91 protein-coding genes and 1 tRNA gene (1 of these 92 running past the window's edge) are annotated in these 115,343 nt (G+C 59.4%); 44 read left to right on the top strand and 48 right to left on the bottom strand.

What is annotated here, in order from left to right; all coding sequences use genetic code 11:
- From C7378_RS13350 to C7378_RS13300, 13 genes are all read right to left on the bottom strand, one after another.
- Positions 1-1,378, bottom strand: the 5' portion of a protein-coding gene (locus C7378_RS13350; RefSeq protein ID WP_131997628.1) for a tetratricopeptide repeat protein. The gene continues 722 nt to the left of window position 1, outside the view; the window shows 1,378 of its 2,100 coding nt (coding positions 1-1,378); its start codon is at positions 1,376-1,378; the stop codon falls past the left edge of the window.
- 218 nt (positions 1,379-1,596) lie between these two features.
- Positions 1,597-1,857 carry a 4Fe-4S dicluster domain-containing protein gene (locus C7378_RS13345; RefSeq protein WP_131997625.1) on the bottom strand — a complete coding sequence of 87 codons (261 nt, stop codon included), beginning with the start codon at positions 1,855-1,857 and terminating at the stop codon, positions 1,597-1,599.
- Positions 1,858-1,898: 41 nt separating this feature from the next.
- Entirely contained in the window at positions 1,899-2,777 is an 879-nt protein-coding gene (locus C7378_RS13340; RefSeq protein WP_131997622.1) for an inositol monophosphatase family protein, read from the bottom strand.
- Positions 2,774-3,055, bottom strand: coding sequence for an RNA chaperone Hfq (locus C7378_RS13335; RefSeq protein WP_131997619.1), 282 nt, complete (start codon positions 3,053-3,055; stop codon positions 2,774-2,776). Before C7378_RS13335 ends, C7378_RS13340 begins: the two co-directional genes overlap by 4 nt.
- Positions 3,056-3,115: 60 nt before the next feature.
- On the bottom strand, positions 3,116-3,655 hold the full coding sequence (locus C7378_RS18085) for a DUF5996 family protein (protein ID WP_279388603.1): 540 nt from the start codon (positions 3,653-3,655) through the stop codon (positions 3,116-3,118).
- Positions 3,606-4,040, bottom strand: a complete 435-nt coding sequence (locus tag C7378_RS18080; protein WP_279388602.1) for a DUF5996 family protein — start codon at positions 4,038-4,040, stop codon at positions 3,606-3,608. Before C7378_RS18080 ends, C7378_RS18085 begins: the two co-directional genes overlap by 50 nt.
- Before the next feature lie 54 nt (positions 4,041-4,094).
- Positions 4,095-4,994 (bottom strand): VWA domain-containing protein, encoded by a 900-nt coding sequence (locus tag C7378_RS13325; RefSeq protein ID WP_165876809.1) that lies wholly within the window; start codon positions 4,992-4,994, stop codon positions 4,095-4,097.
- Positions 4,991-5,674 carry a molybdenum cofactor biosynthesis protein gene (locus tag C7378_RS13320; RefSeq protein ID WP_131997613.1) on the bottom strand — a complete coding sequence of 228 codons (684 nt, stop codon included), beginning with the start codon at positions 5,672-5,674 and terminating at the stop codon, positions 4,991-4,993. Before C7378_RS13320 ends, C7378_RS13325 begins: the two co-directional genes overlap by 4 nt.
- 55 nt (positions 5,675-5,729) lie before the next feature.
- The gene (locus C7378_RS17745; protein WP_165876808.1) at positions 5,730-5,897 is read right to left on the bottom strand and encodes a hypothetical protein; all 168 of its coding nucleotides are present in this window, start codon (positions 5,895-5,897) and stop codon (positions 5,730-5,732) included.
- 47 nt (positions 5,898-5,944) lie between these two features.
- Complete coding sequence (locus tag C7378_RS13315; protein WP_131997610.1) at positions 5,945-7,105, bottom strand: acetate/propionate family kinase; 1,161 nt, start codon at positions 7,103-7,105, stop codon at positions 5,945-5,947.
- Complete coding sequence (locus C7378_RS13310) at positions 7,102-9,510, bottom strand: phosphoketolase family protein (RefSeq protein ID WP_131997607.1); 2,409 nt, start codon at positions 9,508-9,510, stop codon at positions 7,102-7,104. Before C7378_RS13310 ends, C7378_RS13315 begins: the two co-directional genes overlap by 4 nt.
- A 123-nt stretch (positions 9,511-9,633) precedes the next feature.
- A complete protein-coding gene (locus C7378_RS13305) occupies positions 9,634-11,382 on the bottom strand; it encodes a CRTAC1 family protein (RefSeq protein WP_243648260.1) in 1,749 nt (582 codons plus the stop codon).
- A 157-nt stretch (positions 11,383-11,539) separates the two neighbouring features.
- Complete coding sequence (locus C7378_RS13300; protein WP_243648250.1) at positions 11,540-12,682, bottom strand: cellulase family glycosylhydrolase; 1,143 nt, start codon at positions 12,680-12,682, stop codon at positions 11,540-11,542.
- A 191-nt stretch (positions 12,683-12,873) separates the two neighbouring features.
- Here C7378_RS13300 and C7378_RS13295 point away from each other — a divergent pair, with 191 nt between their 5' ends.
- Positions 12,874-13,887: a LacI family DNA-binding transcriptional regulator gene (locus C7378_RS13295; protein ID WP_131997601.1), complete on the top strand. Its 1,014-nt coding sequence runs from the start codon at positions 12,874-12,876 to the stop codon at positions 13,885-13,887.
- 8 nt (positions 13,888-13,895) lie between these two features.
- Here the strand turns inward: C7378_RS13295 and C7378_RS13290 are convergent, their stop codons facing one another.
- From C7378_RS13290 to C7378_RS13275, 5 genes are all read right to left on the bottom strand, one after another.
- The gene (locus tag C7378_RS13290; protein ID WP_243648249.1) at positions 13,896-16,085 is read right to left on the bottom strand and encodes a tetratricopeptide repeat protein; all 2,190 of its coding nucleotides are present in this window, start codon (positions 16,083-16,085) and stop codon (positions 13,896-13,898) included.
- Positions 16,086-16,264: 179 nt separating this feature from the next.
- Positions 16,265-17,737, bottom strand: coding sequence for a pyridoxal phosphate-dependent decarboxylase family protein (locus C7378_RS13285; RefSeq protein ID WP_131997598.1), 1,473 nt, complete (start codon positions 17,735-17,737; stop codon positions 16,265-16,267).
- A 56-nt stretch (positions 17,738-17,793) separates the two neighbouring features.
- Positions 17,794-19,017 carry a threonine ammonia-lyase gene (gene ilvA / locus C7378_RS13280; protein WP_131997595.1) on the bottom strand — a complete coding sequence of 408 codons (1,224 nt, stop codon included), beginning with the start codon at positions 19,015-19,017 and terminating at the stop codon, positions 17,794-17,796.
- A gap of 86 nt (positions 19,018-19,103) precedes the next feature.
- The gene (locus tag C7378_RS17740; RefSeq protein ID WP_165876807.1) at positions 19,104-19,259 is read right to left on the bottom strand and encodes a hypothetical protein; all 156 of its coding nucleotides are present in this window, start codon (positions 19,257-19,259) and stop codon (positions 19,104-19,106) included.
- Positions 19,260-19,274: 15 nt separating this feature from the next.
- Positions 19,275-20,570 carry a sugar MFS transporter gene (locus C7378_RS13275; protein ID WP_131997592.1) on the bottom strand — a complete coding sequence of 432 codons (1,296 nt, stop codon included), beginning with the start codon at positions 20,568-20,570 and terminating at the stop codon, positions 19,275-19,277.
- Positions 20,571-20,759: 189 nt separating this feature from the next.
- On the opposite strand from C7378_RS13275, the gene C7378_RS13270 reads away from it, so the two are divergent.
- The 9 genes from C7378_RS13270 to C7378_RS13230 all read left to right on the top strand — a co-directional run bounded on the left by C7378_RS13270 (position 20,760) and on the right by C7378_RS13230 (position 33,565).
- Complete coding sequence (locus tag C7378_RS13270) at positions 20,760-21,920, top strand: DUF5666 domain-containing protein (RefSeq protein WP_131997589.1); 1,161 nt, start codon at positions 20,760-20,762, stop codon at positions 21,918-21,920.
- Between the two features lie 62 nt (positions 21,921-21,982).
- Positions 21,983-24,991: a TonB-dependent receptor gene (locus tag C7378_RS13265; protein ID WP_131997586.1), complete on the top strand. Its 3,009-nt coding sequence runs from the start codon at positions 21,983-21,985 to the stop codon at positions 24,989-24,991.
- 189 nt (positions 24,992-25,180) lie between these two features.
- Positions 25,181-27,886 (top strand): metallophosphoesterase family protein, encoded by a 2,706-nt coding sequence (locus C7378_RS13260; RefSeq protein ID WP_131997583.1) that lies wholly within the window; start codon positions 25,181-25,183, stop codon positions 27,884-27,886.
- A gap of 202 nt (positions 27,887-28,088) precedes the next feature.
- On the top strand, positions 28,089-29,228 hold the full coding sequence (gene nadA / locus C7378_RS13255) for a quinolinate synthase NadA (protein WP_131997580.1): 1,140 nt from the start codon (positions 28,089-28,091) through the stop codon (positions 29,226-29,228).
- Positions 29,229-29,233: 5 nt separating this feature from the next.
- Positions 29,234-29,668 carry a DUF2203 domain-containing protein gene (locus C7378_RS13250; protein WP_131997577.1) on the top strand — a complete coding sequence of 145 codons (435 nt, stop codon included), beginning with the start codon at positions 29,234-29,236 and terminating at the stop codon, positions 29,666-29,668.
- 70 nt (positions 29,669-29,738) lie between these two features.
- The gene (locus C7378_RS13245; protein WP_131997574.1) at positions 29,739-30,167 is read left to right on the top strand and encodes a Fur family transcriptional regulator; all 429 of its coding nucleotides are present in this window, start codon (positions 29,739-29,741) and stop codon (positions 30,165-30,167) included.
- 49 nt (positions 30,168-30,216) lie between these two features.
- Entirely contained in the window at positions 30,217-30,753 is a 537-nt protein-coding gene (locus C7378_RS13240; protein ID WP_131997571.1) for a peroxiredoxin, read from the top strand.
- A gap of 104 nt (positions 30,754-30,857) precedes the next feature.
- A complete protein-coding gene (gene ahpD / locus C7378_RS13235; protein ID WP_131997568.1) occupies positions 30,858-31,409 on the top strand; it encodes an alkylhydroperoxidase, AhpD family in 552 nt (183 codons plus the stop codon).
- A gap of 338 nt (positions 31,410-31,747) precedes the next feature.
- Entirely contained in the window at positions 31,748-33,565 is a 1,818-nt protein-coding gene (locus C7378_RS13230; protein WP_131997565.1) for a DUF4209 domain-containing protein, read from the top strand.
- 267 nt (positions 33,566-33,832) lie between these two features.
- Here the strand turns inward: C7378_RS13230 and C7378_RS13225 are convergent, their stop codons facing one another.
- Positions 33,833-34,288: a VOC family protein gene (locus tag C7378_RS13225; protein WP_131997562.1), complete on the bottom strand. Its 456-nt coding sequence runs from the start codon at positions 34,286-34,288 to the stop codon at positions 33,833-33,835.
- 108 nt (positions 34,289-34,396) lie between these two features.
- A complete protein-coding gene (locus C7378_RS13220; RefSeq protein WP_131997559.1) occupies positions 34,397-34,951 on the bottom strand; it encodes an RICIN domain-containing protein in 555 nt (184 codons plus the stop codon).
- 340 nt (positions 34,952-35,291) lie between these two features.
- On the opposite strand from C7378_RS13220, the gene C7378_RS13215 reads away from it, so the two are divergent.
- From C7378_RS13215 to C7378_RS13175, 9 genes are all read left to right on the top strand, one after another.
- Complete coding sequence (locus C7378_RS13215; protein ID WP_131997556.1) at positions 35,292-36,890, top strand: GumC family protein; 1,599 nt, start codon at positions 35,292-35,294, stop codon at positions 36,888-36,890.
- 137 nt (positions 36,891-37,027) lie between these two features.
- Positions 37,028-37,531, top strand: a complete 504-nt coding sequence (locus C7378_RS13210; protein ID WP_131997553.1) for a P-loop NTPase family protein — start codon at positions 37,028-37,030, stop codon at positions 37,529-37,531.
- Positions 37,532-37,568: 37 nt separating this feature from the next.
- Positions 37,569-38,219, top strand: a complete 651-nt coding sequence (locus C7378_RS13205) for a polysaccharide biosynthesis/export family protein (protein WP_131997550.1) — start codon at positions 37,569-37,571, stop codon at positions 38,217-38,219.
- Positions 38,220-38,286: 67 nt separating this feature from the next.
- On the top strand, positions 38,287-39,795 hold the full coding sequence (locus C7378_RS13200; RefSeq protein WP_131997547.1) for a sugar transferase: 1,509 nt from the start codon (positions 38,287-38,289) through the stop codon (positions 39,793-39,795).
- A complete protein-coding gene (locus tag C7378_RS13195; protein WP_131997544.1) occupies positions 39,792-41,021 on the top strand; it encodes a glycosyltransferase in 1,230 nt (409 codons plus the stop codon). The genes C7378_RS13200 and C7378_RS13195 overlap by 4 nt, the downstream gene beginning before the upstream one ends.
- 14 nt (positions 41,022-41,035) lie before the next feature.
- Entirely contained in the window at positions 41,036-42,160 is a 1,125-nt protein-coding gene (locus C7378_RS13190) for a glycosyltransferase (RefSeq protein ID WP_131997541.1), read from the top strand.
- A 20-nt stretch (positions 42,161-42,180) separates the two neighbouring features.
- Entirely contained in the window at positions 42,181-43,518 is a 1,338-nt protein-coding gene (locus C7378_RS13185; RefSeq protein ID WP_131997538.1) for an oligosaccharide flippase family protein, read from the top strand.
- Entirely contained in the window at positions 43,512-44,963 is a 1,452-nt protein-coding gene (locus tag C7378_RS13180) for an O-antigen ligase family protein (RefSeq protein WP_131997536.1), read from the top strand. The genes C7378_RS13185 and C7378_RS13180 overlap by 7 nt, the downstream gene beginning before the upstream one ends.
- A 91-nt stretch (positions 44,964-45,054) precedes the next feature.
- Complete coding sequence (locus C7378_RS13175) at positions 45,055-46,209, top strand: glycosyltransferase family 4 protein (RefSeq protein ID WP_243648247.1); 1,155 nt, start codon at positions 45,055-45,057, stop codon at positions 46,207-46,209.
- Here C7378_RS13175 and C7378_RS13170 read toward each other — a convergent pair.
- On the bottom strand, positions 46,187-47,494 hold the full coding sequence (locus C7378_RS13170) for a hypothetical protein (protein WP_207901435.1): 1,308 nt from the start codon (positions 47,492-47,494) through the stop codon (positions 46,187-46,189). The two genes, C7378_RS13175 and C7378_RS13170, sit on opposite strands and share 23 nt — an antisense overlap.
- A gap of 121 nt (positions 47,495-47,615) precedes the next feature.
- Between C7378_RS13170 and C7378_RS13165 the strand changes: the two genes are divergently transcribed.
- The gene (locus C7378_RS13165; RefSeq protein WP_131997530.1) at positions 47,616-48,314 is read left to right on the top strand and encodes a helix-turn-helix transcriptional regulator; all 699 of its coding nucleotides are present in this window, start codon (positions 47,616-47,618) and stop codon (positions 48,312-48,314) included.
- Between the two features lie 209 nt (positions 48,315-48,523).
- Here the strand turns inward: C7378_RS13165 and C7378_RS13160 are convergent, their stop codons facing one another.
- Complete coding sequence (locus tag C7378_RS13160) at positions 48,524-49,528, bottom strand: M28 family peptidase (RefSeq protein WP_131997527.1); 1,005 nt, start codon at positions 49,526-49,528, stop codon at positions 48,524-48,526.
- A gap of 79 nt (positions 49,529-49,607) precedes the next feature.
- Between C7378_RS13160 and C7378_RS13155 the strand changes: the two genes are divergently transcribed.
- Positions 49,608-50,801, top strand: coding sequence for a lactonase family protein (locus C7378_RS13155; protein WP_165876806.1), 1,194 nt, complete (start codon positions 49,608-49,610; stop codon positions 50,799-50,801).
- A 44-nt stretch (positions 50,802-50,845) separates the two neighbouring features.
- Here C7378_RS13155 and C7378_RS13150 read toward each other — a convergent pair whose 3' ends face one another.
- The 3 genes from C7378_RS13150 to C7378_RS13140 form a co-directional block, all read right to left on the bottom strand.
- Positions 50,846-52,339 (bottom strand): aldehyde dehydrogenase family protein, encoded by a 1,494-nt coding sequence (locus C7378_RS13150; protein ID WP_131997521.1) that lies wholly within the window; start codon positions 52,337-52,339, stop codon positions 50,846-50,848.
- A gap of 197 nt (positions 52,340-52,536) precedes the next feature.
- Positions 52,537-53,511 carry a retropepsin-like aspartic protease gene (locus C7378_RS13145; RefSeq protein WP_165876805.1) on the bottom strand — a complete coding sequence of 325 codons (975 nt, stop codon included), beginning with the start codon at positions 53,509-53,511 and terminating at the stop codon, positions 52,537-52,539.
- 31 nt (positions 53,512-53,542) lie between these two features.
- Positions 53,543-54,778, bottom strand: a complete 1,236-nt coding sequence (locus C7378_RS13140; protein ID WP_131997514.1) for an alpha/beta hydrolase family protein — start codon at positions 54,776-54,778, stop codon at positions 53,543-53,545.
- A 167-nt stretch (positions 54,779-54,945) separates the two neighbouring features.
- On the opposite strand from C7378_RS13140, the gene C7378_RS13135 reads away from it, so the two are divergent.
- The 6 genes from C7378_RS13135 to C7378_RS13110 all read left to right on the top strand — a co-directional run bounded on the left by C7378_RS13135 (position 54,946) and on the right by C7378_RS13110 (position 62,141).
- A complete protein-coding gene (locus tag C7378_RS13135) occupies positions 54,946-55,650 on the top strand; it encodes a CPBP family intramembrane glutamic endopeptidase (RefSeq protein ID WP_131997511.1) in 705 nt (234 codons plus the stop codon).
- 104 nt (positions 55,651-55,754) lie between these two features.
- Positions 55,755-56,819, top strand: coding sequence for a rod shape-determining protein (locus C7378_RS13130; protein ID WP_131997508.1), 1,065 nt, complete (start codon positions 55,755-55,757; stop codon positions 56,817-56,819).
- 26 nt (positions 56,820-56,845) lie between these two features.
- The gene (mreC, locus tag C7378_RS13125) at positions 56,846-58,375 is read left to right on the top strand and encodes a rod shape-determining protein MreC (RefSeq protein ID WP_207901434.1); all 1,530 of its coding nucleotides are present in this window, start codon (positions 56,846-56,848) and stop codon (positions 58,373-58,375) included.
- Positions 58,376-58,386: 11 nt separating this feature from the next.
- Complete coding sequence (gene mreD / locus C7378_RS13120) at positions 58,387-58,899, top strand: rod shape-determining protein MreD (protein WP_165876804.1); 513 nt, start codon at positions 58,387-58,389, stop codon at positions 58,897-58,899.
- Positions 58,900-59,125: 226 nt separating this feature from the next.
- Complete coding sequence (gene mrdA, locus C7378_RS13115; RefSeq protein WP_131997502.1) at positions 59,126-61,129, top strand: penicillin-binding protein 2; 2,004 nt, start codon at positions 59,126-59,128, stop codon at positions 61,127-61,129.
- 25 nt (positions 61,130-61,154) lie between these two features.
- The gene (locus C7378_RS13110; protein WP_131997499.1) at positions 61,155-62,141 is read left to right on the top strand and encodes an amidohydrolase family protein; all 987 of its coding nucleotides are present in this window, start codon (positions 61,155-61,157) and stop codon (positions 62,139-62,141) included.
- 85 nt (positions 62,142-62,226) lie between these two features.
- Here C7378_RS13110 and C7378_RS13105 read toward each other — a convergent pair whose 3' ends face one another.
- From C7378_RS13105 to lepB, 6 genes are all read right to left on the bottom strand, one after another.
- Positions 62,227-64,212, bottom strand: a complete 1,986-nt coding sequence (locus C7378_RS13105) for a glucosidase family protein (RefSeq protein WP_131997496.1) — start codon at positions 64,210-64,212, stop codon at positions 62,227-62,229.
- A gap of 236 nt (positions 64,213-64,448) precedes the next feature.
- A complete protein-coding gene (locus tag C7378_RS13100; protein ID WP_131997493.1) occupies positions 64,449-68,237 on the bottom strand; it encodes a hypothetical protein in 3,789 nt (1,262 codons plus the stop codon).
- A gap of 309 nt (positions 68,238-68,546) precedes the next feature.
- Positions 68,547-70,466 (bottom strand): PAS domain-containing sensor histidine kinase, encoded by a 1,920-nt coding sequence (locus tag C7378_RS13095; RefSeq protein WP_243648246.1) that lies wholly within the window; start codon positions 70,464-70,466, stop codon positions 68,547-68,549.
- 413 nt (positions 70,467-70,879) lie between these two features.
- A complete protein-coding gene (locus C7378_RS13090; protein ID WP_131997487.1) occupies positions 70,880-71,386 on the bottom strand; it encodes an SRPBCC family protein in 507 nt (168 codons plus the stop codon).
- Positions 71,367-71,720: an ArsR/SmtB family transcription factor gene (locus C7378_RS13085; protein WP_131997484.1), complete on the bottom strand. Its 354-nt coding sequence runs from the start codon at positions 71,718-71,720 to the stop codon at positions 71,367-71,369. The genes C7378_RS13090 and C7378_RS13085 overlap by 20 nt, the downstream gene beginning before the upstream one ends.
- Before the next feature lie 226 nt (positions 71,721-71,946).
- Positions 71,947-72,780: a signal peptidase I gene (gene lepB, locus C7378_RS13080; protein WP_131997481.1), complete on the bottom strand. Its 834-nt coding sequence runs from the start codon at positions 72,778-72,780 to the stop codon at positions 71,947-71,949.
- A gap of 694 nt (positions 72,781-73,474) precedes the next feature.
- Between lepB and C7378_RS13075 the strand changes: the two genes are divergently transcribed.
- Positions 73,475-74,938: a pentapeptide repeat-containing protein gene (locus C7378_RS13075; protein WP_131997478.1), complete on the top strand. Its 1,464-nt coding sequence runs from the start codon at positions 73,475-73,477 to the stop codon at positions 74,936-74,938.
- 375 nt (positions 74,939-75,313) lie between these two features.
- Here the strand turns inward: C7378_RS13075 and C7378_RS13070 are convergent, their stop codons facing one another.
- The gene (locus C7378_RS13070; protein ID WP_131997475.1) at positions 75,314-76,171 is read right to left on the bottom strand and encodes a TlpA family protein disulfide reductase; all 858 of its coding nucleotides are present in this window, start codon (positions 76,169-76,171) and stop codon (positions 75,314-75,316) included.
- Between the two features lie 148 nt (positions 76,172-76,319).
- Between C7378_RS13070 and ald the strand changes: the two genes are divergently transcribed.
- Positions 76,320-77,435 carry an alanine dehydrogenase gene (ald, locus tag C7378_RS13065; RefSeq protein ID WP_131997472.1) on the top strand — a complete coding sequence of 372 codons (1,116 nt, stop codon included), beginning with the start codon at positions 76,320-76,322 and terminating at the stop codon, positions 77,433-77,435.
- A gap of 68 nt (positions 77,436-77,503) precedes the next feature.
- Here the strand turns inward: ald and aroE are convergent, their stop codons facing one another.
- Entirely contained in the window at positions 77,504-79,069 is a 1,566-nt protein-coding gene (gene aroE / locus C7378_RS13060; protein ID WP_131997469.1) for a shikimate dehydrogenase, read from the bottom strand.
- A gap of 103 nt (positions 79,070-79,172) precedes the next feature.
- Positions 79,173-80,219, bottom strand: coding sequence for a cyclic dehypoxanthinyl futalosine synthase (gene mqnC / locus C7378_RS13055; protein WP_131997466.1), 1,047 nt, complete (start codon positions 80,217-80,219; stop codon positions 79,173-79,175).
- 286 nt (positions 80,220-80,505) lie between these two features.
- Between mqnC and C7378_RS13050 the strand changes: the two genes are divergently transcribed.
- A complete protein-coding gene (locus C7378_RS13050; RefSeq protein ID WP_131997463.1) occupies positions 80,506-81,711 on the top strand; it encodes a DUF481 domain-containing protein in 1,206 nt (401 codons plus the stop codon).
- A gap of 67 nt (positions 81,712-81,778) precedes the next feature.
- Here C7378_RS13050 and C7378_RS13045 read toward each other — a convergent pair whose 3' ends face one another.
- On the bottom strand, positions 81,779-83,482 hold the full coding sequence (locus tag C7378_RS13045; RefSeq protein ID WP_131997460.1) for a nitrite/sulfite reductase: 1,704 nt from the start codon (positions 83,480-83,482) through the stop codon (positions 81,779-81,781).
- A gap of 251 nt (positions 83,483-83,733) precedes the next feature.
- Positions 83,734-84,312, bottom strand: a complete 579-nt coding sequence (locus C7378_RS13040; protein WP_207901433.1) for a carbonic anhydrase — start codon at positions 84,310-84,312, stop codon at positions 83,734-83,736.
- Between C7378_RS13040 and C7378_RS13035 the strand changes: the two genes are divergently transcribed.
- From C7378_RS13035 to C7378_RS13000, 8 genes are all read left to right on the top strand, one after another.
- A complete protein-coding gene (locus C7378_RS13035; protein ID WP_131997454.1) occupies positions 84,311-84,619 on the top strand; it encodes a hypothetical protein in 309 nt (102 codons plus the stop codon). The genes C7378_RS13040 and C7378_RS13035 overlap by 2 nt on opposite strands.
- Positions 84,620-84,673: 54 nt before the next feature.
- Entirely contained in the window at positions 84,674-85,360 is a 687-nt protein-coding gene (locus C7378_RS13030; RefSeq protein ID WP_131997451.1) for a phosphoribosylanthranilate isomerase, read from the top strand.
- Positions 85,361-85,449: 89 nt separating this feature from the next.
- On the top strand, positions 85,450-86,661 hold the full coding sequence (gene trpB / locus C7378_RS13025) for a tryptophan synthase subunit beta (RefSeq protein ID WP_131997448.1): 1,212 nt from the start codon (positions 85,450-85,452) through the stop codon (positions 86,659-86,661).
- Positions 86,662-86,668: 7 nt separating this feature from the next.
- Positions 86,669-87,448 carry a tryptophan synthase subunit alpha gene (gene trpA / locus C7378_RS13020; RefSeq protein WP_131997445.1) on the top strand — a complete coding sequence of 260 codons (780 nt, stop codon included), beginning with the start codon at positions 86,669-86,671 and terminating at the stop codon, positions 87,446-87,448.
- Between the two features lie 82 nt (positions 87,449-87,530).
- Positions 87,531-87,860, top strand: coding sequence for a chorismate mutase (locus C7378_RS13015; RefSeq protein WP_131997442.1), 330 nt, complete (start codon positions 87,531-87,533; stop codon positions 87,858-87,860).
- A complete protein-coding gene (aroF, locus tag C7378_RS13010; RefSeq protein ID WP_131997439.1) occupies positions 87,857-88,876 on the top strand; it encodes a 3-deoxy-7-phosphoheptulonate synthase in 1,020 nt (339 codons plus the stop codon). Before C7378_RS13015 ends, aroF begins: the two co-directional genes overlap by 4 nt.
- A gap of 3 nt (positions 88,877-88,879) precedes the next feature.
- Positions 88,880-89,749, top strand: a complete 870-nt coding sequence (locus C7378_RS13005) for a prephenate dehydrogenase (protein ID WP_131997436.1) — start codon at positions 88,880-88,882, stop codon at positions 89,747-89,749.
- Between the two features lie 43 nt (positions 89,750-89,792).
- Positions 89,793-91,655: a glycoside hydrolase family 2 protein gene (locus tag C7378_RS13000; RefSeq protein WP_243648244.1), complete on the top strand. Its 1,863-nt coding sequence runs from the start codon at positions 89,793-89,795 to the stop codon at positions 91,653-91,655.
- A gap of 243 nt (positions 91,656-91,898) precedes the next feature.
- Here C7378_RS13000 and C7378_RS12995 read toward each other — a convergent pair whose 3' ends face one another.
- Positions 91,899-94,388: an amylo-alpha-1,6-glucosidase gene (locus C7378_RS12995; RefSeq protein ID WP_207901432.1), complete on the bottom strand. Its 2,490-nt coding sequence runs from the start codon at positions 94,386-94,388 to the stop codon at positions 91,899-91,901.
- A 24-nt stretch (positions 94,389-94,412) separates the two neighbouring features.
- Between C7378_RS12995 and C7378_RS12990 the strand changes: the two genes are divergently transcribed.
- A complete protein-coding gene (locus C7378_RS12990) occupies positions 94,413-95,963 on the top strand; it encodes an adenosine deaminase family protein (RefSeq protein ID WP_243648243.1) in 1,551 nt (516 codons plus the stop codon).
- 95 nt (positions 95,964-96,058) lie between these two features.
- Here C7378_RS12990 and C7378_RS12985 read toward each other — a convergent pair.
- Positions 96,059-96,145: transfer RNA gene (locus C7378_RS12985), tRNA-Leu, on the bottom strand.
- Between the two features lie 246 nt (positions 96,146-96,391).
- Here C7378_RS12985 and C7378_RS12980 point away from each other — a divergent pair.
- On the top strand, positions 96,392-96,607 hold the full coding sequence (locus C7378_RS12980) for a hypothetical protein (RefSeq protein WP_243648242.1): 216 nt from the start codon (positions 96,392-96,394) through the stop codon (positions 96,605-96,607).
- Positions 96,608-96,666: 59 nt separating this feature from the next.
- Here the strand turns inward: C7378_RS12980 and C7378_RS12975 are convergent, their stop codons facing one another.
- A complete protein-coding gene (locus C7378_RS12975) occupies positions 96,667-97,095 on the bottom strand; it encodes an OsmC family protein (RefSeq protein ID WP_131997427.1) in 429 nt (142 codons plus the stop codon).
- Between the two features lie 150 nt (positions 97,096-97,245).
- Between C7378_RS12975 and C7378_RS12970 the strand changes: the two genes are divergently transcribed.
- On the top strand, positions 97,246-97,791 hold the full coding sequence (locus C7378_RS12970; protein WP_131997424.1) for a DUF2911 domain-containing protein: 546 nt from the start codon (positions 97,246-97,248) through the stop codon (positions 97,789-97,791).
- On the opposite strand, the gene C7378_RS12965 is transcribed toward C7378_RS12970, so the two are convergent.
- Positions 97,778-98,044, bottom strand: a complete 267-nt coding sequence (locus tag C7378_RS12965) for a hypothetical protein (protein ID WP_131997421.1) — start codon at positions 98,042-98,044, stop codon at positions 97,778-97,780. The genes C7378_RS12970 and C7378_RS12965 overlap by 14 nt on opposite strands.
- Positions 98,045-98,053: 9 nt before the next feature.
- The gene (locus C7378_RS12960; RefSeq protein WP_207901431.1) at positions 98,054-101,182 is read right to left on the bottom strand and encodes a WD40/YVTN/BNR-like repeat-containing protein; all 3,129 of its coding nucleotides are present in this window, start codon (positions 101,180-101,182) and stop codon (positions 98,054-98,056) included.
- A gap of 178 nt (positions 101,183-101,360) precedes the next feature.
- On the opposite strand from C7378_RS12960, the gene C7378_RS12955 reads away from it, so the two are divergent.
- Together C7378_RS12955 and C7378_RS12950 are read left to right on the top strand one after the other, a co-directional pair.
- Positions 101,361-102,509: a hypothetical protein gene (locus C7378_RS12955; protein ID WP_131997418.1), complete on the top strand. Its 1,149-nt coding sequence runs from the start codon at positions 101,361-101,363 to the stop codon at positions 102,507-102,509.
- 9 nt (positions 102,510-102,518) lie between these two features.
- On the top strand, positions 102,519-103,064 hold the full coding sequence (locus C7378_RS12950) for a TlpA family protein disulfide reductase (protein WP_131997415.1): 546 nt from the start codon (positions 102,519-102,521) through the stop codon (positions 103,062-103,064).
- Between the two features lie 9 nt (positions 103,065-103,073).
- Here C7378_RS12950 and gcvPB read toward each other — a convergent pair whose 3' ends face one another.
- The 5 genes from gcvPB to C7378_RS12925 all read right to left on the bottom strand — a co-directional run bounded on the left by gcvPB (position 103,074) and on the right by C7378_RS12925 (position 109,461).
- Positions 103,074-104,603, bottom strand: a complete 1,530-nt coding sequence (gene gcvPB, locus C7378_RS12945) for an aminomethyl-transferring glycine dehydrogenase subunit GcvPB (RefSeq protein WP_131997412.1) — start codon at positions 104,601-104,603, stop codon at positions 103,074-103,076.
- Positions 104,604-104,622: 19 nt separating this feature from the next.
- Positions 104,623-105,972, bottom strand: coding sequence for an aminomethyl-transferring glycine dehydrogenase subunit GcvPA (gene gcvPA, locus C7378_RS12940; RefSeq protein WP_131997409.1), 1,350 nt, complete (start codon positions 105,970-105,972; stop codon positions 104,623-104,625).
- 9 nt (positions 105,973-105,981) lie between these two features.
- A complete protein-coding gene (gcvH, locus tag C7378_RS12935) occupies positions 105,982-106,371 on the bottom strand; it encodes a glycine cleavage system protein GcvH (RefSeq protein WP_131997406.1) in 390 nt (129 codons plus the stop codon).
- An 83-nt stretch (positions 106,372-106,454) separates the two neighbouring features.
- The gene (gene gcvT, locus C7378_RS12930) at positions 106,455-107,600 is read right to left on the bottom strand and encodes a glycine cleavage system aminomethyltransferase GcvT (RefSeq protein ID WP_131997403.1); all 1,146 of its coding nucleotides are present in this window, start codon (positions 107,598-107,600) and stop codon (positions 106,455-106,457) included.
- A gap of 160 nt (positions 107,601-107,760) precedes the next feature.
- Positions 107,761-109,461 carry an ArnT family glycosyltransferase gene (locus C7378_RS12925; protein WP_131997400.1) on the bottom strand — a complete coding sequence of 567 codons (1,701 nt, stop codon included), beginning with the start codon at positions 109,459-109,461 and terminating at the stop codon, positions 107,761-107,763.
- A 168-nt stretch (positions 109,462-109,629) separates the two neighbouring features.
- Between C7378_RS12925 and C7378_RS12920 the strand changes: the two genes are divergently transcribed.
- The gene (locus C7378_RS12920; RefSeq protein ID WP_131997397.1) at positions 109,630-111,813 is read left to right on the top strand and encodes a DUF5696 domain-containing protein; all 2,184 of its coding nucleotides are present in this window, start codon (positions 109,630-109,632) and stop codon (positions 111,811-111,813) included.
- 28 nt (positions 111,814-111,841) lie between these two features.
- Here the strand turns inward: C7378_RS12920 and C7378_RS12915 are convergent, their stop codons facing one another.
- Entirely contained in the window at positions 111,842-112,921 is a 1,080-nt protein-coding gene (locus C7378_RS12915) for an alpha/beta hydrolase fold domain-containing protein (protein WP_131997394.1), read from the bottom strand.
- A 141-nt stretch (positions 112,922-113,062) separates the two neighbouring features.
- The gene (locus C7378_RS12910) at positions 113,063-115,153 is read right to left on the bottom strand and encodes a radical SAM protein (protein ID WP_131997391.1); all 2,091 of its coding nucleotides are present in this window, start codon (positions 115,151-115,153) and stop codon (positions 113,063-113,065) included.
- Positions 115,154-115,343 lie beyond the last annotated feature (190 nt).

Below are 115,343 nucleotides of genomic sequence, written 5' to 3'. Positions count from 1 at the left end.
ACTTCAGTCCGCGGTCCTGGGGCATCTTCTGGACCGCATCCCGAGCTGCCTGCGTGGCTTTGTCATACTCATGGGCATCGCGGTAGGTATCTACTTCACCCTGATAGGCGCGCGTCGCGTAATCACCGCCAAGCACAGCCATCTTCTGGTACGTGGCAATCGCCTTGTCGGTCTGGTTCTGTTCGCGATAGACGTTCGCCAACCTGTCGAGAAAGATCGACCGATTGTTCTTCTCCGCTTCGGAGTACTGCCCGCTCGTGTGCTCTGAACCAGCAGCCAGCTTTTCCAGCAACTGCGCCGCGTCGCTATAGTGACCCAGCGAATCTTCGATCAGCGCCTCGTTGAAGCTTATGTCGAGCGAATCGGAGGCCAGATCCTGGGCCTTCTTGATCGCCGTGTAGGCATCGCTGTAGTTGCCCTTATGCCGCTCAATCTCTGCAATACGCAGAAAGGACTGGGCGTCCGTCGGGTCGCCCTCGACGATGTCCTTGAAGGCTTTCAGCGCGGCCACCTCCTGTCCGTCATTCAGCAGAGCCTGGGCCAGCGCACGCTCCACTTCCAGATTGTCCGGCTCCAGATCCAGCGCTCTTTTATAAGCTGCGATCGCCTTCTTCGTGTCTTTGACCTGGTCGTAGCTGGCGCCCAGCGCATATTCAATTCTGGGAGTCTGGTCATCCTGGGGCACAGCGCTCAGGACCTTGATCGCGTCCTGCAGATCGCCCTGCTCTGTATACAGCCGGGCCATAAACAGCACAACCTCTTCCGAGGAGGGATCTATCTTCTGCGCCGCCTTGAACTGCTCCTCCGCGTGAACCGAGTCATGGTTGAAGGAGTAGAGCTGCCCCAGCATCAGGCGATCCTCGACTTTATTCGGCTCCAGCAAAACAATCTTGTTGTACTCGCCGAGCGCAAGCTGCAGCATCTGCTGCGAGGGACCATTGTTGTTGTTCTGCAGGTCGCCCAGCGAACGCAAGTAGATACGGCCCAGCAACTTATGTGCTTCGAGGCTATTCGGATCTTTCTTGATCTGCGCTTCTGCAGCGGCAATCGCGTCGCGCACCCGGCCGGTCTTGAAATAAAGCTCGGCGAGATGATTGTTCAGATAGCTCGAGGTGGGATCGGCATTCAGGGCGAGCTTATACTCTTCGATCGCCCGGGTCGCATACTCCGGACGGCCATAAGTCGTCGCCATATCCTCGTAGTTATGGGCCAGCGTGTAGTGATAATAGGCAGCGGCCCGGTCAGGCTGCGCGGCAGCGGTAGATGCTTCGGCCTGCTTTGCAGGCTGCGCCACCAGGGCACAGGCAAACAGCGACGGAGCTATCGCGAGCGTTGCAACTCGAAGGTATGGAAGACGGCGGAAATGCTTGCTGGTCATGCGGTGCGGGTTTCCCATACCCGGAACTTCAAGCAGGCCGGCCACAGCTGCTAAACCGGCTTTCGGTCTTGGATGCGCCACCCCGAAGGCTGCGCATCCAAAACTGCTGTATAAGACGATCTTAACTCCGGGATGGCTTCAGATCCTCTGGGAAATACAACTTGAGCGGTTCAACACTCTGCAGGCAGGAGCGGGAATGCCGCCCCTGCCGCATGCGATCAACGACCGAAGAAACCAGAGTTCTTGTCGGCGAAATGAGCCCACTTCTCCGGAAGATCATCCGCAGCAAAGATGGCTGAAACCGGGCAGACGGGAACGCACGCGCCACAGTCGATACACTCCACCGGATCGATAAACAGCTGTTCCTGCTCCCCATAGGGAGTTTCGTCTTTTTTCGGGTGGATGCAGTCAACGGGGCAGGCATCGACGCAGGCGGTGTCCTTAGTGCCGATGCAGGGTTCAGCAATTACGTAAGCCATGAAAGCCTCTCCAGTAGCAGGTAGATGTTCATTATTGTAGCCTAAGGCTCGCGCTCCGCCCGCATACGGGCAAAGTCTTCCGGCGTGGGAATGGGGTCAAGCCCTCGTCCGGCAAACATATCCTGAAAAAGAGCAATCACTTCGCGCTCCATCAGGCCATTCGTCGCAAGCACTTCCCGGCTGTCCAGCCGGTACGGGCTGCCATCGAACCGCGTCACCGTCCCGCCTGCCTCTGTTACCAGCAGCGCTCCGGCAGCGGTATCCCACGGATTCAGGTTGAACTCCCAGTAACCGTCAAATCGCCCGCAGGCGGTGTAGGCCAGGTCAAGCGCTGCCGAACCCGCCCGGCGCACGCCATGCGACCGCAGGGTGATCTGGTTATAGAAATGAATGTTCGGGTTCTCGTGACGCTTGCGGCTCGGGAAGCCGGTTGCGAGCAGCCCCTCAGCCAGCGCTGCCACAGTAGATACCTGGATGCGCTTTCCGTTCAGATACGCACCCTTGCCATACTCGGCAGTGAACAGTTCGTCCCGCATCGGATCGTAGACCACCGCAGCGACCAGCTCGCCGTCTTCGCCGGCCGCGAGCCCAGCAGGCCGCCGCTCCAGCCCAAGCGAAACGCAGAAGACGGGAAAGCGATGGGCAAAGTTGGTCGTGCCGTCCAGCGGATCGACATACCAGCGATACTCGCCGTCAATCTGCTTCCGGGTGCCCTCTTCGCCGTAGATGCCGTGCTCGGGAAACCGCTCGCGAAATCGCTCGACAATCAGCCGTTCTGAGGCGCGATCGGCTTCAGTGACCAGATCGACATCGCCCTTGTACTCTGTCGCGACGCTGCTGTCGTAGTAGCTGCGTACAAGCGCTCCAGCTTCACGCGCAATCTCCGCTGCCGCGTCCGCAAAAACAAAACCGTTGCTCACGCGTGCTCCTCTTCCCCTGTTTTACGCACGGTCTTCCGCCGCGCGCTTTCGGTAATCGTCCTGATCTGGTTCTTATAAATGAAGAGATTCGGCTTGCCCTCGCGCGTCAGCCGGATCATGCGATTGTCAAAGTACTCAATCCACCCTGACACCACCTCGCCATCGCGGAGCTTTACATGGATGGGAATCTGCTTGTCGCTCAGGAATCGCAGGTAAAGCGCTTCCTGCCCGGTCTCGCCCGGAGGAGGGTTTTTCTGACGTCGTTTAGCCGAGTTCAAGGACACGCGTCCATTGTAGCGAACTGCTTCAAGCGCTGCTGCTCACTGCGAAGGCAGCACTTACCTTCCGGGCGCTTCGCGCTCCAGCGCAGCGCGATCCCATCCCGCCAGATTCGCAGCAGCCTCGTAGGTGCTCTGCAGAAAATCCAACAACGCCCCGTCCGCGTCCGCCTCTTTGCGCAGATCGTCATACTTCAGGATGAACTCGCCCAGCGCAGAGTTATAGCCGGCGTTCGCTGGCTGAACCTTAGCCGCGTCAAAGCCCGCAGGCGAAGGCGCTGCATAACAGTAGAAAGCGGCATCGCCAAAACCGCCGTTTCCCGGCCAGAATCCGGCGCTGATGACCTCGTGCGAATACGCCTCGCGCGTGATCGAGTCAGCACCCGCCCGGGCCGGAGCAGGACGTCCGGAAAACCGCGTCACCGCAAGGTCAAAGCTGCCCCAGAAGAAGTGTACCGGGCTGATTTTGCCTACGAACCGCGAGGAAAATTGCTGGAATATCTGATCCGCACGAACCAGGACGCGCCAGAAGCGGTGCGCAGCATCCGGATCATAAGTCGTATGTTCTGTGTCTTCTTCGAACGGAATCGGATCCTTCACCTCGACAGGAAGAGGATGAATCTTTCACTGAAAGCCCCAGCGCGGTGAGGCTTCTCTGGTATTGGCGGTAGAACTCCGCGACCGACTGCGACCGCAGCGGCGTTGAGAGGCTCGCGCCATCGCTCAGGCGAAAGCGCAGATCGTGGCTCACAAAGTCGAACTCGACTTCCAGCAATTCCTCGCCACAGGGCATCGCCGAGGTACTCAATCCGCGAGCGCTTACATAAAGTGGAATATTCCACCAGTGAGCCTGCATCGGACTGAGCGCAAGCCGTGTCTTGCCCACAATCTGCGTCCACATATGGAGGGTGTCAGCTGTCTTGTTCCATTGCGCCCACTCCAATTCTGGCCAGGGGGATCCGTGCGTACTCTTCGCCTGCTCCATACCTGCTTCCCTCCTCCAATGAAGTAGCAGTACAAGAACGTGAGACGACACCAGCTATTGCGGCGTTGCGTAATACCCCGTCCGGCTGTGGACGGAGTAATGGGCATTCGCCGGAAGATTTTTGAGTGTCACTGATATAGCGCGAAAATCGGAGTCAGCCACTCTGCGCGCCGGATAGTAGCCCAGCAGGTACTGGGTGCGCAAGTCCGCTGAAACCTTCTCGAATGCCTGCTCCAGATGTTCGCCGTCCACGTAGTAATATTTGCCGCCGGTCTCCTGCGACAGCGCAATCATGGCGTGCTCGCCGCCCTCATCGCGGCCCGCATCTGCCTGGATAGGCACATCGATCAGACTGTAGACCATGGCCTCTGCGCGCACAGCCTGCTCCAGAGCTTCATCGTAGTTAACTCCGTGCACCGTGTTGCCGCCGTCCGAGACCAGCACCAGCACCTTGCGCCCTCCCTGCATGGCGAGCTTCTGCGAAGCAAAGGAAACCGCGCGATAGACCGCTGTCGCCGGGCCATGGCCCAGGTGATCCAGCCCTGAATCGATACGCTTGATGTTGTTGGTAAAGGGTACGACCTCGCGGACATGTGAGTTGAACTCGACCACCTGCATCTGATCGATCGGCCTCAACAGCGCGTGGGCAAACTCATGGGCAGCACGCTCTTCCGCCGCCATATCTTTGCGGACGCTGCCGCTGGTATCGATTGCCAGCGAGATAGCGAGCGGCGTTTGCGTCTGCCGCTCAAACACTGAGATCTTCTGCGGATGGCCATCTTCCGTCAGGGTGAAGTTATCGAGATCAAGTCCACCAACTGGCGAGCCATTCTCATCGGCGACATTGACATAGACATTGACCAGGCGCACATCAACCCGGATCGGTGGGGCCGAGGTCTGGGCTGCAGCGAAGGGGATAGCAAAGAAGAGAGTCAGAGCGGGCAGAACCTTCATGCACCCTTCACGATCTCCGCCGGGAAAGGCTCGCCGTCGGCCCATACTGCGCCGTCTTCGAAATGTTCCTTCTTCCAGATGGGCACTGTCTTTTTGAGCGTATCGATAAGCCAGCGGCAGGCGTCAAAGGCAGCCGCGCGATGCGCCGACGCAACCACGATCAGCACGCTTGTCTCGCCTATAGCAAGTTGTCCGAGCCGATGAATCAGCGCCACATCACGCACCCCGAACTTTGTCCGCGCCTCGTGCGCCAGGGTGCCCATCTGGGCCAGCGCCATCTCTTCATAGGCTTCGTAGATGAGGTAGAGAGTGCGGCGTCCCCGGGTATTGTTGCGGACAATGCCGTCAAACACCACCACCGCTCCGTCCTCGCCCTGCCGGAGCGAAGCAGCAATTTTCTCTGTGGGGATAGGCTCACGCACCAGAGCAACGACCGGGGAACCCCCACTGACGGGCGGCAACAAGGCAACTTCATCGCCCTCTGCCAGAGGATGGGCAGGTCCCACATATTCTCGGTTGACTGCTATGGCGATAGCGGACCAGAGAGGGGATTCCGTCTGCGTGGACACCTCAAAATGCTGCAGCACCGTCCCCGCGGTCGCTCCCTCGGGAAGCTCCAGAGAATCTTCTTCAGGCAGCATTTCTTTCAGAACGCCAAAGACCAGGACACGTACTCGCATAACTCAAGCATAACCATTTCGACGCGCTGCCTTCTAGAAAGCTATCGAATCGCCTTCAATCCAGCCCCGGCGTACGGTCCTCCTGGTGGGGACTTCTGTCTCCTGAGGCGTGTTGCACCTTGGTACGATTGAACTTCCGGCTTCCAGCCGCGCCCGTTCCCCACGCCAGGTATGCCAGGAGCGCGACAATCATAAAAGCTCCGATGCCGACCAGTGTAACCATTGGTTTACTCCTCACTCTGTGGGAGTCCCCGGAGCGCGGCGGGGTTGCTACCGAGCCAGCAGGCGGCGGCAATGTCGTGCAATCTGCAGTTCTTCTTCCGCTGCCATGATCCTCACCTCGCATCGGCTGCCGGGGGCGGAGATCGCATCCCCATTGCTGCGATTGGCGTCGCCATTGAGCTTCAATCCCAGCACCGGTTCCAGCTCGCGGCAGACGCTTGAGCGGGTTCCGACGCTGTGCTGCCCGATGCCGCCGGTAAAGACCAGCAGGTCGAGCCCCCCGAGTACTACGGCATACGCGGCGATGGTCTTCGCGATTGCCCGGCAGAAGATCTCAATGGCAAGGGCTGCCTCATGGCTGTCCCCGGCTGCAGCTTCCTCTATCTCGCGCATGTCGCTCGAAATGCCGGAGAGCCCCGCCAGCCCGGACTTGCGGTTCAGCACCTCTTCCAACTGGTCCGCATTGAGCCGGTGCTTCCTCATCAGAAAAAGCAGGATTCCGGGATCAAGGTCGCCCGGCCGCGTACCCATCGGGATGCCGCCCGTCGGCGTCATTCCCATGCTCGTGTCGATGGACTTCCCATCTCGAATGGCCGCAAGGCTTGCGCCATTGCCAAGGTGCGCGACGACGAGGCGATGAGGTACATTCGCGCCCAGGGCTTCGACGATGGACTCGTACGAGAGCCCGTGAAAGCCATAGCGCCTTACCCCTTCGGCGCTGTACTGCGCAGGCAGTGGCATACGCCATGCTGCCTCCGGCATCGTCTGGTGAAACGCGGTATCGAAGCAGGCAAACTGCGGAGTTCCTGGATAAAGCTTTTCTACTTCTTCGATCAGCGCAATAGCCGGAGGAATATGCAGCGGCGCGAAATGAACGTCATCCCGCAACGTCTTCAGAACCGCGGGTGTGACAATCTGGTGCTCCACCAGCGTCGGGCCGCCATGCACAATGCGGTGACCGACGGCCACCGGCGGCTCCGTGCCTGAAGATCGCATCTGCTCGGCAATCTTTCGGAGCGCGTCGCCCTGCGAGCCATATTGCTCTTTGTCGGCGTAGAGCGTCTCGCCGCCGCTCCCTAATACCTCGAGTGAGGCATGGTCGTTGCCGATTCCCTGCGCTCCGCCGCTCAGGATCGTACGCTCCTGCCCGTCGAAGACACCGAACTTCAGAGACGATGAGCCGCTGTTGATCACCAGCACCAGGCTCATGCGTTATCGCCACCCGTATCCAGGCTGGTCTTTTCCGCGCTACTTCCCTCTTTCGACCACCGCCAGTCACGCACCTCCGGCATATCTTCGCCAAAGCGCGAGACATAGAGCTTGTGCTCCTGTCGCTTTTCGGTAAAGGCCTGCACCGCAGCCTTCGCCTTATCCTTCATCCTCGGCACGCGCAGCACCGCGTCCAGCGCCAGCCTGAAGCGATCAAGATCGTTGCGCACACACATGTCGAACGGCGTCGTCGTGGTGCCCTCTTCCTTATAGCCGCGCACGTGAATATTGTCGTGATTCGTCCGGCGATAAGTCAGCCTGTGAACCAGTGTCGGATAGCCATGGAAGGCAAAAATCACCGGCTTATCTTTCGTGAAAATGCGATCGAAGTCCTCATCCGGCAGCCCGTGCGGATGTTCCTCCACCGGCTGCAGCGTCATCAGATCCACCACGTTCACAACGCGCACACGCAGCTCCGGCAGGTGGCTGCGCAGGTAGCTGACTGCCGCCAGGGTTTCCAGCGTGGGCACATCTCCCGCGCAGGCCATCACCACATCGGGATCCTCGTCATGGTTGCCCGCCCAGCTCCACACGCCCAGTCCCTGCGTGCAATGACGGATGGCATCTTCCATGTTGAGCCAGACCGGCGCAGGCTGCTTTCCGGCGACAATCAGATTCACATAGTGGCGGCTTCGCAGGCAGTGGCTCGCGACCGACAGCAGCGTATTCGCGTCCGGCGGCAGGTAGATGCGGACAATGTCTGCCTTTTTGTTCGCGATGTAGTCGATAAAGCCCGGGTCCTGATGTGAAAAGCCATTATGATCCTGCCGCCAGACATGCGAGCTCAGAAGGTAGTTCAGAGAGGCGATCGGCTTTCTCCACGGCAGATCTCGCGTCACCTTCAGCCACTTCGCATGCTGGTTGAACATCGAGTCGATGATGTGAATGAACGCCTCGTAGCAGGAGAAAAAGCCGTGCCGGCCGGTAAGCAGGTAGCCCTCCAGCCACCCCTCGCACATATGCTCGCTGAGCACCTCCATCACGCGGCCATCCACGCTCAGGTCGGTATCGTTGGGCTCCATGGCCGCGTCCCATCGCTTACCCGAGACCTGATAGACCGCGTCCAGACGATTCGAAGCCGTCTCATCCGGCCCGAAGATACGGAAGTTGCGTGCCTTGAGGTTGGCCCTCATCACGTCACGCAAAAATCCCCCAAGCACCCGCGTTGCCTCGGCATCGACTTCCCCGGGTTCCGGCGTCTCGACGGCATAGTTTGCGAAGTCCGGCAGTTCCAGCGGCTTCAGAAGCAATCCGCCATTCGCGTGGGGATTCATCCCCATCCGCAACTGTCCCTTGGGCGCTACTTCTGCAAACTCATCGCGGAAGTGGCCCTGCTCGTCGAAGAGCTCTTCCGGCCGGTAGCTTTTCATCCACGTTTCGAGCATCTTCAGGTGTTCGGGATTCTGCCGCAGTCCATCGAGCGGCACCTGGTGGGCGCGCCATGTCCCTTCGACAGGCTTGCCGTCGACCTCCTTCGGCCCGGTCCAGCCTTTCGGTGTCCGCATCACGATCATCGGCCAGCGCGGCCGGCCAGGATCGTTGTTGTTACGGGCATGAGACTGGATCGCGCGAATCTCCGCATAAACCGTGTCCATCAGCGCAGCCATCTGCTGGTGCATCACTGCCGGGTCGTCGCCGGTAATGAAGTGCGGGTTATATCCATAACCGCGCATCAGCGACTCCAGCTCTTCCTGGGTAATGCGCGCCAGCACCGTCGGATTCGCGATCTTGAAGCCATTGAGGTGCAGGATAGGCAGCACCGCCCCATCCGTAACCGGATTGATGAACTTGTTGGAGTGCCAGCTGGTAGCAAGCGCGCCCGTCTCAGCCTCCCCATCGCCCACCACGCATGCGACGATCAGGTCAGGATTATCCAGCGCCGCCCCATAAGCGTGCAGCAGGGAATAACCCAGCTCGCCGCCTTCGTGAATCGAGCCCGGCACCTCCGGCGCCACGTGGCTGGGTATGCCATATGGCCACGAGAACTGGCGGAAGAGCCTCATCAGCCCTTCATAGTCCTGCTGCAGAGCGGGATAAATCTCGCTCCACGAACCTTCGAGGAAGGTGTTCGCAACGATGCCCGGGCCGCCGTGCCCGGGGCCGATCACGTACATGATGTTCGCCTGATGTTCGCAAATAATGCGATTCAGGTGCAGGTAAATGAAATTCAGCCCAGGAGTCGTGCCCCAGTGTCCCAGCAGCCGCGGCTTGATGTCATCGATGGAAAGAGGCCGCTTCAGCAGCGGGTTGTCTTTCAGATAAATCTGGCCGACGGAAAGATAGTTTGCCGCGCGCCAGTAGGCATCCATCTTGCGCAGCATCTCTTGAGAGAGTGGTTCCGGCATGTATGTGAACTCCCCGATGATCCTGCTGACTATGACGTTGGCTATTCACAGACGGCTGTAAGGATTTCATGAAAATACAGGCCGTTCTGCTCATGCCAGCTTCTGCCTCGCAGATCTGAGGCTTCAGTGTTTCACGGCAGCACACTCCGCACAGGTGTCCGCTGTCACACCCTTCCCCTCCTGGATCGTGTATATGCGGTCTACCCCGGGCAATTGCACCTTCTCGACTGCGCCGCTCGGCCAGTGAATCTCGACCAGGTCCGTCTTCGTCGCATCCCCCAGGCCGAAGTGCACCCGCTGATCGTTCGAGGAGATATAACTGCCGCCGCTCAACACGTCTCCACGCTGCCGCATGCCGTTGGCTGTCACGTAAACAGCGGCTCCCACGGCATCGCGCGGGCTCTTGGGGCCGCCCACCAGCTTCAGCTCAACCCAGTGATGCTTGTCTGGATTCACATTCCGCAGGAGCACCGGAACCCCGTCGAGCACGTTAATCACGGCATCGATCTTGCCATCGTTGAAGAGGTCACCGAAAGCCGCGCCGCGTCCCGGCACCACCACTGCGAGGCCCGTATTAGCCACCGGCGGAACGTACTCGAACTTCTTTCCCTCAATATTGTGATAAAGCAGAGGACGCTCGGCAAAGGTAGTGCCCCAGTCCTGCTTGTCCACCTGTGGATAGACGTGGCCGTTGATCATCAGCACGTCCTTCCACCCATCGTTGTCATAGTCGAGGAAGGCTACTCCCCACCCGAGAAACGGGATAGTCTGCTGCGCAATCCCGACGTGATAGCTCACATCGGTAAAGTTGGCATCTCCATCATTGTGGTAGAGCACTTTGTAGTCATCGGAAAAATCGGTTGTCTGCATGTCGAGCAGACCCTTGTTCTGATAATCACCGACAGCTATACCCATGGTCGCCGTTTCTCGGCCATCCTGGTTGAGCGCGAATCCTGATGCGTAGCTGTCATCCTCAAAGGTGCCATTGCCCTTGTTCAGATAGAGGTAGTTGGGCGTCGAGTCGTCCGCAACTGCCAGATCAACCTTGCCATCGTTGTTGAAGTCGGCAAAGACCGCGGTAAAGCCATAATAGGCATTCGGATCGCTGACACCGGCCTTCTCGCTCACATCGGTAAACGTGCCGTCGCCGTTGTTGTGGAAGAGATGATCGTGCTCGCCCTGCAGCCCGCGTGGGCCACACATCGTCGACACTCCGCGGAACTCGCAGCCTGCAAAGGAGACAGCCTTCGTGCCAGGGATCGGAGGATTGTTCACATCGTAGTGGATATATCCGGCAACGAAGATATCCAGGCGCCCGTCGCCGTCGTAGTCGCCAAAGGTCACACCCGTGGACCAGTTCCCCAGCTCGACACCGGCCTTTTCCGCTACATCGGTGAAGGTGCCGTCATGATTATTGTGATAAAGCCTGTTCTTGCCGAAGTTGCTGACGTAGAGATCCGGCCAGCCATCGTTGTCGTAGTCGCCCACAGCAACCCCGAAGCCCCAGCGATCATTCGTCACGCCGGCCTTCGCCGCCACATCCGTAAATGTACCGTCATGATTGTTATGAAACAGCGCAGCGTGCGGCGGAGTGGCTTTCCCCGCCAGAGCATCATAGGTAGAGCCGTTCACCATGTAGATGTCGAGCCAGCCGTCGTTGTCATAGTCAAGCAGGGCAACGCCCGAGCCGTTGGCCTCGATGATGAAGCGCTTTTCGGGCTTTCCCATCTGATGGTGGAAGGTCGTCAGCCCTGCCTGCTTGGCAATGTTCTGGAAGACGACAGGCCCCGTCTGTACGAATCCGCCTGCGGTAATGGGGCGGTTCTCCGCATCGTGAACCGGCGCGAAGACTCCCGCAGTACTTGAGCCCATTCCGCTCGGAGACTGGGCGGGCGGCGGTGCGCCGCCCACTGGAGCAGAATCCTGGGCGCTGCACAAAGCAGCCCCGGAGAGACACAGGGCCAGCAGGCCCGCACACACTACACTCTTCAAGCAATCACTCCTGCACTCAACTTGCTTTCGGTCATCTTCAACTGCCATTTCCTGCTGTGGCCACCCGCTGCCCGGTCAACTCCCGGAATATCTCCACCTCGCGCTCGCGATAGGGCGTCCCGTCGGGATGATAAATGTCGTGAAACCAGACGGTGGGCTTTTCGAGCACATAGGGCCTGGTCCACGAGTCCCATGGCAGATATGTCTGCGTCTTGCCGGCCACAAAGCCCCAATTGATTGCACCCACATGATACTTCTTCGCCAGCGGCAGGATCGTATCAAACGTGCTGCCTGCCCCCCGCGCCATGTATTCCGTGCAGATCAGCGGACGGCCATACTGCTGCAGCCACTTTACATGCTGCTCAAATCCCTCGGGCCAATCATAGTTGTGAAACGAGATTACGTCTGAATTCTCGATCTGCACCCGCGACATCGGAGACATCTTCTCAAGCGATGACCACTCGCCGCGCCACAGCCCGCTCGTCAACGGCTGCGTCGGATGCTCCTCCCGTGCCCAGGCGAAGACCTGGGGCAGCAGAGCCAGCACCAGCTTTGTCTTGCTCCGCGGATCATTCTTTGCATAGGAGCTGTCATTACCGTTATCGGGCTCATTCCAGAGGTCCCAGGCCAGAACTCGCCTGTCATTGGCATAGGCGCCGATAACCCCCTGCACATAGGCTTTCAGACGCGGATACTGCGCTGGATCGCGCAGAGCCTTTGCCCCGGGCGACTGCACCCAGCCAGAGTTGTGCACCCCAGGGATCGGCGGATGCTGCGGTCCCAGCTTCGGGTTCGGGTCCCAGCAGGAGTCGAACAGCACAAATATGGGTCGGATGTGATGCCGGTCCGCGATCGTCAGAAAAGTGTCGATACGCTGCTTGAACCCGGCTGGGTCCTGCTGCCAGAGCAGATCATGAAGGAAGACCCGCATTGTGTTCATTCCAAGCCCCTGCGCCCAGCCCAGCTCTTTATCGATCTCCTTCGGATCAAAGGTATCGGACTGCCACATCTCCAGCTGGTTAATAGCATCGTCGGGCACATAATTCGCCCCCACCAGCCAGGGCTGCTGCGCATACCAGGCATTTGCCTTCTGCGCACTCCACCGCTGCGCAAAGGCCCCCTGCGGCAGTATCGCCATCATCAACAGCACAAACACACCTAGAAAACCGCGCTTCGACAAACTTACCTCCCGGGTATCAGCAAAAGTCCCGGTCATGCTACCTGATGTCCTGCCGCGTGGCGATAGGGCGATTGGCCTAGGAAATCCGCCTCCAATGTTCGCAAATGGAAAACAATTTCTAATTCGCTATGCTCATCGGGTATAAACAATGCGTCGCTAGTTGACGATAAGAAAACCTTGCTAGACCTCTTATGAACATAAAGGAAGTTGCCCGTCTTGCCCGGGTATCCACGGCGACGGTGTCGCGCACCATCAATGGTTCGGAGAAAGTGACCCCGGAGACCGCCGAGCGTGTGCGGCGCGCCATCGAAGAGCTCCGTTTCTTTCCTAACACGAACGCGCGGGCGCTGGGCTCCGGACGCAGCAGCCTCTATGGCCTCATCATCTCCGACATCACCAATCCCTTTTTTCCCGAACTGGTCAAGAGCTTTGAGGATATCGCTGTCCAATATGGGCAGGAGGTACTGGTCGCCAATACCGACTATGACGCCGCCCGCATGGAGATCTGCGTCAGCCGCATGCTGCAGCGCAAGGTCGACGGCGTTGCCATCATGACTTCCGAGATGGATGAGCGCCTGGTCGACGAATTCAGCAGCCGCGGCATTCCGCTCGTTTTTCTCGATACGGGCATTCTGCAGAAAGGCATCAGCAATATTGTCGTCGACTATCCGGCGGGGATCGATGCCGCCGTCGCTCACCTGACAGGCCTCGGCCACACCTCGATCAGCTTCATCACAGGACCCATGCGGCTCGCATCGGCCCGCAGCCGACGCCGGGCCTTCATCGAGAGCCTTGAGAGAAATGGAATCCCCATGGAGGACTCCCTGATCGAAGAAGGCGATCACCGGATGGAAGGCGGCCATCATGCGATGAAACGCCTGCTTGAACATAAGCACAGACCCACCGCCATCCTCGCCTCCAATGACATGAGCGCCATCGGGGCCATGGGAGCCATCTCCGAGTTGGGACTCTCCGTTCCTGTGGATATCTCCGTCATCGGTTTCGACAACATTGCCATCAGCGCCTATACCCAACCTGCTCTCAGTACCGTCAGCCTTCCTCGCAAGGAGATCGCCCGCCAGGCCTTTCGCGCACTTTACGACACTTACCAGTCGCCTGCCCCCCCGGCGGGAAGCGAGTACACTATCGCTCCGACCCTGATCATCCGCAAATCCACCGGGCCAGCACCTGCCTTGCGCAGATAAGTCTTTCCCTATTGCGAGCCGCCTTTGCCCAAAGGCTGCTTAACCGGATCTGTGTCGTGCAGATGCCACGGCACACTCTCACCTGAAAGCTCAGGGTGGCTTCGCAGGAACTCAAGCGACGCGGTATTCGCCATCGGGTCGTCCTTCTCATCCGCAAACTTTGCCGCTTCCATCGCAGCCTTGTCCTTCATCTTGAGCCTGCGATAAATGATCGCCAGGTTATAGTGCGCCCCCAGGTCATCCGGGTCGATCTGCTGCAAGGCCAGGTATTGGGTCTCTGCCAGATCGTACTTGTGAAGCTGGTAGTAGCTGAACCCCAGCTCACGGTGCGCATCGGGAGACTGCGGATACTTGTCTACCACCACCGCCAGATTCTTGATCGCGTCTGCCAGATTCCCCTCGTTACGATCCACCAGCGCCTGGTAGTAGAGTGCTCGGGCATTCTCCGGAGCCATCGCGAGCGCCTTCTTCAGATACTCATCGGCCTGCGGATACTTCTCCCACTGGTAATATGCGAGTCCGAGGTTTGTGTATGCGTCGGGATAGTCGGGCCGCAGCTTGGCCACATGCGCGAAGGCATCGACTGCAGGACCGTACTGGAGTTCATCGAGCAGACCTATCCCGAAGTTGTTCCAGCGCATCCAGTCCGGGTTGTCTACTTTATCTGGAGCCCCGGCGTCGTTGCTGCCGATGTTTACCGTACGGGTTCGGGACGCCATCTCGACAACGGGATAGCGAGCATGCTTCGCGCCCAGGGTGAATTTTGTGTAAGTCTCGTTGAAGTGGCGATAGTTCACCTTCGCCGTAATCGTCAGCGGAGTCTTTGCATCCGCGGGAATCTTGAACCGGTAACGCACGATCGTAGAACGGCCCGGACGGATTGTCGTATCCGTCGCAATCGTATGCCGCTGCCATACTTCGTGCTTCACCAGCAGATTTCCCTTTGCATCCAGCATCCTCGTAATGAAGCTGTGAGCACCCGGGTCGAGCTGGCCATCAGGTTCCAGCTCTCCACTCTCGGCGATAATCTTCCCGCTCGCGTCCTTCACTTCGAATTGCGTCCAGGCCTCGTACATGTCGCGCTGCTCAGGGATGAGCGTATGTCCGATCCACTTGTTCTGAATCACAACGACTGTTTCAACCGTGTCCTCTGGCTTCAGCTCATAATTCACCGAGCCGAGCGGCGCAACATACTGCGGAGCATTGTTGATCCGGATAGCAAAGAGATCGACGTTGAGCTTCTGCGCGCGCAGGAAGCTGATCGTTTTCTGCAACTGCTCTTCATAGCCGTAGTAGAAAGGCACGGCGGTGTTCCCGGCGACCCAGCGATGGGAAGCAATGGTCTTTTCTTTCGCACCGTAATCGGAGCGAGTAATCGTCTCCCGCGGCATATGGCACGTCTGACAGGTCGAATAGTCTTTGGTATAGAACGGCAATGGCGAACGATGCGAGTAGGAGGAGGCTTGCCACTCGTCATAGAGTCCGATTGCACGCAGCCACTTGTAGTTATTCAACGTGTCCGGAAGGTTCGCCTTGTGGCAGGTGCTGCAGAACTCCGGCGACTTGTAGAAGTCCTTCATCACCGCAGCCACATGTCGATCCGTGTGGTCCAGAATCTCCTTATACGGCACCTCCCCCGGAATGGGTTTGCCATTCTCATCGACAATGGCCGAAGGTGTCCCCATGACATAGGCACCCAATCCGTAGGTCGGCTGCAGCTTGGCGATCGAGTGGCAGACCGAGCAGGTGACGCCATCGTTGTCAAAGGGGCGCTTCGCCGTAGTGGGCTTCTCCGTTATGTTCCCGGAGAGTAGCGAAACGGGATTATGGCAGCCCTCGCAATGCCGCGAAGCAGAAACGCCCTGCTGGTCATCGAGCAGTTGCACATTCTTCATGTAGAACGGCTCGCGGAACGAATTCGAATGCAGCGACTGCCGCCACTGATGGTAGGTCTCCTGATGGCAATGGCCGCAGTACGCCGCGGTTGGAAAGGCTCCAGGCTGGATGAACTGACCGTCTTCGGTCGTCGCCATGCTCGGCAGGAAAGGCTTGTCCTTTCCGTAGCGATAGTTGTAGGTCTTCTCAACCCTGGCGTTGTAGTCCCGGCTCACGGACTCCGCGGTTGTGCCCGCGTGAGTGGTGCGCAAAAACAATCCCGCAGTCCCAGCGAACGCCACCAGGCAGGCAGCAACTCTCACGAACGAACTGCGGACAAACTTGCGGGATAACAACAACACGGGTCATAACCTCCTGGGGTCGCACTCTGAACTCTAATGCATTGGAAAAAGAGTTCACAACGAGGAAGTTAGCGCCATGGAAGAACAATTTTGATGGCCCAACCCAGGGTGGAGAATCGCCTCCATCGAAAGGATGATATCTATAGCAGAAGGCGCTGACCGCGGGCGATAACAGCCTCCGCAAGCGCATCGAAGTCCTCCAACCGGCTGCGATGGTTCGTATTCGCCACCCGGATCGCATACTTCCCATCAAGCACCGTGCCTGAGACCACGAACTCGCCCGACTCCTGCAGCCGCAGCACGATCTCCCGGTTCAGCCGGTTCAGCTCTTCGTCGCTCATTGGCGCCCCCGGGCGATAGCGGAAGCAGACAATATTCATCTGCCGACGCGACAGCGACTCCAGCTCTGCATGCTTGTCCACCCGGTCCGCGAGATGCGCCGCCTGCTCCATGTTCTGTTCGATCAATGCCGTGTAAGCATCGACGCCGTGCGCCTTCAGCGACATCCACACCTTCAGCGCCTTGAACCCGCGGGTGAGCTCGATGCCCCGATCGGAAAAAGTCATCCCGCCCGCCAGCATCCCTCGCTCTGCACCTTCGAGATAGCTCGCTGGAGTAGCGAACGCCGCGCGGTGCATCTCCGCATCGCGCACCAGTACGCACCCTACCTCGAACGGCAGATACATCCACTTGTGCAGATCGAACGCCAGTGAGTCGGCCAGTTCCGCACCCCGCACCAGATGCCTGTACTTCGGTGACAGCTTCAGCAGTGCGCCGAACGCGCCATCCACGTGCAGCCAGAGGGCCGCCTCATCGCAAAGCTGGCGCAGCGCGATAAGATCATCGACTGAACCCGTGTTCACCGTGCCGGCATTCCCGATCACGGCAATCGGATGCAGGCCCGCTACCTTGTCTTGCGCAATCTGCTTCCGCAGGCCAGCGATGTCGATTCTGGATTCCGCATCGACGGCGATCCGCCGCAGCGACCGGCTACCGAGCCCCAGCAGCTCCATGCTTTTTTGCGCCCACATGTGCGTTTCAGCGGAACAGTAAACCGTCAGCCGTGCAGACACTCCCTGCAGCCCATCCTTGCGAATATCAAAACCAGCCTTCGCATGTCGCGCCACAGCCAGCCCGATCAGGTTTGCCATGGTGCCGCCGCTCGTCAGCAGGCCGCTGGTTCCCTGCGGCATGCCCATGATCTCGCGCAGCCACTCGAGCACCTGCTCCTCCACCAGCGTCGGCGACTGGTTTCCGCCGCCGCAGTGCGAGTTGATGCCTGCGGCCAGCATCTCCGCCAGCATCGCCAGCGGCGTTCCATTGCCGCGCACCCAGCCCCACGCGCGAGGATGCCGATTGCCGCTCGTATAAGGAACAATGTTGGTTACAAATTCCTGGTAGACGCTTTCAACAGGCTGCGAACCTCGCGGCAGCGGCTCATCGAGCGCCTGCCGGACTTCGGCCGGGACCGGCTGCCACGCAGGTTGCCCGCGCAATGTCTCCAGGTGCTCGAACATGTCGTCGAGCATTCTGTGTCCGAGGGTGCGAAGCTCATCCCAGTTCTCCGGGTCGAGCGTATGCTGAGCGCGTACTGCTTCTGCGATTGGCGTCATAGCTGTAAGAATGTCCCGGCCGGGTGCACCTGGGGCTTCCGCTTGTAATGGTACTCCTACTCGATGCGCTCGTGCTTGTACCCTCCGCCGCTCAGCGCCTTGCGGATTCGATCGATGTGTTCATCGCCGCGCGTCTCCAGGGTCACATCGATCACCGTATCCCCCAGGTTCACTCCGTAGTAGGCGCGATCGTGCGCAGTCTGCACGATATTGGCGCTCGCCTCCGCAATAATCTTCGTGAGCTGGTGCAGCGCGCCGGGTCTGTCGGTCAGGTGAATCCGCAGCCGCGTTCTTCGTCCATCCTTCACCAGGCCCCGTTCAATAATCTTCGCCAGCAGGCTCACATCGATGTTGCCGCCGCAGACCAGCACCGCCGTCTTCTTTCCCTTAAGGCTGGTCTTCGCCTGCAGCAGCGCAGCCAACGCCACCGCGCCCGCTCCTTCGGCAAGCGTCTTTTCCCGCTCCAGCAAGACCATGATCGCCTTCGCAATTTCTTCTTCATCGACAGCCACAATCTCATCGACATACCGCGCCACCAGCGGATAGGTGAGTTCGCCCGCCCGCCTCACCGCAATGCCGTCAGCCACCGTCGCATCTGCGGCAATCGTCACCGGGCCTCCTGCCTCCACAGCGCGCAGCATGGAGGGCAGCCGCTCCGTCTGCACGCCGACCACGCGCACATCGGGCCTGCTCTCCTTGATAGCGCAGGCCACGCCGCTGATCAGGCCGCCACCGCCAATCGGCACCACCACTGCTTCCAGGTCAGGCACCTGCTCCAGCAATTCCAGCCCAATCGTTCCCTGCCCCGCGATCACCGCCGGATCGTCAAACGGATGCAGAAATGTCATCCCGTCTGCTGCACCCTGTCGCAGAGCCTCGCTGCAGGCTTCGTCATAGTTCGAGCCGTGCAGCACCACCTCTGCGCCGAACCCGGAGGTCGCTGCCACCTTTACCAGCGGCGTCATCAGCGGCATCACGATGCGGGAGCGGATGCCCCGCGCGGTGGAGTGATAGGCCACCGCCTGCGCATGGTTTCCAGCGCTGGCAGCAATTACGCCCCGGCGCTTCTCTTCCTCACTGAGCGTCAGTATCTTGTTCAGCGCGCCGCGCTCCTTGAAGGCTCCCGTACGCTGCAGGTTGTCGAGCTTGAGGAACACCTGCTGCCCGGTCATCTGGGACAACTCCGCCGAATGCGGCGCCGGTGAGAGGTAAATAAAGTCCCTGATACGCCTGCGCGCCGCTTTCACATCCGCCAGGCTCACGCTCTGTTTCTCTGCCATTGTCTTCCCCTTCGTTCACCCCAAAATAAGAAAGCCACCATCCGCTCTTCGCGGGTGGTGGCTCTTTGTTTGAATCTTTTTAGGCCTTAGCGCTCTCCACCCGCATTTCGATTGGGGATGGTAATAATAGCGATCGCAATGCCGAGACCAATGGCCCGCATGGTGGTGAAATCGCTATTGCTGCGCGTCTGCATACCGTTGCTCACATCAAACCAGAGGAAACGACTCTCGTCAACCTGCATTTGCCGCCCGCCTTCTCAGGCAGGCAGTCTGACCTTCGATCCGCTGAATCCGTAATAGGCAATAAACACATAGCAGAGTGCCGGGATGATAAACGCATGGTGGATGCCGATGCGATCCGCCAGAGCGCCCTCCGCCAGCGGCAGCAACCCGCCACCGACGATGGCCGAAACCAGAATTCCTGAGCCCTCGCCAGTGAGCGGCCCCAACTCCGCTATCCCAAGCGTAAAGATGCTCGGAAACAGGATGGAGTTAAAGAGACCCACCAGAAGGATCGTCCACACCGCAAGCATTCCAAAGGAAAAGATCGAGGTCACCAGGAGCCCAAAGGCAACCACAGAGCAAAGTCCTACCAGCTTCGCGGTCGAAACACGCTGCAGCACCGCCGAACCGATAAAGCGACCGACCATCGCCCCGCCCCAGTAGAACGAGACCAACTTCGCAGCTGTCTGGATGGTCATGCCGCCTGTATCCGGCTGCGAGAAGTAATTTGTGAGAAAGCTGCCGATCGAGACTTCCGCGCCGACGTACAGAAAGATCGCAATGGCGCCGAGCACCATGTGCCGATACCTCCAGACGCTGTGCGCGTGGTCGGCCGCCTTCATGGGACGAAAGTCTTTAGTTGTGCTTATCCGAGGAAACTTGTAAATAGCGATGATCACGCCGAGCAACACCAGCGCTATGGCGATACCGAGGTATGGCATCTTGACCGACGCAGCTTCGCGAACCTGGTAAAACCGCAGCGCGGAACCGTGCATTTTAGAAATTTGTGCCGCGCTCTCGGCAGTCGCCGTCAGGATCAAAAGACTCCCAAAATAGGGCGCTAATGTCGTGCCCAGCGAATTGAAAGCTTGCGTGAGATTCAGCCGGCTAGCCCCCGATTCCGCCGGTCCCAGAATTGTGACGTAGGGATTCGCCGCCGTTTGCAGCAGCACGATGCCTGCTACCAGCACCACCTGCGCGCCGAGGAAAAAGGGAAAGGACGGAGCACTCGCCGCAGGAATAAAGAGCACAGCACCGACGCCCATCATAAACAGCCCGGCCACCATTGATCTTTGATAGCCAATCCACTCGACCACTTTGCCGGATGGTATCCCGAACACCGCGTAGCCGGAGAAGAACGTAAACTGCACCAGCATCGACTCCGTATAGTTGAGGCTGAAGATGTTCCTCAGATGCGGGATGAGAATGTCATTGAGCGCGGTGAGAAAGCCCCACATAAAAAAGAGCGTCGTGACCATCGCCATCGCGCTCTTGTTGGTCTCGCCGGCATAGTTTGCCGCTGTCGGACCACTCACATTTGTTATCGCCATTGAACTCCTCAAAAGCGGCTCCAGCGCCGCCTACCGCTATCGATCATACTTGGTTCGGCGGAGAGGAAGCATCTCCATCCATTGGCCAACTCTGCTTATCAAAGATGAAACTTTTTAAGTGAGCTCTCGTCTTCCATTACAGAAGTATTCCCAAGGCCGAAGCGTCACTCCGCCGGGACAATAGGAACGATGAAACCTTCATCTCACAACATCGGCATTGTCTCCCTTGCATTCGTCATGGCCTGTTCGAGCATGCCATCAATGGCCGCGAAATCCTCGCAGCAGCAGGCGGCGCCCGCGCCAGCTGCTCGCGTGCTCGGCACGCTCACCGCCATCACGGGCAACACCCTCACCATCAAGTCAGATGCCGGCGCAGAGTCGCAGGTCACTGTCGGGGAGAGCACCCGCATGGTGCGCACCGCGCCTGGGGAGAAGACTCTCAGCGGCGCCACCCCGATCAAGCTGACCGACCTCGCCGTGGGCGATCGCGTGCTTGTCCGCGCCGCGCCCGGAGCCGATGCCAGCCTCCTGATCGCAATGAAGCAGTCTGACATCGCCCAGCGCCAGCAGCAGCAGCGTGAAGACTGGCAGCGCCGCGGCATCAGCGGGCTGGTCAAAGCTGTCGACCCGGCAAGCGGAACCATCAACGTCAACATCGCTGCGGGGACGGCGCCGCGTCCTTTAACCATTGAGACCACGCCCGCAACCGTTGTCCGCCAGTACGCGCCAGACTCCGTGAAGTATGACGATGCAAAGCCATCCTCCGTGGGTCAGATCAAGCCCGGGGACCAGTTGCGCGCCCGCGGCGATCGCGAAGGGGGCACTTTGAAGGCGGAGGAGATTGTCTTCGGCGCCTTCCGCAATATAGCGGGCTCCATCCTGGCCGCAGACAATGCAGCCCAAACCATCACCGTCCTCGATCTTGCAACGAAGAAGCCGGCGGTCATCCACCTCAACAACCAGTCGCAGATCCACAAGCTGCCCCCAGAGATGGCGCAGATGATCGCTCGGCAGCTCAAGCCCGCCACTCCACCTACTGCTGCCGCTGCTGGCCATCAGCCTCATCCTGAGATGGCGCACGGCGCTCCCGAGGGCGGCGCTCAACCTCGCGAGGGGCTCGCGCAGATATTGCAGCGCGCCCCCACTATTACCCTTGCCGATCTGCATAAAGGCGAGGCCGTCATGATCGTCGCCAGCGATGCAGCCGCCGGCCAAGTAACCGCAATCACCGTACTGGCGGGCGTGGAATCCCTGCTGCAGGCCTCCCCAGGCGCCAGTGAAAGTGTCTTTTCTGCCTCCTGGAGCCTCGGAGGAGGAGAGGGCGCTGCCGACGCCCAGCAACCCCAGTAAGCCGAAACTAACGTAGTCCGCACGACCAACGAAAATTCGATTTTTAAATTACCTGGAGACTCGTGAAACTGAAAAGCCTCGTTCTCACTCTTGCTGTCTTTGTTCCTGCCCTGCTGCTCGCTCCCGGAGCGGGCACAGCGGCTGCCTTCGCTCAGAACCTTGAGAGCCCGTCGGCAGATGCTCCCGGCACGCCCACGGCAGCAGGCAGCCTGCATGGCGTAGTCGCTGATCCCTCCGGTGCGGTGATTCCAGGCGCGACCGTCAACGTCAGCTCCGTCGCAGGACAGATCAACTCAGCCACTGCCGACTCGGGCGGCGCTTACACCATTCCCGGACTGGCTCCAGGCACTTACACGATCACAGCTACCGCGCCGGGCTTCGCGCCCGTCACCATCCCAGACGTCCATGTAGGCAAGGGCCAGGCGAAGCTGCTTAACTTCTCCCTCGTAATTGAGGTGCAGCAGCAGAACGTCGAAGTCAACGTGAATGCGCCGACGGTGAGCGTCAGCCCCGATCAGAATGCCAACAGCGTCATCATCACCGGCAAAGACCTCGACGCTCTTTCTGACGATCCCACCGAGCTGCAGAATGAACTAAACGCGCTCGCAGGTCCGGGAGCCGGCCCCAGCGGCGCCCAGATTTTCATCGATGGCTTCACCGCCGGCCAACTGCCGCCCAAATCCGCGATCCGCGAAATCAAGATCAACCAGAACCCGTTTTCCGCCGAGTTCGACAAGCTGGGTTACGGGCGCATCGAGATCCTCACCAAGCCTGGCACCGATAAGTTCCACGGACAGGTCTTCATGCAGGGCAACAGCTCCGGACTCAATACCGGCAATCCCTTCAGCAAGAACATTCCGTCCTATTACAGCTATCAATACAACGGCACCCTGAGCGGGCCGATCAACAAGAATGCATCCTTCTTCGTCAGCGCCGAGCAGCGCCACATCGGCGACGATGCCATCATCTTCGCTTACAACCCGAACGATCTGGATTTCGCCCACAACACGCTGAACTTCCAGGACGCGCTGCCCAACCCGCGCCTGCGCACCAACATCGCTCCCCGCGTCGATCTGCAGCTGGGCAAGAACAACACCCTCAGCGTGCGCTATCAGTACTTCGACAACTATCAGCAGAATGAAGGAGTCGGCCAGTTCTCCCTCCGTGACCAGGCCTACAACGCCGAGGAGACGGAAAGCACGCTCCAGATGAGCGACACGCAGATCGTCAGCTCCAAGGTCATCAACGAGATCCTCTTTCAATGGCTGCACGACCGCTCCAGCCAGACGCCTGCAGCCTTTACTCCACAGGTGCAGGTCGGCGGAGCCTTCACCACCGGCGGCAATCAGGAACAGGCCATTCAGGACCACACCGACCGCTACGAGCTTCAGGACATTGCGACCATCGCAACCAAGACCCATGCCATCGACGCTGGCTTCCGTCTGCGCATCCGGCGCGATGCGAACTCAGCCAACTCCGGCTTCAACGGCGTCTTTACCTTCGGTCAGCGTCCCTGTCCTCCCTCCGGCTGCCCGGCTACGCTGCCCGGCTGCAGCGGGACTTCCGCGAGCGGCTGCACCATCAGCGCACTCAGTGCCTACAAGATCACGCAGCTCGGCCTGCAGAATGGCGAATCCTTCAGCCAGATACTCGCGCAAGGCGGTGGCGCAAGCCAGCTCACCTACGTCACCGGCACCCCGGCGATCCTCGTTCACCTCACCGACGCCGGCATCTTCTACCAGGACGATTGGCGGGTCAGCAAAAATTTCACCTTCAGCTATGGCATGCGCTTCGAGACGCAGACCAATATCCCCGATCATGAAGACTGGGGACCGCGCCTGAGCTTCGCCTACGGCATCTCCCGCCATAACCACCCACCGAAGACGGTCCTGCGCGGCGGATTCGGCATCTTCTATGACCGCTTCCATCTGGCGCAGATCCAGCAGGCGGCCCGTCAGAACAACATCGTGCAGAAGGAGACGGTAGTCGCCGATCCTGCCTGCTTCTTTACCTCCAACATCGCCCAGAACGACCTGGGCGCCTGCGCCGGTGCAGGCAGCACCAGCTCGCTCTCGGCGATTTACCAGATCGCGCCCAATCTGCATGCGCCGCAGATCATTCAGGGCGCCTTTGGCATTGAGCACCAGGTCTCAAAGAACGCCACCTTCTCGCTCACCTATCTTGCCTCACGCGGCGAGTATCAGCTCGTCACGCGCAACGCCAACGCGCCTTATTCGCCCACCTACAATCCCGCCGAGGGCAATGTTTATCAGTACTACTCTGAGGGCCTTTTCAACCAGAACCAGCTCATCGCCAACTTCAATCTGCGCGCCGGGCAGAAGCTGTCTTTCTTCGGCTTCAATACGCTCAGCTACGCTAACAGCGATGCCAACGGCGTATCCTCGAACCCCTCGAATTCGGATAATCTTCACCAGGACTACGGACGCGCAGCCTTCGACTCGCGCGACCAGTTCTTCTTCATGGGTTCGTGGGCCGCGCCATATGCGCTGCGCGTGAGCCCCTTTGTCGTCTTCAACGCGGGCAGGCCATTCAACATCACGCTCAGCCAGGATCAGAACGGCGACTCCTTCTTCACCGACCGGCCGGCCTTTGCGCAGCCGGGCGACACTAACATCCTCAAGACGAGTTACGGCACATTCAACGTAACTCCCGGCCCCAATGAAGCGCCTATTCCGATCTACTATGGCAATGGTCCCAACCTCTTCGCCTTCAACCTGCGGCTGAGCAAGACCATCGGCTTCGGCCAGAAGACCAAGGCTGGCGGCGGCCCTGCCGGCGGCCCACATGGCGGCGGCCCGAGAGGCGGATTAGGCGGTCGCGGACTGAGCGGCGGTGGTCCGCATGGCGGCTTCGGTGACAATACCGGCCGTCGCTATAACCTGACCCTCAGCGCCCAGGCACTCAATCTCTTCAACGACATCAACCTCGCGCCCCCCACTGGCGTGGTTGATTCGCCCGAGTTTGGTCAATCCAATCAGCTTGCAGGCCGCATCTTCTCCTCCGGCTCGGCCAGCCGCCGCATCTTCCTGCAGGCAATCTTCACTTTTTAACCCTGGCGAGGCCTTCTTGCGTGTTGAAGGCCTCGCACTTTTTTCCGCAGCAACTTCCCCGGCTCGTCTCGCAGTTCCCTGGCGCTTCTCCCCCGATTGGCTGTTTTCAGTTCTCTGCGAGATATGTATCCTCGCTCTTTTGCTGCTCTTGCAGCAGTTGACCGGGCTATCCGGATGAGACAGGTGGGGATGAGAAACCGAATCGATCGCAGGGCGTTTCTGAAGACGGCAGGCAGCACGGCCTTGGGCGCAACAGCATTGTCACTCACGCGGCCCATGCTTGGGGAAGCGCCGCAGGCGCGAATCTCCTTTCGCAGCGCGTGGGCTCACGAGGTAAATCGCCCGTGGCCCGGGCCGGAATACTGGCCGAACCCGCTGCAGGACTGGCGGATTCGCGAAGGCCGGATGGAATGCTTCTCTCCCGGGGGTGATCGTAACGTAGCGCTCCTTACGCGGGACGTTGCCGAGCGCCCCGGCGATCTCACCCTCGGCGTACGCCTGGGCCGCCTCGACAGCGCTCCGCTCGAGAACGGATTTGTAGGATTCCGCATCGGCGCCAAAAGTCCCATGAATGACTACCGCGCCACTGCCATTTATGGACGCGGCATGCACGTCGGGATCAACGCCGATGGACGCCTCTTCATCGGAACCCTGGAAGCCGGTGCTCCGAAGGTCGACCTGGGGCGCGAGCTGCACTTGGAGCTGCACGCACAACCCTCTGGCACAGGCTACCTGGTGACGCTCCGCGCAACCAGCATGGACAGAAGTCACGCCGCAGAGACAGCGCGCGAGGTGCCCGCGCAGTGGCTTACAGGCGGCGTTGCCCTTGTCTGCAGCTCGCAAGCCTCTGACTCTGCTGCCGCCGAGCTTGCTCCCATCAAGGACTTCAACTTTTATCCTCCCCACCAGCAGAGCGGCGGCGCCATGCGCTTCTGGTTCGCCGACTGGACCATCGGCGGCAGCAAGGTCGATCACCACGAGGAGCGCGCCTACGGGCCCATCCTCTTCACGCTCTACACCGTCAGCCGCGGCACGTTGAAGCTCTCCGCCCAGTTTCCTCCTCTGGGCATCTCCGGCAGCAGCGCGACTCTTCAGGAAAAAGACAGCAGTGGAGCGTGGAAGACGATTGCAACTGCCGGCCTCGATCCGGATGCGTGGAACGCGACCTTTCGCGTAGCCTCCTGGGACGCAACGCAGGACCGGCCCTACCGCGTGCTCTATTCCATGCCCGATGCGACCGGAACCCCGCAACAGTACGAATACACCGGAACCATCCGCAAAGACCCTGTCCAGAAGCAGGAGGTGGTGATTGGCCTGCTCACCTGCATCTGGGATTTCGGATTTCCGCATAATGATTTCACCACGCACCTCGCTTATCACAAGCCTGAAATCCTCTTCTGGACCGGCGACCAGATCTATGAGCCGGTTGGCGGATTCGGAGTGATCGAGAGCCGCGCTCCCGATCTCATTCAGCCAGCCATGTACGACTTCCTGCGCAAATGGTTCATCTTCGGCTGGGCCGTTCGCGGGCTCACCGCTGACATCCCCTCCGTCTGCATGACCGACGATCACGATATGTACCACGGAAATATCTGGGGTTGCGGCGGACGCCCGACCAATCCCGCAGCCGGCTACTCCGCCGCTGCGCAATCTACCGTCAACTACAAGGCAAGCGGCTACGCCGTGCAGGACTCCGGCGGCTACAAGATGGCCCCGCGCTGGGTCAACATGGTGCAGCGGGTGCAAACCTCCCACCTGCCCGATCCCTTCGATCCTACCCCTGTCCTGCAGAACATCTCCGTCTACTACACGGACCTTCAATGGGGCGGAATCAGCTTCGCCATTCTGGAGGACCGCAAATGGAAATCTGCGCCCAGAGAACAGCTGCCGGGCGCAAACATCGTGAACGGCTTCGCGTTGAATCCAGCCTGGAATCCCGCGACGCAGAGCAACGCCCCCGATGCCGAATTGCTGGGCCAGCGCCAACTCGACTTCCTCGAATCCTGGGCAGCCAACTGGAGCGGCGGAACCTGGATGAAATTCGCCGTCTCGCAGACGATCTTCGGATGCCTGCATACGGAGCCCACCGGGATCAACACCGATGATCGTGACCCTGAAGAAGCGATTCCACCCGTGGGAGTCTACTTGGAAAACGACCACCTAGTAGCCGATCATGACTCGGGCGCGTGGCCGCAGCACGGGCGAGATACGGCCATTCTTCTGTGGCGCAAGGCCTTTGCGCCCCATCTCTCCGGCGACCAGCACCTCGGGTCGACTGTGCACTACGGGGTTAAGGCATTTCGCGACGGCGTCTATTCCGTTTGCACACCGGCAATTTCAAACATCTGGCCGCGCCGCTGGTTTCCGCCCAGTCCCGCGCCGAACGCTCTGCCCGGCGCGCGCAACACAGGCGATCATCTTGACGCCTTCGGCAACCGAATGACGGTCCTGGCAGCCGCCAACCCAGCCCGCTATCCTGGTCCGGGGCTCGATGGTTTGCGCTACCGCGTCACCGGCTATACGATCCTCACCTGCAATCGGTCCACCCGCAAAACGACAGTCGCCGAATGGCCCCGCTGGGTGGATCCCTCCTCTCCGGATGCGAAACCGTACGACGGCTGGCCCATCACCATCGACCAGCTCGAGAACGGGCTCTGGGGCGCAGAGTGGCAACTTGAAACCATCCACACCGATGGGTTCAGCGACCCGGTCGTGCAGGTGCAATCCGAAGCAGACGGAGAGATCATCTACACCCTCCGCATCCGCGGCGAGTCTTTTACTCCACTCGTACGGGAGTCTGGCTCGTATCGAGTGCTTGCCTTTGATCCCGATGGCTACTATCGCAAGGAGTGGAGAAGCATCGCCGCCCGCAAGCGCACGAGAACGGAGAGCTAGAACAGCAACTGGACGTCTGCTGCGGCTTTCGTATAATTCAAGTTGAAACAAATTTGTAACGTTGGATTGCCTCACCGCGTCCAACAAACAAGTGCTGCAACATCCCCGTGGGTTGGGAGGCAAAACCTCAGTGAATCCACTGCAGCCGAAGCATTTGCTTTCAACATCCCCGTCCGGAAAATCGGACTGAAGGCGGAACACTTTGAATCTGTTGCTGGAAGAACCGGAAGTCGCTCCATCGAGCGCGCAGGAGTCCTGCTCACTCGACAACTATCTTGCTATGCCCGACCACGCTATGGACGGCCGTATTGCGGCTGCTCGTGAGAAGCTGGGCGCCTCCACCATCCTGCTCGGCCACCACTACCAGCGCGATGAAGTTATCCGCTTTGCTGACTTTACCGGCGACTCCTACAAGCTCTCCAAGGCCGCGGCTGAAACCGACGCCCGCTATATCGTCTTCTGCGGCGTCCACTTCATGGCGGAAAGCGCTGATGTGCTTGGAAAGCCCAATCAACAGGTGATCCTGCCCGATCTGAACGCGGGCTGCTCGATGGCCGATATGGCGGAGATCAGCCAGGTTGAGAACTGCTGGGATTCACTGCTGGCCGCAGGCCTCAAGCCAGGCGAGGTTGTGCCGCTGACCTATATGAATTCGACCGCGGCTATCAAGGCCTTTTGCGGCGAACGTGGCGGCCTGGTCTGCACCTCGTCAAACGCGCGCGGCGCTTTTGAGTGGGCCTTTGAGCGCGCGGAAAAAATTCTCTTCCTGCCCGACCAGCATCTGGGCCGCAATACTGCGTTTGCCATGGGATTCACACCCGCGGATCTGGTGGTGTGGGATCCGTTCCAGATCAACGGTGGTCTCACGCCTGCCCGGCTGCGCGCTGCCAAAGTCATTCTGTGGAAGGGGCACTGCTCCGTCCACCAGCGCTTCCTGCCGAGCCATGTCGATGCAGTTCGCGCTAAATATCCTGGAATCAATGTCATCGTTCACCCCGAATGCCGCTGGGAGGTTTGCCAGAAGGCCGATGCGCTCGGCTCCACTGAGCGACTGATCAAGCTGGTTGAAGATGCGCCGGAGGGTTCTTCGTTTGCGATTGGAACGGAGATTCACCTTGTGAATCGGCTGGCGAAGCGCTTTGCACCGTTGGGAAAGAAGGTTATTACGCTCGATGACACGGGCTGCCTATGCACAACGATGTATCGCATCAGCCCGAATCATTTGGCGTGGGCGCTGGAAAACCTGGTGGATGGGCGCGTGGTGAATCGGATTCAGGTGCAGGATGATGTGAAGCACTGGGCGCGGGTGGCGCTTGATCGTATGCTTGAAGTCAAGGCATAACGATCATGAAGACCTTTACCCTGGATGAGGCGCAGTCTCTGCTGCCGGTGCTTAAGTCGTTGTTAAAGCAGGCGATAGAGGCGAAGCAGGCGGCGGAACAAATCGAAACGCAGCAGCAGAATCTGCGCCAGCGCATCTTTCTGATGGGCGGAATGATGGTGGATATTGCGGCCAGCGCGCATGCTCGGGCGGCGATGGAGTCGTTTGTTCGCAAGGCGAAGGACGCCGTGCAAGAGATTGATTCTATTGGGGTTCAGGTGAAAGACCTGGATACGGGGCTGCTGGATTTTCCTTGTCTGGTGGATGGGGAGACGGTGCTGCTCTGCTGGCGGATGGGCGAGGAGAAAATCGATTTTTGGCACACAATCGAGAGTGGATTCCAAGGGCGGCAGCCGTTGGACGATCGCTTCAAAAAGAGCCGTCCCGAACGTCCCAATTGAGGCTGTTTTGCACCATCTCTGGTGCAAGTGCGGTTGACGAACGATAATTATTATCGTTTAATAATGATTATTGAAGACCTCTACTAAATTCCATTCCCTTTGCGACGAGGCGGGGGTATCTGTGACCCCGCAGCGGCAGATTATTTACGAGACGCTGATGTCGATGCCGGGGCACCCGAGCGCTGAGGCAGTGTATGCCCAGGTGAAGGAGCAACTGCCTTCGATCTCGCTTGCGACCGTCTACAAGAATCTTCATCTGTTCATCGAGAGCGGCATCATCCGGGAGATGAGCCAGCACCACGGCACGCTGCGGCTGGAGACGAAGGCCGAGCCGCACGATCACCTGGTTTGCCGCACCTGCAGGAAGGTGTGGGACATCGAACATGCAGGGGCGAAGCTGGAAGAGCGGCTGAACGTTCCGGACGGCTTCAAAGCGGAGCGGTATGCGGTCGAGGTGCTGGGCGTATGCCAGACGTGCCAGGAGCACGAGCGGCTCTAGTTCTTATTTGTTCAACACAACATTCATAACCCGTTCATAAGGAGTCAACATGCTAGGAGTTGGAGAGAAGTTCCCTGTCTACTCGGTCACCGCAACGGTGAGCCGCGACAAGAACAAGGCATTCGAAGAGATCACGAACGAGAGCTATCCGGGCAAGTGGAAGCTCTACTTCTTCTGGCCGAAGGATTTCACCTTTGTGTGCCCGACGGAGATTGCGGCGTTCGGCAAGCTGAACAGCGAGTTCGAGGCGCGGGACACGCAGGTGCTGGGCGGCAGCGTGGATTCAGAGTTTGTCCACCTGGCGTGGCGCAACAACCACGACGACCTGAAGGAACTGCCCTTCCCGATGCTGGCGGATGTGAAGCGCGACCTGTGCGAGCAGCTGGGCATTCTGGATCCGAACGCGGGGGTTGCGCAGCGCGCCACCTACATCGTCGATCCGGAGGGGATCATCCGCTTCGTGTATGTGACCGATCTGTCGGTGGGCCGCAATCCGCAGGAGGTTCTGCGGGTGCTGGACGCGCTGCAGACCGACGAGCTCTGCCCCTGCAACTGGCAGAAGGGTGAAGAGACGATCAACGCATAAGCCTGAACCCGGCGGCCTCAAAAACGAGAGCCGGGGCACCCACTTATGAGCGGCGCGGGCCATGTGGCCTGCGCCGCTTTCTTCTCAGGAAAGGATAGTTTGGAATGCATATCGATCAACTGATAGACGGACTGCCGGCGTACGCGAAGGACATGAAGCTGAACTACTCGACGCTGGTGCGGCAGAATGCGGAGCTGAGCGAGCAGCAGCTGTGGGGGACGCTGGCGGTGAGCGCGGTGGCGACACGGTGCGGCGAGCTGACGGCGGCGATCCTCGAAGAGGCGTCAAAGCACCTGACGCAGCAGGTGCTGGATGGAGCGAAGGCGGCGGCGGCGATCATGGGGATGAACAACATCTTCTACCGGTTCCACCACCTGAGCTCGAATGAGAAGTACGGCACGATGCCGGCGCGGCTACGGATGAACGTGATGCGGACGCATGGAGTGGACGCGCTGGACTTCGAGCTGTGGTCGCTGGCGGTGTCGGCGATCAACGGCTGCGGCAAGTGCATCGACTCGCATGAAAAGGTGGTGCGGGAGAAGGGCGCGAGCGAAGATCTGGTGCTGGCGGTGGTGCGGCTGGCGTCGATTGTGCACGCGATCGGCACGGTGCTGGACACGGAGCGCGTGGCGGCGCAGCAGGAAGTTACGATTTAAGAGTTGGTGAGGTGAGGCCCGCGCCGTTTCGGCGCGGGCCTTTTTTGTTTTGCAGGAAGACCGACGATATTTTGAGCACCTAGCACGGTCGCTGAGTAACTTGGCGATTTGGCGTAAATCGAAGAGCGTCCCCGACGACATACCGCTTGCCGGGCAATTCAGGGGCTGATCTTGATCTCTGAACGTGGTACGAAGGTGGCGCCGGGTGCGTGGATGAAAGATCGTGCTGCGATGATCCACCTATCACAACAATTCTGGTACACAGCGTGGAACGCGGCGGTTCATTGATACTCTTGCGTAAAGCACTACGATGGAAGCATCAAAAGCTGAACATATCAATGAAAATTCCAGGTTGGTTACAGAACACACTCACTCCTTTCGAAGCCTCCGAAAAGCCGTTCATGGAAGTTGCTATCACCGATGCCATTAACAACGCGGTTGATAAACAGGGGGGAATTGCGGACGAAGATCGCCCAGTCATTCTGGCGGAATGGTCAGCCTTTTATTTCATAACGCGATCCGATACGGAAAGCGTTTGGGGTAGCTATTTCGCACCAATGATGATCACTACGACGACCGAAGGAAAAGAAGTCCGATTCCCGGACATCGCAACTCTGAATGCTGGAACGGTAAGCCATTGGGAAGAACGTGCGCTTACTGTTCGAGACCCGGTTATGCGGGCTCGCTACGCGGATTTGGCTTGGGATCTGAAGCAGGCGATCACACGACAACGGCCATCCTACAAGTTTGCAGAAGTTGCCGTTGATGCATATGTCGAAGCGGCCGACCGCAGGCGTTTCACCATGGAGAACGAGGCGGTCACGTGGTTGGGCCGCGCGCTGGATTTGTCCCTAACCCTCAAACATGAGGAGCTCATTGAGCGCGCGGTGCGAGCCATTTTCGACTTCTATGATGCGGTGGCTACGCCGCAGCGCACCGGCGTCTGGGTGTTTCCGTTCGACGCTCTCTACAATCGCAAGGGCATCACCACGCGCGAGCAGCAAGCGAAAATCATTGCTGACCTTGAATCCATGCTGGCAACTACCAGCGCTCTGGACGAACCGGGGCATTTTGATCCGCATGGAGCTGAAGCTGCAGCTGAGCGCCTCGCTGAACATTACCGGCGGAATAGAGACATTGCGAATGTCCATCGCGTGATCAAGCGCTATGGCGAGGCTATCGCGAGGCTTTCGAGGGATGCAAGCCCCATGCTTGCAGTGTCGTGGCTGCAGCCAGTGATTGAGAGGTATGAGCAGGAAGGACTGAGGCAAGAAGCAGAAGAACTCCAACTGCTCGCCGCGGGAAAGGCAAAGAACATAGAATCCGACATGAAAACCTTGTCGGTGCCATACCAGATCAAGAAGGAAGAAGTCGACGCATTTCTGGACTGGATCAATGCAGACGATCTCGATAGATCCCTCCACCGAATCACCGCATATTTCATCCCGAAGGTTGCGAATGCGCGAGACCTCCTTGAGCGGATGCGCCGCGATACACCGTTGTTATCATTTATTCCAATCACCCGCTTTGACGGTGACGGCCGCCCCGTAGGTCGGATCGGATCGATTGATGATGACCCTGAAGGCCGGCTGCACCAGCAGTTAGAGCAGTCAATAAGTATCCAGGGGCCCTTCCTTGCTCGCTCGATAGATCGACTCAGAGAGAAATACACTCCGACAGTTGATCACTTTCTGACCTTTCTAAGGCAATCGCCGTTATTCTCGGCTTCCAGAGACGCGCTGCTCCGGGAGGGCCTGGATGCCTATTGGGCAGGCGATCTCGTAAAAACGATCCACGTGCTCGTTCCACAGGTCGAACGAATCCTCCGCGATCTCCTCGCGCTTTTGGGTATTCCGCCTGTGAAGACCGTGCCGCGGCACTCAGGCATACAGGACATGAAGAGCATGAATGACGCCCTTGGGGATGAACGTCTTCGGACCGCTCTCAATGAGGACCTATGGCGCTATTTGTATGTCCTTTATATCGACCGGCGGAGCGGCCTCAATCTCCGAAATGACCTCGCGCACGGTCTCGCCGGTGAGGAGACATTCAACCGCCTCATTGCCGATCGAGTTGTTCACAGCCTCTTGGCTCTCAGTTTCGTTCGGAAAGCGGAGAGGGAGGACGAGGCAAATCCTCCTGCTGGTGAGAAATAGATCAGGCAGCTTGGCTCTCCTTGAAGCGGAGGCGTATTGGCGGAAGCCCTGGCCACAACTGGCGCGAACAGGCCGATATGTTCAACCGCTTCACTTTGGAACCTACGAGTAGATTATCAACAAGAAAAATGGGCTTCCATTCGCGGAGTGTCAGCGCCGAGGGGCCGCCTTCTTGACGGCAGCCAAGGCTATTGAGATAGAGGACGATTGCATAGTTCGCACGGGGCTTATAGCCGCGACGGTTCTGAGCGAGGTGGCTGCGCAGGCTCAGCTCTCGCGGGCGGCGGCTTCGAGGGTGGGGAGGTCCATCTTGATCATGCCCATCATGGCTTGCATGGCCTTAGGGTGGCTGATGAGCTGGCCGATATTGGCTGGCACGATCTGCCAGGATAGACCGAAGCGATCTGTAAGCCAGCCGCAGGCCATGGGTTTGCCGCCCTCGACGAGCTTGTCCCAGTAGCTGTCGATCTGCTGCTGGGACAAGCAGGGGACGACGAGCGAGAAGGCGGGAGTGAGCTGATGCGCGGGGCCTCCGTTGAGAAAGATCAGCTGCTGGCCCTCAAGCTCAATGGTGATGGTGACGATGTTGCCCGCGGGCGTGGGCCCGACGCCCCTGGAACGCACCTCGCCGAGCTTGCTGGCGTGAGGGAAGACGCTCAGATAGAACTCGGCTGCTTCTTCAGCGTTGTCATTGAACCAGAGGAATGGCGCAAGTTTATTCATGGCTGGGATGATACAGCCGGAGGCGGGCCGCGGGAAGGAAGTTTTGCAGGCTGGAGAGTTCGCACCCCGGAGCGCTGCAACAGAAACGAAGGCCGGGTGCAGGAGTGCCTAGGGTATATTGCCGAGGCCAACCTGCGTGATCGACCAGCCCTGCGCGGGATCGCCGTCAGTGCAATAGTACTGCTGCAGATGATCAATGGAAGCGACGGCGCCATAGGGCAGATCGAGGCATTGCTTGCTTGCCGCCGACACAAAACGATAGCCGGGCTGGCTGGGAGCCTTGACCATGGTCCAGACCTGGTTGGGCTGGGTGCCACTCGCGGAGCATGTCTCCTGGATGACATATTGGCCGGGCGCAGTAACAGGGGTATCGGAAACGCTCATGCACATGTTGCTGTTCACGTTGACAATGTTCAGCCCTCCATTGGAGTCGATGGGGTTGAGCCTCCACTCCTGACTGCGCTTGCCTGTGCCGCAGGCATAAACCTGAACCGGGGCTCCGCTGGCGGTGCTGGCATCAACGACATCCACACAGAGCGGATGATAGATGGCCAGGGTGATCTGGTTGACTGAACCAAAGCCCGGCGTAAAGCCGCAGCCGGTGATGGCTAAAGAACAAAACAACGGGACCAAGGAAAGCGATAAGCACAATAGGCGCTTCATCTTAAGGGCTTCTTTCGGGAGCGGATACTTGTCATCGCACTAGGATGCGCTGCTGCGCTCTAATGATGTGCGATTCGCGACCGGGCAGATTCTGCCATGGCGAGGTAGCAGAGACCTGCTATTTCCGTGCATGCCAGTGGCTGTTTCATGCTACGTGCCGGGGCATAATTTCACCTCACAAATTGGCATAAACATCTGATGGTCTCGCGGATTGAGCAGGGCATCTTTGCATGTAGCCGCATTTTTTTGGTAGGCACACTCGATACGGCTTTGATTACCCAGGCATTTCCTTTTGTCGGGATCATTGTTGAATGGCCTGAGTAGCTGAAGGAGAGACCGTTTGCAACTGCAGAATATCCCTCGGATTGGTGATTCCAATGAGGGGTCAGTAAGACCACTTGTTGAGTCGGTGTTTCGTTATGGCCGCCTTTGGATAGCTGTTGTAGCGTTGACGATCGCGGTGACGGTCGCGTTCGTTTTGCTGATTCCTAAACAGTATGAATCTGAAATGAGCATTCTTGTGCAGAATGCACGCAGCAATTACCAGATCACGCCGCAGCGGACCACCAGCACTATTGATGTGAATGGAATAACCGAGGAACAGATCAATTCTGAGATTCAGGTGCTGCGGAGCCGCACCCTTGCAGACGAAGTCGTCGATCCGCAGTGGAGCACCAAAGCCATTGACGGGATGAGTCCGGCTGCGCTGAAGGCCCACGAGCGGGCTGTCGGGGAATTCACAAAAAACCTGTCTGTGGACATGGTCCGCAAATCGAATGTCATCCATGTGGCCTACACCGCGAGAAGTCCGAAGGTTGCTACAGCGACGCTCGACCGGCTGCTTGCGGCGTTCCTCGCCAAGCAGCGCGATATCGGACATCCGCCGGGCACGTATAAGTTCTTTGCTTCAGAAGCTAACCGCTACAAGGGTGAACTGGATGTTGCACAGCAGCAGCTCGCCCAGTACCAGCAAGACCATCAGCTCGTATCGCTGCCAGATAGAGAACAGACGCTCGATCGGCAGATCGCGGATGCGGAAGGCCAGTTGCGCAGCACGGATGCCCAGCTCGGAGAAATGACGCAGCGGCTGAATGCCGAAACGGCGGAACTCAAGCATGTTCCTGCCCGCCAGCAGACGCAGGAGCGCATTGCGCAAAATGACTACTCTGTCGGGCAACTCAATACGATGCTGGCCGTATTAGAGAACAAGCGGACCACCCTGTTGACCAAGTTCACGCCGACCGATCGGCTGGTGCTGGAAACCGACAAGCAGATTGCCGATACAAAGGCTGCTCTCAGTAATGCGGAGCGGCTGCGGTCGCAGCAACGCTCCTCCGATGTAAATCCGGTGTGGGAACAGGTCACAGGCGCGATTGAGCAGAACGTAGCGGAACGGCAAGCGCTGAAAGCGCAGCATAGCGAACTGACGAAGCAGATAAGCCAGTTGCAGAGCACCCTCGCCGGAATCGAGGGATCAACTGTTGCGTTCACGACGCTGCACCAGAAGGTAGCTGAGCTCACGAATAACTATCAACTCTATGCGCAGAAGCGAGATGAGGCACGCATGGCGGATGCGATGGATGCAGACAAACTTCTCAACGTCGCAGTTGCCCAGGCACCTACTTTTTCTATTATGCCTTCGCGACCGAAACCAGTACTTGATGTGGCCCTTGGCAGCTTCACTGCGATTTTCCTGGCCAGCTTTATGGTCTTTTTTGCAGAGATGGGCCGCAGCACTATCGCCACTCCGCGTGAACTGGACGCAGTTTCGCGCTATCCATTACTGGCGACGGTGCCCAACTTACCTCAGAGTGATGACGTACCGACGAGGGAAGGCGAACCTGCGAGTTCTACGCGCCTGGCAATCTCGCATGCTCATGTGGAATCAACCCTGAGACCAGTTTACGAGCGTTCGCGGAAGGGACCGAAGGCATCATGAGGGAATCCAGCAGCGGATTACAGGAGAGGCCCATAGGAGGCCTGGGCCGTTTCTCGGTATATGACACTTTGCTTTATACCGTATTTCAACGGCCCCGCGAGGAAGAAGCTCGAGGTACGGTCGTTGCATTTGCAGCAGTGAGTCCGGGAGAAGGCGTCAGCTATGTTACCCGCACTTTTGCTGAAGAGCTGGCAACGAGCAGGTTCAGCACGGTGGCGCGAATTGACTTACGCGCTCTTCGTGCGCTCTGCCAATCTTCGATGGAGACGCTGCAGCAATCCTTGTCACGGGCGAGCGGCAATCTCTGTGAAATTGAAGTTACGGACCGGATACAACTCCGACCGGAAAGAAACGGCCGCTGGGACGGTAGCTGGCAATATCGACGCGACTGCATCGACTTTCTACGCACTCAGGTGGACTACGCGATTCTCGATTGCGGCTCGCTCAAACAGTCGGGCGATGTATTGAGCGTGGCTCCATTTGTTGACGGAGTGATTCTGGTTGTCGAGGCCAATCGCACGCGACGCGAACAGCTCAGCCACGCGGAACGAACCATCGAAGCGGCGCAAGGCCAAATACTTGGCCATGTTCTGAACAAGAGAACCTATCCGATTCCGGACTGGATTTATAGAAGGCTATAGTGCAACAACCCTCTCACTTATCAAGAAGGAGCAGACGATGAACAGGCTGGTTGTAATGCTGATAGCGGTCCTTTTTCTGGCGCCGCTGCCGTCGCGGGCGGACCAGCAACTTCATCATCGGGGCCGGTATACGCTGCATGCGGGCGATGTATTTGTAATCAACTATCGCTATACCCCGGAGTTCAACCAGACAGTGACGATCCAGCCTGATGGATATGTGACTCTGGACATTGTGGGGGACATGAAGGCTGCCGGGCTTACTCTCGATCAGCTTCATAACGAAATTGTCGCCAAGGCATCCAGCCGTCTTAATAACCCTGAAGTCAACCTTACGCTCAAGGATTTCGAACACCCCTACATTGTCGTTGCCGGAGCGGTGCAAAGGCCTGGAAAGATCGAGCTTCGTGAAGACACAACAGCCCTGCAGGCAGTTATGCTTGCGGGCGGATTTTCAGAATCGGCCCGGGATACCAGGGTCATCCTGTTTCGCCGTATCAATCAGCAGGATGCGGAAGTGCGGGAGCTGAATCTTCACAAGGTAACCAAGACGTCCGATCTGGAGCGGGATACTGGGCTACAGCCCGGAGACATGCTACTCGTCACGCGAAACAAGCTAGAGAAATTCTCTCGTGTTATGAAGGCCACTAATTTGGGGCTTTATTTCGACCCCACCACTATTCCTTTTTAGAACGATCAGAAGCGAGTCTGACATCCACTGGCTGCGACCAGCGAGATCTCGCGCCGAAAGAAGGCTTATGAGCAAGCAAACTGCACAGGAGAGGATAGATGATACGCGTGCGTTTTCTCCACTACCTGAACCGCGCACTACCCTGCCTGCTTTTCTCGTCAGAGGCCCGATCAGTTTTATTTGCGGAACCCTCGACCTCGCGATCGTTAGCGCCAGTCTGATACTCATTGCGCTTCCTGCGAACAGCATAGAGTCCGGCTATAGCCTTGTTGACCTGCTTGCAATGAGGGTTTCAGTAGAACACCTTGTAATGCTGGTGATGCTGGCGATCATCTGGCGATCCATCTTCTGGTATTGCGATCTCTACACATGGCACCATGTGCGGTCGGCGGAAGGACTCTTCGGCCGTCTCGCGCTGGCCACCGGTCTCAGCTCGGGAGTATCGGCAAGCGCCGTTTCCGTCCTGTGGCACCATGGCCACTTCTGGAAGAGCCTGGGGCTCTCCTGGCTGATTTCGCTCTGCGGGGTATGCGCACTGCGAAGTGTGCTCGCCGCCTACGGCACCTACGTGCGTCCGCGCCTCAGGAAAACAAGAAACGTGATCATCGTGGGCAGCGGTCTCCGCGCGGAGCATGCGCGTCGCGAACTGATCTCTCATCCGGAGTGGAAATACGCGCTGCTGGGCTTCGTAGGTACAGACCGCCTGAGTACAGCGGCGGCCGGAGACTGCGTATTAGGCGGTGTCGGAGATCTCGAAGACATTCTGATGAGGCATGTCGTGGATGAGGTAGTTATCGTGCTGCCGATCCGCTCACAATACGACGCGGTGGAACGAGTGGTCGGGATCTGCGAACGCGCCGGGGTCCAGGTGCAATGCAGCGCCGACATTTTTGAAACGTCGATTGCTAAACGAATCTACAGCGACGAGAACGGCGCCATGCGCAGGATCGTACTGAAGATGGTCTATGACGACCGGCGTCACCACCTGAAGCGCGCGATTGACATTGCAGGCGCCTCCTGCGGGCTGGTTCTGCTCTCGCCGCTTCTTCTGGTGGTCGCAATCCTGATCAAAGCCACCAGCAGAGGCCCGGTGCTTTTTCGCCAGAAGCGATATGGCCTGCACAAGCGGATCTTTCATATCTACAAATTCCGCAGCATGGTTGTCGATGCTGAAGCCGCACAAGCGCAACTGGAGCACCTGAATCAGAACAGCGGACCGGTGTTCAAGATATTTTCCGATCCACGAATAACAAAAGTGGGCGCTTTTCTGCGCAGAACCTCGATCGACGAACTTCCGCAACTCTTCAATGTCCTGCGCGGCGAGATGTCCCTGGTAGGGCCGCGTCCGTTGAACCTGCGCGACGTGGGCCGCTTTTCCGAGGCATGGCTTATGCGGCGTTTCAGCGTGAAGCCGGGGCTCACCTGCCTGTGGCAGATAAGCGGGCGGAGCAATGTGAACTTCAATCGTTGGATTGCGCTTGATCTCGATTACATAGACAACTGGTCGCTCCTGCTGGATTTGAAGATATTGGTGAGGACTCTTCCCGCGGTGATCAAGTGCAAGGGCGCCGCATGACCGCTTCACGCAAAAGGCGGATCGTCTACGCCAATCATACGGGTCGGGTGAGCGGGGCTGAAAAGGTGCTCCTCAGTATGCTCAGAGGTCTTGAGCGTTCGGACTATGAAGCAGTTGTGATGTGCCCTGCCGACGGCGATCTGCAGACCGCGCTGATTGCAGAAGGCATTCCCTATGCAACCATCCCAACACTCAAGGCCCGGTTTACGTGGCGACTGGATCTGCTGTTCAGCTATGCGATTTCCTTCGTCCGCGTGATGACACGGATGCGGCGCGAAATCGCCGCTCTCAATCCCGACTTCGTGCATGCCAACACATTGCGCGCAGGCATTGCTGCAACTATCGCGACGATCGGAACAGGACGCATCGTGCTATGGCACGTGCATGATATTTTGCCGAGACATCCTCTCAGCACAGCCATCCGTGCACTCGCATACACCTCGCGCCGCACGCAGGTAGTGGCGGTCTCTGACGCAACCGCAGTCGCGTTCAAAGGTAGTCTCCCGTTCGGGAAGAGAGTTCACGTGATTCACAATGGAGCTGACCTCAGCCAGTTCCCATGGAGAACGCAGGGAGAAGCCCCGCTCAAGTGTGAACTCGGCTTGCCTACGGGCAGCTTCCTGATATGCGCCGTTGGACAGATATGCGCGCGCAAGGGGCTACGGGAACTCCTGGACGCCTTTTCGCAGATTCACCAGAATGCGACGCATCTACATCTGGCGATTATTGGCAAACCTGTCTTTGAACATGAAGAGCAGTATCTGAGCGCACTGCTGGCGCAGGTGAATGCAAACGGACTGGCGGACAGGGTGCATTTCACCGGCGAGCGACGCGACATTGCCGCAGTGATGCAATCGGCGGACCTGATGGTATTGAACTCGCGCGAGGAGCCGTTCGGCCTGGTGCTGGTGGAGGCCATGTCCTGCGGCACACCTGTGCTCGCCACCCGCGTAGGTGGAATCCCTGAAATCGTCACCGACGGTGAGACCGGGTGGCTCATCGACAAGGGAGATGCGTCAGCGCTGGCATTAAAGCTGGCGGAGTTATCGCAAAGGCCCGACTTACTCGAGCAGGTATCGCGAGTGGCGAAGAAGACTGTCTGCCCTCGATTTTCGATAGAACAATTTCTCACTCGGCTGCATGCCTTTTATGCACAACTCCCGGCCATGCGCAATCCGGCACGGGAGATATCCCCAACTGTCACAAGCGGACAACGATCGAAATAAAAAAAGGAGAAAACATGTCCCGGATTGCGATTTTTCAAGACTATCTTGCTCAGATGGGTGGCGCAGAACGTGTGACGGAAGCGCTTCTCGATGCCCTGCCTGACGCGGATCTTTGTACCACGTTCGCAGTCCCAGAACGGATATCACCCCGTCTTCGCGACGCGGGCCCGAAGACTACATGGATGCAGTTGCTGCCAGCAAAAGACAAGCTCTACAGACACTACTTTCTGCTCTATCCCTTCGGGATAGAGGCAGCAAAGCTGGACGAATATGATCTTATTGTGAGTAGTTGCTGCGGATACGCCAAGGGAGTGAAGCGTCGCAAGGGAGCAGTGCATGTGTGCTATTGTCACAATCCCATGCGATGGGTATGGCGCTTTCCGGATTACATGGAGCGTGAGCATTTCAATTCGGTAACGAAGGCAGGCTTGAACTTGATGATCCAGGGACTCAAGCACTGGGAGCTGCGCGCCGCGAAACGCCCTGACTACTACATTGCGAATTCTCATATTGTCGCCGAGAGACTGAAGTCCGCCTTCGGTGTGGAGGCCCACGTGATCGAGCCTCCGATCGTGACATCACGGTTCACGATAAGTCCACAGGTCGATGATTATTACCTGGTGCTCTCCCGACTCGTTCCTTACAAGCGTATCGATCTCGCTATCGAAGCATGCAACGCGACAAATCGCCGGCTGATAGTGATAGGAGACGGTCCGGACCGTCCACGGCTGGAGTCTCTGGCCGGACCCCGGGTGACCTTCCTCGGAAGGCAGCCAGACAGCGTAGTGAATCGATATGCAAGCCGCTGCAAAGCACTGATCTTCCCTGGGGAGGAAGATTTTGGCATGACGCCACTGGAGATCAATGCGGCTGGCAGGCCTGTAGTGGCCTACGGCGCCGGCGGTGCGACTGAGACGATTATTCAGGGCCTAAACGGCGTGCTCTTTCGTCAGCAGACCACGGCGTCATTAATCGAGGGTCTGGAAGATTGCGAAAGCCGTACGTGGGACCCTGCTGCGATCAGGCGGCGCGCCCAACGCTATGACATTCACATATTCAAACAGCGGCTGGTTGATTTTTTGATTGGCATTTCACCGCCGATCCAGAACTTGCCAGTAGGCCAACAGGAAGTTGCATGAGCTTAGCCCCGGCAAAAATAATGCCTACGCCTGAGGCCGGGGTTCCACGCGTCCGCAAGGGTTCGCGTGCGGTCGCGCATTCTATTTTGAGCAAGATCGTTATTTTGGGACTGCAGGCTTCGACTGGAATTCTCACGGCGCGGATGCTGCTGCCCCACGGCCGGGGAGAACTGGCCGCCATGGGTCTCTGGCCGCTGCTTGTGGCCAGCCTCACCACTTTGGGTATCCCCAGTTCCCTGATTTATCACCTGCGTAAACTGCCGGAACAAAGAGAGCGGCTGATTGCGAACGGCTTTCTTATGGCGACCCTGCTGGGCTCCCTGGCAGCAATCGTCGCATCGTTCGGGCTGCCGTTCTGGCTGCATCAGTACCCGTTGTCGATGATCCATGCGGCACAGTGGTTTCTGCTTACTGTGCCGATCTGTTCAATGACGCTGGTCGGTCGTGCGGTTCTAGAGGCAGCCGATGAGTTCTCCGCATCGAATGCCATCCAGATGCTCACCCCCTTCGCTACGCTGCTAGGGCTTCTCGCATTCCTGGCTGCACACAAACTGAATCCTTACACCGCGGCCATTGCATACATTCTCGCTTCCATTCCAACTTTCATCCTCATGCTCGGCCGGGTGCGGAGGCTTGGGTTCGGCGGCTGGCAGTTCAGTCCCTCCTCAATGAAGCTGCTACTGGGCTATGGCATACGGTCGTACGGCATCGACGTGCTCGGCACATTAGCCCTCCAGGTGGACCAAGTGCTGGTAGTCAGCATGCTGTCTCCCAGCGCGATGGGAACTTATGTTGTCGTCTTGAGCTTGTCGCGGATGTTGAATCTTTTCCAGAACTCGGTAGTTATGGTGCTGTTTCCGAAGGCCACGGGCCGCTCTCAGGAAGACATTGTGGCGCTGACGGGACGGTCGGCTCGCATCAGCAGTCTTATCACTGCGGCATGTGGACTGTTCGTGTGCGTAGCCGGCCCTGTGCTGTTGCGCATCCTATATGGAAAGGAATACGCCACGGCCGCCGGGGTGCTCCGCATTCTGGTGCTTGAGGTGATTCTCTCAGGAGCCACATTTGTGTTGGCGCAGGCATTCCTTGCTGTGGGCCGTCCCGGAGTCGTGACGATCCTGCAGGCGATTGGATTATCACTGAGCATTCCTATGATGCTGTGGCTGATTCCCCGCTATGGAATTTACGGGGCAGCGATTTCGCTGCTTACTTCCACGGTCGCGCGTCTCCTGTTCATCTACAGCGGATTCAGGATCTTCCTCAAGACCAGCCCGCCGCAGCTGATGCCTAACGGCAACGATCTCAAGCTTCTTCTCCATGCGGCTTTAAGCCTGCGTCCGGAGCGTGCGGCATGTTGACGGCTGCCCGCATCGACAACATGCCGCAGATGGCCATCCAACCGGTGCGCCCGTATCGGGCGCAGACGCTTGGGGCCGTGGCGGTGATGATCTGCGTACCTGCTCTATGCATTGCGGCAGGGCAGGCAGGTCTGCTGCGGCTGATTTTTCCGGTGCTCGCACTGGCAGTCAGCGCCTTTCTCTTCTGGCGGTCGAAGCCACTTTATGTTGGCCTGGTGTTCTGGCTGTGGTTCCTAACACCGTTCCTCAGACGCATGGCAGACTTCCAGAGTGGATGGCAGGCGCAGAGCGCTGTTCTTTTGGCACCCTATCTCGCGGCGGGCGTTTCTTTTATCACCTTGCTCACCTCACTCCGGCACCTTGGGAAGCGGCAGTCGCTGCCCTATACGTGCGCACTGGTTGCCGTTCTTTACGGCTTCCTCGTCGGGGTGTCGCGCTTCCCGCTGTTCGATGTTTTTCGCGCTTTGCTGAACTGGCTGGTGCCAATCGCCTTCGGCTACTTTCTCTATCATCACCGCGAGTTGTATCAGGAGTTTCGGAGTGCGATCGAGAAGGCATTTCTTTATGGAATGCTGGTGACAGGCGCCTACGGCGTTTATCAGTTTTTCACTCTGCCCGGCTGGGACAAGATGTGGATGCTGAATGTACAGATGAACTCTTTCGGCACTCCGGAAGCAATGGAAGTGCGTGTCTTCAGCACCATGAATGCCCCTATGATCTTTGCTGCTGTTGTGGCGGCAGGTCTGCTGCTGCTGTTTTGCGCGAAGGGGAAGCTACGTCTGCTGGCTGCCGGCTGCGGCTTTCTTGCTTTGATGCTTACCATGGTCCGCTCTGGCTGGCTAGATCTGATTGCCGGGTTCGCCTTTCTCGCGATGAGGCTGGACATGCGCCAGCGGCTGCGACTGGCGCTTGCTGCCGTGGCATGTGCAGTGTTCCTTCTGGCCTCGCTGCAGATTCCGGTCATTCATAGTGAAGTGACGACGCGCATTCACTCGTTCTCAAACGCCAATGAGGACGTCAGCTACTCGGCGCGAATCGAAGGACATGAATCCGCATTGCGAGTACTGGCCCAGGAACCTTTTGGAGAAGGAATCGGCAGTACGGACGCCAAACACAATACCGAGGGAGACGACGACATTATTGGCCCCGACGACAGCACAGTGCTCAAGTTCCTTTACGAGCTTGGCTGGATAGGCTCCCTGATCTATGGCGTGGGACTGGTGACGCTGACTGTCCAATTGGCCCGGGCAGACCACTCCGACCCTTTCGTTATGGCATCGAAGGCAATCGTCATCGGCCTGGCGGCACAGTGTCTGCTGAACAGCGTGGTCACCGGACTCCTCGGATTTCTGGTGTGGACGTTCGCGGCCTTGAGCCTGGCGGGGGCAGAGAGTATTGCAGGCGCCGTTGAACAGCCGGACCCGCTGGAATTCGCAGCCGTTTAGAGTGGGCATCGACGCCTCTCTTCCGTAACGGCTATGCCCTTGAGGTTGTTTGCTTCGTTAAAAATTGGCCCGTCGTAAGCTCACGGCAAATATGAAAACGCTCGAGAACAGTGAAACGCCCATGCGAATTCTGCACATCCTGAATGATGTAACCGTCCTCGGCAACGGCATCGTGAATACTGCTGTCGACCTGGCAATCGAACAGGCGAGGCAGGGACACGTGGTGGCCATTGCTTCGGCAGGCGGTGGCTATGAGCCTCTACTTGAGGAACTCGGAGTCAGTCACTTCAAACTCGATCAGTCGCGCAGCGTTCCCAACATGATGCGCGCTCTGCTTTTGTTCAGGCGGCACCTCCGCCAGTTCCGGCCCGATGTAGTGCATGCACATATGCGCACCGGCCTTCTGCTCGCATGGGGCTGGTCCTTGGTCTACCGCTTTCCGCTGATCGCGCACCTGCACAATGTCCGCGAGCGGGAATCAACCCTCATGGGACTGGCGGACAGGGTGATAGCCGTCAGCCACTCCGTAGCAGCGACGATGTCGACCAAGGGGATCCAAAGGAAAAAGCTCCGCGTGGCGCTGAACCGGACCCTCGGAACTCCCAGACTGCCGAGGATGGAAAGCGTGAGGCCAGCGGTAATCGCCAGGCCCTCTATCGTGACAGTCGCGGGGATGTACCACAACAAGGGCATCGCCGAGCTGATATCCGCCTTTGAGATAGCTGCAGAGAGATGCACGGGCGCACAACTCTATCTCGTCGGCGATGGTCCGGACAGGCGGGTTTTTGAGGAGCAGGCGCGCTCAAGCAAGTGGAGCAAGCAGATCCACTTTGAAGGGTTCCAGGCCATCCCACAGGCGTACATGATGAGCGCCGATGTTTTTGTCCTTGCATCGCGACGCGAATCTTTCGGTCTCGTCCTGATCGAGGCACGAGAGGCTGGTTGTGCCATCATCGCCTCGCGCACCGATGGAACTGCCGAAGCGCTGGACGAGGGCCGGGCCGGGCTGCTGGTGCCGCCCGAGAATGTACCTGCACTGGCTGATGCTCTATGTCGGCTGCTCGGAGACGACCACGAGCGCCGAATGTGGCAGCAGCGGGCTATGCAGGGAGTCGAGGCGTTTCGAGTCGAAGTAATGGCTGCCGAAGTTCTGGCCGTTTACTGCGAGCTTGTGCGGCCCGACGCCATCGTTAAGGTTGCCCTGCCGGATCGCGAAGCTTCCGCTATTTCAACGCAATCTGAATAACCAGCGGATGATCGGGAACCTGCACCCAGATACTATTCTGGCCGTTATAGAAGTTCATCGGTGCAGCCTGAACTGCCGGCTCATAGGTGGTCATGCTTTTGACACTTTCATTCACGGTGACGGTAACCGGCTGGGGAGCATTCGCGATGTCTACCTGATTCTTAGTATCAAAGCTCGACTCATCCTGCCATAAGATCAGAAAGAACTGTCCGTCAGACCGTTGGAGCAGCAGATGCCGGGTTTGTGCATTCGCATTGCTTACCGAATAGTTCAGCTGCCCCAGATTTGCCGTTTCATTTGCATCGCTGAGCTCGCTGATCAGGTTCTTCATCGCGGCAAATGCCGGCTTTTCCGAGCCGTCCGCGCGGAGCAGGCCCCAGTGCTGCTGTTCATCGGTAAGGTCAGGATTCGGCTTCTCATCCATGAATTCGTAGAGGTAAGTGCGGAAGATGTCGTGGGAGAAATCTTCCAGAAAGACGCGGGGGATGTACTTCGCGGCAGCAGCCTCTGAGACCCCCGGCTGGTCGCGATGATCGTTCAGCGCATTGTGATAGCCGGTCTCGGTGATGATGACCGGTAGAGAAGCTGATACGCTCTGGGCCAGCTTTGGCTGCTGGGGAAAGATGACCGACGGCACCTGGCCTGCGGGATAGGGATGCAGGTTGCCGTAATTCATATCCTGGCTGATGTCTCCAAGGGTGGCGCCATCGCCAGCCATGGCCATGGATGGTCCAATCACTGAGATCGGCCCCGTATCCACCATCCCCTGTACGGACTGATAGAGCGATGCCTGGTAGTTGCGGTCGATCGAGGCCCAGTTCGCAATATTGCTGACATCCATCTCATTCGCGCCCTCAAAGGACTCGATGGACCCGTTCGCAAGGTCGTCGATCTCTTCAAGGAGCGGGGCGGCGAGAGTGCCAAGATTGCTCCGCGGATCGACTACGACGTTGTAGCGAATGCCCAGGCTGGCCAGCTTTGACCAGCGCCCATATAGAAGCGCGTTGTAATCCGCTCCTTGCAAGTGAGCGCCAACGCGCAAGTGCCGGATGCCAATGGACTGCAGTTCGCGTTCGACAAGCGGGAAGTTGCCGTAGCTGGTATCGAAGTAGTTCAGCTGAGCACTTACGCCGATGCTGTTGACGAAATCATAGGCGCTGCGTGCCGTCTCGGAAGGAAGAGGCGCTGTTTGACTTCCAGCGTTTTGGCTCGTTGGAGCCTGGCTTACTGCGGTCGAGCTGCAGCTACAGCAGGCAAGCAGCATCGTTGCTGCAAGCACCTGCATACAATGCACAGCGGCATTGGGCATGGGATTACCCCTGGTGGAAGGCGAACCAACCAATTCATGAAGGATGTTATCTAAAGTTATTACCTGATCGGCACCCTGTAGTCAATTAGATTCACATTTGGGCACACTGGCCCGTACGAAATATCGAAATGAACCCATGAATGTGATTGAAGTCGTCCTCGCGGATAATCAGCCGCTGACGCTGTGTGGCTTGAGAAGTTCCATAGCAGATCACAGCGATATACGGATTCTCGCCGAATGTACTGAGCGCGAGTGCCTGATGGAGGTAGTATCTACCCACGCGCCGCAGGTACTACTGGTAAGCACCGAACTCCTGCGGGAAGAGTTTGATCCGCTGCAAGCACTGAAAGAGGATTACCCGCATACCCGCGTGCTCCTGTTGACGGCCCGCCACGATTCCGCATTTCTTCAGCACATCTTACGTCTTGGCATCAATGGCGTTTTCAAGCGCGAAAGGCCGGTGCACCACATTCCTATCGCTATACGCACTGTCAATCGCGGAGAACTGTGGTTTGAGCGCGCCGTTACCGAAGGGATGCTGAGTGACCTGCTGCGAAACGGCAACGGGAAAAAGGACCATGCAGATGGGGAGAAGAAACCTCCGGTCAGTGCTCGTGAGCAGGAGGTGATTGAGTTGATCTGTCAGGGTCTGAGAAATAAGGAGATTTCCGAACGCCTGCACATCAGTGAAGCTACTGTGTCTCACCACCTCACCTCGATCTTTCGCAAGCTCGAGGTTGAAGACAGGGTATCGCTCGTCCTCCACGCCGTGCGACATCACCTTGTCGCTCTGTAGCACCAGATCCAGCCTTTCCTCTCTTAATAAGCTAAGTATTGGAGCGCGCTTATCCCGGATTGGTGTACCCATTTTCGCCACATGACCCGACTCCGTCAGAGCCAACCTCTCAGCCCAGGGGTTCGAGGGATGAAATGGCGAGCACGTCTCAATGGGCGTTTCAATCCAAAATTGCGCCGCGGCACGAGCCGGATAGACGGCAGGGAGCGCTAAGGCTTGCCGCCGGAGTTCCAGGTGGGACGCCAGCGGGTGTTGGCCAGCCAGGTGATCGGCTTTTGCATGGAGCTGATGACGGAGACCATGTAGGGGAAGTCGATTTTGCCGATTTCGTCGCTGGGCTGGTGGTAGTCCTTGTGCAGGTTGAAGCTGGAGACGGTCTGCGCGATGATGCCCCGCCGGGCGAGGGCGTAGTTGTCAGAGCGGCGGAAGAAGTGCTCCTTAGGATGGGGGTCGGCGGCGATGCGGGCACCGTGCTTCGCGAGCTGAGGGCCGAGGTTGCTGCGGCCGTAGCCGGTGAGCCAGAAGTCAGTGGACGGGACGGTGGCGGGGTCAGGGCGTCCGATCATTTCAAACTCAAGGTTGGCGACGATCTGCGCGAGAGGGACCGGCGGATGGGCGAGAAACCAGGCGTTGCCGAAGCCGCCCAGCTCCTCTGAACCGAAGAGGGCGAAGATGATGGTGCGGCGGGGGCGCGGGCCGTGGGCGAGCACGCGGGCGAGTTCAAGGACGGCGGTGGTGCCGGAGGCATCGTCGTCGGCTCCGTTATAAATTGAGTCGCCGTTGACGGCGGGGCCGATGCCGAGGTGATCGAGGTGGGCGGTGAGCAGGATGGCCTCGTGGCGCGTCTCTGCTTCAGAGCCGGGGAGGATGGCGACGGCGTTCCAGGTCTCGGTGCGGGGGGTGTCTTGAAACTTGCTGAGAAAAGCGGCGATGCGAGGCGGGAGCGGTTGAGGAAGCGGCGCCTTCTGAAGGTAGCTGCCGTTGTCTCCCCCTGGGGCGAGGCCGAAGCTCTGGAAGAGCGAGGCGGCGAAGAGGGCGGCGAGGTGTTCATCGCGGGTGGCGCTGCCGCGGCCGTGGAGCTCGTCGGAGGCGAGGAAGTCTTCGTCGGCGCGGACACAGTCGGCGCAGAATCTGGGCGATTCGGCGGCGGAGAGGCGACAATAGGAAGAGCTAAGGGTTAGAAGCAGAAGCAGGGGCAGGAGCGTTCGGCGCATGAGTGTGGAAAGTATAACGGAGGGGCGCGTGGCTGCCCACGGGAAACGCCGAAGGCGCAGGGACGGAAGGGATCGAGGGATGAGACAGGGACGAGGCCGGCAGGCTGCGTGGATTTTTGGATTGGCGGCGGTGCTGGGGCTGACGGGCTGCGGGAAGTTTTTCCAGCCGAAGTCGAACGGCGGCGGTGGAGGAGGAGGTGGTGGTGGCGGCGGCGGCGGGACCACGACGGCGAACTTCCTCTACGTGGCGAACGAGGCGCAGAACCTGAATACAGTGGCGGGGTTCTCGCTGGCGAACAGCCAGCTGGCGCTGTCGACGAATTCGCCCTATAACGTGGGGTTTCCGCCAAATGCGATGACGATAACGCCGAGCAACTCGATCCTGTATGTGGGCGGGATTGTGGCGGGGGGCATCTACGCCTACGCGGTGAACGGGGCGAACGGATCGCTGAGCATCCTGAACAACGGGAATCCGGTACTGACGGGGGTGAGCCCGGCGGTGCTGAAGGTAGACCCGACGGGTAACTGGCTGTTCGAGGCGGACTACTCGCTGGGCGGGGTGTCGGCGGTGGTGAACCTGTTCCAGATCGACCCGCAGACGGGCGGGCTGTCACAGGTGTCGGGCGGGCAGATTGCGCTCGATCCGGGGACGCCGACGAGCATTGCGTATACGCCGAATGGCGGGCTGGTGTACATCTCACTGGGGACGGGGGGGATGGACCTCTTCAGCTTCAACCCGGGGAATGGCGCGCTGGCGAAATATAACTCGATCCTGCAGCCGCGGTATCAGAACGACTCGATCAACGGGCTGGCGGTGGAGCCGACGGGGCAGTACCTGTTTGCAACAGAGACGGGCATCAATGCGGTGAGGGTGCTGAAGATCAGCACGAACGGGTCGCTGGCAGAGGTGAAGGGTTCGCCGGTGGCGACCGACCTGGGACCGACGGCGGTGCTGGTGGATAAGACGGGCGCGTTTGTCTACGTGGCCAATCGCGCGGGAACCGGGCAGGGAGACATCAGCGCTTTCAGCCTGGATGTAACGACGGGCGGGCTGACTCCGGTGACGGGTTCACCGTTTGCGACCGGATATGCTCCGGTTTCACTGGCCGAGGACAACACGAAGACGTACCTGGCGGTGGTGAACAGTAATGGACTGCCGGACCTGCAGGTCTTCACCTTCAGCACGACGACGCCGGGAGCGCTGGTTCCAGCCTTTTCAGCGACGACGGGAGCGGACCCGACGACGGCTTCGCTGGTGGTGGCGACGCATTAGAGGCGCATCCCCCGGCGCACGAGCGTGCGCCGGGGATGCGGGGATTATTCGCCGGTGTCGATCTGGGCGCGCTGGAGGCGATCAGAGTAGTCGACGTAGACGGACTTCCAGGTGGTGTAGAAGTCGAGTGCGCCGGTGCCGCCCTCGCGGTGGCCGTTGCCAGTGTGCTTGACTCCGCCGAAGGGCAGATGGACCTCAGCGCCGATGGTCGGGGCGTTGATGTAGGTGATGCCGGCCTCAAGATCACGCATGGCCTGGAAGGCGCGATTGACGTCGCGGGAGTAGAGCGCCGTCGAGAGGCCGTAGTCGATGCTGTTGGCGATCTCGATGGCGTGCTCGAAGCTGTCACACTCAAGGACGCTGACGACCGGGCCGAAGACCTCTTCGCGGGCGATGCGCATTTCAGGCTTGACGCCGGCGAAGACGGTCGGCTCAAAGAAGGTTCCCTGATCAAAGGTGCCGTCCTCAAGCACGGAGCCGCCGCAGACGAGTTTCGCGCCCTCATGCTGCGCGATTTCGCAATAACGCATGGAGGTCTCGATCTGCTGCTGGTTGACCTGCGGGCCCATCTCCACGGACTCGTCGAGGCCGTTGCCTACCTTGAGGGCGGAGGCGCGCTCGACCAGCTTCGCAATGAACTTCTCCGCAACGCTCTTGTGGACGATGATGCGGCTGGTGGCGGTGCAGCGCTGGCCGGTGGTGCCGAAGGCTCCCCAGAGCGCGCCTTCCAGGGCGAGGTCGAGGTTGGCGTCTTCAAGGACGATCATGGCGTTTTTGCCGCCCATCTCAAGCGAGCAGGGCTTGAAGTTGGCGGCGGCGGTCTGACCGATGATGCGGCCGACTTCGCTCGATCCGGTGAAGGAGACGGCGCGAACATCGCGGTGCGAGACCAGTGGAGCGCCTGCGTCGGGGCCGAAGCCGGTGACGATGTTGACGACGCCGGGAGGCAGGCCCGCATCCATGAGGGTCTGCACGAGGTTGTAGGTGGAGAGAGGCGTGTCCTCAGCGGGCTTGATGACGCAGGTGTTGCCGCAGACGAGCGCCGGAAAGAGCTTCCACGAAGGGATGGCCATGGGGAAGTTCCACGGGGCGATCATGCCGATGACGCCAACGGGCAGGCGGACGGACATGGCGAACTTGTTAGGCAGCTCGGAGGGCGTGGTCTGGCCGAAGAGACGGCGGCCTTCCCCGGCCATGTAGAAGGCGGTATCGACGGCCTCCTGCACATCGCCGCGGGTCTCCTTGAGCACCTTGCCCATTTCGCGGGTCATCTCCTGCGCGTATTGCTCCTTGCGCTGCAGAAGGAGTTCGCCGGTGCGGTAGAGGATCTCGGCGCGCTTTGGCGCGGGGACGAGACGCCAGGTCTTAAAGGCTTCGCGGGCAGCGTCTACGGCGTCGGAGACGTCCTCGGCGGCGGAAGACTGGAATTCGCCGACGATGTCGCTGTGGTCGGCAGGGTTGATGTTGAGGAAGGTCTTGCCGGTGCGGGAAGGAACCCACTGCCCGCCGATGAGGTTCTTGTAGAGTTTTGCTGACATTGGTCGTAATCGCCTGTGGTTGTTTGGCTAAACAATCAAGGATAGCAGGCGGAGCGGGGTGGCGCTCTCGACTCTCAGCCAGCTTTTACAGTCGCGACGTCTAATAGACGTGCAACGGCTCGAACGGCATTAACCAGTCCTGGCTGCGATTCACACACCGGCGACGATCAGCCTTATGTGCAAGTAAAGCAAGCCGATCAATCTGCTTTCGATTGAGGCAGCGGGCGGAGGATCACCCGGGCATGTTCATAATCAATTACCAAAGTGAACCTGGACAAAAATGCATTGCCTATGGTGCCCGCGAGATGGCTATCCCCGGCAACGCCTCGTTGGGCCTCTACGATAGTGACGGGCTGATTGGAGAGCTGGCCAGCCCCTACCAGAACCGACCGGAGAAACCCCTCTTGATAGCTGGCGCTTCCGGTGAGGCCAGCTAGCGCATAGCCTCTCGGAACTAGATGGCGATCCAGGATGGCAGCCTCATGATGCGAGGCAAAGCTGGAATTCAAGATGATCCCCGAATCGCTGCCGGTATCCACCATAAAAAGCCCCTTGCTAAATTTGCGCGGGCCGGTTTGTAGCTGCATGGCGATGATTGGCAGTCTCGAACGATCAAAGGGGAGGACAATATCTGCACCAGACGGTTCCACCCGTCCACCCACAACGATCACTTGCTCCTGATAATGAATGGAGACCAGGTGCCTTGAAAGAAATGAAGCGCCGAGTAGTCCTCCGATCTGTATCTTTGAGGCACTCTCCATAGGCGACAAGTCCAGAACGAGGACTTTTGGCTCGGAAATATCTTCTCCACCAAGCACCAACTGGACTCCTGTTACTGAACTGAGCATCCCTTTTGCTGTTTGAGTCAAACCCTTCAACTTCATCTTCTCGGCGGCAGGCAGAAGGTTTTGCTCAGTAGCCAATCTTCGATTGAGCGCGATCCCTGCAAACCCGCTGTCGAGAATGAACTGGGTCTGGCGCCCGTTCACCTCAACGGGCACCAGGATCAAGTCTCTTGCGATAGACACAGGGATGCGCTTGGCAGCCTCTATCGAAACGGGGGCCGCTTTCCGGATCAAACTCTCCTTTTGGGTACTCAGACCCGTAGCGCTATAAGGAGAAATGAATCCAAGCGCGAGCACAACGGTCGTTATCAATTTTGGGGTGGACATACATGACCTACACATTGAGTGGCGGAAAGTCCTACCCTGCTTCGGCGGTTCTTAACACCTGGGCGAAGAAGTGGACGAGCTGCCAGCGGTCTTTCCAGCGGTGGGTCTCCACGCCTATGCCGGCGTGGGCGAAGATGGGCGAGATGAGCCTGGCGCGCAGGACGCCGGGGGGCAGATCGCGAACCAGCCAGGCTGCTTCTCCGGTGGGGATGATCGGGTCGTCGCTGCCGTGAAGAACGAAGACGGGCGCGCGGAAGGCGGAGAGCTGGTTGCGGGGCGAGAGCGAGTCGAGGCCAGGCCCCAGATCGGTGGCTGCACGCCTGAGGGTGTCCGGGCTCTGGAGCTGGATCATCTCGGCGGTCTGGATGGCGGTGAGGGCAGACTCCAACTGGAGAGCGAGGCGCTTGTGCCGCTGCAGCCGGGCACGAATGACACCCTGAACGGCGGCGCGGTCGGCAGGAGGAACGACATGATCCACATAGGCATACTCGATGGCGAGCGAGCCGTAGTCATTGCCATCGGTGGGCACGCTGTGGCCGCCGGGCAGCGGCTCGCGATGAGCGGCATAGGCGCGGATGACGCGGGGAAGGCTGTCATAGGTGCCGGAAACGAAGACGAAGCGGACGCTTGGCTGATTCTCCGGGCGGGCGGCGGCGAGCAGGGAGAGCGCTCCGCTGAAGCTCATGGCCATGAGGCCGACGGGAGCGTGGCTCTGCGCGGCCAGCCAGCGGACGGAGTCGCCGATGCTGTCAATGGAGCTGCCGTCGATGCGGTCGTCGCGGAGCTGGGCGAGGTCAGGGGTGAGCACGAGCATGCCGCAGGCGGCGAGGCGGCGGGCGTAGGAGGTGAGGTCCGGCGCATCCATACCCATGTAGTAGAGGCCATGCACGAGGACGACGGCGGGCGGCGCGGCGATGCCCTGGGGACGGTAAAGACGGCCCGGAAAAGGGCCGTGGACGCCGGGGATGGTTGTGTCCACGACGAGGACCGGCGCGTCGGCAACGAGCTGGAGCGGGCGCGGGATGCTGTCTCCGTTGATGCCCATGAGCACGGTGAGAGCCTGAAGATGCCACCTGATCTGCGGCCAGAAGGCGAAGGACAAGGCTGCGACGGCCAGCAGGATCGCAGCCGGCAGGAGCAGAGGCGGACGGAAGGCGCTGGGCCCGGCTCCGGCAGCAGATGCAGGCTGCGCTTCGCTCGGAAGAGAGAGAGATGGGTGTTTCAGGGTAGTGCTTAGAAGTGGCCCGGCGTGGTGTGGCAAACGCATCTCTCTATCTTGGAGAAAGATGCCGGGGGGCTCAACAGGATAGACCTGTTTTCAGAAACGATAGTAACCATAGGGTGATGACCAGGGAATTAACGATCTTTCAACCCTGAGAGTACTGAGAGATTTTCTGAGAAAGATTTTCGGGGGTGACTGCTAGGATACCGCCCATGCCCTTTCTGCTTGCTGCCTTTCTGATCGTCGTCGTGCCCATCTGGGACTACTGGTATACGCTACGGCTGAAGCGCTCGACGGAGCCGAACAAGAAGATACGGGCCTACGCGGTGACGGCGCTGTGGCTATGGGTGGCGACGGCGATCGTGTGGGCGAGGATGCGACCGGGGTTCGGGTACCGGCTGAACAGCAGTCCGACAGAAGGGCTGACAGGCGGATTTGTCTATGGGCTGATGCTGGCGATAGCCATCGGGCTGGCGCTGCCGGTGGTGGCCGCAGCAAGAAACCTGCAGATGCGGGAGAAGGTGAAAAAGCAGCTGAGCAGGCTGGCCTTCTTTCTGCCGGTGACGAGGCGGGAGAGACAGTTGTTTGCGCTGCTATCGATCACGGCTGGCGTGTGCGAAGAGACACTCTATCGCGGCTTTCTTTTCCACTACTTTGCGCATTCGTGGAATGCGCCTCTGTGGGGGGCGGTGGTGCTGGCGGCCGTCGCTTTCGGGCTGGGGCATGGCTACCAGGGAATTTCGGGGATACTTGCGACAACGGTCCTGGGAGGAGTGTTCAGCGCGGCGTATCTAGCAACGGGATCGCTGTTGCTGCCGATGGTGGTGCATGCGCTGATCGACCTGCGGATTCTGCTGTTCCCGGCGGTAGAGGGAGAGATGGGCGCGCCGGTGGCGGGGCTGGAGCAGCGGAAGTAACTCCCATTCTGAAACAGGTGCCACAATAGTCACTTTTTCGAAATGCGTCATTCCGGCACAGGCCTTACAATTGGCTTGAGACTCACGGAAAAGTTCCCACTTCAATGGCCTTAAATGGTTTTTCATCGCGTTCGTCGCGTTCGCACGGTGTGCGCTCGCTGTTCAGCATCTTTTCGAGCGATCTGGCGATCGATCTCGGCACGGCAAACACCCTCGTTTATGCACGCGGCAAAGGCATCGTAGTCAACGAGCCGTCGATAGTTGCAATCAACAAGAACACCGGCGAAGTAGAGGCCGTGGGCAAGGAGGCGAAGGAGATGCTCGGGCGTACGCCGGGCAATATCGTCGCCATCAAGCCGATGAAGGATGGAGTGATCGCAGACTTCAAGATCACCGAGAAGATGCTGAACTACTTCATCCAGAAAGCGCACAACCGCAAGATGATGGTGCATCCGCGCATTGTGATCGGAGTGCCGTCAGAGATTACGCAGGTGGAAAAGCGCGCGGTCGAGGACTCGGCCTACCGGGCGAAGGCGAGCGAGGTTTTCCTCGTGGAGCAGGCCATGGTGGCGGCGATCGGCGCAGGGCTGCCGATTACGGAGCCGAGCGGCAACATGGTGGTGGACATTGGCGGCGGCACCACGGATATTGCGGTGATCTCGCTGTCGGGCATCGTCTATTCGCGGTCGGTACGGATGGCCGGGAACCAGATGGACGAGGCCATCATGAACTACCTCAAGCGGAAATATAACCTGCTGATCGGCGAGCGGACGGCGGAACAGATCAAGATCGAACTGGGGTCGGCCTACCCGCTGGACAAGCCGATCACGATGGAGATCAAGGGCCGCAACCTGATCGAAGGCGTGCCGAAGACGATCACCATCGACGACTCGGAGATTCGCGAATCTCTGACGGAGTGCATTTCGACGATCCTGAACGCGATTCGCGTAGCGCTGGAGCGGACGCCGCCGGAGTTGAGTGCGGATATCAGCGATCGCGGCATCGTGCTGACGGGCGGCGGCGCGCTGATCAAGAATCTCGACAAGCGCATTCGCGAGGAAACGGGGCTGCCGGTGTCGATTGCCGACGATCCGCTGGCCAGCGTGGTGCTGGGAACGGGCAAGATGCTGAGCGACTTCCGGCTGTTGCGGAAGATCAAGATCGACTGAGGCGCAGCAGGCAGCCGTAACAGCTCATGGAATCTTTCTTCAGCCGATACCGAAACGCCCTGGTACTGATCGCGGTGCTGCTGGCGCAAACCCTCGGGCTGGCTGTGCAGGTGCGGCGGACGCTGCCCGGCCAGCCGGACCGCGGGCCGGTGCGGCTGATCCGCTATTGGATGGTGAGCCTGGTAGCTCCGCCGGAGCGGGTGGCGCACGGCACCGGGAGCGTTTCACGCAGCTGGTGGATGAACTATGTCGACATGGTTCACGTGCGGCGGCAGAACCGCGAATTGCAGGCCGAGATCGACCGGATGAAGCTGCAAGAGGCGAGCCTAGCGGAAGATGCACTCGAAGGGCAGAGGCTGAAGCAGCTGCTCGACTTCAAAGGAAAATACGTCTACCAGACGGTGGCGGCGCAGGTGATCGGAGCCTCGGGCGCGGACCAATCGCGGGTACTCTACATCGATAAGGGTTCGCACGACGGGATCAAGGCGGATATGCCGGTGATTACGCCGGATGGAATCGTGGGCAAGACGCGGGACGTCTTTCCGCATACGAGCCAGGTGCTGATGATTTCAGACCCGGCGAGCGGAGCCGGGGTGGTGCTGGAGACGACGCGCATTCGTGGAGTGCTGCGCGGGAATGCGATGGGCCAGCCGGAAATCGTCAACGTGATGCCGGATGAACGGATCAAGGCGGGCGAAAAGGTCGTGACCAGCGGCGGAGACCAGATCTTTCCGCGCGGGCTGCCGGTGGGAACGGTCGAGAAGATGGTGGATGACCCGGACCACGAGCCGATGCAGGATGTGCTGATCAAACCGGGCGCGAACCTGGCGCAGCTTGAAGAGGTGCTGGTGGTGACCAGTACCGGAGACCAGATGCCGAAGCAGGATCAGAAGGACCTGGATCAGGCGGAGCTGGACAATATGCAGCAGAGGGCCTCGGATATCCTGGCGGAACGATTGCCAAGCCGGGTGGACCCGAATGCGCCTCCGCTGGAGCAGCAGGGCGCGACGAGCGACAACCTTGCGGATGTGACGCGCCCGATGCGGCCGCTGCAGGCGCTGCACCCGGATCGCTATTCGCCGGACGAGACGCCGCCGGCAGCGGATCTGACGCCGGGAGCACACTCGCCGGATGTGAGCTCAGGAAAGAACGTGGCCCCGATGAGCGCGGCCCAGATGCCGGCTGCCAAGCCGCGTGGACCGAAGCTGGTGCCGTCGGACGGCAGTGTTCCGCCACCGCACAGGACGCCGGCTACGGTACTACCAGGAACGGGTGCGCCTAAGACGGCGGCTACGCCCAGAACGACAGTGGCGCCGAGGACACCGGCGGCTGTGCCTAAGACGACGACTGCGCCAAGAACTGTCACCGCGCCGAGGACAACTACACCGGTGCAGGTGGCGCCGAAGCCAAGTGCGCCGAAGCCAGGTGCGCCAAAGTCTGGTGCACCGAAGGCGGCTGCGCCGGTCAAGCACAAGGGGCCGGAGATCGTGCCGTCGGATGGAAGTACTCCGCCGCCGCATAAGACTGCTCCTGCAACGCCGCAGGGGGCGCTCTAACCATGGCGCTGATGTCTACCTCAAGGCGGGAAGCGGAACGCAGCGGCTACCCTACTTTTCTCTATTTCCTGGTGCCGCTGGCGGCGGTTGGGATCGAGTCGTTCGCTTCCCTGCACTTTCCGCGGATGGCATCGCTGGACCTGCCGCTGCTGGTCACAATCTACTTTGCGCTGATGCTGCGGAGCCCGATTGCGGGCACCTTTACGGGCGCGATCATCGGCATTCTGCAGGATGCGCTGACGCGGCAGCCGCTGGGGACCTTCGGCATCTGCAAGGCGATTATCGGATATCTTGCGGCGTCGCTCGGGGTGCAGATCGACACGGAGAACCCGGGGGCGCGGCTGCTGATCTGTATCGGATTTACGCTGGCCCACAACGGTATCTACTGGCTGGTGGTGCGGCACCTGCTGGCGCAGCCGTTCCACTGGAACTGGGTGCATGAGCTGGTGCGGGCGCTGATCGACGGAGTGATCGGAGTGGTGCTGTTTGGGCTGCTGGACCTGGCGAAGCAGCGGGACTATTGATTTCAGCGGTCCGTGATGCTGGCAATAAGCGTGCGCTCCGGACAAACGGAGAGGCATGAAATGGGAAGCATCGGGAGGCAGCATGCCGACTACATCAAGCAATATCTCCCTGCCGGAGGAACTAAAGAGGTACCAACGCGCTCTTTGATCCATAGTCACGTCGATTTCTTCCATTCGGCGTTATCCTAAAGTTACCCTTCGCACGCGAGATGAATAGCGGTCAACCATGCTGAACCGGGACGAAAAATTGCCCGCCATCAAGCTCACGATCATTCAGTATGTGATCGTGGGAATCCTGCTGATCCTGCTGTTTGGGCTTTGGCGACTGCAGGTGGTGGGCGCGAGCAACTACCGGGCGATGGCCGAGGCGAACCGGATCCGCAAGGTACCAATCCTTGCGCCGCGCGGCAAGATCTTTGACCGCGAGGGGCGGCTGATTGTCGACAACTATCCCTCTGTCTCCTGCTTCCTGGTACGCGAACAGGGCCACGATTACATGGCCGACCTGCCGCTGATTGCGCGGGGGCTGCATATGACAGTCGAACAGATCGAGGCGATCCTGAAGAAGTACCGCACTGCGCCGAAGTATCAGCCGCTGCCGCTGAAGCAGGATATTACGCCGGATGAGCAGGAGTTCATCGAGGCGCACCGCGATGAGATGCCGGAGCTGGAGACGATTGACGAGCAGCGGCGGCTCTACCCGCGGGATGGGTTTGCGGCGCACCTGGTGGGGTATGTGGGCGAGGTTTCAGAGGAGATGCTGGACGACCCGCGCTATGCCTACTATGCGCCGGGCGACGTGGTGGGACGGTCGGGAGTGGAGGAGTCCTACGACTCGATCCTGCGGGGGACGGACGGCTCGCGGGATGTGCTGGTGGACAGCCACGGGCGGGAGATGGGGCGGCTGGGCACGGAGCATGCGATTCCGGGCAAGAGCCTGAAGCTGACGATCGATATCGACATCCAGAGAGCGGCAGAGAATGCGCTGGGCGACCGCAATGGCGCGGTGATCGCGATCGATCCGCATACCGGCGAGGTGCTGGCGATGGTGAGCCGGCCAACCTATGATCCGAATGCCTTTGCGGTGCGGATCGGGCGCGAGGAGTGGTCGAAGCTGATTACAGACCCGGCGCACCCGCTGCTGAACAAGGCGATCCAGGCGCAGCTGGCGCCGGGGTCCACGTTCAAGATCATCATGGCGCTGGCCGGGCTGCAGGAAGGGATTGCACAGACGCTGAACGTGGATTGCCGCGGCGGGGCGAATTTCTACGGCCACTACTTCCGCTGCTGGGTGCACTCGGGACATGGCGCGGTGAATATCACGCGAGGCATCTTCCAGTCGTGCGATGTGTATTTCTACACGCTGGCGGAGCGGCTGGGGATCGAGAAGATCGCGAAGTGGGCGCACATGCTGGGGCTGGGGCAAAAGACGGGGATCGACCTGCCGAATGAGGTCGCCGGGACGATGCCTTCGGAAGAATGGAAGATGAGGAACTTCCACCAGAAGTGGTATGCGGGCGAGACGATCTCGGTGGGCATTGGGCAGGGCGCGGTGGCGGCAACGCCGGTGCAGATGGTGCGGGCGCTGGCGGGAATTGCCTCGGGCGGCGCGCTGAAGCGGCCGCATGTGGTCTTTCCTGATGAGCTGCCGCCGGAGTACCGGAAGGCGATTCTGGATTCGTTTCCGGGGTCGGGGGATGTGACGATCCCGATCGATCCGGCGAACTGGGAGACGATTACCGATGCGATGGCGAAGGTGATGGACCCGGGCGGCACGGACTACAGCGCGCGGCTGGAAGGCATCGACTTCGCAGGCAAGACGGGGAGCGCGCAGACGATGAGCAACGCGCTGGCGCAGCGGATGGGCCATGCGAAATCAATGCAGGACAATGCATGGTTTGTGGGCTTCTCTCCGCGCCGGAATCCTGATATTGCGGTGTGCATCCTGTTTGAGGGCGGCGAGCACGGCACGCTGGCGGGAAGGCTGGCAGCGAGGGTGATCGAAGCATACGTGAACAAGCAGCGGCGCGAGCACAAGAACGTGGAGCAGCCGAAGACGGTAGCGCGAGTGGATGTGGGCGCGATCTGGTCAGACCCGGCGCATCCGCAGGTGTATGGCGGAAGAGCAGTGGTGGCACACCCCAAGGCGGGACAGGATGCGAGCCTGGCGGCGATGCACGGGGGACATTTCTATCTGACGATTCCGCCGGTTGAGGCTGCTGTGCGGTAGGTGGTGCTTCCTCCTTTGGAGTTTCATGAAGACAATTGCGATCGAAGAGCACTTTCTTTGTGCTGAGGTGCGGGCGGCCTGGGCAGCGGCGGCCAGCGCGGGGCAGGACACCAGCGCATCCCTGCACCTGGGAGAGATGCAAGACAGGCTGGAAGAGCTGAGCGAGGAACGCCTGGCGAGAATGGATGAGAGCGGGGTCGATGTGCAGGTTCTGTCCCTGACGAGTCCGGGGTTGCACCATCTCGCGGCCGCTGAGGCCGTCTCGCTTGCACGCCGCACGAACGACCTTATCGCTGCAACGATTGCGCGCCATCCTGAGCGCTTCGATGGTTTCGCCACGATCCCGACGACTGCTCCTGCAGAGGCGGTGAGGGAGCTGGAGCGATGTGTTCTCGAGCTGGGGATGAAGGGCGGAATGCTCTTTGGTCGAACGATGGAGAAGAATCTCGATCATGCGGACTTCTGGCCGATCTTCGAGATGGCGGCGCACCTGCGTGTTCCGCTGTTCATCCATCCGCAGACGCCGCCTCGCGCGGTGCGGGAGGCCTACTACTCCGGATTTGATCCGCAGGTGGATCTCGCATTTGCGACGTTCGGGCTGGGATGGCACTACGATTGTGGAATCCAGTTTGTTCGGCTTGCGCTGGCGGGCGTCTTTGACCGGTTTCCGGATCTTCAGATCATTCTTGGCCACTGGGGCGAAGTGGTGCTCTTCTATGCAGAGCGGCTGAAGGCGTTCTCACGCGTGACGAAGCTGCAGCGGCCGGTCGTCGATACGATGCGCGAGAACCTGTACGTGACTCCAAGCGGCATGTTCAGCCAGTCGAATTTTCAGCATGCGGTAGAGGTTGTCGGCATCGACCGGGTTCTCTTCTCTACCGACTACCCGTATCAATATCGGCCGGGCGGTGGACCGAGAAACTTCTTAGCGCAGCTCCCTGTGAGCGATGACGATAAGGCTAAGATTGCGCATGCCAATTGGGAGCGCCTCACGGGCAGCATGCGCCGGTAAGCGTTCGCGAGGTGGAGTTTTCGCGGTTGGTGGGCCGCGGAAACTGGGGCGCGCGGTGGCTCGCCAGTTGCTGCTCCTTCCTCTCCTAATGGACTGGAGTCCAGCGCGCCTCTTCGTGCGCAGGCAGGGTCACGGTGGAATGGGCGTCTACGATTCCGTCCCCGGACCTGCTCCTCAACCGGTATTGCGTGGAGGAAAAGCCAAGCGCCGACAAATCCACCTTGTATCGCCGCGGCTTGTCTGAAAGATTCTTCAGCACAAAGCCGTCTTTGCTGAAGCTGTAGCGCAGGGCATATTTGGGAAGTTGGAACTCTACGCTGCCATAACTTGTGAGATGGGGCGCAACGGATACATCGGCATCCGCGGGAACGGACAATCCCAGAAACCTGTCAATCAGAACAGCCGCGAAAACATTAGGGTATTCGTAGTATTTTTCGGCTCCGTGAGCGTGCTTGCCATCGATGTAATAGACATGGTCCATGTCGTAGCGTTCGCTCATGAAGTAGCCATTTCGTGCTCCCTCAGCGGCCACGGTCTTGAGCTGATCGAACAGAATTCCGTTCTGCTGCTGCAATGCATCGAAGGCGGCATCCCAATACCAATATCTGCCTGCCGCGCAAAGATCGTAGGGGCCACCACTGCCAATTTCAGACTTGTTGTAGTCGGCGATCTTCGCAGCAACAAAACTGGGGAATCGTTCAAACTCGGCGGCATTGGCGTCGATCAGGCGCCGCACCGCTGCTGCCTGATCCGCGGTGGCATATCCAAAGGTCACGGGAAGTTCATTGGCAAGAAGATGAATGTGATCGTGAACCTGTCCATTGCGATCGATCCAATCAATGAACCGCTGGTTCTTTGCGTCCCAATATCCCATGGGCACAGGTGCGACGAGCGCATCGGCCATGCGCTTTGCCTCTGCGGTGAAGCTTGCAGCTTTGTCCTGCCGTTTTAGCAGGGTCTCCATACCGGCGAGCAGTTCGAAGGCGTGAGCGGCGAAGGCCTGGGCTTCTGTCTCGCGTCCGTCCTTGATCACCTGGTCTTCGTAATAGACATCCGACCATACGCGGCCGTACTGATCGGTGTGCGACAAGATCCAGCCCGCCGCGTGTTCAAGGTTCCCGATACTCGCCTGCAGCCACGCTGCGTCTTTTCCGGCTTCGTAGTATCGCCAGCTCTCTTCGATTACCTCGATGTCGCCGGTCAAGGGAAACATGGCCGCGTTCTGGCGATTGTCCAAACTGTTTCTGCGCACGTGGTACTCACGGGTCCCGTTCGGCTGCACCGAGGTCGGCGCACGAAAGAGCTGTTCCGGGTCATCGTTCATGAGCTTGAACTGAAGCTCAATCATTCGCTTCACTATATCGAGATCGACCGCTGAGCCCATTGCGAGGCGACCCTTGATTTGAAATTCGTGATCGACCGCGGGATAGGAGCCTGCGTAGGAGTTCACATTCAGCGTGCTCAGAACATAACCGCTGCTGTAGGGGAAGTTCGCCGCCATGGTCTTCTCCACCACGGAAGGCAGAATGGTTCCCCAGTAGAAGGCTGCCAGTGCTTGTTCGAGCTCGGGGCCGCCTGACATCTCAAGAGAAAATCGATTGCCGAAGGGGTCGCTGTGCGGTCGAGCCTCTGCTCGAGAGAGAGTCACACTCTCCGCGACGGCAGTGACGGTCAGTCCTGCTTCAGTCTTCTTCGCCTGCAGTTGGCCGCCGTGGAGTGCGATGTGCCACGAGTGGTCCTTCGAAGTTGGATCGAGAGGCAGAACCCACAGAGCTTTATTCGCATCGACCTGCGCGCCACTCGCGCTAATCGGAAGGACCCACCACTGATGCTCCTGATACTGAACGCCCAGCCCCTGGCAACGGGTAAACACCATCTCTACCGGGGCGCCTGGATCCTTGCGCGTGACCAGGAGGTCTTCTCCCGATGGAGTGACCGTGGCATTTTCAATGGACTGCAAAATCCCCTCAGCGTGGCCGGGCTGGGTTCCATTCAAGGTTGCTCCGAAGCCAAGTGCAGAGAAGTTCGTCACCAACGTGAAGAGGAGAAAGACTGCGATTCGTGTTGCCATTGGGCTGCTACATCCTCCGCTGCGCAGTGTACATGACGCAGGGCGGATTTCTTTGGGGGCAGAGGCTTAGACGCGCGGGCTGAGGGTTCCGGCGAGCAGCGGAATGGACGTTTGAGAAGAGCGATCCTAGAAACGCCGCTCGACCTTGGGTCGATGGGAGCGTTGGCCTGTTCACGCAAGTTGAGAACGCCGGACGGATCGCTTCTGAGAAGCCGACATATGAGGACCGATCAAGGTCACTCACGGAGGCGAAGCTGTTCTGCTTCGGTGTCCTCACGTTGCGCCTCTCGTTCCAGGCTTTCAGCTTGAGCAATGAGCACAGCCTTTGTTCTTGGCCATCGATCCAGCTTTCGAGCATTTTCACGAATTTGGTTTGCAAGTTCGCGCTCCTGTTTGCCTCCGTCAAACGGGCCTCGGGTGGTTACGCCGCGCGAGTTCATGAGTCCGATGTAGATCCCCATCTCGATCTGGCCTGCTTTCCACTTCTCCAAGCCTTCGCGAATGGCCCTGTGGGGCCAAACATGGTCCTCGGGATCGGCGACCGCGTGGGTAAGGACTTTCCCAATATACTGCTCAGCGATTTCAGAGCGGTCCTGTTCCTTTGCAATCACTTGCGCTTCTTGAACCCATCGATTCAGAGTTGAGCCGTCGATGTCATTCTCAGATTGACCCGGAACTCGGCTAAAGCTCTCCAGCAAGGTGATTCCAATTTGCGCACGCGACTGTTCTTCTGGAGTAGGGGCAGCCTTCGGCTCCTTACGTTTTGAGGTTGGTCGAAAAACGTCTGCGACAACCTGCACGAAAAAGGCAGGGCTTTGTGCCAAGTAGCGATCCAAGGCAGATTCGGGATTAACGTTCATCCACATTTGGCGAAGGAGAGGAAGATAACGATATTCAAGAGCAGCCACCTTCTCCAGTGACAAGTCCTCTCGAACCTGCAGTACCTGAAAGACTTGCTGAAGATGGAAAGAAATGCCTCCTCGGAGAAGCTCCGGCCGGACGCCAATCTGCTGCTCAAAAGCGATAAGTGCCTCGATCAACTGAGAGCTCGAGATGTCTGACGCGCTGTCAGACAGTGCTTCAATGACGAACTCCGGGCGTTCGAAACGCAGATATTGACTTACTACGTAAGATAATTCCTCTCCAGTGGATTTAAGCCCCCACGGTGATTTCGCCTGCCAGAATCCCTTCTCCGCAACTGCGCCGAACTGGGCAACCCAATTCCAGACTAGAGGAACAATTGGCCACCACTCGCTGAGACTCGGAAGTAACTCCACCGGAATTCTTCCTGTATCAATTTCACGTTGAATCTCCGAGAGCCAGGAATCTCCGAATCGAATGAATGCTGCACTGGAGACGCCCGAAGAAAATCGAATCGGCCTTTCGGGTAGCGCTTCGGACATCAGAATGGCGCTCACCGCCTCAGATGGGGACTTCGCTATGCTTCCAAACACGCCGCCAACAATAGACGGGGCTTCTACGCGAATTGCAAAATCGATGATTCCCGGAATGCCAGATGAGGCTACGATGCGTTCGATGGCGTTTCTTCGGAGTTCCTCTACCTGCTCCAGGAGCCTAGTTGAATCGAGCCTTGGGATGTCAGGAAATCTTTCTGTAAAAAGGTGCTCATCCTGAATTCCAGGCTTTTCCGGAGCAATTCGCGCCGCAATCTGTTCCAGCTCCACAATCTGATTGTCCTCCATCACCCATTTTGCCGAAGGATATGCGCGGTGATGCCGAGTTATTTGTGCAAGCTCTTTCCACAATGCCGGGAGTTGCTCGGCGCTCATCTGGTCTACAGCATGCCCAAACGCCGCGATCAGTCGATCTCTATCGGCCGTAGGAAGTTCGTGAACTTTCCTCAGCAATGCTGACCATCGTTTTTCATCCAATCCTGCAAGCTGGATTGCCATCGTCAAGATTGCGCTAATGGTCTTGAACAATACCGGGTAGGTGAGTTTCTCGCGTTCAGATGCCCCGGCGTCTCGAAATCGCGGGGATTCCGAGTTGAATTGGATTTGGCCGTGTCTGGGCAAGAGACCTGGTATTAGCTGCCAAGCAATGTCTGGCCGGGCAGAAACCAAGTTCTCCAATACAGCCAGTCGCATCTCAAGCGACGCGTTAGTCGCCGGCTTCCAGGTCAAGAACAGGGAGTGAAGACTCGCTAATGGTCGGTTCGAAAGGCTTCCACCTGGGTCGATCGCGACCAGTCCTGCCAAGATATCGGTTGTCCGCTGCAGGTACTTGGGATCCTGTCCGATCCTCTCTAGTGCCCACAAGAGACCGGTATGTGGGCTGCTTGACCAGAACGAACTGCTTTCGCGGCTGTCTTGGAAGACGGGCTTCAATTTTGCCCCGCCGCCCTCAAGCAATTGCTCGAGGGCCGACAATAAAGGGTCGGGAGCCGCCTCCATCAGCATCGGCAGTTGTCGTGAGAGACTTGCGATAACCCTGTAATCGTCTCTCAGGCCAGGCAGGGCTTCGACAAGCCCAGAGACGAACAACTCCGGTGAAGACGCTGGTGTTTGAACACCATTCTCTTTGCCCATTGCAGACAGGATGAGCAGCGTTGTCGCCAACCCATCTCGAAGCCACTCACTGTGCTTTAGAACCTTGCCGTTGAGTGAAGCGTACATCCGTTCACGCGGCGGCAATTCCAGAGCTGGATCGAGCTCTGATAGCACTTCAGAAACAGCGTGCCCCAAAGTCGTAAGACGATCCTGCTGGAGGAGATGCGAGACATGGACAAAAAGGTCCACAGGCGCTCGTACTGCCCAAACGGAACCAACAAGTTCCAGAGGAGCATCAGCCAAGGAAAGAAACTCCCTTAGACCCGACTCAACGTCTTCGTATGAATTAGCTCCTGCGAGAGCCACTATGATTGATTTGTCAGCATCCTTTGATTGGTCCCACGCGCCCGCGAGGAAGGCTGGTATAAGTCTTTGATCGTTGCTCCATGCAGGACGCTCCGCCGTAGCGCTTGGGATTCTCCTAGCCAGGATGCTCACACTCCTGCCGCATTCATAGGCACGTCTCAGGGCCTCATCTTCGGAGAATCCCATCTCCTGGAGCCCCTCGCTCATTTCGTATGCTGAAGGACGTGGCAGAATGATCGCGGACGAGGGCTTGATCGTGTCTCTGCCAATTGGGACGATGACACGATGGCCCTCATTTGCAAGCATGCCGGCAGCGCCAGTTGCGCTGCCACGAACAGCCAGGACCAGACCGTCAGAATTTCGAAGTTGCCTTGCCGCCTCTTCTGTTTCAACGATGAGCGTACGGGCACGCAGAAATTCCCTCGGCCCGTCTTCAACACTTCGTATAACAGCACTAACGAAGGCAAGTACCTCATCAAGCGAGTCTCCTTTGCACCGCTGTATTTCTGACCCAGCGGCTAGCGCCTGCTCCAACTCTTGCTTTTGCTGGGAGCGACCAGCGAGTAGGACCTTTTCCTTCAATGGTGGGGAGAATCGACCGGAGTAAATATCCCAGAACTCATCTATGCTCTGAGCATGATCCGAAGGCGCAAAACCGTTCTCTCGCGCGAATGATGCCGCGACGGCAGGGCAAAGACTCAACCATTCTTCAAGGTCAACCGCATCAAGAGCGCGAACATCCTTCCATGGTCCATTCTTTTTATTGCCCGCTGCCCACGTCGCTGCCCCCTTCCAGGTTCGCGGTGTCACAAAGACAAACGTTGTCTCGCTCGGGACTATGCCTTCGCCAGGATCGGCGGCTCGCTTGCCATAGTCTTTCTTTGCTTTCGTCGCTGGGGATTTTTCGACTCCCCATTCCCACACTGAGCTGCCGTCCGGAACATATGTCTTGAACTGCTTATGGGGACTAGCGATAAGCCGACCATCCCATCCTTGGAGTTGTGCGCTGTCACCTGAAGGGAATCGAAAAACAGAAATCTCAGCTGCCGAGCCGCGGATGAGCTGGCCAATGAGGCGCGATAAAACAGTGCGGGCATCGATGCGTTCTCCCGCCCAGGTTTCAAGTTGTTTAGCGCTGATCCATCTCATTTGTTTTCTTTCTGAATGCGAACCATTCTACTGCCGTTATCGCACGCTATTCGCTCCGTCTGCATCGACTCCCGTTCAGCTCATTGACGGGGATAAGTCCTGATAAACGCCGTTCTCGTCTGAGGTGCTTCTGGGTTGATGCCAAATCGCCAATTCACTCATCGAGCGGGGCTGGCAGCCGACAGTTTGCCCCACATTTGCTGATTTGTCTGGCGCTCGCGAAGACGTTTTGGAAGGTACACGCTCCTCAGCTCAGAGGCTCAGACGCTGGAGCTGCGGGTGCGGGTGCGCGTCAATGATGGCGCGTATTCATTCCTGCTCATACCTGGTATGCGCAGGAAGGAATACGCGAGCCGTGGTGCCGTGCCGCTCCGGATCGACGCTGCTCTCAATCTCAATCTGCCCACCATGGCCCTCGATAAATTGCCTCGCGACGAACAGGCCTATCCCTGTGCCGACGGTAGACCGCGTCGTGAAGAACGCATCGAAAACCTTTGGCAAAACGTCCGCGGGTATTCCTACGCCGCTGTCAGTAACGGTGAGGACGACACCGCTGGCTGGGCTTTCAGTATCGTGAACCGAGACAGAAAGCATGCCTCCGGAGGGCATGGCATAGATCGCATTGACGATGAGATTAGAGATCACCTGCATCATCTCGCCACGCCGCAGAACCACCTTTCGCGAAGGCGGCAGGGATTGCCTGATAGCAATGCCTGCTTCGGCGCAACGCGGTTCGTAGATACTGAGGGCGTGTTCCGCCAGCTCACCGAGAGAGGCCGGGCTCGCGTTGGCGTGCTCGCGGTAGTACCCGAGGGTCTGTTTGGCGATATGGGAAACGCGGCCGAGTTCATCCTCTGCCGTAGCGAGAAAGTTGGCGCCCGCTTCGTCGGTGATCTTAGGCCGTAGCAGGTAAAGCAAATTCATCACCGCTTCAAGAGGATTGTTGATCTCGTGAGCAATGGTTGCGGCCATACGTCCAGTGGCGGCAATCTTCTCCGCCTGCAGCAGCGACTGCTCCATGCGTTTGCGATTGGAAACATCACGAAGAATCTTCGAGGCGCCGATGACCTGCCCCTTCGCATCCTTGACGGGGGACACGGTGAGGGAGACATCGATCAGTTTTCCGCTTTTCGTCTGTCGAACCGTTTCAAAGTGCTCGATACGCCGGCCTGCACGAATGTTCTGGATAATCGTCTTTTCATCTGCGTGGAGATGCTCGGGAATGAGGGTGAGGATTGATGCGCCGATCATTTCCTCTGCGGTATAACCGAAGACTCTCGTGGCTGCATCATTCCAACTGGTGATAATCCCATTGAGATTCTTGCTGATAATGACGTCTTCAGACGAAGAGACAATCGCCGCAAGTTCCCCAAGGTGCTTGGCGCTCTCCTGCAATGCCCGCTCGGTTTCCCGCACTTCTGTCACATCCTGGATGGTACCCAGAATCCTGCCACTCGATCCCGACTCCGCAGGCTGGAGATTCCCGTTGACCTCGATACATCGCAAGGCCCCATCGGGCCGGAAGATCAGGCCCTCAAAATGGAATCGCTCGCAGCTCCATAATGTCCGCTCGACGGTAGCCCGGAAGGCATCACGATAATCCGGATGGAGGATCTCGGAGAGGAACGTTGCGCTGTTGACCGGGGGCTCCTCGCGGGACCGTCCGAAAATCTCGTACATGCGGTCGTTCTCCCAATTCCCGTGATCGGAAGCGGTGTCCCATACGAAAACTCCCAACCCGGCAACTTCAGTCGCAAGCTTCAATTTCGCTTCGCTCTCGCTTAAGCGTTGGGCACTGAGCACCGTTTCGGTGACGTTGCGGAAGGCGTTATACACACCTCCGATTCGACCGTTTTCAAAGACGGGGATCAGGGAGTAGCTCCAATAGTGATTTTCGAGCACTCCGTTGAAGAGAAGAGGGATGAGCATGTTGTCCCGGACAGCCGTCTCCCCCCGGTAGAAGCAGGCTTCAAGATCGGAACCGACAAGACTCCACGCCTCCTGGAAGACCTCTCGAAAGAGCCTGCCAAGGGCGCCCGGATGTTTGACGGTGAGAGTTGCAATCACGGCGTCGTTGTACAGGATCACCATTTCCGGCCCCCAGGAGAGGATGGTCGGAAACGGCGAATGCAACATGAGATTCACCGTTGCAAGCAGAGTCTCAGACCATTCTTCGATTGGACCCAAAGGGGTGCTCGACCAGTCGCATGCGCGAATGCGTCGAGCCATCTCGCTCGATCCGGTAATCAACAAGTCCGAGGGGAATACGTGGGTAGGCTTGTTCATGGGATCGTCGCTATGGCCGCAAATCTATAACCACATAAACATTGATGCAAAAAAAGCATACCCTATCGTTTAAAAATGCGCTTCGCTTTTCCGTTGGCCTATTGAGCGGTAAACAGCTGATTCACGGATCGATAGAGGACGCGGCCCGGCCCGGCCTTTGGGTCAATGAGTGCCTTGGGCGTGTTGGCAACCGTCGAGCCACGGTCGCTTGTCCGGAAAGGCGGCCATCCCGCCAGGCGACGGAAAGCAGGCTACAACTGAGCCGCCTCGGAGCCCCTGGCCGGGGGCTCCGAGATAGCCTGCCTTTCCTTTCCGTTCCGTAGCTCGCGCATGACGATCGTCCAAGCTTCAGCTTCTCATTTCGCCTGCGCCAGCCCACCAATAACCGCAGCAAGCTTATCGAGTATCTCGATCCAGCCCTCGAGTTGACCGCTGTTCTTTGCGCTCTCCAAGGGTTCATTTCCAATGAAGGTGAGTTTCGTCTGGCCGTTTCCGAGATCCTCAAAAAGAGCCACGTCGTAAGCACCCTCGATGGCCGGTTCTATTCCCAATTGCGCAGGGTCAATCTTGTTTCCCTCCGCGTCGGAAAAGTACATCAGGGAAACGATCTTCTCGTACGGAACAATCTCGTAGTATTCCACCGCATTCCAGCCCTCCTGCCCATCCGGCGATCTCATGCAGCAGAGAAGTTTTCCTCCCACGCGAAAATCCATCTTGCAAACCGGCGCAGTAAAGCCCTTCGGTCCCCACCACTGCATGATGTACTTCGGGTCTGTCCACGCCTTCCAAACCAGTTCGCGTGGGGCATCAAAAATTCTTGTAATGACCATCCGCTCAATTTCGCTAACCGCTTTTTCTGTCATCTCTGACCTCCTCTTTCTTCATTTGATTTACAACTACATCGAGTTTGTCGAAGCTCTCTTCCCAGAATCGGCGATAGCTGAGCGCCCAGTCGCTGACTGTCTTAATCGCCTCTGGCCTGAGCGTGCAGATACTCTCTCGTCCACGCTTCGTCTTGATCACAATCCGCGCCCGCACCAGATAGGCAATGTGTTTTGAAATCATCTGCTGCGAGAGTGCAAACGGCTCCGTCAAGCCATGCACAGAGGCAGGCCCGCGGGAGAGCCGTTCGACCATCGCCCGCCGGGTTGGATCGGACAAAGCCGCAAATGTTGTACCCAGCCTATCCACAACCATATGGTAGTGGATTTCGACTGAATGTCAATTAGCATTCTGGCGATTCCAGATTTCTGCTCCCTGATCTCCGAATCCTGACACTCGCATGACGAGCACCCAATCGCCGAGGCACTCACCGAGCAACCTTGATAACCAAGAGTCGGGTAGTGCACAAGTAGTAATTGCCGAATAGGCGGTTATACGACCGGAGCGCACCAAGATCAAATCGGGATCTTATAATTTCGGTTCAACGAACAACGTGGAAAGTGCGTTTCCAGCGCGTGTCTGGGAAGAAATGCACCAGAACGTGGCTGATCCACGCGAGCTGGTGACTGAATCCTGTTTGTTCAAGTTGTCCATCTGCGGCCTTGAACGACCAATAGTTGAAAAGTGGACGGCCAAGTATGTTAGCGCGCGGCACCAAGCCCCAGTAGCGCGAGTCCAGGCTGTTGTGCCGGTTATCGCCCATCATGAAATACATGCCGGGTGGAACCACCAGGTCGCCGTCCTGGATATAACTCGAGAAGTTCACGGCCCACGACTCTGCTGAGCCAGGCACCTCGGCTGGAGGTACTGCGGGGAAATCGTCGAGGAACTCGTTGAAGTTATCCGTCGTCGTCGGCTGCGCAAATCCCACGGGCTGTGCAACACCATTAACAATCACAATGCCGTTGCGTAGATGAATATGATCTCCCGGTACGCCAATCAACCTCTTCACCAGGGGGGTGTGTTGTGGTGTTCCGTCGGCGTCAGTGGCATCAATACCAGGCTGATTGACGGGCTTGAGGAAGACCACGATATCGCCGCGCCTCGGCTCGCGATACCTGATGAGCGGCATCCACGAAGCAGGCGGCATTAGCGTGATCCGGTCGACGAGCAGGTGATCGCCTACAAGCAACGTGTTCTTCATCGAGCCTGACGGAATGAGGTAGTTCTGAGCTAAGAAGGTCAGAATAAATAGGCCCACCACCAGAACTGAGCAGATGCTGGCCAGCGCTTCGAAAGGAGTCTCCTGCTGATTGATCTTGGCGGACGCTGCGGGCTTTGTTGAAACAGGAGAAATCTTCGTCGCTGGACTCATCCACAGGCTCCTCGGGAAGGCTGGCGAGCCCCAGGGCGTTCGCGAGCGGTTACTTCAAAAGAGATGACTTCATATACGTTCGACTGTCGTCGAGTTTGCGTCTTGGCCCGAGTCTATCAAATCCCTGTGCAACGTAGAATTCTCCGGATGATTCGGCGTGCGAGCGGTTAGTGGCCGATCCGGAAGTTATATAGGAGTACACTTCGGCGTCATTTTCAGGATCGGTACCGGGAAACGCCGTTGTAGCCAGCGATGCCTTTGAGTTTACGAATTATCGCCGAGGCACTCATTGACCAGGGTTGATAACCACGAGTCGGCCGATATTTGGTGATTTGTCTGGGGCCCGCGAGGATGTTTTGGAGGGTACGCGCTCCTCAGCCGCTGCGCAGTGTGGATTGCTTTGGCGGCGGTTTCAGATGCCAGGGCTGGGCGCGCCTGCTGAGCAGCGAAATTGGCGTTTATTGGGGACTTGTCCTAGAAGGGCGGCTCGACCTTGGGGCGATGAGTGCATTAGCTCGTAGCGGAGATCGAGAATCGTGCGCAATCTGATCGGCGAGCCCTGCCAACCTACCGTGACTGCCGGCCCTCGATGATTACGTGGCGATAACGGATCATTAACCCACATGTTTGGAGTGCGGTTCTCAACGCTCGCTCTTCTTGAGAGCGCCCGGCCTGGCTTTGCTATTCTTTCCGCATGGCCAATCGACATCAGCTTGCGAAGCTTCAGGAAGGTGTTGGTGCATGGAACGAGTGGATTAAGCAACACCCTGACATTGGAATCAATCTCACGAAGGCGAAATTGCAGAATGCGAAGCTAAGCAATGCAGATTTGAGCGGGGTGGACTTCTTCGAAGCCAATTTAGATAACGCAGACCTGAGCGGGGCCAATCTTAGCGGAGCAATGCTCGGTAGTGCGCGCATGTACTCTGCAAACCTAAGCGGCGCGAATCTTAGTAGCGCGGATCTGAGCCACTCGAATCTTCGATGGGCGAATCTCAGCGGCGCGAACTTGAGCGAAGCAACATTGGACTACGCCCTCTTGGTTGATACGAACATGTGTGGCGCCAACCTGCGGAGCACACAACTGGGTGGAGCAAAGCTGGTTGCTGCTCGCATGGTTGAGGCAGATCTAAGCGAAGCCGACATCAGTGGAGCGGACCTAGTTGGCGCAAAACTCGAGCATGCAAAGTTTTGCGAAGCTGATCTGAGTGATGCAAAGCTAAATTCCGCTGACCTTAGTGGAGCCGACCTGGCTGGAGCTGACCTACGTTCATCCTCACTTCAGGGCGCAAAACTAGACGGTGCCAAAGTGACGGACATAAAGTTATGGGAGACACAAAGGGCAGGCTGGTCGATTAAGGGAATTATCTGCGAACGCGTCTACTGGGACAAATCTGCTGAATATGCAACTCTCTACGCGCCCGGAGAGTTTGAACGACTCCACTCTGAGCAAACATGTATCGAACTTTTCTACCAGAGTGGCGTTTCCACCTTCGAGATCAGTACGCTCCCTGTGCTACTTCACCATCTAGCTACACTGCATCCAAACACCAGTATTCGTCTCAAATCGATCGATGAAACTGGCGGCGGCGCCAGAATCTCCATTAGCGTCGCAGACTCCGATCCCGAGACAGTCGAAAACGTCAGAGCCGACGCCATGAAGGTTTATCATGCGCAACTCGCCCTGCGCGAAAAGGAAACAGAGCGCTTGCGAATTGAGAAAACTTATATTGAGAATTTCTTTATAGGAAAGCTCATTCCAGCAATGCTTCACGCTGGAGCACCCCAGAATGTATTCAACGCACCGGTCACCGGGATGATGATTTCAGGAGGCGAATCCAAGCTGGATTTTCACCAGAGCATCGGTGATAACTCCGCAATTCTCGCCCTTCTCGAGAAAATCGTAGATAACCGTGCTGACCTGCAGCTTCCAGCAGATGAGGAGACTAAACTTCAGGCTGTGATCCTTTCTGCTACCAGCGAGCTTCACAGGCAAGATCCCGACCAATCCCTACTCTCAAAAAGCGTTCACTTCATCCAGCAAATCGCTAAAGAAGCTGTTAAGAAAGCCGCAGGGAAACTCGGTGAAGAAGCTGTGTCAACAGACTGGCAAAACTGGTTGCATCAACTGAACCAACATGTAGTTCACTGGAGGTAGGGCATCCACGACCCGGGTGCTCGAACTTTCCATGTGGTTGGAAATCTAGCGCTCCCTGTTGACACACCGTCAGAAACATCTATTCACAAAACAGCCCAACGTGATGATCGAGTGCAAGTTACGCGCATTTCTCAGGCTTGCTCCCGATAAACGCGCTAGGAACTTGTGATCCTGGCCTGAGTGCTCCTCGACTTATGAGCAATCGCCGATGCACTCATGGATGCAGATTGGTATCCAAAAGTCTGCTGATTCGTCTGGGGCTCTCGAGGATGCTTGGAAGGTACGCGCTCCTCGGCCGCTGCGCAGTGTGCAGGACGGTGGAGGGTGGATTTCTTTGGCGGGGGCCGATCCGCCTGCTCGCTACCAGTGCGGCGCTTACTCGGGCTTCAACCCGGCCTGCGCCAACATTGCCAATAACTGCTTCTGCGTTCTCATGTCCTCCGAGTGTGCGACGAGTTTGCCACTACGATCGAACACGAAGCTCTGCGGTATCGCATCTACCCTAAATTCATTGGCAACCTTGCGGCCGGGATCAAGCAGGATTGGGTACTTATAACCGGCGGAGCCAACAAAGCTGGCCACCTTCAACGGCTCTTCGTCCGTGATTGACAGAATTACCAGTTGATCCTGGAAATGGTTATAGATCGCCTGCAGGTCCGGCATTTCCGCGCGGCAGGGCGGGCACCATGTGGCCCAGAAATTCACGAGGACGATTTTGCCGCGAAGCTTGCTGAGAGTTACTTTCTTCATGCCCAATTGCTTTAAGTTGTAGCCTTCGAGCGTGAAATCGGATGTTCCCGCATCGGCGTCGTGCGCTTTTAATATCTCCATCGATTGCTTGTACTGTGGATCGGTCATGTCACTGGTAACGCCCTCATATCGCACCAGCTTTGCCAGCGCATAATATGGCTCGCTCGGCTTAGCGCTATTCGACACCATCGGCGTCTCCTTGAGCGCGCTGGAGAGGGTAGTCGCCACTTCCTGGATGACGCCGGTATCTTCCTCGCCTTCCGTGGAAAGACGCGCGAGCCCATCAGCAAGAGCAACCTTCATGCGGCTGGGCGGGAGCGCCCGTATTTCAAGGGCGAGATCTTTTGTCGCGGCTCCGCGCCTGGCGTCGGGCACTTGCCGCAGGGTTTGAAGTTTATTTTTGATGGTGTTGGGATTGGACTGCTGCCCAAACGCCATGCTGCCCATGCATAGAATCAGAAAAGCAGTGCCAATTCGTACCATTCGCGAATCTCCCAGGAAAAGCACGGCAAGTATATCCAACTCTGTTAATCGTGCAAGTTGAAGGAAATGCTCGCAGATGGCCCTTTAAATCGTAGGCATCATTTTCCGTTTCCGGTATGATCAGGAGTTTGGTTCTGAGGACACATCGATGATTATTGGGGTACCGAAGGAAGTAAAAGACCACGAGAGCCGGGTGGGGATTACGCCTGCCGGGGCGAAGGCGCTGAGCGAGGCCGGGCACAAGGTGCTGGTCGAGACGCATGCGGGCGAGCTGTCTGCCTTCACCGACGACGAGTACCAGGCGGCGGGGGCGGAGATTGTCGGGTCGGCGCACAATGTGTGGGCCAATGCGGACATGGTGGTCAAGGTGAAGGAGCCGGTCGAGAAGGAATACGGCTTCTTCCGCGAGAATCTTGTGCTGTTTACCTACCTGCACCTGGCTCCTGTGCCGGAGCTGACGGAAAAGCTGCTGACGAAGAAGGTCACGGGAATCGCGTATGAGACGATCCGGGACCGGGCGGGGACGCTGCCGCTGCTGACGCCGATGTCCGAGGTGGCGGGGCGGATGTCAGTGCAGGTGGGCGCGGCCTACCTGGAGAAGGAAAAAGGCGGACGCGGGGTGCTGCTGGGCGGGGTTCCGGGAGTGCCGCCGGCGAATGTGTGCATCATCGGCGGGGGAATCGTAGGGACGAACGCGGCGAAGATTGCGCTGGGGATGGGGGCGAAGGTGACGCTGGTGGACCTGAACCTGAACCGGTTGCGGGAGATCGACGATATCTTCAACGGACGCATCTACACGCTGGCGTCGAACAGCTACAACGTGAGCCACGCGACGCGCGAGGCGGACCTGGTGATCGGCGGAGTGCTGATTCCGGGAGCGGCTGCGCCGAAGATTGTGACCAAGGAGATGGTCGCGAAGATGAAGAAGGGCGCGGTGATCGTGGACGTGGCGATCGACCAGGGCGGCTGCATCGAGACGGCGCGGCCGACGACCCACTCCGACCCGGCGTATGAGGTCAACGGGGTAGTGCACTACTGCGTGACGAACATGCCGGCGGCGGTGCCGAATACGTCCACACTGGCGCTGACGAATGCCACGTTTGCCTACGTGCTGAAGCTGGCGAAGCTGGGCGCGAAGGAAGCGATCCTCTCCGACGACGGGATTCGCGACGGGGTGAACACCTATGACGGAACGCTGACGTGCGAGCCGGTGGCGAACTCGCAGCAGAAGCCGTGGCGTGCGGTACGGGAGCTGCTGGCCTAGTTCCCTGCTGAAGAAACAGACGCCCCACTCTCCGATGAGGGTGGGGCGTTTTTCTTTTCGGGCTGCGGTTATTGAGGTTTGGGGGCTTCGTCGGAGCGGCGCTGGAGGGCGCGGATGACGACGCGCATCATTTCGTCTTCAGGGGCGGGCTTGCCGGTCCAGATCTCGAACTGGCGGGCTCCCTGGTGGACGAACATCTCGACGCCGGTGATGTAGGGCAGGCCCTTCTCCCGCGCCATGCGGATGAGCGGGGTATCGACGGGGTTGTAGACGAGATCGAAGACCAGCCGGGTGTTGAGCTCCTTCGGGTCAAGGAGGTGGGTGGCCTTGACGCCGTGCATGCCAACGGGCGTGGCGTTAATGATGACGTCGAAGCTGTTCTTGGCGAGGGCTTCGCGCTTGAGGGTTTTGGCCTTGGCCTGACGGGCGAGCTTGAGGGCTTCGTCGTGAGTGCGGTTCATGACGAAGACTTCGGCACCCTTTTCCTTGAGGCCGAAGACGGCGGCGCGGGCGGCTCCCCCGGCGCCCATGACGAGGATCCTGGAGCCCTTGATCTGGAGGCGCTTCTCAAGCGGGCGGACGATGGCAGCCACGTCGGTGTTAAAGCCGTAGAGCTTGCCCTCCTGCGAACGGACGATGGTGTTGCAGGCTCCGATGCGCTGGGAGAGCGGGTCGGTCTTCTCAAGATGCGGGAGGATCTCCTGCTTGAGCGGCATGGTGACGGCGAGGCCGTGGAGCGGCACTTCGCGGACGAGCTTGAGGAGGTCAGTGAGCTTGCTGGTCTGGAGGGCGAGAAAGACGGCGTTGACGGTCTCGCGGCGGAAGGCGGTGTTGAGCATGAGCGGCGAGAGCGAGTGCTTGATGGGATTGCCTGCGACTCCGTAAACGCGGGTCGCGGCGTCGAGCTGGCCGATGCGGTAGGTCTCGATGAGCGAACGGGCGTCGATCTGGCCGGGGCCAGTCTCCTCGCCAGCGTGCGCGGCGGCAAAGGTGAAGGCGCTGCCGGCGCGGATGCTGAGGACGCGGCTGATGACTCCCTGCTCGCCCATGCAGATGCCGATGAGGTTGGCGAGGTCACGGGTGCGCTCAAGGAAGCGCATCATGGTGACGTTGTCAGAGAGGCTCTTCGCGGTAGAGACGATCTTGATGAACTCGGGCGCGAAGGGCTGGATGCGGTGGAAGGTGGCGTCGAGGTCGCGGGTGGCCTCAAAGTCGTGATGGCTGATGATGAGCGCGGCACCGTGAGAGCGGAGGGCGGCGAGCTGGGGCTTCTTGAGAGCCTCGGCGCTCTCGATCTCCAGGTCGATGAGCTGGCAGCCAGCGGCGATGGCACCCTCAAGGATCTCAAGCTCGGCGGCGATGGCACCCTTGAACCTGCCTCCAGCAGCAACCCGGCGACAGGTGGCGATGACGGTCGCGGCGCTGTGCGAGGCCATGAACTTCTTCAGCATGGGCAGGGCCAGCTGCGGTTTCGGCAAGTAATCGAGGCGCAGCTCGAGGAAGGAGTTTTCGCGGACGGCCTCGGCGGCCTTCTCGAACATCTCGTCAGGTGTAGAGCCGATGATGGATACGCAGACCTTACCAAGGCGTGCGCGCAGATGCTGCAGAGACAGCGCTGTGCTCGCGGTATTCATGGATGCAATTGCGGCATCTTAACGGCTTCGCCGCCCGGATGCAACTGGGATCCTGCGGGCGGGGCTGTATGGAGCAAAAGCGGAGCAGCGCGGGGCGGCGCGGCTAGTTGAGGAACATGGTGGTGTAGAGGGTGTCGCGCTGGGCGGGCTTGAAGCCGGCGTCGCGGATGATGCGGCGCAGCTCCTCCTCAGTGGTGCAGTTGGAGGTGCCAGCAGCCTTGACGACGTTCTCCTCGAGCATGACGGAGCCTACGTCGTTGCCGCCGAAGTGGAGGCCGAGCTGGAGAACCTTGAGCCCCTGGGTGACCCAGCTGGCCTGAACATTCTCAATATTCGAGAGGTAGAGGCGGGAGACGGCCAGCACCTTGAGGTAATCGACGGCGGTGGCCTCTTCCCATCCGCGGCCGCCGAGGGCGGTGTTCTGCGGCTGGAAGCTCCAGGGGATGAAGGCGGTGAAGCCGCCGGTCTCCTCCTGCAGGCGGCGGACGGCCTCGAAATGGTTGATCTTCTGCTCGTCGCTCTCGCCGACGCCGAACATCATGGTGGCGGTGGTTCTCATGCCGAGCTGGTGGGCGGTGCGGTGGACGGCGAGCCAGTCCTCTGTGCCGCACTTGAGGCGGGCGATGCGGTGCCGGACCTCGTCGTCGAGGATCTCGGCGCCGCCGCCGGGGATGGAATCGAGGCCGGCGTCGCGCAGACGTGCGATGGTGTCGCGGAGGCTGAGGTCGCTGTATTCGGCGATGGCCAGAATCTCAGAGGCCGAGAAGCAGTGCAGCCAGACCTGCGGGTAGCGCTGCTTGATGCCGGAGAGCAGGCGCTCGAACCACTCGATCTTGAGATCAGGGTGGATGCCGCCCTGCATGAGCACGCCCGTGCCGCCCATCTCGACGGTCTCGTCGATCTTGCTGTAGATGGTCTCAAAGTCGAGGATGTAGCCCTCACTAGCCAGCTTGCCCTTGAGCGGGCGGTAAAAGGCGCAGAAGGTGCAGTACTCGGTACAGAAGTTGGTGTAGTTGATGTTGCGGTCGATGATGTAGGTGACTACGCCCTCAGGATGGAGCTTGCGGCGGAGGGCGTCGGCGTCCATGCCGAGGCCAATGAGGTCGTCCGAGCGGAGATAATCGAGGGCTTGCTCACGGGAGATCGACATGTACTTATTTTACCGCTGGAGGAGGGTGTCCGGGGGCGCGAGTTGATTAGGCCAAAAAATCGGGATGCTCGCCCTCCTGTGAGTGAAAGGTTGCATCCTATTTCGAATAAACCGCTCAACGGTATAGCTGCAGCAAACGGCCCGACGAAGTAACATAAAGATAACAATGCGAGTTACTGAGGCATAAACGGCTTCAGCCGCATTCCTGAACAGACTTCACCCGGGTCAGGTTCCACGGAAACCCCATACGTTCATTCAAAAAAACAAGGAGTTAGATCTTTCGCTCATGCTCTTTTCCAGAAAACTTCACCGCAGGTTGCTCTCAGCCCCCGGAGCCGCTCTGGCTACCGTAATGTTTGCGGGACTGCTGCCTGCCGTCGCGCAGAAGCCAAAGCCGCAACCGGACGTGCTCGTGCTCCAGAATGGCGATCAACTCACAGGCAAGTTTGTACGCGAGGTCGGCGGGACGGTGACGTTCCACAACGATGTGGTCGGCGACGTGAGCGTCCCCTGGGCCAAGATCAAGGAACTGCGCACCGGCCAGAGCATGGCTGTGCTGAAAAAGGGACTGCATGCGGGAAAGAAGACGCCGGACTCGGCGATTCCGGAAGGAACGCTGTCGATGCAGGATGAGGCGATCATCCTGACGGCTCCGGATGGAACGGCGCTGGCGCCGATTCCCGTGGCCGATGCCCAGTACGTCGTGGATAAGGTGACACTGGACAAGGAACTTCGCGGGCACCCAAATTTCTTCCAGGGATGGAACGGCAGCGCCACGGCCGGAGCGACGATCGTACAGGCGACGCAGAACCAGTACACCTTCAACGGGGCGATGGCTCTCTCCCGGACGGTGCCGACGGTGTCGTGGCTGAATCCGCGCAACCGGACGACGGCGGACTTCAACGGATCGTTTGGCAAGATCACGCAGGCTGCCTACACGGCCAACGGGGTTACGACCCCGGCGCTGACCATCAAGAGCGCGATCTACCATGCGGATGCGGAACGGGACGAGTATTTCTCCCGGCGCTTCTATGCGCTGGCGCAGACGGCGTTTGACCACAACTACGCGCTGAACCTCGACCTGCAGCAGATCTATGGGGCCGGTATCGGCTTCACCGCCTACAAGACGCCCAAGCAGGAGCTGAATGTGCTGGCTACGATCCAGTACGAGAAGCAGCTGTTTCTGAATGCGCTGCCAGGAGAGAACCAGAACCTGATCGGCTCAACCTACTCGGCAACGTACGCGGCGCACCTGCCGAAGGGAATGAACTTCTCGCAGCAGGTGGAGTTTATTCCGGCGTACAACAATCCCCATGCCTACTCCGCAACGGAGACGAATTCGCTGGGGCTGCCGGTATATAAGAGCCTGAGCCTGACGGTGGGCACACTGGATACTTATCTGAACAATCCGCCAGCGGGATTGCCGCCAATCAAGCGCAACTCGTTCCAGTTTCAGACGGGCGTGACTTACAACATCAAGTCGAAGTACTAAGCAACGGATGCAGGGCATGACAAAGGCCCCGCTCGATGCGGGGCCTTTTATCGTGCAGGGAGATGGATCAGTCGGCCGCCTGAGGCGCGCGGCCCTGGGGCTGATCGCGGGTGGCGACGGCGGTGAGCACCTCGCCGGCGAACTGGGCTCGTAGTTCCTCAACGGTGTGGCGGGAGAAGTAGGCGCGCAGGTCTTCGCCGACGTGGCGCTGGCCCTGGTACTGCGTGAGCAGGCGCGCGATGGAGGCCGGAACCTCAGTGGCGGGGACGCGGTAGCCTACGGGGCGGGCGGTGGCGGCGTGGCGGCCGACAGCTCCTCCGACGCAGAAGTAGTAGGCATCGACCATCCTGCCCTCGTGCTTGATTTTTTTGCCTTCGAGGCCGATGTCGGCGATCCAGTGCTGGCCGCAGCCGTTGGGGCATCCGGTGACGTGGAGCTTGAGCTGCTGGTCGAAGCCGGGGACGCGCTCTTCGAGTTCGTCGACGAGCCAGCGGGTGAAGCCCTTGGTCTCAGTAATGGCGAGCTTGCAGAACTCAGTGCCGGTGCAGGCGATGGCTCCGCGCCAGAACTGGCTGCCCTCGACGCGAAGGCCGAGGTCGCCGAGCTCGCGGACGAGCTCCCCGGCGCGGGCGGTGGGGATGTTGACGAAGATGAGATTCTGCATGACGGTGGCGCGGAGGTCGCCGGTGCCGTAGCGCTCTGCGAGCTCGGCGGCGGCGGCGAGCTGGTCACCGGTGAGGCGTCCGCGGAGGACGGACGCGCCGACGTAGCAGAGGCCGGGCTGCTGCTGGGCGTGGATGCCGACGTGGTCACGGTAGACGTCGTCGGGGATCTGCTCGGGAGGCGCCGGATCGAAGGTGGTCTGCATGCGGGACTCGATCTCAGCGAGGAAGGTTTCGGCGGTCCAGCCCTCGCGCATGAAAAGGTACTTGAGCCGGGCGCGGTCGCGGCTCTCGCGGAGGCCCTGCTGATCGCGGAAGATTTCAGCGATGGTGCGGACGGTGGCGAGAGCCTGATCGGGACGGATGAAGGCGTTGAGCTTGACGGCGAGGTGCGGCTCGTTGGAAAGGCCGCCGCCGACGCGGAGGATGTAGCCCACTTCCCCATCGCGGCGTGCGGCGGTGAGGGCGATGTCGTTGATCTCAGGGTAGCTGCACCAGCTGGAGCAGCCGGTGACGCTGATCTTGAACTTGCGGGGAAGGTTGTAGAACTCATCGTTGCCGATGAGGGTGCGGGAGATCTCAAGGGCGAGCGGGGAGGCGTCAATCAGCTCGTCGTGAGCGATGCCGGCGAGGGGGCAGCCAGTGACGTTGCGGACTACGTCGCCGCAGGCGCCGCGGGGCGAAAGGCCGATGCGGTCGAGGGTATCGACGATCTCAGGCAGGGCGTCGATGGTGAGCCAGTGGAGCTGGATGTTCTGGCGGACGGTGATGTCGGCGAGGTTGCGCGCGTGGCGGCGGGTGAGATCGGCGATGACGCGGAGCTGGTCGGCGCGCAGGATTCCGTTGGGGATGCCGATGCGCATCATGAAGTACTCGCTGGCGAGGCCCTCGCCGCCCTTGCCGCCGACTGCACCCACGCCGTCGCCCTGGGTATAGACGCCCCACCACTTGAAGTAGGCGGAAGCCCACTCGGGGACGACGCTGGCGCGGCCTTCGCGGGCGAACTGGCGTACCTCGTCAAAGACCTGCCAGGGATTTTTCTCGCGCTTGAGGCGCTCCATCTTCTGCGCTTTGGTTTCTTTGACGGCGACTGCGGTGGCTTCCGGCATGTGGCTCCTTAAAAGAGAAAACAGGGGTGGAAATAGAAAAGCCCGCTTCAGCAGGATGCGGCTGAGGTGCGGGCTTCTGAGTTAAGACTAAGACCTAGATGCTGTGGCTATGAGGCAGTCTCATCCCGAAGTCCTGCTGGCGCGGGACAACATGCGAATGGCATGAACGGGATGGAGTAGCAGTGCATCCTGATCAGGATAGCTGGAAGCGGGAGGATGGGTCAACCTAAGCCCCGCCAAGCAAGACCAGGCTAGGCGAGGACCGTAACCTTGCCGGTTTCAATGTCGTAGGTGCAGCCGACGATCTTGACTCTTCCCTCTTTGAGCGCCGGGGCGACGACGGGGCGCAGGCTCCTGAGACGGGTGACGCCGCGCCGGACGTTGGCGGCGATGGCGTTATCGAGGAGTTCGCCGGGGCGGTTGACGCTGGCGGTGACGGCGGGCTTGATGCTGTTGACGAGGTCGTTGAGGGCGCCGGGCAGAGCGGCGCGGTCGTCGATGTGCTGGATGGCGGCCTTGATGGCTCCGCACTGGCTGTGACCGAGAACCATAATGAGCGGGACGCCAAGCTCAGCGACGGCAAACTCGACGCTGCCTTTGACGGAGGCTCCGGCTCCGGCGATGTAGTTGCCGGCGATGCGGACGACGAAGAGCTCGCCGATGCCGCAGTCGAAGAGAATCTCGGGGGTGACGCGGGAATCGGCGCAGCCGATGATGACGGCGAGAGGGCTCTGGCCGGCGGCGAGAGCGCGGAAGTCCTCGGGGGTGCGGCGGGGGTGGACGATTTCACCAGCCTGGAAGCGCTGGTTGCCTTCAAGGAGGTGCTGCATGACCTGGTCTGCACTGGGCCGGGTGGAGGGCATTGTCGATCCTCAGATTCCTGGAATTTGTGACCGCTGGCTCAGGCGCGGGCGCATGAGTGACGCGGCTGTCCCCCGGGGCGCGGCCTTTCACCGGATGGCGAGGGCCGCTTCGACAGGACAGTTCACTCTCTCTAGATGCTGCCTGCCGATGATACAGCGAACGGCGGCGAAGACGAAGGCCAGCGACGAAGGCCATCCGGGTTTGACCTGCCTGGAATCAAAGACGGTTGAGAGTGGCGGAGCGAATGGCCGGAAGGAAGCAGAGAGCCGGTGAGCGCGGGACTCGCTATGATGAAAGAGTAGAGAATTCCGGGGATCAAAGAAGCCGATGTGGATCAAGGTCTGCGCAAATACTTCACTGGAAGACGCCACGCTCGCCGTGGAGGCAGGTGCGAATGCAGTGGGCTTTGTGTTCGCCGAGAGCCCGCGACGGGTGACGCGCGAGCAGGTGCGGGAGATTGCGCCGCGGCTGCCGCAAACGATCGAAAAATATGGCGTGTTTGTAGATGTGGGATTCGACGAGATTGTGGCGACGGTGCGCGAGTGCGGGCTGACGGGAGTGCAGCTGCACTCGACACCGGACGCAGGGCTGCCGCTGCAGCTGCGGGAGTATTTTGCCGGGCGGCCGGGCAGGCTGGGGATACTGCGCGTGCTGCACTACTCCGATGAGCTGGCGCCGCAACTGGAGACGATGCGCGGAGACCATGCGGTGGATGCGGTGCTGATCGACTCGCGGACGGCGAAGGCGGTGGGCGGCACGGGAATACGATTTGACTGGCAGGCGGCGAGCCGGAGTTTTTTTGAGTGCGCGCCGCATCTGCGGCTGATCGCGGCCGGAGGGTTGAGGCCGGAAAATGTTCGGGAGGCGATTTGCACGCTGCAGCCGTGGGGCGTGGATGTGGCCAGCGGGGTGGAAGAGCGGCCGGGCAAGAAGGATCCGGAACGGGTGAGGGCTTTTGTGGCGGCGGCGCGACTGGCGTTCCTCGAAAGCAGAAAGGCCGCGGTTTCGGCTTAAAGATGCAGTGAGCCTTGCGTGGCAAGGGATGGCTGGAAATGCAGTCGCAATGTAGTCGTCGAAATGTAGTCTAGGAGAAGAGGTTCTGTATGAGTACTGCTGCGAATACACCGGCGGGCGTTGTGGCGGGGCGTTTTGGAGCCTATGGCGGGCGATTTGTGCCGGAGACCCTGATGGCGGCGCTCGAAGAGCTGGAGCATGCCTACGCCGAGGCCCAGGCCGATCCTGACTTTCATGCGCAGCTGGACCTGCTGCTGCGCGACTATGCGGGGCGTCCGACGCCGCTCTACTACGCGCAGAGGCTGACCGAAGAGCTGGGCGGGGCGAAGATCTATCTGAAGCGCGAGGACCTGTTGCATACGGGCGCGCACAAGATCAACAACTGCCTGGGACAGGGGCTGCTGGCGCGGCGGATGGGCAAGAAGCGCATCATCGCGGAGACGGGCGCGGGGCAGCATGGCGTCGCTTCGGCGACGGTGTGTGCGCTGTTCGGCATGGAGTGCGTCGTCTACATGGGCGAGGAAGACATGCGGCGGCAGGAGCTGAATGTCTACCGCATGCGGCTGCTGGGCGCTGAGGTGCGCGGCGTCAGTTCAGGATCGAAGACGCTGAAGGACGCGATCAACGAGGCGATGCGCGACTGGGTGACAAATGTGCGGACGACCCACTACCTGCTGGGCAGCGTGCTGGGAGCGCATCCTTACCCGACGATGGTGCGCGATTTTCATCGCGTGATCAGCCGCGAGATGCGGACGCAGATGCTCGAAAAGGAAGGGCGGCTGCCGGACGCGGTGATTGCGTGCGTGGGCGGCGGATCGAATGCGATGGGCGCGTTCTTCGAGTTCATCGAGGACAAGAATGTGCGGCTGATCGGTGTGGAGGCAGGCGGCCGCGGCACGGGGCTGGGCGAGCATGCGGCACGCTTCCAGGGCGGCTCGCCGGGAGTGCTGCAAGGTACCTACTCCTATGTGCTGCAGGACGATGCGGGGCAGGTTTCGCTGACGCACTCGGTTTCAGCGGGGCTGGACTATGCCTCGATCGGGCCGGAGCATGCGGCGCTGCACGACTCGGGGCGGGCGGAGTATGTGTCGGCGGACGACAACGCGACGCTCGAGGCGGTGAAACTGCTGGCGCGGACGGAAGGAATTCTGCCGGCGCTGGAGAGCGCGCACGCGGTGGCCGAGTGTGCAAGGATTGCCCCATCGATGTCGCCTCGTGACATACTGGTAGTCAACGTTTCCGGCCGCGGCGATAAAGACATGGGTATTCTCGCGCGCGAGCTGAACCTCAAGGGAGCCTGAGAGCACGATGCCTATCCGCTTTGCCAGCAAGCCGGGCCTGGTTGTTTACCTGACGGCTGGCGATCCTGACCTCGACGCGACCCGCGAGATTGCAGTGGCTGCGATCGATGCGGGAGCCGATGTGATTGAACTTGGCGTACCCTTCAGCGATCCGCTGGCGGACGGCCCGGTGATCCAGCGCGCAAGCGAGCGCGCGGTGGCGCGCGGAACGAAGCTGAGCGACGTGCTGGGGCTGGCGGCGGAGATACGCAAGGTACGGCGGGAAGCGGGACTGGTTATCTTCTCCTACTACAATCCGGTGCTGCGCTATGGGCTGGAGCGCTTCTGCAAGGAAGCCTCCGAGGCAGGCGTGGATGGCGTGCTGATCACGGACATGATTGTCGAAGAGGCCGACGAATATCTGAAAGTGCTGGAGGCGCATGGGCTTGCGCCGATCTTCCTCGCTGCGCCTACGAGCCCGGATGAGCGGCTGGCGCGGATTGCGAAAGCCTCGCGCGGATTTGTGTACGCGATTTCGCGGACGGGAATCACGGGCGCGCAACAGACGATGACGGGCGATGCAGAGCAGCTGGTGAAGAGGTTGCGGAAGTATACGGCGCTTCCGATTGCAGTGGGCTTTGGGGTATCGAAGCCGGAGCATGTGGCTGCGCTGGGCGAGTTTGCAGATGCGGCCGTGGTGGGCAGCGCCATTGTGGCGATTGTCGAGGCCTCTGCGCGCGAAGATGCGCCCAGCTCGATCGCACGATTTATCAAGGGTCTGCGTCCGGCTGTGGCGCTGGCCCGTTAATCCCGCCCCTACACTTTTTTCTATTTTTTAAGAACAGCATGTGCGGGGAACCGTGCATGCGCAGATTTCTGGAGATGATCTTATGGACATCGCAGAGTGGCGACTGAAAATCGATGAGATTGACCGCCAGCTCGTTTCGCTGCTCAGTGAGCGCGCGAAAGCAGCACAGGCGATTGGCAGACTGAAGAATGCAACGGACCTGCCAGTCTACGAGCCAACCCGGGAGCGCGTGATTTTTGAAAACGTGCGAGCGGCGAACCATGGCCCTCTGCCGGATATAGAACTTACGCATATCTACGAGCGCATTATCGACGTGATGCGCGCGCTGCAGAAAGACGAACTGGCTTCGGAGAGAGCAGCCAGAGAAGTAACGGGCGCGGGAGAAGACCGCGAGACAGGAAAAGAACGATGATTGTCGCAATGCTGGAGACCGCGAACGAGGAACAGATACAGGGCGTCCTCGAACGCATGGTAGAGATTGGCTTCAATGTTCACCGCACGACGGGCGCGGTACAGACGATTCTGGCGGGAGTGGGAACGCCGGGAAACTTCGACCACAAGGATTTTGAACTGCTTGCGGGCGTAGCGCATGTGCACCGCATCTCTTCGCCCTACAAGCTGGCAGGACGCGGGTTTCGGCCTGAGGGCACGGTTGTGCGCTTCAAGAACGGCGTGAGCGTGGGCGGCAACGAAGTGGTGGTGATGGCCGGCCCCTGCTCAGTAGAAGGGCGCGAGCAGATTGCACTGGCGGCGGCACAGGTGAAGGCCGCGGGTGCGAAGTTTCTGCGGGGAGGCGCCTTCAAGCCGCGGAGTTCGCCGTACTCGTTCCAAGGCATGGGACTCGAAGGGCTGAAGCTGCTGCGCGATGTGGGCGACGCCAGCGGGCTGTTGATCATCAGCGAAGTGATGGAGATTTCGCAGATTGAGCTGATGCTGCCGTATGTGGACTGCTTCCAGGTAGGCGCGCGCAACATGCAGAACTTCAACCTGCTGCGCGAGCTGGGACTGGTGCGCAAGCCGGTGCTGCTGAAGCGCGGCATTGCGGCGACGATCGAGGAAGTGCTGCTGTCGGCGGAGTACATTCTCTCCGGCGGCAACTATGACCTGATGCTGTGCGAGCGCGGCATCCGCACGTTCGAGACCTACACCCGCAACACGATGGACATCTCCGCGATCCCGGTGATCAAGAAGCTGTCGCACCTGCCGATCCTGGGCGATCCTTCGCACGGAGTCGGGTTGCGCGACAAGGTGCCGGCGATGGCGCGGGCCGCGGTGGCGGCGGGCGCGGACGGCCTGCTGATCGAAGTTCACCCGAACCCGGACAAGGCGTTCTCCGATGGCGCGCAGTCACTCTTCCCTGAGCAGTTCGAAGAGCTGATGGCGTCGCTGCGGCTGATCTCCTCGGCGGTTGGAAGAAAGATAGCCTGATCCATGCCTATTGAGCGCATCGCCATTCTCGGAACGGGGCTGATTGGAGCTTCGGTAGGGCTGGCGTTGCGCTCGCATGGCTTTAAGGGCGAGATTCTGGGCTGGGACCGGGACCCGGAACAGCTGGCGATCGCTGCCGAACGAGGTGCGATCACCAAGGCAGCGGACGATCCGGTGACGGCCGCGCAGCAGAGCGACCTGGTGGTGCTGGCCGGGCCGGTCTTCAGCATTCTGGGCTGGATGGAACACCTGAGCAGCGTGCTGCAGCCGCACCAGCTGGTGACCGATGTGGGCAGCGTGAAGAATGCGCTTTGCTCGCGGGCGCAGATGTGGTTTAACCAGCCGGGGCAGCCGGCGTTTCTGCCAGGGCACCCGATGGCGGGAAAAGAAGTAAGCGGCGCGGCCAATGCAGACGGCAAGCTGTTTGATGGCGCGGTGTGGATTTTTACCCAGTGCGGGAGTCCGCACCTGAACCCGGTGGCGCGCGAGCACGCCGAGGAGTGGCGCGCGTGGGTAAAGCGGTTCGGCTGCCGGGTGCTGGATCTCGATCCGCAGCGGCATGACGAACTATGCGCGTGGGTGAGCCACCTGCCGCAGTTTGTCTCAACAGCTATGAGCGCGCTGCTCGAAGACCTCTTCCCGGGCGATGCGGACCTGCGCGCGATTGGCGGCCGGGCACTGCGGGAGATGACGAGGCTGGGGGCCAGCCCCTACTCAATGTGGCGCGACATTGCGCACACCAACACGGACGCGGTGGCCGATGCGCTGTTTGCGCTGGAACAGCGGATTGCGCATCTGCGGGAGAACCTGCGGACGCCGGAGCTGCGCGACGAGTTTGAACGGGCGAACGAGTTTCGGCTGACGAAGAGTTAGCCCCTTATCGACTGGTTAGACCGCCGGCATGGGGAGCAGTAATATGTTGCTCATGCTCAGCCACGGACGATTTGCCGCTTTCTGTTTGACCCTTCTCCTTTGCGCAGTCGCCTACGGGCAGCAAACCAAGCTGCTGGTGGACGTCGACCATCGCACGCAGACCAGCCTGAACGGACCGTGGCACTACATCGTTGACCCCTATCGCGGGGGCTGGGGCAATAATCCCGAAAAAGCCGACCTGAATGGTTATGCGAAGAATGCGCATACCAACTCCGTGGGTGGGCCTACCGAGTACAACTTTGAGAAGTCGCCGACGCTGAATGTGCCGGGCGACTGGAATACGCAGAAGAAAGAGCTGCTCTTCTACGAAGGGCTGATGTGGTACGAGAAGGACTTTACCTATCACCCGAAGGCCGGGATGCGGACGTTTCTAAATTTCGGCGCGGTGAACTATCGGGCCGATGTGTTTGTGAACGGCCAGCCGGTGTGTACGCACGAGGGCGGCTTTACGCAGTTTGACTGCGAGGTGACGAGCACGCTGAAGGACGGCGACAACTTTGTGGTGGTGGCGGTGGACGATACGCGCACCGTGGAGCGCGTGCCTACGCTCAAGACGGACTGGTGGAACTATGGCGGGATTACGCGCGAGGTTTCACTGGTGGAGGTGCCGGAGAAGTATATCGACGACTACTCGCTGCAGCTGAAAAAGGGGTCAGAGAATGAGATTGACGGCTATGTGCATGTGACGGGCGCGAGCGCGGGCACGGAGGTATCAGTGAGCGTGCCTGCGCTGCACGTGACGAAGACGGCGCAGACGGACGGCGATGGGCGGGCGGCGTTCTCCTTCAAGGCTGCGGGGCTGCAGCGGTGGTCGCCGGAGCATCCGCAACTCTACGACGTAGCGATGCAGGCGGGCAGCGATGAGCTGAAGGACCAGATCGGATTTCGCACGGTCGAGGTGCAGGGAGACAAGATACTGCTGAATGGCGAGCCGCTGTTTCTGCGCGGAGTGTGCATGCATGCGGAGACTCCCTACAAGACGGGACGGGCGTGGTCGCAGCAGGATGCGGAGACGCTGCTGGGATGGGTGCATGAGATGCACGGAAACTTTGTGCGGCTGGCGCACTACCCCTACGACGAGAACTTTACGCGGACGGCGGACAGGATGGGCATCCTGGTGTGGTCAGAGGTTCCGGTCTACTGGTCGATCGACTGGGCGAGCCCGGCTGCGTTCGCGAGCGCCTCACAGCAGCTGCACGAGAATATCCGGCGGGATCATAACAAGGCCTCGGTCATCCTCTGGTCCATGTCGAACGAGACGCCGGTCAGCGATGCGCGTACGGAGTTCATTCACAAGCTGACGGTGCTGGCGCGCGAGCAGGACCCGACGCGGCTGATTACTTCGGCAGTGGTCACGCACTTCACCGGAAAGACGGCGGTGATGAACGATCCGCTGGGACAGTATCTCGATGTGCTGGGGTACAACGAATACATTGGCTGGTACATGGGGAAGGTGGATGAGATTCCCGACTATACGTGGGAAGACCCGATGGGCAAGCCGCTCATCATGAGCGAGTTTGGCGGCGGCGCAAAGGCGGGAATGCACGGCGATGTGAATACGCGATTCAGCGAGGAGTTCCAGGCGAAGCTGCTCGATGAACAGTTTGCGATGTTCAAGAAGATTCCGTTCCTGGCGGGTTTGACGCCGTGGGTGCTGATGGATTTTCGCTCGCCGACACGGCAGCTGCCGGGACTGCAGGACTTCTTCAACCGGAAGGGTTTCATCTCAGACCAAGGGGAGAAGAAGAAGGCTTTCTTTACGGTGCAGCGCTACTACGGGGAGCTGCAGCAGAAGCCGGAGCTGAATGTCGAGGAGTTCTACGCGAAGCAGGGGATGAAGAATTGATGGGGGTGTAAACCTCGTGGCGAGGCGAATGCCCTATCAGCTGTCGATCTGCTGGCGGACTTCAATAAATCCAAACGGTCACCTCACTGTGGGCAGCCTGGAGGGTCGTCTTAGCGATCTTCTGCGCCAAGACGACTCTCCTTTGAAGACTGGATGAGAGAGCCCGTTCGGGATCGAGCTCTGCAGGAGGCAGTGGTTGCCTTTTAGAGACGCAAACAGTCGCACAAGACTGAACGAGCCCAGCTACCAGCTCACTTTCACATTCTGCTTTTGATAGCTTTCGCCTGCGGGGAAGGCTATGTGCAGCTTGCCGTCCGAGGCGGTTGCGTTCTCGGTGTGGATTGCGCCTTTGACTCCGTTGAGGCGCAGGGGCAGGTCGTAGCTGGAGCCGCCCTGGGCTTCGAGTTCGAGAGTGAGGGAGTGCGCGGTGGACTGCTGGCTTAGCACCTTCAACTGCTGCGTGCTGGCGCCGGGCAGCGGGAGGTCATGCGGGATTGCAACCTCGACGCCGGGCAGCGGGATGCGAAGTTCGCCGTTCTTGCCTGCTGTGCCGTTGGGGCCGAGGAGTTTGACCTGATTCCCGCTGGCGCGAACGAGCAGGACGGCGCCTTCGCGCTGGAAGGTGAGATCGACCGCGTGGCTGCCGGCGGGCACATGGCGAAGTGTGGCGTGATCCCAGTCGGCGGGGAGATGAGGATCGACGGTGATGGCGTTCTGCTGAGCGTCAAAGCCGAGGCCGAAGAGCCCCCGGATGGCGGGCGTGAGCACCATGGCCGAGGACCAGAGCTGATGGGTGGTGCTGCGGCCGAAGGGCTGGAAGTAGGCGCCGGAGAGCAGTTCGGTGACGGCACCGAGATCCTGTGCCCAGGTGAGATTGAGATTCTGCATGAGGTGGGCGTAGCCGGAGAGCGAGCGGCCGGTGCGGTACTCAGCAAGGGATGTCCAGCCGGTGAAGAGCGGCCAGACGGAGCCCTGGTGGTAGCTGATGGGATTGTAGAAAGCCTCGTGGTCGCCGAGGTCGCGCGTGCCCCAGTCGGTCGAGAACTCATGCGAGGCCCAGCGGGTGAACATGGCGTCAGGCTGCTTGAGCGAGAAATGGCCGTCCCACCAGGCGATGGATGGGTAGATGGTCGCGGTCTTGTCGAGCGAGCCGTCGGGGTTGCGGCTGAAGGCGTACATGGGTCCGGCGTATTCGCGCTCGATGGTGGTTGCTATTTTCTGGGCACGTGCGCCGGCGGCCTGGGCAGCATCGGGCTGATGCATCAGCCCTGCGAGCCGCGCGTAGGCTCCGCTGGCCTGCTGATCGAGGCTGGCGAGATAGATCTCCTGATGGGGCATGCCGCTGGGCCAGCTCTCAACCCAGCCGGTGCCCTGCGCATTGTCATAGATGCCGTCGCCGTCGGAGTCGTGGGTGGTCTCAAAGGTCCATGCCTTCTGGACTGCGGCCCAGTTCTGCTGGAGAAAAGCGATATCGCCGCTGGTGTTGACGTAGTCCTCCATGGCCATGAGAAAGAGCGGGGTGGAGTCGGCGGCGGCGTACTCGTAGGGGAGCTTTGACCAGTCGGTAAGCTCGGCGGTCTGCGAGTACTCGTGCATGATTTTGCCATCGGCGCGCTGGCGGGCGATGAGGAAGTCGAGCGCGGAGCGGCTGAGGCTGAAGTCTCCGTAGCTGTTGATGGCGAAGAGGGTGAAGAGCGTGTCGCGGCCGAAGAACCAGCCGAAGCCGGGACGGTCGGAGTCTCCTGAAGAGTAGAAGCCGGCGACGAGGCCGGTTTCACTGCCGTGCCTGACGCGCAGCTGATCGATGGAAAGCTCGGCCCAGCGGAAGGCTTGATCGAAACGCGGATCGGGGGTCTCGGCGATGAGGCGGTGATCGAAGAAATGCGCGTAGTAGTCGGCGGTCTGCTGGTAGAGCTTCGCCGCATGGACATCGAGGTCCGCGAGTTGGGCCGTGAGCGCTGCCTTGGTCGCAGTCTGCGGGGTGCTGCCGGCGGCCATGAGCAGCGGGAAGTATTTGCCTGAGTCGCGGTGGGGATCAAAGTTGAGGACGAACTGCAGGGGCCAGAACTTTGGCCGCTCCTGATAAGGAGCGAGGATACCGGGCTGTGCGCCGGGCAGGGCGACGGCTCCGGCGAGAGCGCTGGAGTCCGTGTGGAGGATGTAATAGCCGCTGGAGCCCTGCGGGACCCACTCGGGATCAGGCGCGTTGAAGTTGGGCGCGGGCCACATGCGCTTGATCTCAGGAGTGAAGGAGAAGGTCAGCTTCATGGGAGCGACGGAGCTGATCTGAAAGAGGGCCATGACGCCGCCGGAGCCTTCAGCCCCGCACTGGGTAGCGAAGAGCGTCTCGCGGATGGTGAAGGCAATGTGAGAGTAGGTGATGGTGGTGCGGTCGGGATGGACCTCAATCTCGGCGGCTGCGTCGTTGACGTCAATGGGGACGGTGTAGCCCTGAACATCTGCACGGATGCGGAAGTGGCTCAGCAGCTTGATGGGAAAGAGCCATGCCTCAAAGCTGCCGTCCTGCTGGCCAACGAACATGCCGCACTCACCGGCTACGGTGAAGGGCTTCTGCGGCTCGGCGTGCCGGTCGATAGCGATGCTGCCGGAGGCGAGCGGAAACTGCGCGATGGGCTGAAGAGCCGCTGTCTGCGCGCCGCAGGTTGCCGAGAGAGCCGCCATGAAGACGGCGCATGCCACGATTCGAAGCCGATGTCCTACACTAAGTACCATTCCGATTCACCCACAGAGATGCTAATGTTTCGAGCCAAACGTTGCCAGTTGTTGTGCTTCAGCCTGATGGTCTGCGCTGCGTTCGCAGCGCCAGCACGTGCGCAGAAAGCAGCCACCCCGGAAGCGCGCGCCGCGAAGGCGTATGAAAGCGCACGGATGGAGGGGCCGCCTGCCTTACGGACATTTCTGTATGAGATGCCCAAGGGGGCTGATCTGCACATGCACCTGAGCGGTGCTGTCTATGCGGAGACGCTGCTGAAGGATGCGGCTGAGGACGGGATGTGCGTGAATGTCGCGGCGCTGGCCCTGGACAAGCGGCACCACGCTCCGGAATGCGAGAGCGGCGAGGTGGCGGCGGGCGCAGTGGCCGGCGACCAGCACCTCTACGACGAGCTGATCGATTCATTTTCCATGAGGACTTTTGTGCCGGTTGCGGGCGACTCCGGACACGACCACTTTTTCGATACGTTTGCGAAGTTTAGCGGTACGGACAAGCGGCACCTCGGGGAGTGGATCGATGAGGTAGCGACGCGCGCGGCGGCGCAGAATGAGCAGTACCTGGAGCTGATGAATACACCGGATTTCAGCGCGGCGGCGGCGCTTGCGGTCAAGGACGGATTCGATCCGGACTTCAGACGGTATCGCGCACGGCTGCTGGCAGACGGGATCGACAAGAGCCTGCCCTCGATCCGGCAACAGCTGGACGAGGCAGAGGCAGACCGCCGGGAGCGGGAACACTGCGGACAGAAGGACGCACAGGCTGCGTGCAAGGTGGAGGTGCGGTATCTCTTCCAGGTGCTGCGTGGACAGCCGAAGGAGTCAGTCTTTGCGCAGGTGGTGCTGGCGTTTGAGCTGGCGAAGGCTGATCCGCGGGTGGTGGGGATGAACTTCGTGATGCCGGAGGACTGCTACGTGTGCATGCACGACTACCGGCTGCAGATGAGCATGCTCGATGCGCTGCATGGGCTTTATCCCCAGGTGCACATCAGCCTGCATGCAGGTGAGCTGACGGAAGGGCTGGTGCCGCCGGATGGATTGCGGTTTCACATAAGAAGCGCGGTGGAGCAGGGGCACGCGGAACGGATTGGACACGGCGTGGACGTGACCTATGAAGACAGGGCCGATGATCTGCTGAAGGAGATGGCGGCGAAGCACATCCTGGTGGAGATTAACCTGACGAGCAATGACGTGATTCTGAATGTTGCGGGCCGGGATCATCCGCTGCCGGTGTATCTGCGTTACCACGTGCCGGTGGCGCTCTCGACGGACGATGAAGGAGTGTCGCGGATCGACCTGACGCATGAATTTGTGCGGGCGGCGGCTACGTATTCTCTGAGCTATGGAGAGCTGAAGCAGATGGTACGCGCCAGTGTGGAGCATAGCTTTCTGCCGGGGGAGAGCCTGTGGCAGCGCAGCACACCGGAACGGCTCGACAGACCTGTCGCGGCATGCCGGGGACAACTGGGCAACGAGCACGCGGCAGGCGGGTGCGCGAGGCTGCTGGCGGATAGCGAAAAGGCTGCGCAGGAGTGGGAGCTGGAACGGAGATTCAGAGTGTTTGAGGGGAGCTTCTAGCGGCCGGGCAGAAGCTGCCTCTCAGGCAAGGCAAGAGCACTCACTCACGAAGAGCGGTGCTTGATTGACCTTGCTGATGAGGAAGAAGAAATGATTGGTGCCGAAGAAGGGACTCGAACCCCCACACCCTTGCGAGTACATGGACCTGAACCATGCGCGTCTGCCAATTCCGCCACTTCGGCACTGTGATGACACGATCTGGCGCGAATGGCCAGACGAGGCAGCAGCAGTTCCTAGTATTGCGAACACTTGCGATTGTGTCAAACGGCTGGCGTGGTGCGACTTCGTAGTTACCGATGGGCAGCGCCGAGGTGCCCGTCGAGCACCCTACTTTGAGGAAACCTGCATCGAAATCTGCATCTAGGATAGGAATGGCGGTCTCCTCCTGTGAGATGCGCCTTTTGTTGACTTTTATGAGCGAACCATCGATGTCGAAGATACCCGAGGCGCAGGCGCAGGAACTGAGGCGACTGTCGCACGACCTGAGCAATGCGCTTGAGATTATTGTCCAAACGAACTACCTGCTGGGGATGGGGAACCTGGATGAGAACGCCGAGCAATGGCGGAATATGCTGAGCAGCGGCGTGGACCAGGTAGCGAAACTGAACCGCGAACTGCGGGAGTATGTGCTGGCGAACAGCTAAGGCTGCTGAGGAGGGAGAAGCCGGCGAGGCGCAGGCTTCGCCCTCCACGGGATGTTCGCCTAGACCAATTTGGCGTCGAGGGTGATCTCAGTGTTGCCCTTGAAGAGGCGGGAGATTGGGCAGCCGTTCTTGGCGTTCTCGGCGGCGGCGTCAAAGGCAGCAGAGGTCGCGCCGGGCACCTTTGCACGTGTGGTCAGGTGAATCGCTGTGACGGTGAAGCCGGCATCCGTCTTTTCGAACTTGACGGAAGCAGTGGTTTCGAGCGATTCGGGAGTGAGGCTCGCATTCCCGAGCTGTGCGCTGAGGGCCATGGTGAAGCAGCCGGCGTGTGCTGCCGCGATCAACTCCTCGGGATTGGTGCCGATGCCGTTCTCAAAACGGGTGCTGAAGGAGTACTGGGTTTCCTTGAGAATGCCGCTCTGGGATGAGATGGTACCTTTGCCATCCTTCAAGCCGCCCTTCCAGACGGCATTTGCTGTGCGCTCCATATCTTCTCCTTGGGTATAAGTATTGCCCTTGTCCACTATAAAGCTAGGATGCACCGCGGAGGATGACAACGGCAGCACGGGCAAGCTGAAGTTGACAGGGTAACGGCGGGAATGTTCGGATGGGTTCGATTCGCAAGAGGAGAAAACCAGATGCTGAGAAGAAGATTCGTTGCCCTGTTAGGCTGTGTGCTCACCACCGCATGCGTCAGTTTGCCCGCGTCGGCGCAGATGGACAAGAAAGCGCCGCTCAGCCCGCCGGAAAAGGCCAGCGTGATGCTGAACGGCAAGGCGATCACGATCGACTACAGCGCGCCCTCCATGCGCGGACGCAAGATCATGGGCGGCCTGGTGCCGTGGGACAAGGAATGGCGGACAGGGGCGAACGCAGCCACAACGCTGAAGACCGCGGTGAACCTGAAGATCGGATCGCTGAGCGTACCGGCGGGAACCTATACGCTCTATTCGATTCCCTCGCAGAGCAGCTGGAGACTCATCGTGAACAAGCAGACGGGCCAGTGGGGCACGATGTATGACCCGACAAAGGACCTGGGACGCGTGGACATGATGAATGGCACGGCACCGTCGTCGCCGGTGGAGATGTTCCAGATCAAGTTCGAGAACACCAGCGGCAACAAGACGGAGCTGCACCTGGTCTGGGATAAGACTGACGTCTACGTGCCGGTTACGGCTGAGTAGCCCGCTCCGCTTCCAGTTCCTTAATCACGGACTGGATGAGTTCCTTGGCGCCGTTGATGCCTGAGAGCACGGCCTGCAGGTCAAGGGCAGGCATGGATGGATTGCGGGTCGAGGTGCAGTAAACTCCGTGCTGGCCGACGAGGATGAGTGCGTCGGTCAGCACGTCGAGAGAAACGGCAAGCCTGCCCCGAGCGGGCCCAAGCATGAATTCGTGCTTTTCAAGTTCGTCGCGGCGTTCGTTGAAGATAGACATATCGCCAGATTACCGCGTCATGAGGTATTCGACCGTCTGCTCAATCTGAGAGATGGCCAGGGGCTTCTTGTTGGCCTTGCGCAGTTGCTCGTTGAGCGCGGGCAGCTCGGAGGACTTGAGGGCAGCCCACTTCCCTTCTGCTGCGGAGGCCGCGGAGCGCGCCTGCCGATAGAGGTCCAGCGCAGTGGCGGGGGCTGGGCCGTGACCGCTCTCGACAACCTGGAGCGCCTGACTGAGCTCGGAATTGGCTCTTGCGAGACCGGCATCGCCATCGAGGATTTTGCCGATGGCCTCCTGCACGCCTTTGGTGAGGTCGGGGCTGGCCAGCGCTTTCAGTTGCTGCTGGGCGGACTGCGCCTCGGCGAGCGCCTTGCGGCTGTTCAACGTGTCGGCATAGATCCTCTGGCCGAGATCAAACTGCTGCACCAGGGCGGCGGTGGTGGCGGTGACGCGAGGGTCCATGGCAACGGTGAGCGGCTGGGTGAAGGTCTGCCCATCAATGGTGAGCACGGCGCTGTAAACGCCGGGCGGAACACGCGGGCCCTGGGGTGTGCCACCATCATCGTCGTCATCGTCTGCCGCGGATGCGCCGGACTCACCGGTGGCGAGATCCCAGATGAAGCGGTGTTCTCCGGCCGTGGTCTGCAGCACCTGCGGGGCTGGAAACCAGCGCTCGGCGATGGGAAGCGGCGGATGGGCAGCGGGCTTTTCTCCGCTGGAGAAGTGCCGGAGCAGGGTGTGGTGCTGATCGTAAATCCGGAGCGTGATTGTCTGCGCCGGGACCTTGAGCAGGTAGTCGAAGATGGCACCTGACGGGGGGTTGGCGGCGGTCGGCTCCTCGGGCGGCAGGGGTGTGCCGAGAAAGGCATCGTTGTCTACGCGAAGGGCGGTCGCGGTGACGTAGAAGAAGGACTTCTGCGCTGCCGCAGCGGCGGCCATCTGCCGCAGCGGGGCGGCGTCATCCAGAATCCAGAAGGAACGGCCGTGGGTGGCGATGACGACATCGTCGCCGTGAATGTTGATGTCGCGAACCGACGTGGTGGGGAGATTGAGCTGGAGTGGCTGCCAGTGAGCTCCATCGTCGAAGGAGACATAGAGGCCGCGTTCGGTTCCGGCGTAGAGGAGGCCGCGCTGCTTTGTATCTTCGCGGACGCAGTTGACGAAGGAATCGGGCGCGATGCCATCGACGGCAAGCTGCCAGGAGTGGCCGGCATCATGGGTAACGTAGATGTATGGCTTCATGTCGTCGAGACGATGACGGTCGACGGAGACATAAGCGGTTGAGGGGTCAAAGGGCGATGCTTCAATGAGCGCGATCTTGCTCCACGGGGTAAGGCCTTTGGGCGTGACATCCGACCAGGTGGCTCCGCCGTCGCGGGTGAGATGGACGAGCCCGGTGTCGCTGCCGGCCCAGATGAGCTTCGCATCGAGGGGCGATGGGGCGATGGCATAGACGACGCCGTAGCCGCGCTGCATGGCATTGTCTACGGTGGTGGGGCCGGTGGTGGAGGCGCCCTTGACTGCGCCGGTGAGATCGCCGCTGATCTGCTGCCAGTGGATTCCGCCGTCTACAGTCTTCATGACATATTGCGTGCCGAGGTAGAGAGAGGTTTTATCGGCGGGCGAGAAGACGAGCGCGGGCGTCCAGGCATCGCGATATTTGCGCTTGTCAATGGATGTGCCGAAGGCGTCGGTCGGCAACGGAGTGATGTTCTGACTGAAGGATGTCCTGCGGTCGAAGCGCTGCAAGCCGCCGTAGGTGTCGGTGATGTAGATGATGTCTTCGTCTTTGGGATCGAGGGCGATGTAGCCGCTCTCACTGCCGCCGGGCTGGAACCAGTCGCGTGGAGTAATCCGGCTGTGATCGGTGCGGCTGTAGACGGCCATGGCTCCGCTGTCCTGCTGTGCTCCATAAACGGCATAGGGGAAGCGGTGGTCGGTGGTGACGTGATAGAGCTGGCCGGTGGGCTGGTTGTACCAGGTCGTCCAGGTGGCGCCGTGGTCGAGGCTGATGGATGTTCCCTGATCGGTGCCGAGCACCAGGTGGTCGGCATTTTTCGGATCAACCCAGATCTGATGGTAGTCATCGCCGCCGGGTGCGCCGCGCACGATGGAGATGGTCCTGCCGGCGTCGGTGGTGCGATAGAGGGCGACGTTGGGAATGTAGAGCGTATCAGGATGCTGCGGGTCGATGGTGATGCAGTTGAAGTACCAGGAGCGGCTGGTGAGACGCGGGTCGCTGTTGGCCAAGGTCCAGCTTTCTCCGCCGTCGTCGGAGCGATAGAGGCCGGACTGCCCGGCATCGTCGATGAGCGCGTAGACGCGCTGGCCGTCAGGCGAGACGGCGATGCCTACGCGGCCCCAGTCACCCGCGGGAAGGCCATGGCCGGTGAGTTGCGACCAGTTATCTCCGCCGTCAGTGGTGCGATAGATGGCGTTGCCGGGCCCCTCAAGCGGGGCGTAGGTGCTCCACGGCGGCCGGTGCGCGTTCCAGGTGGCGGCAAAGAGCACGGCGGGTTTAGCCGCGGCCTGCGCCATGTCTGCAATGCCCACGCTGGGGCCCTTGTCGAGGATGCGCTCCCAGGTCGCGCCGCCGTCCTTTGTCCGGTAGACGCCGCGCTCGTCGCTGGGGCCGTAGGCGTGGCCGAGTACGCCGACGTAGACGGTGCCGGGGTCCTGCGGGTCAATGAGGACGCGGCTGATCTGGCGCGAGTCACGCAGGCCGATATTTTTCCAGGTGGCTCCGCCATCGGTGGACTTGTAAACACCGTCGCCGGTGGCGAGGTCGGAGCGGATGTCGGATTCGCCGGTTCCGGCGTAGATGGTGCTGGGGTCTGATTCACTGACGGCGATGGAGCCGATGGAGGCTATCTTCTGGCTGTCAAAGATGGGCTTCCAGACGGTTCCGGCGCTGGTCGTCTCCCAGATGCCGCCGTCTACCGAGCCGAAGTAAAAGTGCGTGGCGCTGCCGGGCACTCCTGAAACGGCGACGGCACGGCCACCACGGAAGGGACCGATGAGTCGCCAGTGGAGATCGCCAAAAAGCTGCTGGACAGAGCTGGTCTGCGCTATAGCGGAGACGGACAAAAGGGAAACAACTGCAAGCGCACCCACAAAGCGCCTGAAAGGGATGCTCATCACTCACCCGTGAATTAGTAATGGGACGAAGCACGATTATTGCATTCTTCCTGTCCGCGAAAAACAACATTCGATGGAGGCGGACATCAGCTGTACGAAGGAGCGACATGACAGACTTTCGGCCCACGACAGACGCAGACTCTGTCTGTAGCCTTGGGCGAATCATCAGAAGACCCACATGAAAGGACTTTTTGAGGCTATGGCTGTGACGCGCAGAAAAAGTGTGCCGGTGGTATTCATGCTGGCTTTTGTTTTCATTTGTGCAATGATCCAATCTTCCCCACTGAACGCTCAGGGATGCATCATCGCCCACTCTGTAGGAGAAGTCGGAGGACCGGAGAGTCAAGGCGGCTATTTGCAATCAGGGCATTTCCAGTTGGCGTTTTCCTATCGCCACCAATATTCGTTTCGTCATTTCGTAGGATCAGAAGAGCAGGTCTACCGTACACAGGACGGTTCAAATGTGCGCAACCGGATCAACTTATTCGACGTAACGCTTACGTACCAGGCGACACCGCGATTCAGTGTTGATGCCAATCTTCCAGCCGAATTCGCCAGCCGCCGCTACATAATACCCGCACACAGTATCGGGAATAATCCTCCTGTCGAAATCACCGGAGATTATGGCGTATCCGGAGCTGGCGATATCAGCTTCGGCGTGCAGGGCTGGCTCTGGAACCCGCTGCATCAGAACTCACATAACATCCAGCTTGGCATTGGAATACAGGCCCCGACCGGACGCGACAATCTGCAGAACAGACTGATCCTGACGCCGGGAAGCGCTCCCATCGATTCCACTGCGGATTATTCCGTGCAGCCCGGACTGGGGGGGTGGGGCATTCCAATTACATGGACAGCATTCCAGTCGATCGGCCAACGGACCCAGGCCTATTTCAACGGCAGCTATCTGATCACCCCGCAAGAAACGAACGGAGTGGCAAACACTCCGCCCCCGGGCTTTCCGCCGCCGGCCCCGCAGAATGCCTATATCTCCATTGCCGATGAATACCTCGCGCAATTGGGATTTGCGTATTCCATGGCTAGCGTGAACGGGCTCACCGTGTCCGCTGGTCTGCGCGAAGAAGGCGTTCCGGCCCACGATCTTATCGGCGGCAACGAAGGATTTCGCCGCCCCGGATACGCCGTATCGTTTGAACCCGGCGTTCTGTATGCCTTTCACAAAGGCAATGACCTGATCACGGCCAATATTGATCGCGCGGTCTACCGCAACCGAGTCGCCAGCGTTCCCGATTTGCAGCTTGGAACTCATGGAGACGCTGCCTTTGCCGACTGGTTGTGGTTGGCAAGCTTCATCCATCGTTTCTAGAAAGAACCTATGAAATTCGCTGTCTATCTCTCCGTACTCATCGTGATTCTCTTTCCGGCACAGTTGCATGCCGGAAAGAGATCACGGCCGGTCAATCTCTCACTGAAGAAGATCGATGGCAGCGGGCTCTCGTTGAGGTCCTTGCGGGGCCACTTTGTCGTGCTGAACTTCTGGGCTACCTGGTGCGGGCCGTGTAAACAGGAAATGCCCCTGCTGGTGGAAGCGGGAAATGCGTTCAGACCCCTGGGAGTAGAATTTGTCGGCGCCTCGGTCGATGAGCCCAAGACCCAACCAGAAATCCCGGCTTTTCTTCGCCAGTATCGCGCAGACTACATGATCGCCATCGGAGCAACGGCGGACGATCTGGCACGGCTGAAGATGGGAGAAGCCGTGCCAGCAACCGCGATTCTCAATCCTGACGGAACGATCGCCGTTCGCATCCTGGGCCAGCTACGCAGCCATGAACTCGACACAATGCTAACCGATCTGCTTAAAGATCCAGCTGCAGACCGGCCAGCAGTCACTATCAATCACCTGCAAACACCGGAAAGCTGAAGAGTATCTCTACTCCGTGTTTGGCTTCCAGCGGAGGATGGGCTTGCGGGCGGCGCCGGTTTCATCGAGGCGCGAGATGCGGGTGGAGTGCGGCGCATCGAGGATGAGCTGCGGATTCTCTTCCGCTTCGCGGGCGATCTGGCGCATGGCGTCGATAAAGAGGTCGAGCTCTTCGCGCGATTCGCTCTCGGTGGGCTCGATCATGAGCGCGCCGGGAACGATGAGCGGGAACGACGTGGTGTAAGGGTGGAAGCCGTAGTCGATGAGACGCTTGGCAAGGTCGCCGGTCTTGATGCCGTTGCGTACCTGACGGCGATCGCTGAAGACTACCTCGTGCATGGAAGGAGTCTTGTAGGGCAGCTCGTAGAGGTCTTCGAGCTTGGCACGGATGTAGTTGGCGTTGAGCACGGCGTCTTCCGTGGTCTGGCGGAGGCCGTCAGGCCCATTGGCGAGGATGTAGGCAAGGGCACGAACGAACATGCCGAAGTTGCCGTAGAACATGCGCACGCGACCGACCGACTGGGGACGGTTGTAGTTGAAATGAAGGGTGCCGTCGGATGACTCGGCGACGACGGGCGTCGGGAGAAACGGCTCGAGAATCTTCTTGCAGGCGACCGGGCCGGAGCCGGGGCCGCCGCCGCCGTGGGGCGTCGAGAAGGTCTTGTGCAGGTTGAGGTGCATGACATCGACGCCGAAGTCGCCGGGACGTGTTTTGCCCACGAGCGCATTCATGTTGGCTCCATCCATGTAGAGGAGTGCGCCCCTGGCGTGGAGTACATCTGCAATCTTGTGAATCTGGTGCTCGAAGACGCCGATGGTCGAGGGGTTGGTGAGCATCAGCGCGGCTGTGTCTTCATTGACGAGGGCTTCGAGCGCCGCGACATCGATGCCGCCCTGCGCGTTCGACTTGAGGTTCACGACCTGATAGCCGCATATGGCAGCGGTTGCGGGATTGGTGCCGTGGGCGGAATCAGGGATGATGATGGTCTTGCGCGGGTTACCGCGGGACTGGTGGTAAGCGCGGACGAGCAGGATGCCGGTGAATTCCCCGTGCGCGCCGGCGGCGGGCTGCAGGGTGATGGCGTCCATGCCGGTGATTTCGAGGAGGCACTCCTGCAGGCTCTTGATGACCTGGAGCGCGCCTTGCGAAAGCGACTCAGGCTGATAAGGATGCGCCTCGGCGATGCCCTCAAGGCGAGAGACATATTCGTTGACGCGCGGGTTGTACTTCATGGTGCAGCTGCCCAGCGGATACATGCCGAGGTCGATGGCGTAGTTCCAGGTGGAGAGGCGCGTGAAGTGGCGGATGATTTCGATCTCGCTGAGTTCAGGAAGCGCGCCGGTGCTCTCACGCGCGGCGCTGCCGAGGAGGGCCTGCGCATCCACCTCAGGCACATCGAGGGGAGGCAGCTTGTAGCCCTTCTTGCCGGGCGAGGACTTCTCGAACATCAGCGCTTCATTCTGCGTGATGTGCGCAGTGACCTTGCGCGGGGTGCCGGTGAAGGCCTTCTCGGAAATCGGTTCTGCTATGGTTGCCATCTTCTTCCAATCCTTCTTCTTAACGCACCGCAGCGGCGACAGGAGCCTCGGCCAGGATGGCTGCTGCCTGATCGATCTGCTCGCGGGTGGTCAGTTCGGTTGCGCACCAGAGGGTCGCGTTGCCCAGCTCGGGATACCAGCGGGCGAGGGAGAGGCCGCCGATGATCTTATGGTCGAGAAGACGGGCGTTGAGCTGCTCGGGAGCCTCGTCCGTCTCGAGGACAAATTCATGGAAACGGGGCGTGCCGGCGAAGAGCAGCTTGCCGTGCCGGGAGAGCGCGCCGACTGCGTAATGAGCCTTGGCGAGGTTCTGCTGCGCGAGTTCCTTGATGCCTTCCTTGCCGTAGACGGTGAGGAAGATGGTGGTCATCAACGCGACGAGAGCCTGATTGGTGCAGATGTTCGAGGTGGCCTTTTCGCGGCGGATGTGCTGCTCGCGCGTGGAGAGCGTGAGGACGAAGCCGCGGCGACCGTGCTTGTCCTTGGTCTCGCCGACGAGGCGGCCGGGCATCTGGCGGAGATACTTCTCCTTGGCGGCGATGACACCGCAATAAGGGCCACCGTAGCTGAGCGCGACGCCAAAGGACTGCGCCTCAAGCGAGACGATGTCTGCCTCAACGGGAGGACGGACGATGCCGAGCGACACTGCCTCCGCGATGGAGACGATGAGCAGAGCACCCTTCTTGTGCACGATGTCCGCGATGGCGGGGATGTCTTCAATGAGGCCGAAGAAGTTCGGCGACTGGACGAGGACGCAGGCGGTGTTCTCTGTAAGCGACTGGTCAAGGGCCTTGAGATCGACGCGGCCATCTTCACCATAGGCCAGCTCGTGGGCGACGTGCCCCTGGTGCTGGGCGTAGGTCTGCATGACCTCGCGATACTCGGGATGCACGGTGCGGGCAACGAGCACGTCGCCGCGCCCGGTGATGCGGACAGCCATCATGACTGCTTCCGCGGCGCCGGTGGAGCCGTCGTACATGGATGCGTTGGCGATGTCCATGCCGGTGAGTTCGCAGATCATGGTCTGGAACTCGAAGATGGCCTGCAGCGTTCCCTGGGTGATCTCCGCCTGGTAAGGCGTATACGAGGTGAGGAACTCACCGCGCTGCACAAGCGAGTCAATGATGACCGGCCGGTAGTGGCGGTAAGCTCCTGCACCGAGGAAACTGCTGTAGCCGTTGGCGTTGTGCGCGGCGGCCTGCTTGAAGTAGTCAACGATCTCGGATTCCCCCATCTGACGGGGAATGGCGAGATCGTGGGTGAGGCGGTATTCCTCTGGAACGCTGGAGAAAAGATCGTTGATGCCGGAGACGCCAATCTCGGCCAGCATGGCCTCGCGCTCAGCGGGTGATTTGGGCAGATAACGCATCGGTGATCCTCAGTGGCCGGTTTCTTCGGCAATAAACTTCTCGTAATCCTCGGCGGAGAGCAGTGCCTGCGCCTCGGCGGGGTCCTTCAACTCGACCTTCATGATCCAGGAGGCATGGGCGTCGGTGTTGATTTTTTCAGGAGCGGTGGCCAGCTCTTCGTTAACTTCAGTGACGGTGCCGGTGACCGGGGAATAGAGATCGGAGACGGCCTTGACGGACTCTACACTGCCGAAGACCTTTCCCTTTTCAACGGTTGCGCCGACCTTGGGGGCTTCGACGAATACGATGTCCCCGAGGGAGTTCTGGGCGTAATCGGTGATGCCGACCTTGCCGGTGGCGCCGTCGAGTTCAATCCATTCGTGTTCGCGGGTGTAGCGATAGGTGGCAGGGTATGTCATGGCTTAAAGGTCTCTCTCTCCATTGTAAAGTGTGCCGCGAGGCGAAAAGCGGTGGTTATCGTCCGGTGGAAAAAGCCACCCACTTATTGCGGGGACGGCTTGCGCGGGCGGCGGTAAAAGGGCGTGGGGACGACGCGCGCCTTGACCGGTGTGTTGCGGATTTCAACGGCCAGCTCGCGGTCAAGCACGGCAAACTCGCGGGGAACATAGGCGAGAGCGATGTTCTTCTTGAGAAATGGCGCGGGGGAGCCGCTGGTGACTTCGCCGATGGGGGTATTGTTCTCGTCGAGGACGCGGTAGCCGTCGCGGGCGATGCCGCGCTCGATCATTTCAAGGCCGATGAGCTTCTTCGCGGGGCCGCCTGCTGCCTGAATATGGGCGAGCGCCTCTGACCCGACGAACGGACCCTTTTCCATCTTGACGAAGCGGTCGAGGCCTGCCTCCCAGACGTTGATGGTGTCGGAGATTTCATGGCCGTAGAGGGACATGGCGGATTCGAGACGCAGGGTGTTGCGCGCGCCGAGGCCGCAGGGCAAGATGCCGAATTCCTTGCCCGCCTCGAGAACTTCATTCCAGACGCGGCGGCTGGTGGGCTCGTCGGAGGGGATATAGATTTCAAAGCCGTCTTCGCCGGTGTAGCCGGTGCGCGCGATCATGGTATTGGGCAGGCCGCAGACGGTTCCCCACTTGAACCAGTAGTTCTTAATGGTGGAGAGATCGACGTTGGTGAGCTTCTGCAGAGTCTCGGCGGCCCGTGGTCCCTGGATGGCGAGCTGGGTGTAGTAGTCGCTGTAATCGCTGGCGTGGCAGTGAAACTTCTGCACGTTGGTGCGAACCCAGTTGTAGTCCTTCTCGCGGGTGCCGGCGTTGATGACGATGAGGTAGTCGTTGTCAGAAAGCTTGTGAACGATGATGTCGTCGACGAAGGTGCCCTGAGGATAGAGCATGGCGGAATAATGCGCCTGGCCGACCTGGAGCTTCGAAGCATCATTCATGGAGATGTGCTGGACGGCGGCGAGGGATTCAGGGCCACGCAACTGGATATCGCCCATGTGGCTGACATCGAAGATGCCGACCGCGGTGCGCACCGCCATGTGTTCGGCGATGAGTCCGGAGTACTCCACGGGCATGTCCCAGCCACCGAAGTCGACCATTTTGGCGCCCATCTCACGATGAACGGCGTTGAGGGGCGTCTTACGGAGTGCGGATGCAGCAGCAGGAGTGGCCACGGGTGAGTCCTTATAGATGCGAAGTGGTTAACTTCTCACGGTAGCATCGGCGGTTGGAAGGGTCAATTTGAGGCGCGGAGCCCGGCACCAGGGGCCTAAGACTACGAAGCAGGCACAGCGGACGTGGAGCCGCTTCGGCTGCAGCGTTCGCAGTAGCTGGCTAACGGCAGTTTTGCTTTTGCTGCCGGAAGACTTCCTGACCGTACACGCCCTGGGCACGGAGGACGGGAGCCAGCGTGGTCGAGCTGAGCGTATTCGGGTCTGCGAAGTGGCCTTCCACGATCAGGAGCTGATCGCAGTGCAGCGACGAAAGCATGACCGGATTGAGGCTGGCTGACTGGGGAAGCTCCACTACGGTCATGCCGGCGTTGGCCAGTTCCACGTCAGGAGCGTCACCCAGGGTGAGCACGGCGGCGGGTCTCAAACGGCGGGCGGTGGTGTAGCTCTGCCAGAACTCATCATGGGTGGCGCTGAGCCTGCGCACCTCCTGTATATGTGCGGCGGTGTTGTAAAGGGTAACGGCTGCGATGGCGGCGACGACCGCATATTCAAGGATCGGAGACAGCTTGCGGCCTCTAACGGGAAGCGAGACCAGACGGAGAAGAGCGTAGCTCGCGTAGCAATAAAGAAGTGGAAGGATGGCGGTGAGATAGCGGGCGTAGCCTTTGTGCGAGGTTCCGATGACGAGGAAATAAAGGACGACGTAGATGAGTCCGAGCCCGTACTTGGGCCATTGCCGGAGGAGCAGCAGAAAACCTGCGAGCGCAAAGGCTCCCAGGATGAGCGCTTCGGACTGCAAGTACCACATCCAGTAGTTGTGCCACTGCTGGGCGCCGACGACGACGACGAGGTTCAGCTTTGCAAGAGATCCGAGATCGAGGATGAATCGCTTTGGAGTGATGACACTGTAAGGTGTGGTCACCAGCGCCATGACGAGGATGATCGCAAACGCCTTGTACAGGCGAGTGGGCGCGAGTGCGCGGTAGACCTGATCCACCCACAGAGACAACGCCGCGAGGGCGAGAAAGAGCAGGCCTGCAGCGCCCAGCTTGATGCGCAGAGAGTGAAAGAACGGCAGGTATTCCGCTGCGGGACGGCCGTTGGGATTGGTGCGAGTTTGAGCGATAAAGCTCAGAACCAGATGAGTGGGAAAGGCCGTGGCTGCCAACGCAAGAACGACGCCGGCGGTGCAAAGCAGCGCAACGAGCAACCGACGCGAGACGAAGGGGCCGCCCTCGGTTTCCTGCTGATGTTTCTGCTCTCGAAAGCGCAGGGCTGATTCCTGCGCAAGGTAGGCGACGAAGAGAAGGAATGCCGTGTATTTGCAACCGACAGCGAGGCCCAGCAGGACCATGCCTGTGGTCCATGACCTCTTATTGCCGTCAGTGAAGAAGCCGGTGAGGAAGTAAATGGAGGCCAGGGTGGAGGCGGCAAGGAAGACGTCAGTGCAAAGATAAGATCCGCTGAAGGAAATGAGTGGGCTGGTGACGATGGCGAAGGCTGCGATGAGCCCGGCCAGTCGCGAACGAAAGAAGCGGACACAGAACATGTAGGCGATCCAGCCCGTCACGCCAACAAAAGCCATATTCAGGATTCGTCCATGCAGCAAAACGTCAGAGAAGGACCAGGGCCGCGTCGCGAAATAGGTGAAGTAATAGTAAAAAGTGGGATACAGGAAGAAGTGAGGATTCAAACCTGAGGTGTGAAAGCGGGTGAGGATTTCGAGGCCGGTACGTTCATCGACGTTGGCTGCAACGGGAAGGTTGAAGGCCAGGTAGGAACGCCACAGGAGCAGGCTGGCCGCGATGCAACAGACGAGATATAGCAAGTCCAGGAAAGAAAGTTTCTTACTCAGATGCATGGTGGCCTCTTATCATCACTTGTCACGGGAATCTTCCCGGGCCAGTGATTGGTATTGTGAATCGAGCCTCTGCAAACCAGGTGAGCCACGCTACCACACATTTACGCTGCCAGCGAAAGTTAATTGTTGTGCCATTATCCTCGTTGTAAGTTGTATGGGAGTGTATCCATGAAACTGCGCACCGGCTGGACGGGGCTGTTCGTTTTCCCCTTGCTTGCGTTTCCCTTGATTGCGAATGCTAATCAGATCCACCTGCAGAAAGACGGGGTTTCACTCTCGTTTGACACAACCACTGCAGCTGCACAACTCACCGATGCAAAGACGGGCGAGACGTGGGCGCTGGGCTCCCCTGTTGCCGTGGAGCGGGGCGGGGTAAAAACAGCGCTGACGGTGGACCACTTTTCACGGAGTGGCCCTGACTCGTTCACCTTTCACGACAATGCGGCGAACCTCGACCTCTCTGTGCAGATCATTGCGCAGCCGCTACCGTCTGTGCAGTACCAGGTGACCAACTGGCCGACGAGTTCACCTGTGCAGGAGATAGACATTCTGCAGAATGCGCTCACCCTGACGGTATCGAGCGGGGGCTACTATGCGATTCCGAAGAGCCTGGGGATCATGGTGACGCCGAGTGGGGCGGCTCCGGTGGCGCGGCGCTATGACGCTTACCATGTCGGGAATGGCTACTCGATGGCGATGTTCGGCGCGGTGAAAGACGGCTCGGCGCTGCTGGTGAGCTGGGACACGCCGTATGCAGATATCCTTACGAACTACTCACCCGCACCTGCACCAATGCTGGAGGCGGGAGTGGCGCTACACCCCGGAGCCAAGCATCTGTGGTTAAGCCCGCTGGGCAAAGGCGGGTATGTCGAGATCGCGAAGGCGTATCGCCTGTTCGCGGAGCAGCGGGGACTCTACAAAACCGAAGCAGAAAAAGCGCTGGTTGCGGCGCATGAGCAGCAGTTCATCGGGGCTGCCGAGTTCAGACCGATTGCGTTTGTGCAGCAACACGCGAAGGATGGATCAGGCAATGTGCTGATTCACACGTACACGACCTTCAACGAAGTTGCCCAACTGGCTGAACACCTGAGAAACGATGTGGGGATCGACCGGGCCATGTTCATTCTGTCGGGGTGGACGCAGGCAGGGTATGACAATCAGCTGCCGACGATTTTGCCGGCGGCTGCGTCGGCGGGAGGAAATGCGGGGCTGGCCGACTGCTCGAAGCGGGTGAAGGCGGTGGGCTTTCTGTTTGGACTGCATGACAACTACCAGGACATGTACCACGACTCGCCGGACTGGAACCCCTACTACGTGATCAAGAATAAGGACGGCTCGCTGATGAAGGGGGGCGTGTGGGCAGGAGGGCAGGCTTACTTCATCTGCTCCCGGGTGAGTACGGACCTGATTGCACGGCCGCAGAATCTTCCTGGGGTGATCAAGCTCTTCAATCCTGATGTCTATTTTCTTGACACGGTCTTTGCCAGCCCGCCGCGCATCTGCTATGACCCTGCTCACCCAACAACCAAAGAACAGGACATGGAGTATCGCCAGAAGCTCTGCGATTATGTTCGCAATGACCACATGCTGATGGGCACGGAAGAAGGCAATGAGGTGGGAGTTGCGCATGCGGATTACTTCGAGGGGATGCTCTCCCAGAAGACGACGAGCCACAAGCCGGGCGCCGAAGTGGTGATACCGCTCTTCCCTCTTGTATATGCGGATGCGGTCACGCTGCTCTCGCACGGGTCGCAGAAGCTGATGCCGGAGAGTTCGCCGCAGTTCCTGGATTATCTGCTGTATGGGCAGATGCCACTCTACTTCACGCCGCAGCACGCTTACTGGGGGAGCGCGAAGCAGAACTATCACCCAGCACCGGGAACGCAGCCGGGACAGATGGTCTTTGCGCAGGGAGCGCTGGCGGATAATGCGTTCGATCTATTTGTAAAAAATACTTATAACGTCATCAGCCCGCTGGTGCGGCAGATCCACGGGAAACAGATGACCAATCACCAGTTCCTGACACCGGATCACTCAGTGGAGAGGACGCAGTTTTCCGACGGGACCACGATTACGGTGAACTATGGGAGCAATAACTACGTCTCTGCGGAGATGGAGCTGCCTCAATACGGTTTCGCGGTGGACTCGCCGGGCTTTCGTGCCATGTATGCCTACCGGCTGCACGATCTGAAGTTTCATCAGCCGAGCTTCCTGACTATTCACAGTGAGGATGGCAAGCCTATTGTCCAGTCGCAGCAGGTGCGATTCTTCAGAGCCTTCGGGGACGAGCAGATAGGCTGGCTCGGAAAGAAACTCGTCGTGAACACGGAACTGCTGACCTCAGCACACTAGAGAGGCGCGGCTGCTTCAACGACTGCGCTTACTCCGCTGGCGTTTGCCTGCCGAGGTGCTTGTTAAAGAAGTCGGCCATGATGTGATCGGCCTCTTTGGACTCGGGCAGATCGGGATCGTTCCAGAAGGCGTGCGGGAGCGCCTCAAAGACGACGAGATGGGCATCGTCTCCAGCGCGGAGAAAGGCCCGGTGAAGAATGGTGGTGCCGCTGAGAAGCATGTCGCGCCCGCTGGTGATGAAAAGTGTAGGCGGCATATTGCGAAGGTCAGCGTAGAGGGGCGACAGAACTGGGTCTTTCAAATCTGTGGAGCCTGCGTAGGCGCTGTGCTCAGGTGATTTTTCCGGTGGGTCGAGGTGGCCGGAGAGTCCGTTCAGCGCGTACATGGATTGGGAATCACCGCGCTGACTGAAGTCGCCCATGCCAGAGAAGATGCCCATCGCTCCAGGAAGCGGGAGGCCAAGCTGGTGGAGCCTGACGGCGACTTCTCCAGTGAGAATCGCTCCCGCAGATGTGCCGTAGAGTCCTATGTTGTTCGGCTTGTAGCTCTTCAGCAGCTCCTTATAGACAGCAACCGTATCGTCGACCGCTGCGGGGAATGGATGCTCTGGCGCAAGGCGATAAAGAACGGCCACGACCTTGGTCTGGGTGAGGTTGGCAATCGGGATTGTCTCAGTCAGCGAACCAGAGTCGGAATTGAAGCCGCCGCCGTGGACATTGATGAGGACTCGATCCTTCTTATCCGGGGGGATGGTAAGCGGAGTGATGATTTTTGCGGGAACACCGGCGATGGTTGCGTCCGATATATTCGCCGGGTAAAGCACCTTTGAACGCTCGCCTGCGCGTGCCTGCCAGGCATCCGTTTTGGAGCGGCGAATGGAAAGCGGCTCAGGAACAGCGGCATCAGAGGCTGGACGCGCCAGAGACTTTTGCGCCTCAGGACTGACGGTCGTGGGAACGGGAACAACGCGGGTGATGTGCGCGGTACCCTGAGCGTCGATCACGCTTGTGTCTGTCTGAGGGGCGGTTGAGCTGCTTTGTCCGAATGCAGGGGAAAACTGGCCAAGAAAGGCTGCACTGACTGCTGCTGCAAGAATGAAACTCCTCATGCGTTCGCACGCTCCCGCCAGCCAGTGTAGCGCGTCGCGCGATCTTTCGCTCCTGGAGCCGAGCTTGCTCGTCCGCCTCGCAGCCAAAAGCAAAAGCCCGGACGGCGCCGGGCTTTTGCTTTTTTATTGAGTGCGAAACAACTAGTCACCCATGACGGTTTCTTCATCCTTGACGACGGGCTTGGCCGGCGCAATGGAATCGAGGGAGACCAGACCCGGAGTAGGCTTCTCACCGAGAATCTGCTCGCGGTAGAGCTTGGCCATACGGGCGTTTTCAGCATCCTGCTTCAGCTTGGCATCGCGTGCACGAATCTTTTCTTCACGCGAGTTCTTGGCGATACCCGACTTCTCAAAGGTGTCATTGGCGGCTGAGTCCACGTGCTCCTGATTGAGAACCAGGGTGTGCTCGGCTCCGCCCATACCAACCTTCTTACCGCCGGCGAAGATCTCATGGCGGCCATGCTCGTCATACCACTTGGTGAGCGTGGCAGTCATGTGCATCTTTTCGATGATGTTCCGCCAGCCCACGCCGGTGTTGTAGGCGCAGAAGCTGATCTCACCCTCCTGGGTTGCGTAGGGGATGATGCACTGCTCGGTGCGGCGGAAGTCGTAGTTGAAGAGATCCTGGAACCACATGCCCGCGATGAAGAGGAAGTTCCAGCGATCGGCGCGACGCTTCTCGATGTCTTCCATGGTGCGATCCGCGGTGACCTTGCCGTAGTTGCGGCCGGTTGCGCCGAAGCACTTGTCGAACTTGGCGAGCAGGTCGACGATCTTGAAATGGGTCGGCGACTTGGTCGGATCGTAGTTGCGCAGAAGCGCGAGCGTGACGCCGAGGATCGAGAGGAACTTGCCGCGAGCGGCGTCATTGACCTTGGCAATGTCCTTGGCAAGACGATCGGCATTGACGAAAGCAGTGACGGGCACCGCCTCCTTCGTTTCCTTGTCGATCATGAGAGCCATGCCGATACCGCAGTTCGGATGGCAGCCACAGGAGAGCTGGCCCCACTCGTGATTGGGCCCGTGAACCAGATCGGCCCAGTCGGAGAAGGTGCTCATGAAGCTGATGGGGAACCAGTCACGGGTGGGCTCGCCAAGACCTGTCTGATTCTTGACGTCGTGTGCCATGTGGCTCAGGGTATAGCGCTGTGCCTCGCGGCGCTCATCCGTTACAGCTTCGTCGCGGCCGGTAAACGAAACCGGCTGGAAGCTGATGAAGTTGATGCGCTTCGGATTGTCGAGCGCGAACTGGATGATGCGGCCAACCTGCTCATTGTTGATGCCGTTGATGATGGTCGTGACAGGCACGATATCAACGCCGGCTTCGTGAAGGTTGTGAATGGCCTGGAGCTTGACATCGAACAGGTTGCCGACCTTGCGGTGCGAGTTCGCTGCGTTGCCGATGCCGTCAAACTGCAGATAGGCATAACGCAGACCTGCTTCTGCAGCGGCCTTGCAGAACTCTTTGCTCTTGGCAAATTCAATACCGTTGGTAGCAGCCTGGACCGAGTTGTAACCGACCTTGCGCGCATAAGCTACCGCGTCGAGGAAGTAGGGTGACAGAGTCGGCTCACCACCGGAGAACTGCACCGACATCTGACGGCGCGGCTTGATGGTGATCGCATTGTCGAGCATGGTCTTGATTTCGTCCCACGTGAGCTCGTGGACAAAGCCAACCTGGTTGGCATCCATGAAGCAGGGGTCGCACATCATGTTGCAACGGTTGGTGAGATCGATGGTCAGAACCGAGCCGCGACCGTGCGTAACAGTGGAAGTTCCGTGGTTGTGCAGCTTTTCATCGTTGTGGGCGCGGATATCGCGGCCCGGGAAAACTTCCTCCAGATGGCGGAAGAATTCGGTGTCAATGGACATGACATCTTCAAAATGGCCGTGCTTCGGACAGTCCTTGACCATGAGGATCTTGCCATCGCGCTCGATGATCTGCGCCTTGATTTCGCCGACCTTTTCATTGAGCAGAACTTCATGCGGCAGCTTGCCGTCGATGATCTGCTGGCGAATCTCTGGGACGCACTTGGGGCACAGAGAATCCGTGGTGCGGGGCCAGCCAAGGGGCGGCTTCTCTTTCTGATAGGACTTCAGCAGCGGCTTATCAGACCACTTGGGAGTAAACGATGCATTGGGACGGATACTGTTGAGCTTCTCGAAAACGACCCATGCGCCCTGTGCTGCAGCAGTGACGGCCTTTTCAGCGTATTTGACGGCTTTCGACATTCCTGGAATCTCCTAAGTAGATCGGCCCTATCTTTGCCTGAAAGATATGATTTTCTTCTGTTCTTTCAGATGCCAAAAGTTTCAGAAGGTAACAACGGCTGTTCCTTCAGGGGTACAACGTACACTACCCCAATACTGATCCACACTTAAGGATAGACATGCGCCCTCGAACTAGAAATCGAACGTGACC

The sequence above is a fragment of the Acidipila rosea genome (assembly GCF_004339725.1).
Classification (GTDB): Bacteria; Acidobacteriota; Terriglobia; order Terriglobales; family Acidobacteriaceae; genus Acidipila; species Acidipila rosea.
Note: the sequence above shows the minus strand (reverse complement) of the source record. Positions and strands in the feature narration are given on the sequence as shown.

Bases quoted from the DNA above. Each gene is read 5' to 3' on its own strand.
- C7378_RS13295 (WP_131997601.1), top strand. From the start codon at position 12,874: ATGAACATAAAGGAAGTTGCCCGTCTTGCCCGGGTATCCACGGCGACG.
- C7378_RS13325 (WP_165876809.1), bottom strand. From the start codon at position 4,994: ATGAAGGTTCTGCCCGCTCTGACTCTCTTCTTTGCTATCCCCTTCGCT.
- gcvPA (WP_131997409.1), bottom strand. From the start codon at position 105,972: ATGCGTTATCTGCCCAAATCACCCGCTGAGCGCGAGGCCATGCTGGCC.
- C7378_RS13155 (WP_165876806.1), top strand. From the start codon at position 49,608: ATGAGACAGGGACGAGGCCGGCAGGCTGCGTGGATTTTTGGATTGGCG.
- C7378_RS13225 (WP_131997562.1), bottom strand. From the start codon at position 34,288: ATGAATAAACTTGCGCCATTCCTCTGGTTCAATGACAACGCTGAAGAA.
- C7378_RS12950 (WP_131997415.1), top strand. From the start codon at position 102,519: ATGAAATTCGCTGTCTATCTCTCCGTACTCATCGTGATTCTCTTTCCG.
- C7378_RS13190 (WP_131997541.1), top strand. From the start codon at position 41,036: ATGTCCCGGATTGCGATTTTTCAAGACTATCTTGCTCAGATGGGTGGC.
- lepB (WP_131997481.1), bottom strand. From the start codon at position 72,780: ATGAGTCCAGCGACGAAGATTTCTCCTGTTTCAACAAAGCCCGCAGCG.
- C7378_RS12915 (WP_131997394.1), bottom strand. From the start codon at position 112,921: ATGAGGAGTTTCATTCTTGCAGCAGCAGTCAGTGCAGCCTTTCTTGGC.
- C7378_RS13270 (WP_131997589.1), top strand. From the start codon at position 20,760: ATGAAACCTTCATCTCACAACATCGGCATTGTCTCCCTTGCATTCGTC.
- C7378_RS13205 (WP_131997550.1), top strand. From the start codon at position 37,569: ATGAACAGGCTGGTTGTAATGCTGATAGCGGTCCTTTTTCTGGCGCCG.
- C7378_RS13005 (WP_131997436.1), top strand. From the start codon at position 88,880: ATGCCTATTGAGCGCATCGCCATTCTCGGAACGGGGCTGATTGGAGCT.
- C7378_RS13185 (WP_131997538.1), top strand. From the start codon at position 42,181: ATGCCTACGCCTGAGGCCGGGGTTCCACGCGTCCGCAAGGGTTCGCGT.
- C7378_RS12925 (WP_131997400.1), bottom strand. From the start codon at position 109,461: ATGCATCTGAGTAAGAAACTTTCTTTCCTGGACTTGCTATATCTCGTC.
- ahpD (WP_131997568.1), top strand. From the start codon at position 30,858: ATGCATATCGATCAACTGATAGACGGACTGCCGGCGTACGCGAAGGAC.
- C7378_RS12920 (WP_131997397.1), top strand. From the start codon at position 109,630: ATGAAACTGCGCACCGGCTGGACGGGGCTGTTCGTTTTCCCCTTGCTT.
- C7378_RS13240 (WP_131997571.1), top strand. From the start codon at position 30,217: ATGCTAGGAGTTGGAGAGAAGTTCCCTGTCTACTCGGTCACCGCAACG.
- C7378_RS12910 (WP_131997391.1), bottom strand. From the start codon at position 115,153: ATGTCGAAAGCCGTCAAATACGCTGAAAAGGCCGTCACTGCTGCAGCA.
- C7378_RS13250 (WP_131997577.1), top strand. From the start codon at position 29,234: ATGAAGACCTTTACCCTGGATGAGGCGCAGTCTCTGCTGCCGGTGCTT.
- C7378_RS13000 (WP_243648244.1), top strand. From the start codon at position 89,793: ATGTTGCTCATGCTCAGCCACGGACGATTTGCCGCTTTCTGTTTGACC.
- C7378_RS13050 (WP_131997463.1), top strand. From the start codon at position 80,506: ATGCTCTTTTCCAGAAAACTTCACCGCAGGTTGCTCTCAGCCCCCGGA.
- C7378_RS12955 (WP_131997418.1), top strand. From the start codon at position 101,361: ATGAAAGGACTTTTTGAGGCTATGGCTGTGACGCGCAGAAAAAGTGTG.
- C7378_RS13130 (WP_131997508.1), top strand. From the start codon at position 55,755: ATGGCCTTAAATGGTTTTTCATCGCGTTCGTCGCGTTCGCACGGTGTG.
- mqnC (WP_131997466.1), bottom strand. From the start codon at position 80,219: ATGTCGATCTCCCGTGAGCAAGCCCTCGATTATCTCCGCTCGGACGAC.
- C7378_RS13110 (WP_131997499.1), top strand. From the start codon at position 61,155: ATGAAGACAATTGCGATCGAAGAGCACTTTCTTTGTGCTGAGGTGCGG.
- C7378_RS13320 (WP_131997613.1), bottom strand. From the start codon at position 5,674: ATGCGAGTACGTGTCCTGGTCTTTGGCGTTCTGAAAGAAATGCTGCCT.
- aroE (WP_131997469.1), bottom strand. From the start codon at position 79,069: ATGAATACCGCGAGCACAGCGCTGTCTCTGCAGCATCTGCGCGCACGC.
- C7378_RS12960 (WP_207901431.1), bottom strand. From the start codon at position 101,182: ATGAGCATCCCTTTCAGGCGCTTTGTGGGTGCGCTTGCAGTTGTTTCC.
- mreD (WP_165876804.1), top strand. From the start codon at position 58,387: ATGTCTACCTCAAGGCGGGAAGCGGAACGCAGCGGCTACCCTACTTTT.
- C7378_RS13095 (WP_243648246.1), bottom strand. From the start codon at position 70,466: ATGGCTCGACGCATTCGCGCATGCGACTGGTCGAGCACCCCTTTGGGT.
- C7378_RS12990 (WP_243648243.1), top strand. From the start codon at position 94,413: ATGTTTCGAGCCAAACGTTGCCAGTTGTTGTGCTTCAGCCTGATGGTC.
- C7378_RS13100 (WP_131997493.1), bottom strand. From the start codon at position 68,237: ATGAGATGGATCAGCGCTAAACAACTTGAAACCTGGGCGGGAGAACGC.
- C7378_RS13160 (WP_131997527.1), bottom strand. From the start codon at position 49,528: ATGCGCCGAACGCTCCTGCCCCTGCTTCTGCTTCTAACCCTTAGCTCT.
- C7378_RS13085 (WP_131997484.1), bottom strand. From the start codon at position 71,720: ATGGTTGTGGATAGGCTGGGTACAACATTTGCGGCTTTGTCCGATCCA.
- C7378_RS17745 (WP_165876808.1), bottom strand. From the start codon at position 5,897: ATGGTTACACTGGTCGGCATCGGAGCTTTTATGATTGTCGCGCTCCTG.
- C7378_RS13145 (WP_165876805.1), bottom strand. From the start codon at position 53,511: ATGTCCACCCCAAAATTGATAACGACCGTTGTGCTCGCGCTTGGATTC.
- C7378_RS13135 (WP_131997511.1), top strand. From the start codon at position 54,946: ATGCCCTTTCTGCTTGCTGCCTTTCTGATCGTCGTCGTGCCCATCTGG.
- C7378_RS13260 (WP_131997583.1), top strand. From the start codon at position 25,181: ATGAGAAACCGAATCGATCGCAGGGCGTTTCTGAAGACGGCAGGCAGC.
- C7378_RS12980 (WP_243648242.1), top strand. From the start codon at position 96,392: ATGTCGAAGATACCCGAGGCGCAGGCGCAGGAACTGAGGCGACTGTCG.
- C7378_RS13345 (WP_131997625.1), bottom strand. From the start codon at position 1,857: ATGGCTTACGTAATTGCTGAACCCTGCATCGGCACTAAGGACACCGCC.
- trpA (WP_131997445.1), top strand. From the start codon at position 86,669: ATGCCTATCCGCTTTGCCAGCAAGCCGGGCCTGGTTGTTTACCTGACG.
- C7378_RS18080 (WP_279388602.1), bottom strand. From the start codon at position 4,040: ATGGAGCAGGCGAAGAGTACGCACGGATCCCCCTGGCCAGAATTGGAG.
- trpB (WP_131997448.1), top strand. From the start codon at position 85,450: ATGAGTACTGCTGCGAATACACCGGCGGGCGTTGTGGCGGGGCGTTTT.
- C7378_RS13070 (WP_131997475.1), bottom strand. From the start codon at position 76,171: ATGGTACGAATTGGCACTGCTTTTCTGATTCTATGCATGGGCAGCATG.
- C7378_RS13315 (WP_131997610.1), bottom strand. From the start codon at position 7,105: ATGAGCCTGGTGCTGGTGATCAACAGCGGCTCATCGTCTCTGAAGTTC.
- C7378_RS13195 (WP_131997544.1), top strand. From the start codon at position 39,792: ATGACCGCTTCACGCAAAAGGCGGATCGTCTACGCCAATCATACGGGT.
- mrdA (WP_131997502.1), top strand. From the start codon at position 59,126: ATGCTGAACCGGGACGAAAAATTGCCCGCCATCAAGCTCACGATCATT.
- C7378_RS12975 (WP_131997427.1), bottom strand. From the start codon at position 97,095: ATGGAGCGCACAGCAAATGCCGTCTGGAAGGGCGGCTTGAAGGATGGC.
- C7378_RS13035 (WP_131997454.1), top strand. From the start codon at position 84,311: ATGACCTGGTCTGCACTGGGCCGGGTGGAGGGCATTGTCGATCCTCAG.
- C7378_RS13180 (WP_131997536.1), top strand. From the start codon at position 43,512: ATGTTGACGGCTGCCCGCATCGACAACATGCCGCAGATGGCCATCCAA.
- C7378_RS13090 (WP_131997487.1), bottom strand. From the start codon at position 71,386: ATGACAGAAAAAGCGGTTAGCGAAATTGAGCGGATGGTCATTACAAGA.
- C7378_RS13285 (WP_131997598.1), bottom strand. From the start codon at position 17,737: ATGACGCCAATCGCAGAAGCAGTACGCGCTCAGCATACGCTCGACCCG.
- gcvPB (WP_131997412.1), bottom strand. From the start codon at position 104,603: ATGGCAACCATAGCAGAACCGATTTCCGAGAAGGCCTTCACCGGCACC.
- aroF (WP_131997439.1), top strand. From the start codon at position 87,857: ATGATTGTCGCAATGCTGGAGACCGCGAACGAGGAACAGATACAGGGC.
- C7378_RS13200 (WP_131997547.1), top strand. From the start codon at position 38,287: ATGAGCAAGCAAACTGCACAGGAGAGGATAGATGATACGCGTGCGTTT.
- C7378_RS17740 (WP_165876807.1), bottom strand. From the start codon at position 19,259: ATGCAGGTTGACGAGAGTCGTTTCCTCTGGTTTGATGTGAGCAACGGT.
- C7378_RS13040 (WP_207901433.1), bottom strand. From the start codon at position 84,312: ATGCAGCACCTCCTTGAAGGCAACCAGCGCTTCCAGGCTGGTGAAATC.
- C7378_RS13175 (WP_243648247.1), top strand. From the start codon at position 45,055: ATGAAAACGCTCGAGAACAGTGAAACGCCCATGCGAATTCTGCACATC.
- C7378_RS13305 (WP_243648260.1), bottom strand. From the start codon at position 11,382: ATGGGCTCAAGTACTGCGGGAGTCTTCGCGCCGGTTCACGATGCGGAG.
- mreC (WP_207901434.1), top strand. From the start codon at position 56,846: ATGGAATCTTTCTTCAGCCGATACCGAAACGCCCTGGTACTGATCGCG.
- C7378_RS13310 (WP_131997607.1), bottom strand. From the start codon at position 9,510: ATGCCGGAACCACTCTCTCAAGAGATGCTGCGCAAGATGGATGCCTAC.
- C7378_RS13230 (WP_131997565.1), top strand. From the start codon at position 31,748: ATGAAAATTCCAGGTTGGTTACAGAACACACTCACTCCTTTCGAAGCC.
- C7378_RS13030 (WP_131997451.1), top strand. From the start codon at position 84,674: ATGTGGATCAAGGTCTGCGCAAATACTTCACTGGAAGACGCCACGCTC.
- C7378_RS13015 (WP_131997442.1), top strand. From the start codon at position 87,531: ATGGACATCGCAGAGTGGCGACTGAAAATCGATGAGATTGACCGCCAG.
- C7378_RS12965 (WP_131997421.1), bottom strand. From the start codon at position 98,044: ATGTCTATCTTCAACGAACGCCGCGACGAACTTGAAAAGCACGAATTC.
- C7378_RS13045 (WP_131997460.1), bottom strand. From the start codon at position 83,482: ATGCCGGAAGCCACCGCAGTCGCCGTCAAAGAAACCAAAGCGCAGAAG.
- C7378_RS13075 (WP_131997478.1), top strand. From the start codon at position 73,475: ATGGCCAATCGACATCAGCTTGCGAAGCTTCAGGAAGGTGTTGGTGCA.
- C7378_RS13140 (WP_131997514.1), bottom strand. From the start codon at position 54,778: ATGCGTTTGCCACACCACGCCGGGCCACTTCTAAGCACTACCCTGAAA.
- C7378_RS12995 (WP_207901432.1), bottom strand. From the start codon at position 94,388: ATGGTACTTAGTGTAGGACATCGGCTTCGAATCGTGGCATGCGCCGTC.
- ald (WP_131997472.1), top strand. From the start codon at position 76,320: ATGATTATTGGGGTACCGAAGGAAGTAAAAGACCACGAGAGCCGGGTG.
- gcvH (WP_131997406.1), bottom strand. From the start codon at position 106,371: ATGACATACCCTGCCACCTATCGCTACACCCGCGAACACGAATGGATT.
- C7378_RS13220 (WP_131997559.1), bottom strand. From the start codon at position 34,951: ATGAAGCGCCTATTGTGCTTATCGCTTTCCTTGGTCCCGTTGTTTTGT.
- ilvA (WP_131997595.1), bottom strand. From the start codon at position 19,017: ATGGCAGAGAAACAGAGCGTGAGCCTGGCGGATGTGAAAGCGGCGCGC.
- C7378_RS13150 (WP_131997521.1), bottom strand. From the start codon at position 52,339: ATGTCAGCAAAACTCTACAAGAACCTCATCGGCGGGCAGTGGGTTCCT.
- C7378_RS13170 (WP_207901435.1), bottom strand. From the start codon at position 47,494: ATGCAGGTGCTTGCAGCAACGATGCTGCTTGCCTGCTGTAGCTGCAGC.
- C7378_RS13105 (WP_131997496.1), bottom strand. From the start codon at position 64,212: ATGGCAACACGAATCGCAGTCTTTCTCCTCTTCACGTTGGTGACGAAC.
- C7378_RS12970 (WP_131997424.1), top strand. From the start codon at position 97,246: ATGCTGAGAAGAAGATTCGTTGCCCTGTTAGGCTGTGTGCTCACCACC.
- C7378_RS13275 (WP_131997592.1), bottom strand. From the start codon at position 20,570: ATGGCGATAACAAATGTGAGTGGTCCGACAGCGGCAAACTATGCCGGC.